We start from the raw sequence: 92,491 nt of genomic DNA, 5'->3' as shown, positions 1-92,491 counted from the left end.
GTGGTGGACTACATCCGCAACGAAGGCTACGAAGTGGTGGACTGGCGCGCGCTGGAAATTCCCGACAACCTCGAGGTGGGCCGTCATGATCCCGCCAGGCTGCCCGGCATCGTCGCGCAGATGAACACCAAAGACGTCGACGCCATCGTACTGTCGGCCTGCGTGCAGATGCCTTCGTTGCCGGCCGTGGCCAAGGTGGAAGCGATGACCGGCAAGCCCGTGATCACCGCGGCCATCGCCACCACCTACGCCATCCTCAAGCAGCTCGACCTGGAGCCGGTCGTGCCCGGCGCCGGCGCTTTGCTGTCCGGCGCTTACTGAGTGCCCCGGCCAAGGAGCGATGACATGAGTACCTTTGTTTGCGGCGGCAACGTCCACGCCAACGGCATCCGGCAGCACTACCTGCGCTATGGCGGCAACGCCGGTGCGCGTGCCACGCGCGATCCGGTGATCCTGGTGCCGGGCATCACCAGCCCCGCCATCACCTGGGGCTTCGTCGGCGAGCGCCTGGGCGAGCAGTTCGACACCTATGTGCTGGACGTGCGCGGGCGCGGCCTGTCCTGCGTGTCGGATACGCTGGACTACAGCCTGGATGCGCAGGCCGCCGACGTGCTGGCCTTCGCGCAGGCCCTGGGCCTGCAACGCTACAGCGTGGTCGGCCATTCGATGGGCGCGCGCATCGGCATCCGTGCCGCGCGCAGCCAGCCGCCGGGGCTGGCGCGGCTGGTCATGGTCGATCCGCCGGTCTCCGGCCCCGGCCGCCGCGCCTATCCCGCGCAACTCGCCTGGTATGTGGATTCCATGGCGGTGGCGCGGCACGGCGTGGATATCGAGACCATGCGGCGCTTCTGTCCCACCTGGACCGACGAGCAACTGGCCCTGCGCGCCGAATGGCTGCATACCTGCGACGAACGCGCCGTGCTGGCCAGCTTCCAGGGCTTCCATACCGACGACGTGCATGCCGACCTGCCGCATGTCGCGGTACCGGCCCTGCTGATGGTGGCTGGCCGCGGGGATGTGGTGCGTCCCGAGGATATCGACGAGATCCGTGGTCTGTTGCCGCAGACCGAAGTCAGCCACGTGCCGGACGCAGGCCACATGATCCCCTGGGATGACGAGGCGGGCTTCTATCGCGCGCTGGGCGGCTTCCTCGGCGCTGAAGTTGTCCCACGTCCACGACAACAGGCCGCGGCCTGAGCCGCCGATCACCAGGAGAGAACATGCCAGTCAGCGATCACGCCCTGATCCAGGCCTGGAAACAGGTCCTTACGCTGTCCCGCCTCGCGCCCGGGCAGACCGTCACCATCCTCACCAGCGCCGCCACCCATCCGCAGACCCTGTCGTGCGCGCTGGTCGCCACGCAGGCGATGGGAGCCATCGTCAACCGCCTGGACCTGCCGCCCGTCAATGGCGACAAGGCGCTGAGCCGCGACCCGCTGGCTTACCTCGGCACCACGGCGCTCACCGGCAACCGCGCCGCCATCGCCGCGCTCAAGGAGAGCGACCTGGTGCTGGACCTGATGACCTTGCTGTTCTCGCCCGAACAGCACGACATCCTGAAAACCGGCACCAGGATCCTGCTGGCGGTGGAACCGCCGGAAGTACTGGTGCGCATGGTGCCGACCGAGGCCGACCGCGAGCGCGTGACAAGCGCCAACGCGCGGCTGTCGCGCGCCAAGGAAATGCATGTGACATCCGATGCGGGCACCGACCTGCGTTGCCCGCTCGGCGAGTTTCCCGCCATCAGCGAGTACGGTTTCGTCGACGAGCCGGGACGCTGGGATCACTGGCCCAGCGGCTTCGTCCTGACGTGGCCGGACGAAGGCGGCGCCAGCGGGCGCATCGTGCTGGACCGCGGCGATATCCTGCTGCCGCAGAAGGGCTACGTGGCGGACCGCGTCGAGCTGACGGTGGAAGGCGGCTATGCCACGCGCATCGAAGGCGGGCTGGATGCCGAGCTGCTGAACGACTACATGGCCTCCTTCAACGACCCGGAAGCCTATGCCATCTCGCATATCGGCTGGGGCTTGCAGCCGCGCGCGCGCTGGTCGACGCTGGGCCTGTACGACCGCGAAGCCTCCATCGGCATGGACGCGCGCGCCTACGAGGGCAATTTCCTGTTCTCGCTCGGCCCCAACAACGAAGCGGGTGGCAGCCGCACCACCGCCTGCCATATCGATATCCCGCTGCGTAACTGCACGGTGCGCCTGGATGGCGAGGACGTGGTCAGGCAAGGCAAGGTACTGGACGGCTGGAACAGCAAATGACGAGACATAGCGAACTCCCCACCTACGAGCGCCAGGGCTTCGGCACGCCGCTGCCGCTGCAAGCCCCCGTGGGCCTGCTGATCGTCGACTTCGTCAACGGTTTCGCCGATCCGGCGATGTTCGGCGGCGGCAATATCGCACAGGCCATTGCCAACACCGTGCCGCTGCTGGCAGCAGCCCGCGAGCAAGGCTGGGCCGTGGCGCACAGCCGCATCGTGTTTGCCGACGACGACGGCGACCACAACATTTTCACGCTGAAGGTGCCCGGCATGCTGACGCTGAAGGAGCAGGGGCCGGCCAGCGCGATCGTGCCGCAGCTCGCGCCGCGCGAGGGCGAGCTGGTGGTGCGCAAGACCGTGCCGTCCGCCTTTTTCGGTACGTCGCTGGCGGCCTGGCTGACGCAGCGCGGCGTGCGCACGCTGGTGGTGGCCGGCGCGGTCACCAGCGGCTGCGTGCGCGCCAGCGTGGTCGATGCCATGTCGCACGGCTTCCGCCCGCTGGTGGTGTCGGACTGCGTGGGCGACCGCGCAATCCAGCCGCACGAGGCCAACCTGTTCGACATGGAGCAGAAATACGCCGCCGTGATGCCCCGCGAGCAGGCACTCGCGGCATTGAGGCGCCTCTGAGCGCGCTTGCGTGCCGCACCACGCACTGTATTGGCTAAAGCCCCAATTGACCGTTGCCGTCCGTTTCGCCAATCTGGCGATAAGATCAGTGCACTGAGTATGTGCGGTGCGCAAGTGCGCGCGATCCACGAACCCCCAAAGCAGTCTCGGATGGCGGCTAACCCGGGCTGGAGAAATGTATGGACAAAGACCACATAGAGAAGGAAGGCGGGCAGGGTGTAGGCGCCCGCGTGGCGCGCAAGGAAGACGCGCGCCACCTGCATGGCAAGGGCCGCTTCGTGGCCGACATCGCCATGCCGGGCCTGCAGGAAGTTGCCTTCCTGCGCAGCCCCATGGCGCATGCGCGGCTGCTGGCGCTGCACAAACCTGAAGGGCTGGAGCACGCGGTGATCGGGCGCGGCGACATGCCCGGCGCGCTCGACATCGTGGCGGACTCGGCCTTTCCCTCTTACCAGCCCTCGGCGCAGCCGCCGCTGGCCAGCGGCAAGGTCCGCTTTGTCGGCGAGCCGATTGCCATGGCCTTCGCACCGACCCGCGCGGAAGCCGAGGACATTGCCGAGCGCGTCGTCGCGGACCTGGACGAACTGCCCGCGCTCACCGACGTGGACGGCGCCAGGCAGGCCAGCGGCACCACGCGTGTCCATGAGCACTGGAAGGATAACCACTTCCTCACGCTTACCGCCGACAAGAATTTCGACACGCTCAGCAAGACCGCCGCGGTGGTGGTCACCCGCAAGATCGACCTGGCTCGCCAGTGCATGGTGCCGATGGAGGGCAAGGCCGTGCTGGCCTACTGGGATCGCCAGTTCGACCAGCTGATCGTCTACAGCGCCACCCAGGTGCCGCACATGATCCGCACGGTGCTGAGCCACTGCCTGGGCCTGGAGCAGGAGAAGGTCCGCGTGATCTCGCCCGACGTGGGCGGTGCCTTTGGCTACAAGTGCGTGCTGCAGCAGGAGGAGCTGTGCATCGCGTGGCTGGCCATGACGTATCGCAAGCCGTTCCGCTTTATCGAGGACCGCCGCGAGCACCTGACCGCGGGTGCCAACTCGCGCGAGCACCATTACGAGGTCACGGCCTATGCCGACGCGCGCGGCCGGCTGCTGGCGCTCGACGCAAAGATCGCCATCGATGGCGGTGCCTATTCCGTGTGGCCCTTCACCATCGGCCTCGAGCCGGGCCAGGCTATCGGCAACCTGCCCGGGCCGTATGCCTTCGACGGCTACCGCTGCATCACGGAATGCGTCGCCACCAACAAGCCCGGCTTCGTGCCGTACCGTGGCGTGGCGCGCACCGGCGTGTGCTTCGCGATGGAACTGCTGATCGACGCGCTGGCGCGCGCTGTCAGGCGCGAGCCGTGGGAGATCCGCTGCGAGAACCTGGTGCAGCCGGAGGCCATGCCCTACGTCAACGTCACCAACAAGCATTTCGACGGCGGCGATTATCCCGCCAGCGTGCGCAAGGCAGCGGAGATGATCGGGCTGGCGCGCATCCGCGCGCGCCAGCGTGAACGGCACAGCGATGCCTCGGCGGGATCGCGCTACCTTGGCGTGGGCTTCGGCACTTACACGGAGCAATCGGCGCATGGCACTTCGGTGTTCGCCGCCTGGGGCACGCCGGTGATTCCCGGCTTCGATTCCGCCACCGTGCGCATCACGCCGGACGGCGGGCTTGAGGTGCGCGTGGGTGTGCACTCGCATGGCCAGGGCATGGAAACCACCTTTGCGCAAATCGCGCACGAGATCCTCGGCATCGACGTGGCGCGGGTCAAGGTGGTGCATGGCGACACCGGCGTGACGCCGTTCTCCACCGGCACCTACGCCTCGCGCTCGCTGGTGATGTCCGGCGGCGCGGTGTCGCGCGCCTGCAAGGCGCTGGTGCCGCGCCTGCTGAAGATCGGCGCGCATATGCTGCTGCGCCCGGAGGGCGAGGCCGCGCTGGATGGCGGCGCGGTGAAGGCGGGCGACGCCGCCGTGCCCATCGCCGACATCGCCAACGCCTGGTATATCAATCCACAGAAGCTGCCCGCCGATGTGGATCCCGCCGGGCTGGAAACCACGATGGGCTACAAGCCCAATGTGGATACCGGCAGCTTCACGTACTCCACCCACGCGGCGCTGGTGGAAGTGGACACCGATTCCGGCCACGTAGAGATCCTCGATTACGTGGTGGTGGAAGACTGCGGCACCATGGTCAATCCCATGGTGGTGGAGGGGCAGACCTACGGCGGCGTTGCGCAGGGCATCGGCACCGCCATGTTCGAAGAAATGCGCTACGACGGCAACGGCCAGCCGCTGGCCTCCACGCTGGCCGACTACATGCTGCCCGGGCCCACCGAGATTCCCGCGATCCGCATCCACCATTTCGAGACGCCGTCCCCGCACACCGAGTTCGGCGCCAAGGGCATGGGCGAGGGTGGTGCCATCGCGCCCCCGGCCGCCATCTTCAACGCCGTCAACGATGCGCTGGGGCAGTTCGGCGTGGAGTTGCTGGAGACTCCCCTCACGCCGCGCAAGGTGCTCGAAGCACTGGCCCGCGCCGAACAAGCGCGAGACGAGCCGCAGACCACGCAAACCAGAGAGGCGGCCTGAACCATCATGAAAGCAGCTGCATTCATCTATCGCGCGGCGCCCACGCTGGCCGCGACCTGCGCCGCGCTGGCGGACCGCACCGACAACGCCAAGGTCATGGGCGGCGGCCAGTCGCTGGGCCCCATGCTCAACCTGCGCCTGACGCGGCCCGATACCGTCTACGATTTGTCGAAGCTGGCCGAGCTGCGCACGGTCAGCGTGGAGCAGGACCGCGTGCGCATCGGCGCCGCCGTCACCCACGCGCAGATCGAGGATGGCGAATTCCCGGCGTTGCGCGGCACCATGCTGCAGTCCGTGGCACACGGCATCGCCTACCGCGCCATCCGCAACCGCGGCACCATCGGCGGCAGCCTGGCGCATGCCGATCCCGCGGCGGACTGGGTGGTGGCGCTGACCGCCATGGGCGCCGAGCTTGAACTTGCGTCGAAGGCCGGCACGCGCCGGGTACCCATGACGCAATTCATGCTGGGCGCGTACACCACTGCGCTGACGGAGGGCGAAGTGATCGCGGCCGTCCATGTGCCGCGTCACAACGACGACGTGCGCTGGGGCTACCACAAGCTCTGCCGCAAGACCGGAGAATTCGCCGAGGCAAGCTGCGCCGCCTACTTCGATCCGTCCGCGCGCTTCGCCCGCATCGTGCTGGGCGCGCTCGACGGCGCGCCGGCGGTGCTGCACGGCCTGGCCAACGGCATTGCGGCGCGCGGCCCCGCCGCGCTCACCCCGCAGGCCGTCCTGGCAGCCGTGACGCAAGCCACGCCCGGCAAGGATGCGATCGACCGCAAGCTTTATTGCACCGCTGCGACGCGCTGCATCGAACAACTTTTTAACTGAGGGCCGCAGTGGAAACCATCGCACTGACGATCAATGGCCGCGCCGCTGCCGGTGCCTGCGCGCACCGCACGCACCTGGGAGACTTCCTGCGCGACGGGCAGGGCCTGACCGGCACCCACCTGGGTTGCGAACACGGGGTTTGCGGCGCCTGCACCGTGCTGGTCGACGACAAGCCCGTACGCTCCTGCATCACGTTCGCCAGCGCCTGCGCCGGCAGCAAGGTGGTGACCATCGAAGGCTATGACGACGATGCCGTGATGCGCGAGTTGCGCGCCGCGTTCAACAAGCACCACGCGCTGCAATGCGGCTATTGCACGCCCGGCATGCTCGCCACCGCGCGCGACATCGTGCTGCGGCTGCCGGATGCCGACGAAGCCACCATCCGCCACGAGCTTTCCGGCAACCTCTGCCGCTGCACCGGCTATATGGGCATCGTGGCCGCGATCCGCTCGGTGCTGGAGCAACGGCGGCCGCAAGGCGGCGGCATCGCGCAGGCCAGCACGCCGGCGCCGCGTGCGTTCGTCTGCTTCACGCCCGCCGCCGATAGCGCCGGCGAGGCGCAAGCCGTTGCCGCGGCCACGGAGGAGACCGAGCGCAGCGCCGACAAGAAAGGCTGGTCGCGCATCGATGGCGGCTTCAAGGTGCCGTTCCCGGTCGATGACGTCTGGCGCTTCATGGCCGACCTGCCCGCGGTGGCCAGTTGCCTGCCGGGTGCCGCGCTGACCGAGCAGGACGGCGACCGCGTCAAGGGCCACGTCGCGATCAAGTTCGGGCCGATGGCGGCGCGCTTCAACGGCGCGGCGCGGCTGGAACGGGACGACCAGAACCGGCGCGGCGTGTTAAAGGGCGCGGGCCAGGACTCGCTGAGCAACTCCAAGGCCGCGGGCGATATCACCTACGTGCTTCAGGCGGTATCGGCGGGCGAGACCGAAGTGCTGATCGACTTGCAGTATTCGCTGCAAGGCCCGCTGGCGCAGTTCTCCCGCTCGGGGCTGGTGCGCGATTTTGTCCGTCGCATGATGGCCGATTTCGGCAAGAACGTGACTCGCAAGATGGACCCGTCGCTGTCGGATAGTGAACGCAGCAAGGTCACGCAGATGAATCCGGTGTCGATGATGCTGGGAGTGCTCTGGGAGAGGGTGAAGCGGCTGTTTGGGGGTGGGCGGGATTAAGGCCCCGAGGCAGGGATGGAGGGTGGCGGCTGCATCCGCAGGCTTACAGCCGCGACGTCGCCAGGCGCGCGGCGAGTCCCAGGAACACCACCCCCGCAAACCGGTTCAGCGCACGTTGCGCGCGAGCCGAGCGCAGCAGCAGGGTGCCGAACATGGCCGAGAAGTAGGCGATCACAGAAAAAACAAGCAGGGTGGCGATGATAAAGACCACGCCCAGCACCATGATCTGCAGCGCGATATGCCCACGGTCGGCAGCGACGAACTGGGGCAGGAACGCGAGAAAGAAGATCACGACCTTGGGGTTGGTCAGGTTCATCACCACGCCGCGCCGGTACATGTGCCCGGTGCCAACGTTGCCGCCGCCGCCTTCGGCCATCTTGCCCACCGGTGCGCGGAACGCCTGCCACGCAAGGTAGGCCAGGTACAGCGCGCCGGCGATCTTGAGCGCCGCAAATGCAACCTGGGATGTGGCAAACAGCGCGGCCAGGCCGAAGGCCACCGCGGCCGTATGCACCAGCAGGCCCGTGCAAAGGCCGAGCACCACGACCATGCCGGCGCGAGGCCCCCGCATGGCGGATTGCAGCAACACAAAGATATTGTCCGGGCCGGGTGTCAGGCCAAGTACCACGGCAATGCCGAAGAATGGCAATAGTGTCTCGAGCGGGGGCATGCGCTTCACTCCTTTGCTGCTGCGGATAGTGCGTTGTCGGGTGAGATCCGGCATTGGGCAAAAACCCGTCGCCGGACCATCAGGAACGCCATCCGAATACTGCCAGCCAGACAACGTTTGTGCCAGCGTGACGCATTGGCACGTCAAGGATGCCATGTTGCCGGACTGCCCGACGCTGCCTCGGGCGCAGGCCGGTGGCTTCCCGCCATCGCATACGAAAGCTGGTTGGCCGCGTCCACCACCGTCTGTGCCAGGGCAATCAAGCGCTCTTCACTGAGCCGCGAAGTCGGCCCCGAGATGCACGCGGACCCGAGCAGCCGCCAATGYAGCCCGAACACAGGCGCTGAAACGCTGGAGACTTCCGGCTCGCGCTCGCCCATCGACAGGTGATATCCCCGCCGCCGGATCGATTCATAGGGCTCGCCCGGCTGCCCTGAGAACGCCAGGATGACCCGCCCGGGCGCGCCGCTGTCCAGCGGCAGCGCCGAGCCGATGCGTACATGGTGCCGGATGGCCTGCGGGCCCTCCACGCGCACCAGGCACATGCGCTGCTGGCCCTCGCGCACGTAGAACGACGCGCTTTCCCCAGTCTTGATCGTCAGCTCCCGCAGCACCGGTTCCACCACTTCATACACATTGAAGGTGGCCTGGTAGCACGCGCCCAGCCAGCCTGCAGCACGCCCGAGCCGCCAACTGCCGTCTTCCTTCTGCACCAGGTAGTTGTCGGATGCCAGCGTGCGCGCCAGGCGCAGCACCGTGGTCTTGTGGAAGCCCGTGCGCCGGCTGAGTTCCGCTAGTGTGAGCTGTGCATCACTTACGCCGAAAGCTTCCAGGACGCGCAGCGCCCGCCGTACTGCGATCACGCCGCCGCCTGCGTCGTCGGCCGCCTCAATGGCAATGGGGGAATTGGAGGGGACCATGGTGTGGAATGGGGTGCGTACAGTGAAACGGTATTGTACTGCGTGCAACGACCATCCAGAATCCGTTCCAACAAATAACGAGATGGAGACAAGCAATGCACCTGCTGCGCCGCGGCCTGACCACCGCTCTCTTTTGTGCCCTGGCCATCCCGGCCCTGGCACAGACCCAAACCTATCCTGCCAAGCCCATCCGCGTGATCGTGCCGTTTCCAGCCGGCGGCGGCACGGACATCATTGCCCGCGAGGTCACCAACAAGGTGGCGATGGCCATGGGCTGGCGCTTCGTGGTGGACAACAAGCCGGGCTCGGGCGGCAACCTCGGCGTGGACGCCGCGGCCAAGGCCAGTGGCGACGGCTATACCATCGTGCTGGGCCAGACCAGCAACCTTGCCATCAACCCCGCGCTCTACCGCAAGCTGCCGTACGACGTGGCGAAGGACCTTACGCCGGTGGGCCTGGTCGCCAGCGCACCGCTGGTGCTGGTGACCAACGTGGATTCGCCCTACAAGACGCTGGCCGAAGTGATTGCTGCCAGCAAGGCGCATCCGGGCACTATCAACATGGCCTCGCCGGGTAACGGCACCGTGGCGCACCTGACCAGCGAGCTGTTCCAGAAGACGGCCGGCATCAAGCTCACACACGTGCCGTACAAGGGCGCGGCCCAGGCCGTCAATGACCTGATTGGCGGGCAGGTGCAGCTGTACCTGTCGTCGGTGCCGACGCTGATCGGCCATATCCGCAACGGCAAGATGCGCGCGCTGGCCGTCACCTCGGGCAAGCGCATGGACGACCTGCCCAACGTGCCCACCATTGCCGAGTCCGGCTACAGCGGGTTCGAGGCCGTGACGTGGTTCGGTTTCGTGGCGCCCGCCGCCACGCCCAGGGGCATCGTGGCGCGCCTGAATGCCGAGTTCAACAAGGCGCTGCAGGTGCCCGACCTGAGGAAGAAGCTGAGCGACCAGGGCGCTGATGTTCTGGGCGGCACCCCGGAGGAGTTCGGCGCGCTGCTGAAGAAGGACACCGTTCGCTGGTCAGCCGCCGTCAAGGCATCCGGCGCGCAGGTTGACTGATCTCCGGCATTCACAGCTACCCCGTCGCCATCCCCGAATCCCCGAATCACCGAATCCAAGGAGCCATGCCATGAGCCTGCCCAACATCATCAAATCCTTCGACCGCGTACCCGCCGACATCGTCGCCCGGGCCGCGAAATTCCAGCCCGCGATCCTGGCCGACGTGGCCGGCCGCCGCGGCGCGCTGCACGGCCGCATCCGGGCGTTGCGCCCGCATATGAAGCTGGCCGGCACCGCCTTCACGGTGGAAGTGCGCCCCGGCGACAACCTGATGATCCACGCCGCGCTGGCGCTGGCGCAGCCGGGTGATGTGCTGGTGATCGACGGCAAGGGCGACCAGAGCAGCGCGCTGATGGGTACCATCATGATGAATGCATGCCGCCAGCGCGGCATTGCCGGCGTGGTGATCGACGGCGCGGTGCGCGACAGCCTGGATATCGACGACATGGATTACCCGGTGTTCTCGGTGGGCACCAACCCCAACGGCCCGACCAAGGAAGTGGGCGGGCGCATCGGCCACCCGGTCTCGGTCGGCGGCGTCACGGTCCACCCCGGGGACTTCATCTGCGGCGATGCCGATGGCCTGGTCGTGGTGGAGCGTGAAAAGATCGCCTCGCTGCTGCCGCTCGCCGAGCACAAGGAAGCCGCCGAAGCGCGCCGCATCGCCCAGATCAAGGAAGGCAAGACCAACGCGCCGTGGCTGGTTGCCTCGTTGATCACCGCTGGCGTGCTGAAAGAGGGAGAGACGCTGTGAGCACCAAGCCCGCTATCCTCGTCACCGCGGCTGACCTGGCGCCACAAGCCGAGGCATTGCTCGGCGATTACGAAATCGTCTATGCCGGCAAGACCCCCCAGCCCGCCGATCTGGTGGCGCTGGCGCAGCGCCACAACCCGGTCGGCATCATCGTGCGCTACGGCGCCGTGACGCCGGAAATCATGGATGCCGCCCCCGCGCTGAAGGTCATCTCCAAGCACGGCAGCGGCACCGACACCATCGACAAGCCCGCCGCCGCAGCGCGCGGCATCGAGGTAACGGCAGCGGTTGGCGCCAATGCCGCAGCCGTTGCGGAGCAGGCCCTGGCGTTGCTGCTGGGCTGCGCCAAATCCGTCGTGACGCTCAACGAACGCATGCATGCCGGCCACTGGGACAAGGCCACGCACAAGAGCTTCGAGCTGGCGGGCCGCACCATTGGCCTGATCGGCCTGGGTGCCATCGGCCGGCGCTTCGCCAGGATGTGCGATGCCATGGGCATGCGCGTGATCGGCTTCGATCCATATGCCCGTGACCTGCCGGACTATATCGAGCCCGTGGACCTGGAAACGATCTGGAAGGAGTCGGACGCTATCTCGCTGCACTGCCCGCTGACCGCCGACAACAAGGCGATGATCAACGCGCAAACGCTGGCACGCTGCAAGCCCGGCGTGATGCTGGTCAACACCGCGCGCGGCGGGCTGATCGACGAACCCGCACTGCTGGCCGCGGTGCAGTCCGGACAGGTAGCCATTGCCGGGCTGGACAGCTTCGCGGTCGAGCCGATGACGGTGCCGCATATCTTCCACGGCCAGCCTGGTTTTCTGCTCAGCCCCCACATCGGCGGCGTGACCAGCACCGCCTATGTGAACATGGGCGTGGCGGCCGCGCAGAACACGCTAGGCGTGCTGTCTCGCGCGCAAGCCCCGGTTCTGGCCAAGGCCTGAAGGCCGAAGCCGGCCCCCGCCCGGGCCAGGAAAAATACAAGGCAGGAGACACAATGAAAACCAAACCGAACCGCGTATCGGCACTGCGCCGTTGCGCGCTGGGCGCGATCGCCTTCATCGCCCTATCCGCCCACGCACAAACCTGGCCCGACAAGCCCGTCAGGATCGTGGTCCCATACCCCCCAGGCGGTGCTGTCGACGCAGTCACCCGAAAAATGGCCCAACGCCTCACCGAACAAACCGGCCAGAGCTTCGTCGTCGAAAACAAGGCAGGCGCCACCGGCACCATCGGCACTGTGCAAGTGGCGCGCGCCCCGGCCGACGGCTACACGCTGCTCGCCAACGACACCACGTATTCCCTGCTGCCGCACATTTTCAAGAAACTGCCGTTCAATTACGCGAATGACCTGCAGCCGGTAGCCGCTTTCGTGTTCGCGCCGATGGCCGTGGCGGTCAAGGCCGACAGCAGGTTCAAGACCATGAACGACCTGATCGCTGCGGCCCGCGCGGGCGACGCCAAAGTGAGCTACGGCTCAGGCGGCGCCGGCACCACGCCGCATTTCGCTAGCGAAGCCCTGGGCGTGGCCACCAGCGCGCACTTCATGCACGTGCCGTTCAAGGGCGCGGGCGAGGCCACGCTGGCGCTGCTCGGCGGCACGGTGGACTACCAGATCGCATCCACGCCCGGCGTCATCGGGCAAGTCAAGGGCGGCAGCCTGCGCCTGCTGGCAGTGAGCGGCGACAAACGCCTTGCTGCGCTGCCCAATGTGCCGACGTTTGCCGAGGCAGGGCTCAAGGGCTATGGTGTAGTCAACTTTACCGGCCTGTGGGCGCCCAGGGGCACGCCGCCGAAGGTGCTGGAGCGCCTTCAGAAAGAAGTGGCTGCGGCCATGGCCTCCCAGGACATGAAGACCTTTGCCGAAGGCATTGGCGCGAATCCGGGCTACTGGGATGCGTCGACATTTTCCAGGCAGCTTGCCGAGCGCGCGGCGTTCTGGGGCAAGGTGGCGGCCAATACCGCATTTGAAAGGCAATAATCCATGTTCCTGCTGAATGCCCCGGAAGTCCGTGAGCTGGACCTTTTTACCCGTATGCCGGCGAAATACCGCCAGCCCAGGCGCACGATCTGGGCCGATGCCAACCAGGGCGGGCGAGAGATCGATGCCTTCCTGGAAGGCCCGGTGTTCGACAGCGCCGGCAATCTCTATGTCACCGATATCCCCTACGGCCGCGTCTTTCGCATCGATCCAAAGGGCGGGTGGGAGCTGGTGGCCGAGTGGGACGGCGAGCCCAACGGCATGAAGTTTCTAAGCGCGGCCGAACTGCTGGTGACGGACTACCGCAATGGCCTGATGCTGCTCGACACGCGCAGCGGAACCGTGGCGCCTTACCTTGGCCGCCGCAATACCGAGAGCTTCAAAGGGGTCAACGACCTCACCATCGATTCGCAAGGGAACATCTATTTCACGGACCAGGGGCAGACCGGGCTGCACGATCCTACCGGCCGCGTCTATCGCCTGAGCGCCGCGGGCAGGCTGGAGCTGCTGCTGTCCAATGTGCCCAGCCCCAACGGCATCGTGCTGTCCCCGGATGAGAAGTTCCTGTTCGTGGCGGTGACCCGGGGCAACTGCGTCTGGCGCATGCCGATCCTTGCCGATGGCAGCGTATCCAAGACCGGCCAGTTCTTTACGTCATATGGCCCGAGCGGCCCGGACGGGCTGGCCATGGATGCCTCCGGCCGGTTGCTGGTGGCGAACCCGGGGCTGGGCTACGTCTGGGTGCTGAACCACCGCGCCGAGCCGGTGCAGGTGCTGCGTGGCCCCGCCGGGCATTCCCTGACCAATCTCGCCTTTGGCGGCACGGCCGGCAAGACGCTGTTCGTGACGGACTCCACGGCGGGAGGCATCCTGTGCATCGAAATGGATGTGGCCGGGCTGCCGATCGTCCCACGCAAGCATTCAACGGGAGATCCGGCATGACGCAACGCTGGAAGCACAGCCCGCAGGGCAGCCACTAGGGCGAGTTCGGAGACGACGACCAGCGCGGCCGGATGAACCTGGTGGACAGGTCCAAGGTACTGCAAGGCTCCCGTCCTTGATGACCCGCGCCAATTTCACTGTTTCGCCATCGCATCAAGCCTGAATTGGCGCCGGAAAGTGTAGGGCGCGGCCCGACAGTCTCCCGGACCCATTTGCCTTACCCTCGGCAGGCCCCGGCGCCACCTGCGCCGTGCAAATGCAAAAAGCCCGTGCGGCGAGAACCGTACGGGCTTTGGAATCTGGTTGCGGGGGCAGGACTTGAACCTGCGACCTTCGGGTTATGAGCCCGACGAGCTGCCAACTGCTCCACCCCGCGGGCCGAAATATACGCGGGTTGGCGGGCAATGGATAGTCCTGATTGGAATTATTTGCCAGCATCGCCTATCGATCACGTTAATGCGGAGCGGGCCAGGTGCGCATTGACGGCGCGCGAACGGGGCAGCCGGCGCGAGATTGCGCGAGCTTGTATGTGATTTATGCGGCACTGTTATCGAATTTGAGTGGCAGGGGCAGCCGCCAGCTTCATGCCACGATCGCCGAAGCCGGCCACGTGGCAGCCAGTACCGCCAGAGCCCGAAACGCCTGCTTTCAGCCCACGCTGCCTTCCTTCGGCTCCGGCACGAGACTGAACTGCGCGGACAGGTCGTTCTCGTCACCCAGCGGGCCATCGGTCCGCACAAGCCCCTTGGTGGTGAGCTTGGTCAGTGTCCGCACGGCCTGGATCGGGCTGACGCCCGTGGCCTTTGCGACCTGATATGCATCCATCGGGGTGCCCGTTTTCTTCAGGGCGTCGATTACTGCCTGGCGAGTGTCGTGGTTGTTGTTCATTTCCGGGCGTAGGTTGAGTCTGCTCAGACTAGACGAGGTGGCCGGCCTGCGCAACCCCGCATTCTCGCGGATAGATCAGTCCAAAAAGTTGCGCCATCGCCATCGCGCGTCAGAATAGAGGGTCTGACGGCAAGCATCGCAAGAATAATGAAGCAGACACTACTTCTGATTGATGGCCTGAACATCCTGCGCCGGGTTTACGAAGCCAACCCATCGGAAGACATTCCGGCCAAGGTCGAAGGGGCTGTGCTCTCGGCCCTGGCCTCGTTCCGCCGCGCCTTGGCCGAATGCCGGCCCACGCACGCGCTGGCGGCATTCGATGCCGGCGGCAAGACGTGGCGGCACGCGCTGTATCCGCAATATCGCCAGCACCGCAAGCCCATGGACCCGGAGCTGGCCGACGTCATTCCCGATTTCCGCCTGACGCTGACGGAGGTGCTCGGGCTCCAGACTGCCTCGGCCGACGGTTACGAGGCGGACGACATCATCGCCACCGTCTTCTACCGCTGGACCGCGAGCAAGGAGGGGCAGGCGATTCCGGTGAGCACGGACAAGGACGTGCTCCAGCTGATTGCAGACGGCGCGATCGTACGCAACCATTTCGCGACAGCGAAGAACGGCGAGCCGTCCTGGTTCGACGAAAGCTACGTCATGGACAAGTTCGGCGTCGGCAGCCACCAACTGGCGGATTACCTCGCCATGCTGGGAGATAGCACGGACGGCATTCCCGGCGTCGAAAAGATCGGGGCGAAGACCGCCGTGAAGCTCCTGCAGCGCTATGGCGACCTGGAGACCGTGCTGGCCAACGCGTCCGGGGAGAAAGGCGTGATCGGCAAGAACCTGGCGGAACAGGCGCATCTGGCACGGCTTTCCCGCCAGTTGCTGTCCCTCAAGACCGATGTCCAGCTTGGGCTGACATGGAACATGCTTCGCATCGGCGACGCGGCTGGGGACCCACCCTGATGCCCGGTTGTCGCCGGCGCGTGACTTTGTAAAGTGGCTGATGGAAAACTTTTAATATCCAGCCGGCGCTCCCGTGGTGCAGACTAGCGCATTCCGCGGGAGACCAAGCTTTGCTGCAACTCAACACGTATGAAACCCTGGTGGCCGCGTCGCTGGTCCTGCTTGCCGGCCGCAAGCTGATCGCCGTCACACCCGTCCTGAAAACCTACAGCATCCCCGAGCCGGTGGTGGGCGGCCTGGTGGTGGCGCTCGCGCTCTATGCCGCACGCGCGTTCGCCGGGGCCGAAGTCGGCTTCGATCTCACCATGCAGACGCCGCTGATGCTGGCGTTCTTTGCCACGCTCGGGCTCAGCGCCGATCTCGCCAGTCTTCGCCGGGGCGGCAAGAGCATTGCCATCTTCCTGTTTGTGGTCGTCGGCCTGCTCGTGCTGCAGAATGCCATCGGTATCGGCATGGCGTCCGTCCTGGGGCTGAAGCCGGTCGTCGGGCTGCTGGCGGGGTCGATCACCTTGTCGGGCGGCCATGGCACCGGCGTGGCCTGGGGCCACACGTTCGCCAGCCAGTACGGCCTGACTGCCGCCACGGAGCTGGCCATTGCCTGCGCCACGTTCGGGCTGGTCCTGGGCGGCTTGCTGGGCGGGCCTGTCGCGCGCGTACTGCTGCGCAAGATCCAGACACCGGGCAGCGCCGCGCCCGAGCCCGATCCGCTCAATTTCGAAGAGCCGGCCGCGGTGCGGCTGATCACCGCGTCGGCGCTGATCGAGACGCTTGCCCTGATACTGGTCTGCCTGACCGCCGGGCAGGCGCTGGCAAGCGTCCTTGCGCAGAGCTGGTTCTCCCTGCCTACCTTCGTCTGGGTGCTGTTCATCGGCGTGATCCTGCGCAATGGCCTGGCGGCGCTGGGCTGGTACAGCGTGTTCGACCGTGCGGTCTCCGTGCTGGGCAACGTCAGCCTGTCGATGTTCCTGGCGATGGCGCTGATGAGCCTGCGGCTGTGGGAGTTGTCCGCGCTGGCGCTGCCGCTGCTGGCGATTCTCGCTGCGCAGGCGGCCGCCATGGCTGCCTACGCGATGTTCGTCACCTTCCGCGTGATGGGGCGCAACTACGACGCCGTGGTGCTGGCCGCCGGGCATTGCGGCTTTGGCCTGGGGGCGACGCCTACCGCCATTGCCAATATGCAGGCGATCACCGATCGCTTCGGGCCGTCGCACCTGGCCTTCCTGGTCGTGCCGATGGTTGGCGCTTTTTTCATCGACCTTGCCAACGCGATCGTGATCAAGGCCTACTTGCTGCTGCTCCCAGTGTCCTAGGGTCTGCCGGTCCGGTGCCATCGGGTTTGCAGTCGAACAGCAACACCTTCAGCGCCGTGCATAGCGTAGCCAGCACGGCAAACAGCCAGCCGCTCCACACCGCGCCCGTCATGCCCACGGCGGTAATGAACCCGCCCGCCACCGCCGCGCCGGACACCACGCCCAGGTTGGCGGCCGAAATATAGAGGCTGGTGGCGAACTCTGGCGCTTCCGGCGCCGCGGAGGCGAGCCACATCTGGCTGACGATCAGGCCACTGGTATGCGCCGCGCCCCACAGAAGGCAGACCGCGATCATCGGCAAGAAGCTGGCGCTGCCACAGGCGTAGAGCACGAGGTAGGCGCCGCCAAGCGCCACCGGGTGCAGCAGTGCGGTCCCCGCCAGGCTCTTGCCCAGCAGCCTGCCGGCGAGCAGATTGCCCGCTACGCCGCCGATGCCGAAGACCACCAGCAGCACGCTGATTGTTTCGCCGCCCATGCCGGCCTCGCGCGCGAGATACTCGGCCGCGTAGCTGTAGACCGAGAACATGGTGGCGAAGATGAGCACGGTGGCCAGCAGGTTGAGCCAGACGGGCAGCTTGCGCAGGATCGCCGACGGCCGGATGGCGGGCACACCCTGCGCCGGGGCTGGCCGCTTTGGCTCATCCGGCAGCACGGCCAGCAGGCCGATGCCTGCCGCGGCATTCACGGCGGCGCAAAACAGGAAGGACGCCTCGTAGGAAAAACGCGCCGCGATCCACGCCGTGATGGGCACGCCCAGCACCAGGCCCATGCTGGTGCCGACGAAGGCCATGGCCGTGGCATGCGTAGCCCGCTCCCGCGGGTACAGTGACACGGCTGCCGCGAACGCCAGCGAAAAAAACACCGGATGCAGCAGCGCGGGGACAATGCGCAGCGCCATCAGCGTGGCGAAGTCCGGTGCCCAGGCCGACAGCACGCTGCACGCGGCGAACACGAACAGCGCGCCCGCCAGCACCCTGCGCCGCGCATGGCGCGACAGCCACAGCACCATGAACGGCCCGCACACGGCCACCACCAGCGCGAACAAGCCGACCAGCCAGCCTGCCCGGGCCACCGTGATGCCATAGCGTTCGACAACCGCCGGCAGGATGCCAACCACGCCAAACTCGATGGCGTAGAGGCCGAACAGGCCTAGCGCGATAAAGAACAGGGAGCGGCCGGCGTTCATGGCTGTATTTCCATCCCGGCCGCATAGACGGCATTGCGCAGGTCGGTCACGAAGCGGCCGGACATGCCTTCGTACAAGGTGTTGGTGAACGCAACCACGCTCAAGGCCCTGACGCGGTCAACGAACCAGGAATGGCCGTAGGCACCGCCCCAACGCCAGGTTCCCGCGGATTCTGGCGAACCCGCCAGAGCCGGATCGCGCAGCACCGAAAATCCCAGGCCGAAGCCGGTGCCAGGCGCATCGGGCGGACCCCATTCGCCGGTCTGGTTGCGCCCCATTTCCTCCACCCACGCGGCGGGGAACAGGGGGCCGCCGCCCTGGCGCAGCGCTTCCAGTAACAGGAGCAGGTCGCCCGCGCTGCCCACCATGCCGGCGCCGCCGGAGGGAAACGCGCCGGCGTCCAGGGCGCGCGCGGGCGCGAAGCGGATGCCTGCCGTGCCTTCAAGGACGGGGACCACATCCCGCTCGCGCATTCGGCGCGGCACCGGCGTGTGGTTGACGTAGGCGGTGGCCAGGCGGTCCGCATCGACGGCAGCAAAGGCGGTGTCGCGCATACCCAGCGGCCCCGTGACCAACGCCCGCACAGCGTCGCCCAGCGGCGCTTCGCAAACACGCTCGATCACGGCGCCGAGCACGTCCGTTGCCAGCGAATAGCCCCAGGCGGTGCCGGGCTTGTAGAGCAACGGCACGCTGGCAATGCGGCGCAGGTTCTCCGCCAGCGAGATACCCGGCTGGTCCATGCCATCCGATACGCCGGCGCGGGCATAGGGCCCGTTGCCGTCGGCCTCGAAAAAGCGGTAGCCCAGCCCGGCGGTGTGGCTCATCAACTGCCGTACCGTGATGGATGCGGGGCTGCCGTCGGCAAGGCGCGGCGTGAACGCCGGCAGCCAGCGGGCCACTGCGTCGTCGAGCCCGAGCGGGCCTTGCGCCACCAGCACCATGGCGGCGGCCGAGATGATGGGCTTGGACACCGAAGCCAGGCGGAACAACGCATCGGCGCGCATCGGCAGGGCCGCCTCGCGGTCGGCCAGGCCGGCGGCGCGGCTGTGGATCAGTTCGCCGTCACGGGCGACTAGCACCACGGCGCCGACCAGCCGGTGCTCGGCCAGGGCCTGGTCGATCGCCGCGTCGACGCGCGTGCGCAGGTGGGCAGGCGGTACGCCGTCGGACAGGGTGGAGGTGCGGGAGGTCATGCGCGTTTTCCTTCGTTGCGGATTGCAAGGATTGCAAGGGATTGCAAGTACAAGCGAACGATAAGAAACATTCGACTCAGGAAAAAGTAGGCTAGAGTTCCTGGTTATCCGGACAACGTTGTCCGTAATAAGCATGCCGGGAAAAATCCATGGACAGCCTGAGTGGCTTCACAGTGTTTGTGCAGGTGGCCGAGACGCGCAGCTTCGTGGCGRCCGGCCGCCTGATGGGCGTATCGGCATCGGCCGTGGGCAAGAGCGTGGCGCGGCTGGAGGAAAAGCTTGGCGCGCGGCTGTTTCACCGCAGCACGCGCAGCATCACCCTGACGGCCGAGGGCGCGCTGTTCCTGGAGCGCAGCCGGCGCATCCTCGCGGAAATCGAGGCGGCCGAACAAGAGCTGTCCCGCGCGGCCGAGGCGCCGCGCGGGCGCCTGCGCGTCAGCCTGCCGCTGGTCAGTTCGCTGGTGCTGCCGGTGCTGGGCGACTTTATGCGGCGGTACCCGGAGATCGAACTGGACCTGGACTTTACCGACCGGATGGTGGACGTGATCGAGGAAGGCTTCGATGCGGTCGTGCGCACTGGCGAGCCGGCCGACTCACGGTTGTCGGCGCGGCGCCTCGGCGATTTCCGGATCCTGCTGGTAGCCGCCCCGGCCTACCTCGCACAGCGCGGCTTGCCCCGGCATCCCGCCGACCTGGCCGGGCATGCCTGCCTGCATTACCGCTTTCCCAACAGCGGCAAGCTGGAAACCTGGCCGCTGCGCCGCGACGAGTCGGACCCGGAGCCGCACCTGCCCACCTCCATGATCTGCAACAACATCGAGACGCGCATGAGCTTTGCCCTGCAAGGCCTGGGGATCGCTTGCCTGCCGGACTTCGCGATCCGCGACGCGCTGGCCGATGGAAGGCTGCTCCCCGTACTCGGCGACTACGTGGAGCGCAGCGGCACCTTTCGCGTGCTGTGGCCGGCCAGCCGGCACCTGTCGCCCAAGCTGCGGGTGTTGATCGACTTCCTGGGCGAGCGGGTATTTCCGGGTGGCGGTACTGGATGCTGATGGGTGGTTTGGCGACGATTCCGCGTATCCAGATTTAGTGTTTACTCCTTCAAGATGAAAGCGAAGATCCTAATCTTGATTGCCGCGATGCCGGCACTGATGTCGATACTGTATGTTCTGTATCGAGTTTTCTACGTTCGAGTGAATCATGTGGGCATTACGCCCCACTATCTGGACCTAATGTCGATGGCATCAGTGCTACTAGCGCTTCTTTTTGGCGCAAACCGGAAGGGGCTCTGGTTCATCGCATGGCTGGCAACCCTCAACGTGCTGATGGTCGTCTGGGCAATCGACACCTATGTCCTGGTCGAATATGAGGAGTGGATTCGCAAAGGGCTGCCCGGCAAATCGGTAGGCTACGGGGCGCCATGACGGCGACTCCCCGCTTAAGGCCGAGGCGGGCCGCGCTGGCAATGAGGGCCCGGGATGGTTGGAGCCGCCAACCACGGCGCGGTCATTGAAACGTACCAAACAGACGCATAGCCCAGCCAGCGCCGTAGAGCCCAAGGCCGAACATCCCGTGCGTGACGAGGCTATGAAGGCGCGCGGCGGCGGGACGCGGCGTGCGGCTGGCGGCGATGCCGGCGCCCATGCCCGGCTGCATCACAAGGAAGGGCGCCGCCACGCTGCCGATGCCGACGATCAGCGCGGGGCCCAGCGTCGGATGACGGGCCCAGTCGAGGCCCCAGAGCGCGAGCAGCGTGGCCGCGAACGCGATGCCGGTCAGATAATGGGCGATCCAGCCGATCAGGCGCTCGCCCCGGACGGGCGGCGAAGCGGCGATGGGATCGTGGCGAAAGCGCCCGCGTGTCAGGTGGGCAAGCCAGCGGCCCACCAGGCCGTAGTCCAGCGGAGGAATGCCGAGCATCCGTTTGCGGGCGACTGCCCAGATGTCCATCACCGCCGTCGCGCCGGCCCCGATCAGAACAGCACCCACCAGATAATCCGTGGCCTCAGACATTGGCTGCCTCCTTAGGTGCGCCTGACGCGGACGGCGCTCTGGCGCTGACCATCCAGCAGGCAGCGGTGTAGCGAACTTCGTCGCCGCGCACATAGGGATCAAAGGCGGCGCGGACGGTGTCGATGACTTGCGCGCGCGTGCGCTCGTCCGCATCTTCCAGGATCAGGCCCACGGGGCCGAGCCGGGTGAGGTAGCCGGTCAGCGCCTTCTCCGGCAGGGTGCACTCGACATCGATCGGCTGGATGTCGATCGCGGCCCAGCCGCTCTCTTCCAGGATGGAAGCGACCCGATGCCGGTCTGCGAAGGCGAACTGTCCCGGCGCGCCAGGCTGGCGGGCGGGTAGGTCCGGCAGCAGCGGCGCCGCGGCGCGCTCGGCCGTCGTCATGAACGGGTTTTCCGCTGCACTGCGCCAGGCGAGGCACCGGAGTCCGGCGTCGTCGCTCGCGGCGCGCCGCAAGTTCGCGAAGGCCAGGACCGGATTGTCGAAGAACATGACGCCGAGGCGCGAAATGATCATGTCGAAGCTGGCGGGCGCGAAGGCGTGGGTCTGCGCGTCGGCGCGGATGAAGTTTGCCGTCGTGTCTTCCTGTCTGGCGCGTGCCCGGGCGGCGGCGATCATCGGCTCGGAAATGTCGATGCCGGTGCAATAGCCCTCGGCGCCGAGCTGCCGCGCAACGGCGAGCGTCGTGCCGCCCGTGCCGCAGCCGACGTCAAGCACCCGGCGCCAGGATCCGGCGCGCGCCACTTCGGCCAGCAGGTCTTCGAACGGCTTGAGCATCTGGTCGAGCAACACTTGCGACTCGACCCAGGCGCGTCCGGCGCGGYCGTTCCAGAGCGCCGTCTGCTCGTTTCCGGTCTGGTGCGTGATATCCATGATCGTCTTCCTTTGCTTGCCCTCAAGGAGCGGAAGCTAAACTATGCTAGTTCAAGTCGACTTGAGGTCAAGAGGGGTGAGACAACTAGACATAGCCGAGGTGGCGCAGCAATCCGGCGTTCCCGCATCGACGCTGCGGTTCTATGAGGAAAAGGGGCTGATCGCGTCCACCGGCAGGCGAGGGCTGCGCCGCCTGTTCGATGCCGGCGTGCTGGAACGGCTGGCGCTGATCGCGCTGGGGCGTGCCGCCGGTTTCTCGCTCGATGAAATTGCGCTGATGTTCGCGCCGGAGGGGCGGCCGCGCATCGACCGGCGGATGCTCGCCGCCAAGGCGGAGGAGCTGGACAAGACGATCCGCAGACTGAGCGCGATGCGCGATGGCCTGCGGCATGCCGCTGCCTGCCCCGCACCGAGCCACATGGAATGCCCCAAGTTCCGCCGCATCCTGCGGGCCGCCGCATCTGGCGCTGTGGGATCGCCAGGGAAGAAGGCTCCGCCGCCGCCGCGGAACTAGCTCCAGGGTGGCGGCTAGCGACGACATCCCACCAAGCCGCCGCGCATCGCCGCCTTGTATTCCAGTTGCCGCCCGAATTCGACGAAGCCCATGTCCGCAACGGAGCGGGACAGGCGGCGATTCTTCAGCATGCCGCGCACGTTCAGGTCTTCAATGCCGATGGTATGGAAACGACGCGTCAGGCCAGTCGTAAGCTGGTGCGGCGCGTCTGAGCGAATCGCCGCGATGCGGGCGTGCAGCCTCGCCAGCGCGGCAATTCATGCCCGAGCCAAGATCGGCGATGACCTCGACCGTCCAGCCCTGCCGGGCGCAGTAGCGTTCAAGCACCTGCTTCTGGCGTTCCAGATCGGATCATCTGGGTTTCGATGGCCGCCTTGCCATGCTCGATCAATTCGCGGGTATCGAGGCGGGAGTAGGTGTTCCCAGCCGAAGTCGTCCATTACCCCAGCCGCGCCAGCTCCTTTAGCCGTTTACGGTGAGCCGCAACCTTGGAGCGGTTACCGCAGATCGCCATGCTGCACCATCTGCGGCCGTGGCCCCGCGTGTGATCGGTAAACATCAGCGTGCACTGAGGACCCTCGCACGCTTTCACATGCGAAAAGTCTTCTTCACAAACGAGTTTCGCGATTGCCTCGGCTATCGGCATCAGCAACAACTCCGGCGAGCGCCAACGTCGAGTCGCACGTAGTCCGAAGGCCATTGACGCCCCTGGCGCGTTGGCAACGATCTCGCCATACCCTTCGTCCCGCTCCAGCAGGCGGTTTAGCGGTTCGAGTTCACGCAAGTCCTCGCCGACCAGCGGTCGTCCCTTCGTACGCTGGACAAATCCCCTGAACCATTCCCGCAGACTTCGCGCCTGTGCAGCGACGCCATCGAGTTCACCTGGCATCGCCTCCGACCTTAGCACCTCGAGGGTGCTGCGCGGCACCAGGCCTGCCTGTTCCAGCCAGGCCAGAAGACCTTCCCCATCACCGATCCAGTCGACTTGCTCACCCGTCGGTGTGGCAACCGAGTTCAGAAAATCAAGGCCCGGCGCATCGGCCACGAATATTGCGGGAACACGTTGGAAGTCCATCTCAAGTGACCTGGTGCGCAGTGTTGATGGTGTTCATGGTAACCGCTCAAAAGTGTCTTGACAAGTTACAGCCCAATAAAATAACCTTGTTATCAATGTTAGAGAGGTTACATGGTTCGGTTGTGTCGCGTGTGCCTTCCAAGCAACTGGACGATTTAATGGAGCGTCAATGCAATCTCTGCACGGTTGTCGCTGGCGTCGCGCGCTGAAGACTTTGCCGCACTGGATGGAGCGCTGGAACGAATCGGACAGCCAGTTCTGCTTGTCGGTGATGCGTATGCTGGAAAGCGGAGGCCGCTTTGGATGGTGGCAGCCGCTTCCAACTTGTTTTAGCTATTGGAAACGTTACAACTCACGAGAGAGAGCGTCATGCCCCCTATGTCCTATCGCCACGCCGACGTCGACGGCTTCAAGGTGTTCTATCGAGAAGCCGGTCGTGCTGATGCCCGGAAAGTGCTGCTTCTCCACGGCTTCCCAAGCGCGAGCCACATGTTTCGGGACTTGATCCCGCAACTGTCGGAGCGCTTCCATATTGTTGCGCCGGATCTACCCGGGTTCGGCCGGTCGGATATGCCGGCCCATGACACGTTTGCCTACACGTTCGACAACATTGCCAACGTGATTGGCAGGTTTACCGAAGTGATCGGGTTTGATCGCTTTGCCGTCTACGTATTCGACTACGGTGCGCCGACGGGTTTTCGGCTTGCGCTGAAACATCCTGAGCGGATCACCGCGATCATTTCCCAGAACGGCAATGCTTACGAGGAAGGACTGAGCGAAGGCTGGAACCCTATCCGGGCCTATTGGCGAGATCCTTCGCAGGGCAACCGTGAGGCACTTCGCGCCCTGTTGACTCCGGAAACGACAGTCTGGCAGTACACGCACGGGGTATCTGACACGGCCTCCGTATCGCCGGACGGCTACTCGCTCGATACTTTTTACCTGGGCCGTCCCGGTGCGCACGAGGTTCAACTTGACCTGTTTGGCGACTACAAAAGCAATGTCGCGTTGTATCCCGCGTTTCAGCAGTATTTCAGAACGCACAAGCCGCCGTTTCTGGCTGTTTGGGGTCAGAACGATCCGTTCTTCCTGCCAGCTGGAGCCAGGGCATTCAAACGTGACATCCCTGGCGCGGTGGTGCGCTTCTTCGATACGGGCCACTTCGCCCTTGAGACACATACGCCAGAAATCGCTGCGGCGATACGTGACTTTCTTGTTAGTTGAAGTGTGGCTGTTTGGTCGATATGGAACGGCCAAAACACACCAATCAAATTGACACCGGCGGCGAGTTCCCTGTTGGGGCGAAGGTCGCTGCATTGATGGGAGGTCTCGGTCGAACCACCAACGGGAGCTATGCGGAATACACGCGCGCACCGGTGTCCAGCGTGGCATTGATTGCATCCAGCCTGCTTGGTCCGAACTGGCGGCCATCCCCGAAGCCTATGCAACGGCATGGACCTGCCTGTTTCGCAATCTCGACATCTCGGAGGGACAGACGTTGGTCATCCGGGGTGCGACATCATCGTTTGGACGGGCGGCGGTGAAACTGGCGGCCAATGCCGGTGCGCGGGTCATCGCAACAACACGCACTCGCGAGCGTTTCGAGATGCCGGAGGGTCTGGGCGTGACACGTGTCGAGCTTGAGGGATCGGACCTTTCGAAGCGAATTGCCGAGGCAAAGCAAGTTGACGCGGTACTCGACCTCGTCGGCAACAGCGCCATTCTCGATGCGCTGGCGCGCTGGCTGCATCGGTGGTGGATGCCGTCGTAGGGCCTTCGGCCTTTGCGGGCAGAGGGCGCCGCCCCGGTCAGGCGGCGCGCCTCCCGTTCAGCCGAGCGGGTCCGCGCTCACCCCCATGGCCGGGTCGCTCACCGTGTGCTTGCCCGTTTCCACCCGTCCGGCAAAACGCCGGTAGAACGCGGGGTCGCTGTCGCAGGTCACCGAGAAGTCGTACCACTGGCCGCTGTCCGCCAGGGACCAGTGCCTGGAGTCGGCGCCCTTGCCGGCGACCTTGACCGGCCACGGACCGTCCTTGCGGTAAGCCTGCGGCGTGATGGTGAAATTGCAGGCCTTGTCGCCGGCGTTCATCAGCTCTGCATAGACGTCGCCATTGGCGATGTCATAGCACACGCGGATCTCCGGCGCGGCGCCGGTGTCGGCGATCCGGCCGGTATCGCCCTTGAAGTGCCGGTGGTAGCCATTCGGGCCGACGACCCAGAGGTCGTACATTCCGAGGTTGTCCCGGCGCGCGTTCCAGGTGTCGCTCAACAATTTCCCGGCTTCCACGACGTAGCGCCGCGGCAGCCGATCGAGCTTGTAGCGGTCGTAGACGTGGAACACCGCGGCCTGCGAGCCCGTGTTGGAGAACACCAGTTCCACCACGCCCGCGGCGTTGCAGCGGGCGCTGGTGTGCAGCTCGTAAGGCAGCGCGCGCGAGGGACGCGTGCCGCTGGCCTGGATCGGCAATTGCATGTCCAGCGGCAACGGCACGGCGGGCAGCGCTTGCTGCGCGTTGCGCAACTGGTCCGCCGCGGCGCGCGTGCTGCGGCCGTCAAGCGTGGGCAGGGCTTCGTCGTTCGGTGTCTTGAAATTGAACGCGCTGGTCAGGTCGCCGCAGACGGCGCGGCGGAACGGGCTAATGTTGGGCTCCGCGACGCCAAAGCGCGCCTCCAGGAAACGCAGCACCGACGTGTGATCGAACACTTGCGAGTTGACCCAGCCACCGCGGCTCCACGGCGAAATCGCGAACAGCGGCACGCGCGGACCCGGACCGTAGACGCGGCCATCCGCTGCCGGCTGGCTGCTGCTGCCTGCCGGCGCGGGATGGCTGAAGTACTCGGCGCTCATGTCGGCATCGCCGAGCGTTGACTTCCCGGCCAGCGACAGGTCGGCGTTGCGTGACGGCGCCGACGGCGAGGGCATATGGTCGAAGTAGCCGTCGTTCTCATCGAAGTTGACCAGCAGCACGGTCTTGCTCCATACCTCGGGCACGGCAGTGAGCGCATCCAGGACTTCCTGCAGGAACCACGCCCCCTGCACCGGGCTGGACGGCCCGGGGTGCTCGCAATAGAGCGAAGGCGCGTTCATCCAGCTCACCTGGGGCAGCTTGCCCTCGCGGATGTCCCGCTTGAACGCATCCAGGTAGCTCTCGGGGCCGATCCCCGGCAGCGTATTGGCGATGCCCTTGTAAAGCGGGTTGGCGGCATTGTCCGTGGCAGCGTCGTAGGCGTGGTACGGCAGGGCCTGGCCGGTATTGGCATAGGGTACGCCGGGTGCGCCGCCGCTGGATACGGGGAAGCCGGACGCAATGTTGGCGAGGCGGAACGGCCGGAACGCGCCCAGCATGTTGTCGCCCCATTCGTCCGGCATGTTCTGGTACGAGATCCAGTTGATGCCTGCTTCTTCCAGGCGTTCCGCATAGGTTTTCCAGGTGTAGCCCCTGTTGGCCGTGGCAGGCAGGCCGTCGATCCAGTCCCACTCGTTATTGACAAAGGCAACGCCGGCGGCGGCGCCGTTTGTGCCGGTCAGGTGGAAGGAGCGGTTGGCATCCGTGCCGGTATGCATCGAGCAGTGGTACGCATCGCACAGCGTGAACGCGTTGGCCAGCGCGAACTGGAACGGGATCTCCTTTTCCTTGAAGTACCCCATCGAGGTGTCTGTCTTATGGGTAGGCCAGCTTGCCATGCGCCCGTTGTCCCAGGCTTTCTGGCTGTCCACCCAAGCGTGCGGCGTTCCAGCGGCGCGCTGCGCGTTGTTGGCGCTGCCGTCCAGGTGATAGGGGGTGAGTACGGCGCCGTTGGTACGCTGCTGCTGCCATACCTTGCGGCCGTTGGGCAGCGGGATGGTGAACCTGTCGCCGAAGCCGCGAACGCCCTTGAGCGTGCCGAAGTAGTGGTCGAACGAGCGGTTCTCCTGCATCAGGATGACCACATGCTCGACGTCCTTGATGGTGCCGGTGGCGTTATTGGCCGGGATCGCCAGCGCCTTGCGGATGCTGGGAGGAAAGGCCGCCAGTGCTGCCGCGCGGCGTGAACGGATAGGCCTGCGGATCTGCCTGAATCCTGCCGGAGAACTTCGCGAAGCGGCTCGCGACGCGCAGACGAAAAAAAGCCCGCGGCTAGGCGGGCTTCGTGGGAGCAGGGCGGTGCGGAAGGCTTACCGTGGCGCGCCGGCGGTCGGCATGGCGCCGAGACCGCCTGGAAACCAGGGTCAATCCAGCTTCGGCAGCATCTTGGCGGGATTAAGCAGGTTCTTGGGATCCAGCGCCCGCTTGACCTGCCACATCAGTTCCAGTTCCACCGGCGACTTGTAGCGCTTCAGGTCGTCGCGCTTGGCCACGCCGATGCCGTGCTCGGCGGAGATCGAGCCGTTTTCCGCGTGGGCCAGCGTATCCACGGCCTCGGAGATCGGCGCGTACCACTGCCCGAGGAACTCCGCCGCGCTCCGGTCCTTGGGACGCAGCGGGTTGAAGTGCACGTTGCCGTCGCCCATATGGCCGTAGATCACCATGCGCGCGGCGGGCTCCAGCGCCAGCACCTTGGCCGATGCGTCGCCGATAAACGCGGCGATGCGCGACAGCGGCACCGAGACATCGCACTTGATGCTGCCGCCGGTGCGGGTCTGCGCGTCCGAGATTTCCTCGCGGATTCGCCAGAAGCGCTGGGCGTCGGCCATGCTGGCGGCCACCGCTGCGTCCAGCACCAGCTCCTGCTCCAGTCCGGCCTCAAGGATTTCCATCAGCGTGGCGTTGAGGCTTTCGTTGCTGCCGCCGGAGGTGAGTTCGATCAGCACCATCCAGTCGTGCCGGGCGGGCAGGGGCGAAGCCACGTCGCCAAGGTATTCGAGCACCAGTTCCAGCGCGGGCGCGGAGATCAGCTCGAACGCCGTGACGGCCTGGCCGCCGATCTGCTTGGCCACGCCCAGCAGGCGCACGGCCGCTTCCGGGCTTTGCACGGCCACGAAGGCGACGGCGCTGGCGCGCGGCTGCGGCATCAGCTTGAGCACGGCGGCGGTGATGATGCCGAGCGTGCCTTCGGAGCCGACGAACAACTGCTTCAGGTCGTAGCCGGTATTGTCCTTGCGCAGGCCGCGCAGGGACGAATAGATCCGGCCATCCGGCAGCACCGCCTCGATGCCCAGCACCAGGTCGCGCATATTGCCGTAACGCAGCACGGCGGTGCCTCCCGCGTTGGTGGCGAGGTTGCCGCCGATCTGGCAGGTGCCTTCTGAGCCGATGCGCAGGGGGAACAGCCGCTGCTCCTGTTCGGCCGCGGTGCGGGCCGCGTTGAGCGTGACGCCGGCCTGCACGGTCAGGGTGTCGTTGATGGTGTCCACCGCCAGCACGCGGTTCATGCGGCCCAGGCTCAGCAGCACAGCGGTGCCGCTATCGTCGGGCACCGAGCCGCCCATCAGGGAGGTGTTGCCGCCTTGCGGCACCACCGGCACGCCATGGGCATGGCACCAGGCCATGACCTGGCTGACCTGCCCGGTGGTCGATGGCATGACCACCACCCGGGCCTTGCCGCGATAGATGCGGCGGTAGTCCGTGACATAGGACTCGGTATCGGCATCGCCGCTGAGGCAGGCGCCGGCGCCGACGATGGCTTGCATGGCCGCCAGCGTGGTGTCGGGGGAGGTGTGGGAGTCGGTCGGCATGTGGGCGTGCTTGGTTGTTGAAGGGGCGGCGCGGGATTCAGTAGGCGGCGGACGGGCCGGCCGCGGGCGTGGCGCAGGTGCCGATGAAGTCCGCCGCCAGCCGGCGCGCGGCGCCAGCATATACCAGTACGTCCACGCCGGTCGCCACGAAGGTGCAGCCCAGCTCCAGGTAGCGCCGTGCCAGCTTGGGGTCGGAGGTCAGCGTGCCGGCGGCCTTGCCGCTGGCGACGATGGTGCGCATGGCGCCCTCGATGGCGGCCTGCACCTCGGGGTGGCCGGGGTTGCCGCGATGGCCCATCGAGGCGGCGAGGTCGGCCGGGCCGATAAAGACGCCGTCGACGCCGTCCACGGCGCAGATGGCTTCCAGGTTGCCCAGGGCCGTCACGGTTTCGGCCTGCACCAGCAGGCAGATTTCATCGTCGGCCACGGCGAGATAGTCGGTGCGCGCGCTCCATTGCGAAGCCCGGCCCACGGCGCTGCCCACGCCGCGAATGCCCAGCGGCGGATAGCGCGTGGCGCTGACCAGCGCGGCGGCCTGCACGGCGGTATCCACCATCGGCACCAGCAGGTTCTTCGCGCCGATATCCAGCAACTGCTTGATCAGCGCCACTTCGCCCGCCACGCAGCGCACCACGGGCTGCGAGCGGTAGGGCGCGATGGCCTGCAGGGCGTGCAGCGTGGCGTGGAGGTCGTTGGGGGCGTGCTCGCCGTCGATCAGCAGCCAGTCGAAGCCGGCCGTGGCCGAGACTTCGGCCAGGTAGGGCGATGCCATCGAGAGCCACAGGCCGACCTGGGGCTGGCTGGCCGCCAGCGCGGCCTTGAATGCGTTGTGTGCGGGCATGTTGGTTCCTGTATGTCGTGGGCCGGGTGCCGCAGCGCTCAGCCGAGCTGGCCCTGGCAGAGATATTTGGTGTGCATGTAGTCGTCCAGCCCGTGGCGCGATCCCTCGCGTCCGTAGCCGGATTCCTTGACGCCGCCGAACGGCGCGGCCTCGGATGCGATGGCGCCTTCGTTGATGCCGACGATGCCGGTTTCCAGCGCCTGCGCCACGCGCCAGATGCGGCGCACGTCGTTGGAGTAGAAATAGGCGGCCAGGCCGAACGGTGTGTCGTTGGCGTCGCGGATCACTTCGTCTTCGCTGGCGAAGCGGAAGATGGCCGCTACCGGGCCGAAGGTTTCCTCGCAGGAAAGCGCCATTTCCGGGGTGGCATGGGTCAGCACGGTGGGAGCGTAGTAATGCGGGCCGTCGGCGAGGCGCACCCGTTCGCCGCCGGTGATCACGCGCGCGCCCTTGGCGACCGCGTCTTCCACGTGGCGGGCGATCTTGTCCACGGCGCGGGCGTTGATCATGGGGCCGATCTGCGAGGCTTCCTCGGTGGCGGGGCCGACGTGCAGCGCGGCCACGCGCCGGGCCAGCCGCGCCACGAAATCATCGTGCACGCCGGCCTGCACATAGACGCGGTTGGGGCAGACGCAGGTCTGGCCGCCGTTGCGGAACTTGGAGGCCATCAGGCCGTCGACGGCGGCATCGAGGTCGGCGTCGTCGAACACGATGAAGGGTGCGTTCCCGCCCAGTTCGAGGGATAGCTTTTTCAGCGTGCCGGCGGATTCGCGGGCCAGGTGCTTGCCTACCGGCGTGGAGCCGGTAAAGGTGATCTTGCGTACGCGGCTGTCTGCCAGCCAGGTGTCGACCACGGCCGGGGTGTTGGCGCGCGAGGCGGTGACGATGTTCAGGACGCCCGGGGGCAGGCCCGCTTTTTCGGCAAGGTAGACCAGGGCGAGCGCGGTCAGCGGCGTGTCTTCGGCCGGCTTGGCGACGACCGTGCAGCCGGCAGCCAGCGCCGGGGCGATCTTGCGGGCGATCATGGCGAGCGGGAAGTTCCATGGCGTGATGGCTGCCACTACGCCTACCGGTTCCCTGAGTACCAGCATCTTGCGGCCAGGGACGGATTCGGCCACGATTTCGCCGCTGATGCGGGTGGCTTCCTCGGCGAACCATTCCACATAGGAGGCGCCGTACTGGACTTCTCCGCGGCTCTCCTTGATGGGCTTGCCTTGTTCGGTGGAGATGATCCGGGCGAGGTCTTCCTGGTGTTCGAGGATCAGGGCGTGCCAGCGTTTGATCAGTTGCGCCCGTTCGCGGGCTGTGCGGCGGCTCCAGGTTGGGAAGGCGGCTGCGGCTGCGTCGGCGGCGTGGGCTGCGTCCTTGGCGGTGCTGTCGGGGACGGAGGCGAAGGTGGCGCCGGTGGCGGGGTTGGTGACTTCCAGGTGCTGGCCGGTTTGGCTGGCGGTCCATTCCTGGGCGATCAGGTTTTGGGTGCGGAGGAGGGCGGGGTGGTTGAGGGTGAGCATGGCGGCGTCTTTGGCGTCTGTTGGGCTTGATTGGTGGCGGTTGACTTCAAAGGCAACGTCAATGGCTTAAAGTCAAAGGCTTAAAGGCTTAAAGGTCAAAGGCAGTTTCACCTCCCCTGCGGGGAGGCGACCTACTTTCTTGTCTTGCCAAGAAAGTAGGCAAAGAAGGCGCGCCGGATGGGGCGACACCCCCTCGGGATCCGGCGAAAAGAGCGGCCGGGACCCAAACTCGCATCGCCTTAWGGCGATACTCAAACATGGGTCCCTCTTTTCCGCTCTTTTCGCCGGATCCCGAGGCGCCCCATACGGCCTGGTACACCTTGACGGCTCGCTTCGCATCGCGYTGGGGTGTGGCCCGCCCTTGGGGGCGCTCCACACGGCTACACCGAAATTTGGTCTGGCGATATCGCCTTTTTTGGGCGGCGAGGCAGAGGGCGGGCGCTCGCCAGGCCACGGTGCGGTCCAAAGCCAATTGGCTTCACTTCCTAGCTGACGATTCCCAGGTGCCAGGGCACGAACTCGTTGTCTCCCAGCCCCAGTGCTTCGCTCTTGGTCGGATGGCCCGAAGCGGCCTCCAGGATGTGTTCGAAGATCCGCTGCCCCATTTGCTCCACGCTGAGTTCGCCGTCCAGCACCAGCCCGCAGTTGATGTCCATATCGCTTTCCAGCCGGGTGTACATCGGCGTATTGCTTGCCAGCTTGATGGTGGGCGCGGGCTTGGAGCCGAACATGGAGCCGCGGCCGGTGGTGAAGCAGATCAGGTTGGCGCCGCTGGCAATCTGGCCGGTGGCGGCTACCGGATCGTAGCCGGGGGAGTCCATGAAGACGAAGCCTGCCTGCTCGATCGGCTCGGCGTATTCGTAGACGGCCTGCAGCGGCGTGGTGCCGCCTTTCATGGCGGAGCCCAGCGATTTCTCGAAGATATTGGCCAGGCCACCTTGCTGGTTGCCGTGGCCGACCACGCCGTTGAACTGGGCGTTCTGGCCGGCGGTGTAGCGTTCCCACCAGGCCAGGCGGTCCAGCAGTTTCTGGCCGACTTCGGGTGTCACGGCGCGGCGCGTGAGCATGTATTCGACGCCGTGGATCTCCGGGGTTTCCGACAGGATGGCGGTGCCGCCGTGGCGTACCAGGATATCCATCGCCGCGCCCAGCGCCGGGTTGGCGCTGATGCCGGAGAAGCCGTCCGAGCCGCCGCATTCCAGGCCGATCTTCAGGTGGCTGGCGCTTACCGGCTGGCGTACCGCGGCGTTGGCGCCCGGCAGCATGTCTTCGATGGCGCGGATGCCGGCCTGGATGGTGGCCGCCGTGCCACCGGTGTCCTGCATGACCATGGTGCGTACGTGGCTGCCGGGCACCAGGCCTTGCGATTCCACCAGCCCCGCTACCTGGTTGCGCTCGCAGCCCAGGCCGACGATCAGTACGCCGGCCAGGTTGGGATGGCGGGCGTAGCCGGCCAGCGTGCGGCGCAACACGTCGAAGTGCTCGCTGGGCGAGGACATGCCGCAGCCGCTGGTCTGGGCGAAGGCGGCCACGCCATCCACATTGGGATAGGCCGCCATGCGCTCGGGCGTGAAGTGGTCGGCGATATGCCGGATCACCGTGGCCGAGCAGTTCACCGACGAGAGGATGCCGATGAAGTTGCGCGTGCCGACACGGCCATCGGGCCGCACGAAGCCCATGAAGGTGGCGCGCTCGGCCTCGGGCACATAGTCCACCGGCCGTACGTCCTCGCAAAAGCCGGGGTCGCGGTAGAAATCCACCAGCGCGAGATTGTGCGAGTGGACGTGGTCGCCGGCCTCGATATCGCGCTCGGCCACGCCGATCACGGTGTCGAACTTGCGTACCTGCGTGCCCCTGGCAATGGCGCAGGCGGCGATCTTGTGCCCGGCGGGCACTTGCGCGCGCACGCGCAGGCCCAGTTCGGGGAGGTTCTGGCCGAGGCTGAGGGCGTCCCGTGCGATCAGGACGTTGTCGTTGGCGTGCAGGCGGATGAGGGCGGCGGCGTTCACGGGGCGGTCAACCTTGTTGCAGCAGCTCTTTGAGCTTGAGGCGCTGGATCAGTTGGGTTTCCTGGTCGTACACGGTGCTGATGTAGCGCTTGTATTCCGGACCGTCCAGGTACATGACAGGCGCGTCGATGCGGGCCGCGACCTGCTGGAACTCCTTGCTGGCCACGGCTAGCCGGAAGGCGTCGCGCAGCTTCTTTTCCACGGCGGGGTCCAGGCCGACCGGCGCGCCGATGCCGTTGGGGGCTTCCACCACCACCTTGTAGCCGAGTTCCTTGAGCGTGGGCGTGTCCTTGAAGCGCGGCGTGCGCTGGTCGCCCCAGGTCGCCAGCAGGCGCAGCTTGCCGGCTTCCACGTGGGGCGCCCACGAGCTGGAATCGGCCAGCAGGTCGACCTGTCCGGCCAGCACGTCCTGCAGCGCCTGCGCGCCGCCCTTGTAGGCGATGGCATTGAAGCGGATGCCGGCGGCCTGCGCGAATTCCTCCATGCCCACGTGGGTGGCGCCGCCGATGCCGGCATGCGCGTAGGTAAGCTTGCCGGGGTGCGCCTTGGCTTCCGCCACCACTTCCTTGAGCGACTTGAAGCGCGAGTTCGCCGGCACCGCGATGCCGAAGGTCTGGCCGGAAGTGCGGGCGAGGTAGGTGAGTTCGGTGCGCGGATCGAGTTGCAGCATGCCGAGTTGCGAGAAGCGCGTCACCGAGATCGGGATCTGGCCGATGGTGTAGCCGTCCGGCTTGGCGCGGGCCAGCGCCTTGGTGCCGATCATGCCCGAGGCGCCGGCGCGGTTTTCCACCACGATCGATTGCTTGAGTACGCCCGACGCCACCTGGCACAGCGCGCGCATCGACTGGTCGGCGGTGCCGCCGACAGGCCACGGGCAGATAAAGGTGATGGGACGTTCCGGATACTCGCCAGCCCGTGCGAAGCCCGGCAGCAGCAGGCCTGCGGTACCGGTCGCGGCGGCCGCGGCCCCGCCGATGAGCAGGCGGCGTCGCCCGGGATTGATGCCGTGGGGTGCGGTCATGTGTCGTCCTCGCAGGATGTCATTATTGGAGTCATGGGCCGGTGGCGGTGTTCACCGGTCAGGCTGGATTGTGGCAAAGCGCTTCATAACAATCCAATCAATGATCGGAATGGCTTCATAACCTTAAAGTTAAGTAGAAGTTGGGTAGAATCCCGCCATGCCCCAGATCGACCGCGCGCTGCGCTCCAATATCAAGCTACGCCACCTGCAACTGGTGGTGGCGCTGGACGAGTTCCGCCATCTCGGCCATACCGCCGACTTCCTCTCCGTGAGCCAGCCGGCCGTCTCCAAGATGCTCACCGAGGTGGAGAAGACGCTCGGCCTGACGCTCTTCACACGCTCCACGCGCGGCACGGAGCCGACGCCGGCGGGCGCCTCGCTGGTGCGCTTTGCCCGCTCGGTGCTGGCGCAATACGAGCGCACCCGCGATGAGATCGCCGCGGAGGCCAGCGGCGCGGCGGGGCGCACGCGGGTGGGGTCGATGGGCGCGGCCTTGCCGGTGTTGCTGGCGCAGGCTGTCAGCCTGCTCAAGCAGCGTTCCGCGCAAGCTACCGTGCTGGTCGAGGAGGGGGATTTGCCGCACCTGCTGCCCAAGCTGCGGATCAGCGAGCTGGACCTGATCATCGGTCGGCTGGAGCCTGGCTATGCCGCGCCGGACCTGGTCACCGAGCCGCTGTACAACGAGCCGATGGTGGCGGTGGTGCGCAGCGGCCACCCGCTGGCGCACAAGCGCGCGCCAGCCTGGGCAGACCTGGCCGGCATGCCTTGCGTGATGCCGCCGCCGTGGGCGTCGCTGCGGGTCAAGCTGGAACAAGAGTTCTACCGCCACGGGCTGCAGCCGCCCACGGACCTGATCGAATCCTCCTCCTATCTGGCGATCTCGACCTTCGTCACCCAGCGCGACGCGGTGGGCTTCCTGGCCCGGTCGGTAGGGCAGCAGTTCGAGCGGGAGGGGCGTTTCCACATCCTGCCCATGGACGTGCCGCTGGAACTGCCGCCCGTTGGCCTGATCACGCTGCGCGAAGGGCGGCTCACGCCCAGCAGCCTGCAACTGGTGGAGTGCCTGCGCGCGGCTGCCGGGCAACTGGCCGGACAGCAGAAGCCGGCGGCCAAGAGGGCGCGCGCGCCACGGCGGGCGGGCTAGGCCGTCCGCGTCGGGACAAGTCAGCGAGGGCTGGCCAGCAGGTGTTTCGCCAGTGCGTGAAAGGCCGGAATCGTGGTCGGGTCGTTGGCGGCATTGCCGGCCACGGGGTTCGAGGCGTAGCGCACGATCACCATCTCGGCCTTCGGGTCGATATAGATGCGCTGGCCGTGGACGCCCCGCGCCATGTAGGCGCCGTGCTCGTTATGGGTGACCCACCACATGTCGCGATAGCTGCCGCCCTTGAGCAGGGGATAGTCCGCCCTGGCAAAGGCGGCCTTGTCGCCGCCGCGGCGGATGTCGTCGACCACGGCCCTGGGCAGGATCTGCTGCCCGTTGAACCTGCCGTCGTTGCGCAGCATCTCGCCAAAGCGCGCCAGGTCGCGCAGGCCGGTGTTCAGGCCGCCGCCGGCAAAGGGCGTGCCGATCGAATCCACCGTGAAATACCCGTCCTGCTCCGCGCCCAGCCGGCGCCAGATGCGTTCCGATAGCAACCCGGCCACCGAGCGCCCGGTCACGCGCGCGATCACCCAGCCCAGTGCGTCGGTGTTGACGGTCTTGTAGCCGAAGGCCGCGCCATGCTCGCCCTGCGGCTGGATCGCCTGGATGGACTCGTAGTAGTTACGCGGGCCGGTGTAGTCCCTGGGCTTGGGCAGCGGGCTGCCCGCCTGCGCGTGCAGCCAGACCTCGGCGTCCGGGTCGGCATAATCCTCGCTGTACTTGAGGCCCGTGGTCATGTCCAGCACCTGGCGCACGGTGGCATTGCCAAAGGCGGACGAGGCGAGTTCGGGCACATAGTCCACCATGCGTTTGTCCGCATCGAGGCGGCCTTCGGCGACCAGCATGGCGCCGAGCGTGCCGATGACCGACTTGGTGACCGACATCGCGGCGTGCTGGCCGTCGTCCTTCAGCGCGCCGAAATAGCGCTCGTACACGATGCGCCCGCGATGCAGCACCACGATGCCATCGGTGTAGTTGGCCGCGAGCGAGGCTTCCCAGGTCATGGGCTGGGTGGCGCCGATCGGCATGAACCGCAGCGCGTCGATATCGGTGCGCAATGCGCGCGGCAGCGGCACCGGCGCGCCCAGTCCGCGCGAGACATTGACGGTGGGCATCAGCTCCCGGAAATGCGACACGCTCCAGCGCAGGGCGGGAAAGCGCCAGTAGCTGCCATCGTCGAAGCGCACGGTGCGGTCGGGTGGCGGCGGCGATCCCGCCATCCAGCCAAGGCCGGCGGGATCGCTTGCCGCGGCATCCGGCGCGGGCGCGTCGGCGGCCCGCGCCATGGATAGCAGCCCGGCACCGCAAAGGGCCAGCGCGGCCAGGCCGCGGCGGCGAATGCCGTTACGCATCGTCAAGGTCATTTCCGAATCTCGAATTCATGTGGAAGGGCGCCCGCGCAATATAAACCATTCGAATGGCGGCACACGGAGCATTGCCGTCTGCCGACAAACGCTGCGCGGCTTGGCGCGGGGCCGCCGTTTCCGCCTGCGCTGCCTGCCGTGCTGGATGAACTGTCTTTGGAAATGCGTTTTTATTCGTTCTCAATCTTCCCGCGCCATTTCATAGTTGTGGCGTGATGGCTATAGGCGGTTGCCGTCAACCACAAACCGTGCATCGGGGAAGGCCCGGCCGCATCGATCCCGGCGCGGATAACAGGCTGCAAGGAGAGCGTTTCATGACAGTTGCATTGGAAGACAAGATCAAGCATCCCGTGCTGGAAGCCGCACGCGGCGTGGCACGTTCCTCCGGCCTGCCGTACGCCGGCCGCGTGACGCCGCAGCAAGCGTGGGCGCTGTTCAGCGCCGGCGACGCCGTGCTGGTCGATGTCCGCACCGCCGAGGAACGCAAGTTCGTCGGCTACGTGCCCGACACCCTGCACGTGCCCTGGGCCACCGGCACCAGCCTCACCCGCAACCCACGCTTCGTGCGCGAACTGGAAGCCAAGACCGGCAAAGACACCGTCGTGCTGCTGCTGTGCCGCAGCGGCAACCGCTCCGCGCTCGCCGCGGAAGCCGCCACCAAAGCCGGAAAGGCCCACGTGTTCAACGTGCTCGAAGGCTTCGAAGGCGAAATCGACGAACGGCAACGGCGCGGCAAGAGCGGCGGCTGGCGCTTTCATGAATTGCCGTGGGTCCAGGATTAAGGGTGGCGGGCAGGATGGGCCAATGCCGGTTGGAATGACTACGGCTGTCAGGAACCACTGGAAACGGAGCCAGTGCATTCTTTGCGGCACGGCGACATGGCAAACGCCCGCCCTCTCCCGCAAGCGGGAGAGGGGAGCAAACCGAGAGTCGATTCAAACCTCGCAGGGTGTAGCCGTGTGGAGCGCCCCCAAGGGCGGTCCACACCCCCAACGCGATGCGAAGCGAGCCGTGAAGGTGTACCAGGCCGTATGGGGCGCCTCGGGATCCGGCGCGCCTTCTTTGCCTACTTTCTTGGCAAGACAAGAAAGTAGGTCGCCCCCCGCAGGGGGGTGAAACCGCCTTTGACTTTAGGCTTTCAGGCCTTTGACTTCCGGCTCACACACAAAAAAAACAGCACAACCTACCACGCCAACAAACACAAAAAAACGGGGAGTACCAAAATGGCTGACTTCGAAATCGGCGTGATCGTACTCGCCCTGCAGCAAGTACGCCAACAATGGCGCGAAGGCCAACAACGCCTGCTGGAACCAGGCGGCCGGGACCTGCCCTCCCGCGACGCCCTGTCACAAATCATCGCCACGCTAAAAGGCGTCCTGTTCCCCATGCGCCTGGGCCCCCCCGACCTCCGCCAGGAAAGCGAAAATCTCTACATAGCCCACTCCCTGGACGCGGCCCTGCACGGCCTGCTGGCCCAGACACGCCTGGAACTGCATTACGCGGCGCGCCATGGCGACCGCGACGAAGCCGCGCTGCGCGCGCAAGCGCTGACTGCAATACGTGAATTCGCCGGAGAACTCCCCCGCATCCGCAGCCTCCTCGACAGCGACGTCCTGGCCGCCTTCCACGGCGACCCCGCCGCCGGCAGCGTCGACGAAGTCCTGCTCTGCTACCCCGGCATCCTCGCGATGATCCACCACCGCATCGCCCATGCCCTCTACGGCCTTGGCCTGCCGCTGCTCGCGCGCATCGTCGCCGAACTGGCGCATGCCGAGACCGGCATCGACATCCATCCCGGCGCCCGGATCGGCGGCGGCTTCTTTATCGATCACGGCACCGGCGTGGTGATTGGCGAGACCACCATCATCGGGGAGCGAGTCCGCTTGTACCAGGCCGTCACGCTGGGCGCCAAGCGATTCCCGCGCGACGCCACCGGCAAGCTGGAGAAGGGCCTGCTGCGCCATCCTATCGTCGAGGACGATGTGGTGATCTACGCCGGCGCCACCATCCTCGGCCGCGTCACGCTGGGCCGCGGCGCGGTGATCGGCGGCAACGTCTGGGTGACGCAGGACGTAGCCCCGGGCGCCCATGTCACACAGGCCGTGTCGCGCAACGAAACCGCCAGGGCGCCATCCGCAAGCGGCGCGCAGCGCGCCATCGAGGCGAGCCTGCCATGAACGACCTCGTAAGGACCCTGGGCGCCACGGTGCGCCAGTTGCGCGAGGCGCACGCGTGGTCGCAGGAAGAGCTTGCCGAGCATGCGGGGCTGAACCGCTCGTATATCGGCGAGATCGAGCGCGGCAGCGCGATCGCCTCGATCGTCACGGTGGAGAAGCTTGCCGCCGCGCTGGGCGTGCCGATCTCATGGCTGCTGAAAACGGGCGGCACGCACGCAGCGCCACGCGACGCGGAGATTGCCGGCACGCGGACGTAGCCAGTTCCGGGTGATGCGCGCAAATCCCCGCGCATTGCCGTCTATAGCATGTTGAACGGGGCGGGCCGCCTCCCGATAATCGCTGCGGTAATAACGATTCTTGTTTTTCTCATATGGCAATCCGCCAGCAATCCACCAGCAATACGCTGGCAATCCGCTAACAGCCCAACGGAGTAGCACATGTCGGTAAACGGGAGCGTCCAGACGGCGCTCGGCGATAACGCAGCACGGCAACTAGCCAATGCCACCAAGACCATTCCCCAGCTCGCGACCATCACGCCGCGCTGGCTGACGCATTTCCTGCAATGGGTACCGGTGGAAGCCGGCATCTATCGCCTGAACAAGGTGCAGGACCCGGAATCGGTCAAGGTGGCCTGCACCCAGCGCGACGATGAGGGCAAGCTGCCCCGCACCTTCGTCAACTACGAAGAGCAGCCGCGCGAGTATTTCCTGAACGCGGTGAGCACCGTGCTCGACGTGCACACCCGCGTGTCGGACCTGTACAGCAGCCCGCACGACCAGATCAAGGAACAGCTCCGCCTCACCATCGAGACCATCAAGGAGCACCAGGAAGGCGAGCTGATCAACAACCCTGACTACGGCCTGCTGGCCAACGTGGCCGAAGAGCAGCGCATCTTCCCGCTGACCGGCGCGCCCACCCCGGACGACATGGACGAACTGCTGAGCAAGGTGTGGAAGGAACCGGCTTTCTTCCTGACCCACCCGCTGGCGATTGCCGCCTTCGGCCGCGAATGCACGCGCCGTGGCGTGCCGCCGCCCACGGTGAGCCTGTTCGGTTCCCAGTTCATCACCTGGCGCGGTATTCCGCTGATCCCGTCGGACAAGGTGCCGGTGGCCGACGGCAAGAGCAAGATCCTGCTGCTGCGCGTGGGCGACAAGCGCCAGGGCGTGGTCGGCCTGTTCCAGCCGGGTGTGGCGGGCGAGCAGGGCCCGGGCCTGTCGGTGCGCTTCATGGGTATCAACGACCAGGCTATCGCTTCGTACCTGATCTCGCTGTACTGCTCGCTGGCCGTGCACGCGCCGGATGCGCTGGCGGTTCTCGATGACGTGGAGATCGGCAAGTACCATGACTATCCTGACACCTACAAGTAATCCGGTGCATCCGTCCGCCAGTTCGCCGGCAGCGCTGCCGGGTGCGCCCGCGGTGCCGCCCGGCCTGCCCGATCCGGCGGTGCTGGCGCGCCTGGCAGGGGCATTCTTCTCGGCGCTGCCGGGCACGTCGCCGGCTGCCGCGCAGTCGCTGCCGGTGGTGAACAACCCGGCCCCGCCGGGTTCGCCCGTGGCGGGTCCTGGCGGCACGGGCACCGGCGTGCCGGGTGCGTCGATTCCGCAAGGCCATGTGCCTGGCGCCAACCTGCTTCCGCCGGCGCCCACGCATGTGCTGTCGCTGCCCAGCCGGGCACCCGCGCTGCGGCCGGCCGCGGTGGCGCAGAACGGCCTGCCCGATACGGTAGCCACGGTGGCGCCCGCGCTGGAAAGCCGCTTAGGCGGCCAGGCGCTGGGCGTGCCGCACGCTGCCGCGCCGTCGCCGCAGTCCTCGGCTGCCCCTGCCTACTACTTCCTGGAGGGCGCCGGCCGCGACCTGCATGGCGGCCCGGCAGGGCTGCGCGACATCGCCACGTCCGGCGATCCGCTCTCGCTGCATCTGCCGCAGCAAGGGCCGGGCGCCTACGGCTACGGGCGCGAGCAGGAGGAGGCGCTGCCGTGGGCATCGTCTTCGGCGCGCGTGCCGTTCGACGTCAACGCGATTCGCCGCGATTTCCCGATCCTGCAAGAGCGCGTCAACGGCAGGCAGCTGGTCTGGTTCGACAATGCCGCCACCACCCACAAGCCGCAGTCGGTGATCGACCGGATCTCTTACTTCTACGCTCACGAGAACTCCAACATCCACCGCGCCGCCCATGCGCTGGCAGGGCGTGCCACGGATGCCTACGAGTCCGCGCGCGGCAAGGTGCAGCGCTTTATCGGCGCATCCTCGCCCGACGAGATCATCTTCGTGCGCGGCACCACCGAGGCCATCAACCTGATCGCCAAGACCTGGGGCGCGCAGAACGTGGGTGAGGGCGACGAGATCATCGTCTCGCACCTGGAGCATCACGCCAATATCGTGCCGTGGCAGCAGCTTGCCGCGCAGACCGGGGCGAAGCTGCGGGTGATCCCGGTGGACGATTCGGGCCAGGTGCTGCTGGATGAATACCGCCGGCTGCTCAACGACCGCACGAAGATCGTGTCCGTGACCCAGGTCTCGAACGCGCTCGGCACCGTCGTGCCGGTCAGGGAGATCGTCGACCTGGCCCACCGCGCCGGCGCCCGCGCGCTGGTCGATGGCGCGCAGTCGGTCTCGCATATGCGGGTGGACGTGCGGGCGATCGATGCCGACTTCTTCGTGTTCTCCGGCCACAAGGTGTTCGGGCCTACCGGGATCGGCGTGGTCTACGGCAAGCGCGAGGTGCTGGAGGACATGCCGCCCTGGCAGGGCGGCGGCAACATGATTGCCGACGTGACCTTCGAGCGCACCGTGTTCCAGCCGCCGCCCAACCGCTTCGAGGCCGGCACAGGCAATATCGCCGACGCGGTAGGGCTGGGCGCCGCGCTGGACTACGTGGAGCGGGTGGGCATGGAGAACATCGCCCGCTACGAGCACGACCTGCTGGAGTACGCCACCCACCTGCTGCAGCCCATCCCGGGCGTGCGGCTGGTGGGCACGGCGCGCGACAAGGCCAGCGTGCTGTCCTTCGTGCTCAAGGGCTACGAGACCGAGGAAGTGGGCAAAGCGCTCAACGAGGAAGGCATCGCCGTGCGCTCCGGGCATCACTGCGCCCAGCCCATCCTGCGGCGTTTTGGCGTGGAGGCCACGGTGCGGCCCTCGCTGGCCTTCTATAACACCACGGACGAGGTGGACCGGCTGATTTCAGTGGTCAGGCGGCTTTCCGGGCGCCGTTAGGGCGGCATTGGGGCTGTATTGGCGCGGTGCAGGGGCGGAAAACGCGGGGCGTGGGGCTTAAAACCCCCCTGAACATGCATGAATCGGGACGCGCCCTGCGTTTTCTTCTAAAATCCGCTATCTTCTCACCTTGATCGGCGTGTCTTCCTGCCTTCGGACCGGAGCCCGCCTTGTTGAACGCACCCGGCAAGCTACCGCCCAGCCACTGGCATCAGGCCCACCGACGCCGGCGCTATCCAGCGCTTACCGCGCTTTATTCATGAGCAATCTCAACCAGCAAGCCATCCTCTCCGTCCACCACTGGACCGACACGCTTTTCAGCTTCACGTGCACCCGCGACCCCGGTTTCCGTTTCGAAAACGGCCAGTTCGCCATGGTCGGCCTGGAAGTGAACGGTCGTCCGCTGCTGCGTGCCTACAGCATCGCCAGCGCCAACTATGAGGAAACGCTGGAATTCTTCAGCATCAAGGTGCCCGACGGCCCCCTGACGTCCCGCCTGCAGCACCTGAAGGAAGGCGACCAGATCTTCGTCGGCAAGAAGCCCACCGGCACGCTGCTGGTCGACAACCTGCTGCCGGGCAAGACCCTGTGGCTGCTGGCCACCGGCACCGGCCTGGCCCCGTTCCTGTCGATCATCCGCGACCCGGAAGTGTATGAGCGCTATGACAAGGTCGTGCTGACCCATACCTGCCGCTTCGTCGAGGAACTGGCCTACCGCGAGTTGATCTCGGAGCACTTGCCGCAGCATGAGCACCTGGGCGAGCTGATCCGCGAAAAGCTGGTGTATTTCCCCACCGTGACCCGCGAAGAGTTCGACAACCAGGGCCGGATCACCGACCTGATCGCCAACGGCGAGCTGTTCGAGCGCCTGGGCGTGGAGCCGTTCTCGCTGGAGAACGACCGCATCATGCTGTGCGGCAGCCCCGATATGCTCAAGGACATCCGCGCGATGCTGACCGAGCAGCACTTCACAGAAGGCAATATGAGCGCGCCGGGCCATTTTGTGCTTGAAAAGGCATTTGTGGGCTGATCATCGGTCCATCTTGGCGATAACCGGGGCTCCCCGGCATCGCCTAAGCCTGCAGGCGGAACATCACCCGGAAGTGAAGACCCAGGGTGGTCAGGACGATCCCCGCCAACTGGTGCACGGGCCAATCGGAGGCGGGGCGAACATGCGGGGCGAACATGCGGGTCGCACATTGCTTTGACGGCCTGATAGACCTGACACAGAGACGATTGCTGCAGGCACTCGCCCGCCACCGTGCGCGCACAAGCCGGACACCGGCAGCCAGGAGCCGCGCATAGACGGTCAGGAGATCGCGGGCAAGGACTGTACGAGGCCGGCCGGCGTGCCGAAGCGCAGCGCCTGCGCAAGGCCTTCCCACCATTGATTCGCGCCGCGGCGCACACAGATCCGCTGATCGTCACGTTCGTGCTGCTTTGCCGCTGCGCTCCCGCAGCGTCGAATAGGGCACGAGCGCATCATCCGGCTTTGCGCCGGTCATCAACCTGCGGTGCCACCCCGTTGCGGATGAAGCGGATAACGGATTCGCGGAACAGATCGTGTTCCGCTTCAAAGATTCGACGTCTCGTGCTCATGCAATCTCCATCTCATTGAGCGGCCTCTGCGCGGGGCAGGTTTTCGATGGATTATCCGCAGTCAGGGCAGATCCGCCTCATCCGAGGTGATGAATTCCGGGTCATGCGCTCCGGGCACCGGCCCGCCGCCCGACAATTCATCCTTTCGAATGAGGCAATGCGCCAGCATCGCGCCACATAATTCTCCGGCCGGTGGATCCTGGCCAACACAGTCCATCCGGAATTCCACGCATAACTTCCTTGAGAATGCCGTCATGAGCCCTTTCGAAAGCCACGCACAGGTGACTGCCTGCCATCAGAGCGTTCTGCTCTTCTACTATGGCCTGGACAGGGCGGATTATCCCCTCGCAATGAAGCAAGTCGCACCCGATTGCCTGTGGGAACGCGGTGGTGTCATGCTGCGCGGTCGACAACAGATTGAAGCGTCAGTGAGGAAGAGATCGGCAACGCAAGTCGCGCGGCATATCGTCAGCAACTTTGCGATGCTCGTGCAGGATCCGGAGCGTGCCACGGCGGCCTATTGTCTGGCCCTGCATCTGTATGACAACGGCGCGCCCGCCACCCTCCCGGTACCGGGTTCCACACCATTTCTGCTCGCGGATGTGACATGCCAGTTCGCACTGGAGCCCGACAATGCCTGGCGCATACGGCAGCTGGATGTCGGGCGCGCATTCAGCTATTCCCGGGAGGTGATCTCTCCCTTGGCGCAAGCACCCAGGCTGGGTTGATCCGGACCTGCGTGTCGTTTCTACTGCGTGCCGCTCCGGCGCGCGCATCGCCAGCTCAGATCGGCCAACGGCCGTACCTTCGCTTCCATGCTCGCGGCATCGGCCGCTGACGCATTGCCTCCCGCCGCGCGCGCCGCAACGCCGCGCAGGATGGCGGCCATGCGAAACAGGTTATAGGCGAGATAGAAGTCCCAATTGCGAATGGCGTCGATGCCGCGCGCGCGGCAGTAGTCCTCGACGAACGCGTGCTCCTGCGGAATGCCGAGCGCAGCCAGGTCGACCCCCGCCACGCCGCGCCACAGGTCAGGCGGAACGCACCACGACATGCAGAAGTACGAGAGGTCCGCCAGCGGATGCCCTAGCGTGGAGAGTTCCCAGTCGAGCACGGCGACCACGCGCGGCTCGGTTGGATGGATGATCAGGTTGTCCATGCGCATATCACCATGTACGACGCAGGTCTCATCGCCATCGGGAATGTGGGCTGGCAACCATTCCATCAATGCTTCCATTGCCTCGATCGGCGCACCTCCCGAACTGCGGTACTGGCGGCTCCAGCGGTCGATCTGCCGCGCGAAGTAATTGCCCGGCCGGCCGAAAGTGTCCAGGCCGGCCGGGCCATGGTCCACGCCGTGCAGCGCGACCAAAACGCGGTTGATGTCCGCGTATATCGCCTTCCGCTCGGCCACGGCGAGCCCGGGCAGGGTGGGATCGACAAAGTTCCTGCCGCGCACGTACTCCATCAGAAAGAACGGTGTGCCAATCAGCGAGGCATCATCGCAATAGGCCACCATGCGAGGCACCGGAACGCCGCTGCCGTTCAGGGCCTGCATCACCCGGTATTCCCGGTCAATGGCGTGCGCGGACGGCAGCAGCGCCCCTGGCGGCTGCTTACGCAGGACAAATGCGTCGCTCGCCGCCTGGAGCAGGAAGGTCGGGTTCGACTGTCCGCCCGACAGTACGCACGCATTCAAGCCGCGTGGGTCCAATCCTGCCTGGCGCATCCAGTCGGCCAGGCGTTCAAGATCAAGGTCGGCGCAGCCAACGGAGCCCCCTGGGGGCGATGTCAGGTTGGAAACCAAAGGCGAAGAGGGCATGGTTGGGCGTCTACCGGAAGGTCAGAGGGAGGAAACAAGATGGCCGCCGTCGATGGCAAGCACCGCACCCGTCATGAACGTCGCGGCATCGGAGGCCAGCAGCAGGAGCGCTCCGTTGAGATATTCAGGCTGCCCGACCCGGCGCTGCGGCACGCGGCGGATCAGTGCCTGTCCGGCCTCGCTGGCAAAGAAGTCGCGGTTGAGGTCGGTTTCGATATAGCCCGGTGCGAGCGCGTTGACCCGGACGCCATGCCGGGCCCATTCGAGCGCCAGCGCCTGCGTCAGATGGATCAATCCGGCCTTGGCGGCGGCATAGGCCGGCACTTGCTGCGCCACCCGCAGACCGAGGATCGAGGCGATATTGATGATCGATCCCTCGCGCTGCGCGATCATGCGCTGGCCGGCAGTTTGCGCGACGCGCCATGCGCCGTTCAGGTTCACGTCGATGACGCTCTGCCAGTCATGCGCATCGCACTCCACAGCAGGGCGCGTTACGGCAATGCCGGCGTTGTTGACGACGATTTGCACAGGCCCGCCGAGCCGCGATTCCGCGGCGTCAAAGGCGTCAGCGACCGAAGCGGCGTCCGTCACATCCATGGGCACTACGCAGGCCGTGCCACGATCCCGCTCGATCCGGGCCGCGACCTGCCGGCCCGCCTCGACACGACGGCCAGCCAGCGCCACCTGAACACCGGCACCGGCCAGCACCGTTGCGAAATGACTGCCCAGTCCGCCGAAAGCACCCGTCACCAGGGCTCGCTTGCCGCGCAGATCCTCGAACATGCTGTTCTCCCGTCATCGTGATTGCCGAATCGGCACGAGGGATTATCTGCGTCGGCACAGGAACCCGCATCATTCGAAGGGATGATTTGCTGCCCACGCGGAAATGGGCCGCAGACAGCGGGCCAGGTGGCACTCGCGAATTCATCCCATCGAACGAGGCGRCTGGAACTAGTGCTCACCATACTTGCTTCTGACCTCAACAACCCGCTAGCGCTGGTGAATTTCTCGGGTAAGTACCCATTCAATAATTGTTAGTGGGCTAAGCATAATAGATCGAGCGGACCCTGAATTCGGAACGAGAGGCGTCGCGACGACATGACTTCAGTAACACCAATGCCAGCGACGATGACCTTGGCCGTGACGTGCGATAGCTGGGGAGAAATGGGAAGCGAGACGATACCGGAGCCATTCAACGGCAAGAGATACGCCTGGGAATCGCTGCTTCCGGTCGCGACCGTGCCTGACGGAAACTGTCCACGTCAGCGGACAAAGCCTCCGGGTGCGTCAAGAACTGAATTCACCAAATAATATCTTCGGAGATGTATGAATGCGGCTACTTTCGAAAACGTACTGGAATGGAACTTGGGTGAAGTTTCGCGAGCCAGTCGATGCATTTGCGACTTGCGAACAGGTTACGGCCTACGCCAACGATGGCGCACAAAGCCGAGGCCTATATTGGACACCAAAGAAAAATCCGCGTCCTCGCGTCGCCATTGTAGCGGCCCATCCGAGGGTGGATTTTAGCCAACACTACGCATTTCCCGGCTTACTGCGCGCGGGATATGCCTGCCTTGGCGCTAATGTTCGCACGCTGAACAATGACATGACCTGCGTCCACGAACAGATCATCCTGGACATTGCGGCCCAAGTCCGGTGGTTGAAGGAGCACCGCGGGGTGGAGAAGGTCATCTGGCTCGGTAACTCAGGTGGGGGGTCACTTGGCGGATTCTACCAATCGCAAGCCCGGCTGGAGCCATCGAGGCGTCTTGAATTGACGCCTGCGGGTCGGCCGACCGCGCTGCGTACCGCAGTGATGCCGGCCTTCGATGCGATGATCGTCTCGGCAGCGCATACAGGGCAAGGTCTGGTCGTCAACGAGACGATCGACCCCTCCGTCGTGGACGAGCACAATCCGCGGCTGACCGATCCGAGCCTCGACATGTATGACCCGATCAACGGGTTCAAGCCTGCGCCGCAGTGGTCGCGATACAGTTCGGCGTTTATCCAGCGCTACCGTAGGGCGCAGCTCGACAGGGTTGCGCGCATCGACGCGATAGCGCGAGCCTTGATCGCAGAGCAGAGCGATGCGGAGTGCCTGGCTGCCGGGCCGGAGTTCTCGGCTTTGACGCCGCCGCGGCAGCGAGCGATTTTGCAGCGCAGTGTGTTTCAACCGGTGATGACGATCTACCGAACGATGGCGAATCCGAATTACACGGATAACTCGCTCGATCCCGGAAATCGCGGCTACGGCAGCCTGCTCAGCGATCGTCCGGATCTGATGAATCTCCAGTTGCTCGGCTTCGCACGCGTCGTAACACCGGACGCCTGGCTTTCGACGTGGTCCGGCTTGTCAAGCAATGCCAACTTCCTGAAGACCGCACCGACGATCAAGGAACCGGTGATGGTCATCCATGCGGGACGCGATCTGGACTGCTACATGCAGACGCACTCCAGGGCAATCTTCGCCGCGTTCGGAAGCCAGGACAAAACGTTCGAGGACTTCGCGGATCAGTTGCACTACTTCGAGCCGGATGAGGGCGAGCCAGAGAATGCAGGCGCCTTGGCCCAGACCGCGAAGGTCGTGCCATGGGTCGAGTCGAGGATGCCACTGTAGCGCGCTCTGCAATCCGCCYGACACAATAAAAACGAAAAGATCAGGCCGCGGAAGGGATCACTGCTGCGCACCCCTTCGGGTAGGGGCGTCGGGGTGACGCGTGCCTTTTCAGTCGGGCGGGTTCCAACGCGCACTAACAAGAACCGGAGGGGAAGAGAATCGAAATGGGAAAATCACTGTTGGGGCTTGGGCCGCAGGCGACATTTGCGGGGGCGTACATCCCTACCGGCATGGCATCCTGCAACGAGCATTCGCGCTCAATGCTCACGTCGTTTAGCAGCTGCGCGCAAGCGACTCCCGATCAACGCCTTGATCGGATGGCGCGGCAGCCTCGTGCCGGTTGCCGCGATTCATACAAGCCCCAATAGCGGCCTTACTGTCTGCCGCAGGCGGCTTAAGCTGTTTTCAGTGTCCTGATTTCCGCAGCCGCCTTTTCCAGGCCTGCTTTGGCGGCATCGGGCCCAAACGCCAAACCTTCAGCGCGGACCACGGTTACATCGGCGATGCCGATGAAGGCAAGCAATTGTTTCAAATGCGGAACCATGAAGTCCGCCGTTGCGGTGGGTCCTTTGCTGTAGACACTGCCCGTGGCAACCAGCAGGATGGCGCGCTTACCCTTCACCAGACCCTCCGGGCCCGAAGCCGTGTAGCGGAAGGTGCGGCCCGCTTGCAGCACATAATCAAACCACGTTTTCAATTGCACCGGCACACCGAAGTTATACATTCCAGCGGACAGGACAACGGTGTCTGCCGCTTTGAGTTCGTCGATCAGGGTTGTCACCAGGGCTGTCTGTGCCTTCTGCACTGAGTCTAGCGCGTCAGCGGGGGCGAACAACGCATCAAGCAAGGCACCATCGAGGACTGGCAGCGGATTCCCGCCCAGGTCGCGCTCCAGGATTTCATTCCCCGGGATGACACCTAGCTGTTCCTTGAGGCGAGCAGCCAGTTGACCCGAGGCCGAGGCTGCGCCACGAATGCTGCTTTGGATGAATAGAAATTTTGGCATCTGGCTTTCAGTGTGATGGGTGAGGGCGAACATACTTCGAATACGCCTCCGATCCGGGGTGCAGAAACGGATAGCATGCCCCCGATCGAGAGGCGTTCTGTCTGGCGCCGATCGCCGGCGCCCGATCAAAAGATAACGCGTAGGCCCGCAGCCACGGCGACCTGGCTCTTCTGACCGTTGGCAAGGCCGTTCAAGGTGGTGGGGTTGCCGTAGCCGTATGACGCACCGGTTTGCAGCAGGGTGTCATAGTCCACTGGGCCGTTGTGCGCGTAGGCGCCGACCAGGTAGACGGTGGTGCGCTTTGAAAGCGAGTAGGCCCCCATCAGGCTGAACTGGCTGAAATTCGGCAGGCTGGCAGCCTTCGTGTTCGGGGAGAGGGACGCGCCCAGGACTTGATCGTAGTAGTAGCCCGCGATCAGTTTCATGGCGGGCGTCATACTGTAGCTCATGCCGGCCCAATAGACGTTGTCGCGAATCGCCGTGACACCATTGCCGTACCTGGAGTCCCGCCAGCGATATCCGCCCATGAACCGGATGGGGCCGGTTTCATAGCTGGCGGCAATGAATGCCTTGCGGTCCTCCCCGATCGGAGACGTCGCGGTTAGCGCATTGTTAATCTGGTCATAGCCCGTGGCGATGCCAAACGATTCACCGAGGTAGTAGACCCCCGCACCGAAGGCAGCCTGAGCACGAGAATTGCCTGGCACTTCGCCATTGGGGATGGTCGACATCTGGCCGCCCTGAAACGCAAATCCCGTTCCGAAGGAGTAGTGCGCCAACACATGGGTGTTGCCAAAATCTCCGGTATATTTGACCATGTTGTCTTCGCGATAGGCTGCACCCGCGATCGTATTGGCCGGCTCATAGGCAACGCTAGTCTTGAACGGCAGGAAGTTCACCATCGTTTCCATCAAGCTGGTGTATTGCCTGCCCAATGAAACCTTGCCGAAGCCGCTTTTCGTCAGGCCGATTGCCGCTTGGCGATAGAACAACTGCGAAGCGGAGACGAGCTTACCGTCCCCCGGCGTGAAACCGCTCTCGAGCCAGAAGGTTGCCTTCAAGCCATCGCCAAGGTCTTCTTCCCCTCTCAAGCCCCAGCGTGACGCGGAGAGCCCCCCATATTTTTGCAGTCCGACGAGACTACCGGCACTCGTTGCGGTCGATGCCCGGTTCACGTACTCGATCCCGGTATCGAAGACCCCGTACAAGGTGACGCTCGATTGCGCACGCGCCAGAGAAGAACTCAGGCTGCAGAGCACTGCAGCCGCAATAGCTATTTTCCTCAATTTAATGTCTCCCGATTTATTTTTTTGTTTTAATTGCTAAAGCTGGAACTATGCGATAACCATCCTTCGCGTGCTCAGCTGCGAGCGACCGATGCCGGTTCGCAGATCACATCGAGCTCACGTGTCCAGCATGCAAACTCAAGGCTAATGTCATCAGGATCGAAAAAATAGACTGAGCGCATGAAGACATCATCGTTCATGGTTTCGGTGATTTTTTGCGGAGAGTCGTCGTGATTCAGAACGCGTGAAATCTCGATGCCTTCTTCCTCCAGGCGCGCAACATAGGCATCGAACTTCTCAGCCGGCACGTGGAAGGCGAGATGGTTCAACGAACCATGCGCTGTCGTGATCGACCCGTTCCCCGGGAGCGATTCGGGTGCAGCGATCCCTGGATGCGCTTGCGGGGCATCGGGAAACCAGAAGAAGGCGATTGCGTCGCCATTGCCCATATCGAAAAAGAAGTGCTGGCCCCGTCCACCCGGGAGATCAATCGTCTTGATCAAGGGCATCCCGAGCCTGTCCCGATAAAACTCGATCGTCCTGGTCATATCCTTGCAGACCATGGCTACATGGTTCACGCCCCGGATGTCGAACTTGGTATTTACCTTTCTCACCATTGCTGCTTCTCCTCATTGAGTGACTTGTACTTCTTGTGCAGACCCACCGGTAACAGCGGAGTACAGCCGAGCCGCTACTGCGGCTCCACGCCCATGCTGCGCAGCAGGTCGTTGGTCATGGCGAATTCGACTGCGATGTCGCGCGCAAACGGTGCCGGCTCCTTGAGCGTGGGGTGAGCGCCGCCAATGCTGGTGTTGAGGAACTTCTCGTAGTCCGGTGTATGGCACACGTCGTTGAGAGCACTGACCAGGCGCCTCTGCACCTCGACAGGCAGGCCCTTGGGCGCTACCAGGCCAATCCAGGGCGTGGTCTGCAGGAGGGGCGCATCCACACCCTGCTCCTTGTAGGTCGGCACATCGGGCAGCAGGGCGCTGCGAGCGGCTCCCTGGACGGCGAGCGGCTGTGCGTAGCCTTTCTGGACATACTGGGCCACGAGCGCCGGCGGGCCGGCGGTGATGTTGATGTTGTTGCTCACGATGTCCTGGAACGCCGGCGCCGCGCCCTTGTAGGGCACGTGAAGGAAAGACACGTCCGCCGAGCGCTCCAGTATCACCATGATCTGGTGCACGGCGGTGCCGGTACCCCAGGAGCCGAAGGTGATCTTGCCCGGGTTGGCCCTGGCGGCCTGGAACAGCTCCCGCAAGTTCTTGACGCCCAACTGCCGATTGGCAAATAGCACCATCTGCCCTTCCATGACCTGAAACAGCGGCGTCAGATCCTTGCGCACGTCGTAGCCGGGCTTTTTTACAAGGGAGGCAACGCTGATCACAGAGTCCGCGATGGCGACGCCCAGGGTATAGCCATCGGCGGGCGCGCGCGCCACTTCGGCCGTGCCGATCGCGCCATTGGCACCGGCCTTGTTTTCCACGATCACCGGCTGGCCCAGGCGCACCGTCAGCATTTCGGCCACCTTGCGCCCGACGACGTCGGCGGTGCCGCCCGCGGGGAAGGGGTTGATGAGGCGGATGACGCGGTTAGGGTAGTTCTGCTGGGCCCATGTGCGCGTGCCCGCCATCCCACTGGCCAAAAAGGGCAAGGTCGACGCGAGCGAACTCAATCGCTACCYGTGGCTGTTGCCGGCGTGGGCCTCGACCTGGAACAGGCGGTTCCAGGTCGAGCTCCAGGCGTTGGGCCTCGAGCAGCCGCAACGCGCGCTGTTGAGCAATTCGTTTCAAGCCCTGCGCCAGATGCTGCTGGACTACGAGGCACTGGCCATCTTGCCACTCGAGTACGTGGGGGCCGACATTCGGGCTGGCGTGTTGAAGCAGTTGCCGATTCGACATGTCTTTGCGAAGACCCAGTACTGGGCCTATGTCAAGCGTGGACGCGCCATGTCTTTGGCTTCCATTGCCTTTCGCGATAGCCTCATTGCCTTTGCAAGGCAAACGGGCAAGGCGCCGGCGGCGGACCCGTTGTGAAGCGTCAATAGACAATGTCTTGAGCCAGGCCCGGAGATACGCTCTCTATCCAAAGGCAGATCAGACCCGAGGCAAGCACCCGCTTCCCGTTCAGATCTTCGAACATTAGCCCCCAGCCATTTTCCAGCGTACCCAGGTGCATCGTCATCTGCCGGATAGCGTTCTCTCCAGCCAGTCTGCCGCGTGCCTCGTTCAGAGGAATGATCTGGCAACCGCGGGAAAACCCGGGCAGGGAGGCGCCCGAAGAATCATCCGTTCGAACGAGGCGACGCCCTGGTTCCCCCACAGATAATCGACTCGCAGGCTGTGTCCCTTGGCAGGGCGTCGATACCTGTGCCCAACGACAAGACAAAAAGGAGACTACCGGATGACCACTGCGACGCTTTCCTATTCGATGGAAATGCCCATGCTGCTTTCCACGTTGCTGCATGGTGCGGCACGCCACCACCGCAAGACGGAAATCGTATCGGTGATCGACGGCAGCACACATCGCCAGAGCTACGGCGAATGCGAATTGCGCGCACGCAAGGTCGCGCAGATGCTGCTTGCCCAGGGCGCGCAGCCGGGCGACCGCATCGCCACGCTGGCGTGGAACGATCATCGCCATCTGGAGCTGTACTTCGGCATCAGTGGCATGGGCGCGATTTGCCACACGATCAACCCGCGGCTGTTCGCCGAGCAGGTAGTGCACATCGTCAACCATGCGCAAGATCGCTTCGTGGTGTTCTCGCCCGACTTCCTGCCGCTGCTCTCGTCAATTGCGCCGCAGTGTCCTGGCGTGGAGCAGTGGATCATGCTGGGCGAGCCGGGCGACGGGCTCGAGCTGAACGGCATGGCCGTGGCCAGCTTCGAGGCCTTGCTGGCGCACCACGAGGGGATCTGCGGCTGGCCCGAGCTGGATGAGCGCAGTGCCGCGTTCCTTTGCTACACGTCCGGTACGACCGGCCTGCCGAAGGGCGTGGCATACGGGCACCGCGCCACGGTCCTGCACGCTTATGCGTGCGCGCTGCCCGATGCGCACAACCTGTCGGCACGGGACGTGGTGATGCCAGTGGTGCCAATGTTCCATGCCAACGCCTGGGAAGCGCCTTTCTCGGCGACACTCACCGGCGCAAAGCTCGTACTGCCGGGTGGCCGGCTCGACGGTGAATCGCTGTATCGCCTGATCGAGCAAGAGGGCGTGACGTTCTCGATTGGCGTGCCGACGGTGTGGTTCTCACTGCTGCGCCACATGCAGCAGCATGGCTTGCGTTTCCGCACATTGCGCCGGCTGCTGCTGGGCGGTGCGGCCACGCCGCCGGCCATGATCGAAGGCTTCGCCGAGCTGGGCGTCGAGCTCTACCAGGGCTGGGGCATGACGGAAACTGCCGCGCTGACAACCTGCGCCCGCCCGCTGCACCACCAGGCGGGGCTGTCGGACGCCGAATTGCGCAAGACGATTTACCGCAGCGCCGGCCGTGCCGCGGCCGGCGCCGACATGCGCGTAGTCGATCCTGAAAACCGGGAAATCGCCTGGGGAAGCGGCATCGCCGGCTCCTTGCAGGTGCGGGCACCGTGGGCCATTACCCGCTACTACGGGGCTGCCGATTCTGCGTTGCAGGACGGCTGGCTGCCCACCGGCGACATCGCCGAGATCGACGAAGACGGCTTCATGCGCCTCACGGACCGAAGCAAGGATGTCATCAAATCCGGCGGCGAGTGGATTTCCTCTGTGGAGATCGAGAACATTGCTGCCAGCATCCCCGGTGTGCACCTGGCAGCGTGCATCGCGGCCGCGCATCCGAAATGGGGCGAACGCCCGCTGCTGGTCGTGCAGCGCAAGCCTGGCAGCAGTGTGTCCGAGCAGGAAGTGCTGGCCGAACTGGAAGGCAAGATCGTCAAATGGTCGCTTCCGGATGCGGTCGTATTCATTGACGAGATGCCGCTGACAGCAACGGGCAAGCTCTTCAAGTTGCAATTGCGCGAACGCTATGGCAAACACCTGGCGGACAGGATGCAGGCAGCCTGAGCGCAATCTCCACGCGAAGCGAAACCCAAAGGCGGCAGCAGAACCGTCAACACAAATGACAGGCCAAAGCGCCATTCCAAGGAGACTATCGCATGAAATCGCAGCAATCCCGGGCAGGATCCCGCCCCCAGCTTTCACTGTCTGTCCTGTTGGCGCTGATGCTGGCTGGCGCGGCGCCCGGCCTGGCATCCGCCGCCGCGCAGCCCGCTGGCCTGTCGGATGGCGAAGTCCGCATCGGCGTGCTGACCGATCTGTCGGGCATCTACGCGGATGCAAGTGGGCGAGGCTCGGTGCTGGCCGCACAGATGGCGATCGACGACTTTACGGCGCAGGCCAGGCCCGCCTTCAACGTCAAGCTGCTTTCCGGCGACATGCAACTCAAGCCGGATGTCGGGGCCAATATCGCGCGCACATGGTTCGACCGCGAGGGTGTCGACATGATAGTGGACTTGCCTTCCTCAGCCGTGACACTGGCTGTGATGAACCTCGCAGCCGAGAAGAATCGCGTGGTCATCCCCACCGGGCCCGCCTCGCTGCGCATCACCAATGAGGACTGCATGCCCACTACGCTCCACTGGGCTTACGACGAGTACTCCCAAGGCCAGGGCACCGCGCGCGCCATTACCGATGCCGGTCACAAGACCTGGTATTTCATCGAGGCCGACTACGCCGGCGGCAAGGCACTGCGCAACGGGTTCGAGGAAGCGCTGAAGGCTGCCGGCGGCAAGGTCGTGGGTAGCGCGAAGCACCCGCTCGGCGCAGCCGACTTCTCGTCGCAGATCGTGCAGGCCCAGGCCTCCAAGGCGGAGGTCATCGGCATGGCCAATGCGGCCGGCGACTCGGCGAACCTTGTCAAGCAGGCCGCGCAATTTGGTGTCACACCCAAGCAGATCATGGCCGCGTCGCTGATCCATATCACCGACATCCACGGGCTGGGCCTGAAATCGACCAAGGGCATGTACCTGACCGACGGCTTCTACTGGGATCGCAATGAGGAGACGCGCGCGTGGTCGCGCCGCTTCTTCGAAAAGCAGAAGAAAATGCCAACCATGGTTCAGGTCGGTACCTACTCGGCAGTGCTCCACTACCTGAAGGGTGTCAATGCCGCGGGGACCGACGAGGCGAAGGCAACCGTGGCAGCCATGAAGGCGATGCCGGTCAACGATGTGTTCGCCAAGAACGGCCGCATCCGCGAAGACGGCCGCATGGTCCACGACATGTACCTGTTCGAGGTCAAGAAGCCGGAGGACGCCAAGTACGCGTGGGACTACTACGCGCTGCGCGCGACCATCCCGGCCGACAAGGCCTTCCGCCCGCTATCGCAGTCCAGCTGCAAGTACGTCAAGCCGCAGAAGACCTGATCCGCGAGCGTGCCGGCGTTGTTGCACAGCGCCGGCGTCGTCAGGCGATCAGCCCCAGCTTGCGCGCGACAGCCACGGCGTGCGTGCGCGACGAAGCGCCGAGCTTGGCATTGATGCTGCGCAGGTGCGTCTTGACGGTCGTTTCCGAGACAAAAAGCCGGACCGCCATTTCCTTGTTCGCCATCCCGTCGGCCAGCAGGTGGAGCACCTTCAGTTCCTTCTTGGTCAGGCCCTGGCCATCCTGCACCGGATGGGCGTTCGCCATGGCTGGCACTGCGCCCTTCGGCGCGGCGCCGCTGCGCTCGGCAAACATGCCGGCGAGTTGCGCCACCAGAGCGCGGGCCGCCGGCGACAGCTGCGGGCCGCCGCGCGTCCCGCCTGCGCCCACCGCGCCTATCATGCGAGCCACCGGCTCGCCCTCGTCGATGAACGTACTGACGAAGCCTTCGCTGGCGCCGAATTCCAGTGCCGGCGCCAGCTCCTGCAGCGCAAGCGCACTGTCGCCCGCGGCCTGCAATGCCGTTGCCAGCAGGATGCGCAGCTTCAGTGCCCGGCGCCCTCGCTGTGCTGCCTGGGCCAGCGCCAGCGCCTCGCGCAGCGCTTGCGCGGCGCCGGCGGGGTTGCCAAACGCGATCTCCAGCCTGCAATGCGCCAGTTCCACGGTCTCGACGTCGTTGGCATGCGGCACGAACTCCGGGCCGAACGACCAGGCGCGCAGCGCCCGCGCCGCCGCCAGTTCCAGTTCCGCGCCATCGCGGTCGCCGCGCTGCACGGCGATGCGAGAACGCTCCAGCCGCGCGTTGGCGACCATGCGCAACAGCCCGGTCCGGTAGCCCATCTGCTCGCAGTCGTGGAGCCATAACATCGCGTCCTCCTCGCGGCCGTCAGCTAGCGCACCCCGGCATAACAGCACAAAGGTGACAATGAGCGGATCGATATAGGCCGCCTCGCGGATCAGCGGCAGGTAGGCGCTCAGCAAACGCTGCGCCTGATCGCTGCGTCCCGATTCATAGAGGGCTTCGGCCAGGAAGGCCCCGGCGATCTCCTGCCCGTCCACGCGCTGTTCGCCCCGGCTCGCGTCGGGTTCGTGCGCGCCGCGGTAGCGTGTCAGCGCCTGCCGCAACCGGCCCTGGACCAGGTCGATCGATCCGTCCAGGCAATGCGCCACGCGCATGTTCGCCCCGCCGCCGATGCCGGCGTGGACCTGCCGGCTGCTGTCCAGCATCCGGCGCGCCTGTTCGAAGTGACCCAGGTAGATATGACAGGACGCCAATGAATTGAGTTGCACGCCATAGGGAAACACGTGGCTTGGGGAGAGCTTGCGCAAGCAGTCCTGCCATGCGGCGTAGGCCTGGTCGAGCTTGTCGCCCAGCGCCAGGATAAAGGCATGCAGCGCAAGCATGTGCGCGGCAATCTCGGCATCGCGCTCGCCTGCGTCGTGCATGTCTTCGAGCATGCGCAATGCCTTGTCGCCGCGATGCAGGAACGTCAGCGCCCAGGCCTGCACCAGCCTGAGCCGTGGACGGTTCGACAGGCTGCCGGGCGGCAGGCATTCAAACCAGCGCGCCAGCAGGCGGACCCGTCCCTGCCAAAGCAGCGGGTCGGCGTGCTGCTGCAGCAAGTCCAGTGCGGTGCAGAAGTCTTCCGCCTTGAGCGCGTGCTCGATGGCGGGCACAGGCCGGCCCTGTCCGACAAACCATTCGCTCGCCAGGCGGTGCAGCCTGGCGATCTCCACGCCGCCGTGCAGTTGCGCCAACCGTGCCTTGAGAAAGTCGGAGAACAGGCTGTGATAGCGGTACCACTGGCCGGCCGCATCGAGGCTGGTAAGGAACAGATTCTCGTGCGCGAGCCGTTCCAGCATCGCGGTGCCGTCGCCGCGCCCGGTCACCGCATTGCAGAGTTCGGCGCTGAACGGACCCAGCAGCGATGTCTTCAACAGGAAATCCTGCACTTCGGGCGACTGGCGTGAGAGCACGTCTTCGGCCAGGTAGTCCGCCACGGCTGCATCGGAGCCGGAGAATGTACCGATGAACGCCGAAACATCCTCGCAGCGCTGCATGGCCAGCACCGCCAGCCAGATCGCCACGACCCAGCCCTCCGTGCGCAGGTGCAGCTTGCGCAGGTCTTCCTTGGAAACGCTTTGCCCGATGCGCTCGCGCAGGTAGGCGCCTGTCTCTTCGAGGGTGAAGCGCAATGCGTCGGTCGTGATCTCGAGCAGCCGGCCGTGGGCCCGCAGCCTGCCGAGCCCCAGTTCCGGTGTGCCGCGCGAGCCGACCACGAACTTGCCGTGTGCCGGCATCTGTCCGATCAGCTGGCGCAGGAATTCCAGCGCGGCCGGGTTGTGCAGCGCCTCGAAGTCATCGAGGAATATGGCGAATGGCACCGGGAAGCGCGTCAACCGGTCGACCAGCGTATCCGTCGGCAAACCGTCTTGCCCGGCCGCGATCACGTCTTCGTTCCCCTCGCACAGGGCATCCACTGCCACGTTTAGGGATGCCAGGAAGATGGAGAAGTCGTTATCCGCGGCTCCCAACTGGCACCACGCCGTACGCATGCCGGCGGCCACACACGCCGCATGGATATCGAGCATGGTGTTCGTCTTGCCAAAGCCGGCCGGCGCCTGCACCGAAACGAGCCGCACATCGCTGGCCTGTATGACGGGCGCCGCCAGGCGGTCCCGGGCCAGGTGCGTGCGCAGTCGCTGGGGAACAAGGAACTTGGCGGGCGGGGTACGCATGGCAATCCGGGTGGACTTCGCTACTGGTTGGGATAAGCGTGGATTCTATCCGCTCATGGCGCTATCCTGTGCCGGTCATGGCGTGCTCTGCCGGTATCGACGCCACAATGCGGGAAAATCGTCCCTTTGGATGAAGTATCGCCCGTGCGCAGGCGCTAACCTTGGCGGCACCCCGGCTTGGCCCGGCCCAAGCGTGTACCCGCCTGCCGGCCGCACACCGGCAGGCGTCACCACAGCACCAGAGCGAGACGAATATGGACTTCAGTTTGAATGCCGCGCAGCAGGCCTTGCAGGCACGCACCCGCGAGTTCATCGCGGAACACATCATGCCGATGGAGCGCGATCCCAGGCAGACCGCGCACGGACCCACCGAAGCGCTCCGCGCGGAGCTGGTTGCAAAAGCCCGCGCCGCCGGCCTGTTGACGCCGCACGCCTCGAAGGAGGCAGGCGGCCTTGGCCTGAGCCATGCCGACAAGGCGATTGTGTTCGAAGAAGCGGGGTATTCGCCTCTTGGTCCGGTCGCGCTGAACATCCACGCCCCCGACGAAGGCAATATCCACCTGATGGAAATCGTGGCGACGCCGGCGCAGAAGAAGCGCTGGCTGCAACCCCTGATCGACGGACACACACGCTCCTGCTTTTGCATGACGGAACCGTCGCCAGGTGCCGGAGCGGACCCGTCCATGCTCCAGACCGTCGCGGTCCAGGATGGCGACGACTACCTCATCACCGGCCGCAAGTGGTTCATTACCGGTGCCACGGGCGCCACCTTCGCCATCATCATGGCGCGCATGGAAGACGGCACGGCAACGATGTTCCTTGCCGACATGGACCAGCCGGGCGTGGAAATCGAGCGCCAGATGGATGCCCTCGACACTTGCTTCACCGGCGGGCATGCCGTCGTGCGGTTCGACAAGCTGCGCGTGCCGGCCACCGATGTCCTCGGCAAGGTGGGGGAAGGCTTTCGCTATGCGCAGTTGCGTCTCGCCCCCGCCCGCCTTACCCACTGCATGCGCTGGCTTGGAGCGGCACGGCGCGCCCATGACGTGGCGGCTGACTATGCCCGGCAGCGCCGCGCGTTCGGCCGTAGCCTGGTCGAGCACGAAGGCGTGGGCTTCATGCTTGCCGACAACGAGATGGAACTGCACATTGCCCGGCTGACCATCTGGCATTGCGCCTGGGTCCTGGACCAGGGCGAGAAAGGCCGGCACGAGTCAAGCCAGGCCAAGGTGATCTGTTCCGAAGCCCTGTGGCGCATCGTGGATCGCTCTGTCCAGGTGCTGGGTGGCAGCGGCGTAACCGACGAGACCGTCGTCGCCCGCATTTTCCGGGACATGCGCGCATTCCGCATCTACGACGGCCCTTCGGAAGTCCATCGCTGGAGCATGGCGAACCGCATCGCGCGGGGATAGGAATACGGGCGTTTCCGTTGGCCGGAAACGCCCGTATTCTTCTGTCGGCCTGTACGGGGAAGACCCGTGCGCTAGGCCATGCGCTCCGACAACCCCAGCGAGCGGCCGACAATCTCCAGCATGATCTCCGAGCTTCCCGCATAGATCCGCGACACTCGCGCATCGCGGTACATACGGCTGATCCGGTATTCGTCCATATAGCCGGCTCCGCCGTGGAACTGCAGGCAATCGTCGATCAGGCGATTCTCCAGTTCTGAAGTCAACAGCTTGGCCGAGGCGGCTGTCGGCGCATCCAGCCGCCCGGCGTTGTGCTCAATGACCAGTGTGTCGATCCAGGACTGCATCGCGTCGAGTTCCGCATGCTTGCGCGCCAGTGCGAACCGTGTGTTCTGGAAAGCGCCCAGCGGACGGCCGAACGCACGTCGCGCCTTCACGTAGTCCAGCGTCAGGTCCAGCGCCACCTGCGCGTGCGCGACCGACTGGCAGGCACTGAGCAACCGTTCTTCCGCCAGTCCTTCCGCCAGGTAGCCGAGCCCCTTCGCGGGGTCACCCAGCAGGTTGGCATCCGGTACGAATACGTTGTCGAAGAACAGTTCTGCCGTGTCCTGCGCGTCAAGGCCAAGCTTGTCCAGCTTGCGCCCCCGTTCGAAGCCGGGCATGCCGCGTTCCACCAGGAAGAGCCCGAAGGCGCGTGGCTGGGCCGGATCGGTGCGGGCCACCACGATGACCGCATCGGCATTCAGCCCGTTCGAGATATACGTCTTCGTGCCCTGCAGCAGCCAGCCGCCGTCGGTTTTCCGCGCGCGCGCCTGGATGCCCGCCAGGTCCGAGCCTGTTCCGGGCTCGGTCATGGCAATGGCAAGAATGCGCTTGCCGCTTGCCGCATCGGGCAGCAGCCGCGCCTTCTGTTCATCATTGCCCAGGCGTGCGATGTATGGCGCTACCAGCCGTGAATGCAGCGTAAAGAACACGCCGATGTCGCCATGCCGGATCATCTCTTCGTACAGGATCTGTTCGTAGCGGAAGTCCGCCATGCCGGCGCCCCCATACTGCTCGGCGGCCCACATCAGCAACAGGCCCTGCTCGCCGGCCTTCTCGAAGACGGTACGATCACAACACCCGCCCTTGCGCCAGGCATCGACATGCGGCGCCACCTCCTTGCGGATGAACCGTGCCACCGCGTCGCGGAACTGGTCGTGCTCGGGCTCGAAGATTCTACGTTTCGTGCTCATGCCGCCTCCTTGCTGTAGAACGGCTCGCCGCGCCGTGCGCGTTCGCGAAGGGCCTGCGTAGGCCGGAACCGGGAGCCGTAAGCGTCGGCAAGCGCATCGCAGGCAAGCACGAAGGCGCGTACGCCAAGGGTGTCGACCAGCGACAGGGGCCCGCCAGTCCATGCCGGGAAACCGAGTCCAAGGATGGCGCCAATGTCCGCGTCTTCCGGCGCCGAGATCACGCCTTCTTCCATGCAACGGACCGATTCCAATGCCTGGACATGCAGGAGACGCCGTTTCACTGCTTCCAGTCCGGGTTGCTGTCGCGCCGCCGGGTACTCTTGCGCCAGTCCCGGCCACAGGCGCTTCTTGCCGCCCTCCGGGTAGTCGTAAAATCCGCCGCCGCGCTTGCGGCCCAGCCTGTCAATGGCATTCATGCGGGCGATGACCGGCTGTGCGTGGATGCGGCGCAGCGGCTCGGGCACACCGTCCGCCTCGGCCTGCCTGACCACGCGCTGCTGCAGGTCCAGCGACACTTCGTCCAGTACGGCCAACGGGCTCACCGCCATGCCGGCCATGCGGGCGGCGTTCTCGATCAGCGCCGGCTTGACACCCTCGGCAAGCATCGCCATTGCCTCGTCGACGTATGCGCAGAAGATGCGGCTGGTGTAGAAGCCCGGACTGTCATTGACCACGATGGGCGTCTTCCTCAGCCGGGCAGCCAGGTCCATCGCGTGCGCCAGGGTTTCGCGCGATGTCCGCTCGCCCAGGATGATCTCCAGCAAAGGCATGCGGTCCACCGGGGAGAAGAAATGCATGCCGATGAAGCGCTCCGGCCTGCCGGTGCCCGTGGCCAGGCTGGTGATGGGCAAGGTGGACGTATTCGAAGCAAAGATCGCCGTGGGCGACAGCACGGCCAGCGCACGGGCGATCACATCGGCTTTGACAGCGCGATCTTCGAACACGGCTTCGATCACGAAGTCGCAACCGTCGAGGTCGGCGTACTGCGCCGTCGCATGAATCAGCTTGCCCGCGTGCTGCGCGGGTTCGCTTTGCGTCGTTGACACCGCCGCGCGGGTTGCCATCTCCATGGCGCGGAGCCGGCCAGCGGCCGCTTGCTCGCGTGTGGCATCGAGCAGTACCACTTCGATGCCGGCCCGCGCAGCGGCGAACGCGATGCCTGCCCCCATCATGCCTGCGCCGAGAATCCCGAGCCGTTGCGCCGCCCCCCGGGGAATGCCCTGCGGACGGTGCGCAAGCCGCTCGTAGCGCTTGCGGTTGACGAACTGCGTGCGGACAAGGTTGCGTGCGACAGGGTCCGCGGCGAGCTGCGCGAAGTACTGAGCTTCGATCGCCATGCCGCGGTCGAAGGGAAGCTGCGTGCCCTCATAGACGGCCGAAAGAATCGCCAGCGGCGCCGGATAGTTGCCGTGCGTGCGGCTGCGGACTTGCGCGATGCCGGTATGGAAGCTGCGCAACGCATGCTCGGCCAGCGCGCCGGCGCCCCCTGGCAGGCGGTAGCCGTCCCGGTCCCAGGGCTGGCGCGCGCCGCGATTGGCCAGCAGCCAGCGCTTGGCGCGCATCACCAGCTCCGCGCACGGTGCGATCTCATCCACGACGCCGAGCGCCAGCGCGCGCTCGGGGGCGAGGGGGGTGCCATCCAGCAGCAGCGGCAACGCGGCTTCAATCCCGAGCAGGCGTGGCAGGCGCTGGGTTCCGCCACCGGCCGGCAACAGGCCGACCCCGACTTCTGGCAGCCCGACGCGCGTATCGGGCGCATCCGACAGCACGCGGTAGTGGCAGGCCAGGCAAAGCTCCAGCCCGCCGCCGAGCGCCGTGCCGTTGATGGCGGCAGCGAACGGCTTGCCGCCGGTCTCCAAGCGGCGCATGAAAAGGTTCTCGGCGACGAAACCGGGCAGCGCGCTTCGCCCCTGCGTCAGCGCTGCCTCCAGACGGCCAAGCACCGCGTTGAGGTCTGCGCCGGCGAGGAAACCGTCCTTGCCGGAAGTGATGATGGCGCCGACGATCGCGTCGTTGGCCAGCACGTGCTCGACTGCCTCGCTCATCCCAGCCGTCAAGGCCGGCGTATAGACGTTGACGGGCCGATCGGCGCAGTCGATTGTGATCAGTGCAATCCCGTCTTGATCGACGGAAACGGAAATGGGCTTCATCAGTACGTTTCCTGATTGGGGGTGCGGTATGGCTTGAACATAGTCCGCAGGTTAAACACGCTCGATCAGCGTCGCGGTGGCCTGGCCGGCAGCAGCGCACAAGGTAACCAGCCCACGGTGCAAGTCGCGACGCTCCAGTTCGTCGAGCAGCGTGCCCAGCAGCATGGCACCGGTCGCACCCAGCGGATGGCCCAGCGCAATCGCACCGCCATTGACGTTGACCTTCGCGTGGTCGATATCGAAGGCCCGCATGAATACCAGCGGTACGACGGAGAACGCCTCATTGACTTCGAAGAGATCGATGTCGGCAATGCGCAAGCCGCTGCGCGCCAGCAGCTTCTTCGTGACAGGGACCGGCCCCCCCAGGTTCATGTTGGGATCGCTGCCAAGCGAGGCAAAGTGGCGGATGCGGGCGCGCGGCCTCAGACCGGCGCGTTCGCCGAACGCCTTGCTGCCGACCAGCACCACGGCGGCGCCATCGACAATGGCGCTGGCGTTGCCGCTTGTGTGGATATGCTCGATCTGCTCCAGTTCCGGATAGCGCTGCAGGGCGATCGCGTCGAAGCCCTGCTTTCCGGCGCCGGCAAACGCAGGCGCCAGCTTCTTGAGGCCTTCCATGCTGGTCTCGGGCCGGACGGCTTCATCCCGCGCCAGGACGACGTCGCCGGTCACGTTGCGCACCGGAATCAGCGATCGGTCAAAATGACCTTGCTGGCTTGCATGCGCCGCGCGCTTCTGGCTCTCCAACGCATACGCGTCCACGTCGTGACGCGTCAGGTCCTCCAGAGTGGCAATCAGGTCGGCCGCCACGCCATTCGGCATGTAAGGAAACTGCCGCGTAATGGACGGATCGGTATAGATTGCACCGCCATCCGAGCCGATGGGCACGCGCGACATCGATTCGACGCCTCCGCCGAGGGCCGCTTCGATCTGGCCGGCCATGATCGCCGCCGCGGCCTGGTTGACGGTATCGAGGCCGGATACACAGAAGCGGTTGAGCTGGTAGCCCGGCACGCTCTCGCCGTAGCCCGCTGCCAGCAACGCGATGCGCGTCAGGTCGGAACCTTGTTCGCCCAGGGGCATGACAATGCCCAGGCCTGCTTCCTCGATGAGTGTCGGATCCAGCTCATGGCGCTCGCGCAGCGCACGCAGCGTCTGCGCGGCGAGCGAGACAGGCGTGATGTCGCGCAAGGCTCCGGTGTCGCGGCCCCTGCCGCGCGGCGTTCGGACGGCGTCATAAAGAAAGGCTTCGTTCATTTCGATTCCTGGTCTGCATGGGTTCGGACCGGGCGGCAAGCGCGCGCGGCCTCCGCGGTACCACATATTTTGCGAAAGGATTATGTTGTGCCGCCCGGGCGACTCGCCTCGTTCAAAGGGATGAATATTCGGTGGGCGTCGGTCTGCTTGGCCTTCGAGACAGCGTCGGCGGACATCTCCCAGCCTCCACACGAGGTACTTCAGCAGCCTGAACTGGGGCGTGACTAGGGTAAGTCCGCATTCGGATATTGTTAGGGCCATAAGCATAATTGTTTCGGGAGGCACAGGTGCTCACGGTGCGATGCCTCGCGACGAGGAGACCCGCATCACAATCAGGGGGAGAAAGAATGAAAGATCTTGTCAGCAAGAAGCGCCGTCTTATCTTGAGCGGGCTGAGCATTGCAGCGCTGGCATCGATGCAGAAGCCGGCAATGGCTCAACGCGGGGCGTGGCCGGATCACCCAATCAAGCTCGTGGTGCCAGTCGCCCCTGGCGGAGTTGCAGACGCTATCGCGCGCCGATTTGCAAAGAACGTGGCGGAACAGCTTGGGCAGCAGATCGTCGTGGAGAATCGCCCCGGCGCCAGCACGATCATCGGAACCCTTGCCGTTGCGAAGGCCCCACCGGACGGCTATACGATTCTCCTCGCACAGACCGCTCATATCCAGAATCCAATTCATTTCAAGAAGGTCGCCTATGATCCGCTGAAGGATTTCACGCCTCTGGGCAGGATCGGACTAAGCGCAACGGTTGTTGTGGTTCGTCCCGATTTGGGCATAAAGAATGTCGATGAATTCGTTAAAGCCGCTCGAGGTAAGCGCTGGAGCTATGGCGCAGGGTCAACCGGACCGCAGGTGATTTTGGAGATTTTCAATAAGGAGAATGATCTGGGAATGACCGGGGTATTGTACAAAGGGGAGTCTCCTGCCCTTACCGATCTGCTTGGTGGCCAGATTGAGATGGGATTGTTTTCCGTGTTTGCTGCCAAGAGCTACCTGCTCTCCGGCAAGCTCACGCCCATTGCCGTTATCGGCGAAAAGCGGGTGGCCTCACTGCCAAATGTGCCGACGTTTGCCGAGCAAGGGCACAACGAGATGAGCTATGGGGGAGGCTGGTATGCCTTTTTGGCCCCGGCGAACGTACCGCCGGAAATTGCAGGCCGTCTGAGCCGGGCTATCAAGGCATTCCTCGACAACCCGGTCGAGAGAAAGTACCTGGAGGATATGGACGTTATTGTAAATTGGACTAATGGTAATGCGTTCGCGCCACAAATGAGGCAGGACATGGAGGCTTGGCGCGGGATGGTAAATCGCTCCAAGGTTGTTATAGATCAGTAATTTTCCGGAGGAGGATGAGGATATCTGCCATCGCACCGTGGACGTCAATGTCCGAAGCCTGTGGTTTTGCGTGAAGGGCCAGATCGCCCAGATGTCGACGGGGGAGGGCGGGGGACGATTAGGCGCCGCACCTTCAGAAGGCGGCGAGAGATATCCGCTAGGGCGATACAGCACGCCGGAGGAAATTGCTTCGGGCATCCCCTGGCTGAGTTCGGCAGACGCTGCCTCGGTGATTGGCAGCATCATGGCAATTGATGCGGGTTACACGGCGGCAAAATCCGGGCAGCCGGAGCTACTCCGCCTGGGCATCGGCACCGAGATTGTTGATCATCAGGAGCAGCGCACGGCGAGTCGTCTCCACTTCCTTGGCTGGAATGCCATTCAGTGCCAATGCGTTGACTTCTTCGGCAAGCGGAACAAGCAGCTTCTTCAACTTCCTGCCCAGAGGCGTCAGGAACACGTAGATATTCTTGCGGTTGTCGGGCCGCTGCTCGAGACTGACGTAGCCCAGTTTTTCCATGGCTTTGAGGGCGACTACCGTGGTGGGTTCCATCACGCCTGCCTCTATGCTGAGCTCGCGCTTCGTCAGGCCGTCGCGCTCCCATAGGATGCGCAGGAAGGTCCAGTGCCCCAACTGCACATCGTGGCGGGCAAGCCTCGTCTGCAGCGCTCGCAAGAATCCCCGCGTTGCGTCCTTGACGAGATGTGCCATCCGATCGTTGGGGACTGCTTCGTGCCAGTGCCGCAGCATGCGACTGGCAATTTCGGTATCTCTGGTGTTGCTCGGCATGGAAAGGTCCGGAAGCTCTTCAAGAGGAATTTGTTTATGAGCCTAATATTAACACCATGCCGGGAATGGGCTGCGCCGACACGGATCGGCAGGTGGAGATCGCGCGAGCGGAACCGGCGATGTGATTGCCGGATATCCGCTGCAGGATCATGCTACTCCGCGACTACCTGGGCCATCTTGATGGCTTCGGCATAGCGCGCTGTCTCGTCGCCGAGTGCCTTGGCGTAGTCCGCGCTCGACCCGCCCACCGGCTCTATGCCAGCGACGTGCAACTGCGCGATGACTTCGGGCATCTTGACGGCATTCGCGATGGCGTCTGCCATCTGCTTCACCACGGCATCGGGCGTTCCCGCCGCCGCGAGCACGCCAACGGTCACGGCGTAGTCGTACCCGGGCACCACTTCCGAGATCGCCGGAATCTGCGGTGCGAGCTTGGAGCGCTGCAGTGAGTTGGTGCCAAGGATCTTCACCTGGCCAGACTTCACGAAGCCCGATAGCGAGGGCAAGGCGGCGAACACCACTTGCACCTGGTCCCCGATCAGCGCCGGGACGGATTGGCCGGAGCCGCGGAAGGGAATGTGCCTGATATCGATCTTGAGTGAGGCCTTCAGCGCTTCCATCGATAGTTGATGCGTGCTCCCTATGCCGGACGAGCCGTAGTTGAGCTGGCCAGGCTTCGACTTTGCAAGCGCAATGAATGATTGAAGCGAGTTTGCCGGCACACGGGCATTGACGGCTAGAAACAGCGGAGATCTCGCCGCCAATGAGACCGGCACGAAATCGCGCTTGGGCTCATAGGACAGATCCTTGTAGATCGCAGGATTGATTGTCATCATCGACCCGTCGGTGACCAGAAAGGTATAGCCGTCGGCGGGACTCGTCTTGAGCGCCTGCGCAGCTACCACGCCATTGGCGCCGGGACGATTCTCGACCACGAACGGCTTGCCCAGCCGTTGTGTCAATTGCTGCGACAGGATACGGGCAACGGTGTCGGGCAGACCGCCCGGCGCATAGGGAACGATCAGCCGGATCGCCTTGGTAGGCCAGGAATCGGCGCCTGCCAGCGCCGCCGTTGGGGCGAATGCGGCGGCCGTCAGGCATAGGCATAGGCATCGGCACAGCTTGCGCCGTGCGAGATGGTTGGGGGGGCGTCTCATGGTGTCTCCTCTCTTTATATAGTGCGCCGCTATGTCGGGTAAGTCTGATGCGGCAACTCGATGTCCCGGGCCTCACGCGCCGAAGACAGCATCGCGAGGCAGACTTCGAGCGTGGCCTTTGCCCAGGGTCCGCCGTGGATTGGGCGCCGTCCGTGAACGACGGCGTCAATCAGTTCGTCGATGACCTCGAAACGCGGCACCGACGGTGCCGGCAGCGGGATGTGTTCCCGTTCCCTATCGCCATAGACCCAGATGCCGTCTGGCATGGGGCGGATGTCGGCATGCTCGCAGCTGACGATGACCGGCCCGAAGTGCTGGTGAGCGAGCGGGGGAGACGCGCCGGCGGGCGATGTCCAGGATGGCCCGCCGTAGGTGGCGTCCGCCTTGAGTCGTGTTTCCGCCTCGGCCGAGCCGATGCCGGCCAGCCTGCGCCGCGCCTTGCCGTAGTCCTCTTCGTGGGCCGGGAAACCCATTTCGGTGAATCCGCCGTTCCACGGGTCCGAGTCGAAGCGGCCATAGCCGCTATAGGTCAGGGAGGCATAACTCCCGTTCTCGAACCAGAGCATGGCGGAATAGGCGCCTTCGGTCGGTCTGGATGGATCCCATTGGCCAAGCGTCGCCCGGACCCGACTGGCCGGGGAACCGGCGAGCAGGCGGACCACGTCGACCTGATGCGCCGCCTGGCTGAAGACAACTCCGCCGCCAGCCTCGGTCTGAAGTTCCTCCGGGCGCCGCGGCCGGTAGAGAAAGTCCGTGTAGTTCAGGGCGTGGATCATCCGCACCGCGCCGAAGCGGCCCGAGTCGAGCAGGTGACGCGTGTGCAGGTAGGGCGAGTCAAAGCTGTGGCAATGCCCGACGATCATTTGCACGTTGGCCCGAGCGCACGCCTCGATCATCTGGTCGCACTCCGCCATCGACAATGCCATCGGCTTTTCGACCAGCAGGTGCTTGCCATTCGCCGCGGCAAGGCATGCGTGGGCGGCATGAAACTGATGTGGACTGGCTACGTAGACTGCATCGATGGCAGGCGAGCATGCCATCTCGGACAGGTCCTCGTACACCGGGGCGCCGAAATCGCGCGCAAACTGCCGGCGCGCGGTGTCACGCGGGTCGCAGGCGGCGGCGAGGACCACACGCTCGTCCGCGAGGAAGGTGGGCAGCATGAGCGAGAATGCCCGGCCGAGTCCGACGACGCCCAGGCGCACCTTTCCGTCAGGTTTTCGTTTCATAGCTCGATCACGAGTTCGGCGCTTCTCGCACGCGAGACGCAGATCATCACCTGGCCTTCCAGTTCCTCCGGCATCAGGACCATGTCACGGTGGTCCGCCTCGCCCGCCACCAGCGTGGTGCGGCAAGTACCGCAGGTTCCGCTCTCGCAGGAAGAAGGGACCTCGCAGCCATGCTGACGCAGGACATTCAGGATACTCATGCCCACCGGAACCTCGAAGCGCTGTCCGGTACTGTTCAGCACAACATCGAACGGCTTGTCGTCCACGCGCACCTCGCCTCCCTCGTTGAAGCTCTCAAAGTGGATCTTCGTGGCGGGCCAGTGACCCGACATGTCACGCACGGCGTTCATCAGCCCGCGCGGCCCGCAGCAGTAGACGTGCGTGTCGCACGGCTGCTCCAGCACCGGCCACAGGTCGAATGCCTTGTCGGGATCCCCGAAGTCATGATGGATCGTTACCTTGCCCCGGAGTTCGGGTGCCTGCAACGCATCCAGGAACGCGGTGGTCTCCGGTGAGCGCGTGAAATAGTAGAGCTTCCACTTGGCCGTCGACAGTTCCCCAAAGCTGCGGATCATCGACAGGATGGGCGTGATGCCGATGCCACCGGCGATGAAGATGAACGCCCTGGCATTGCCGACGAGAGGGAATGCATTCTCCGGCACGCCAACGGGAAGCAGGTCGCCTTCCCTGGCGTCGTCGCAAAGGCTCACGGAGCCGCCCTGGCCGTCGGCGTCACGCTTCACGGTGATGATGTAACGGTGACGTTCCGCGGGGTCGTTGCACAGCGAGTACTTCCTCGGCAGGCCGTTGGGCGTCTGCACCTTGATATGCGAGCCTGGCGTGAAAGGAGGCAGGTCGGTGCCATCGGGCTGCACGAGCTCGAAGCTGCGGATCCCTTCCGCCGGGTCATGGATGCGGGCGATACGCAAGAGCATCCGCGTATCGGCGAGGGGCTGTGTGATGGTCGTCATAAATCTCTCATTTCAGGCGTCGAACCGCATTGACAGGTCGATGGCGCGCAGCGATTCCCGGTCCACTCCCCCGATGCATCCGCGCGCGCGATCTTGTCAAATGCTGTATGACTCGTAGGTGGACGGGTGAAAGATGTCTTCCACCGGGACCGGGCGCTCGGACAGTCCTTGGCCATGGTGATGCCGTACGAAGGTTTCCAGGGTCCGGCGGTTCGCTTGAACACCGTAGGACCAGTAGTCTTCGCCGAGCGTCTCGCGCGCGCCCTTCAGCATCTCTTCGACAAAGGGCATGGTCACTTTTGTCGCCGACGTGTCGGACAGCTGTTCGAGTGCGTGGGCCTTGGACTGGTTGAACGCCTTGAACACCGCGCCGGGAAGCCAGGGATGGGCTTGCGCCAGGGTCTTCCGGACGCCAACCACGTGCATGATCGGAAAGACACCCGTGCGACGGAAATAGTCCTTGGCTTCCGCGGTGGGATCATCGAACAGCCAGGCAATGTTCTCGTTGCGCAATGCCGTGGCGCCAGGCGGCCGGGGCGCGATAAAGCCGTCGATCTCGCCGCGGTCGAGCATGTCCGAGATCGTGCGTCCTTCCGGCGCGGGCTCGACGCGAACGTCGGGCGGCAACTGGAGCTTGATCTTCTCCGGGCGGCCCGGCGTATCGATGCCGCCGCGCACCCACGTGACGTCGGACGGGTGGACCCCGTACTCGTCCTGGAGGATCGCTCGCGCCCATACGAGCGCGGTGAGCTGGTATTCGGGGATGCCGATGCGGCAGCCTTTCAGGTCTTCGGGCCGCTTGATGCGGTCCTTGCGGACATAGATAGACGTATGGCGGAAAGCACGGGAGAGAAAGACGGGGACGGCGATGTACGGGCAGTCGCCACGCGAGTGCTTGACCAGATAGCTCGAGAAGGAAAGCTCCGTGATATCGAAGTCCTGGCTGCGCATCGCGCGGAAGAACATCTCCTCGGGGGTGAGGGTCATGTAGACCGGATCGACGCCGTCGATCTGGATGCGGCCATCGAGCAGGGCGCGGGTGCGGTCATAGTCGCCCATGGCGACGGAAAGGCGTAGTTTTGTCATCGTGCGATGGCTCCGGGGGCTGGGTCTGATGAATGGAAAGGCGCCGGGAGCGTCCTACGCCGTGATCGAGTAAGAGGGCTCGAACTCCGGCCGGTCCTGGCCATCGGCCCATACGTAGGAGACAGCGAAGGTCCGCCAGTCGTCCGACTTCGGCACGACGGCCTGGAACGCGCAGACGTCGGCGGGAACCGCGTTGGTGCCGGTGCCGATCGCCTCGCCGCCTTCCTGAAAGGCCTTGACGGCATCCAGCATCTGCTTGCGGAACTCGACGATGGCGAGATCGCTGGCACCGAGCCGGTCATGGGTTCGGTCAGCAATCGGCCCCATGGTCAGCCACATTGCCACGTCCTGATTGGGAAAGCCTGAGATGCCGGTGAAGTTGCCAGCCTTCATGGCCTGGCGATCCTGCCAGAAGCGGTTCTCCATATTACGCAGCGGCCGGTAGGACGGGTCCAGGTCGACGCCCACGGTCTGGCGGAGGAACTTGCGCCAGGATTCGGTCTCGGGTGTCTGCGCAGGATGGCCCCAGGCGATAAAGTAGAACGCCGTGTTCGTGTCATCCATCGGGACGTTGACGTTGGCGACGTTGTAGAGATTGTTTGGAGGAATCAATGCCGTCGCGGGGGCAACGAACACGGTCGAGCGGACGTAGTCGTGGGTCTGCGCCTGCTGGATGGGCCGGCGAATGGCTGCATAGCGGAATCCGTAGCCGCCGCGCTGCACCTGCAAGCGCGGCGCCTTGTCGGTCGAGGGACGGAGCCAGAGGTTCGAGGTGGCCTTTGCGCTGCTCACCCGTGCCGGAACCATATCGGAGCTGTGCAGGCTGGAGCTGTGGGCCGAATCGATCGCTCCCTCGAGCACTTGTGCCCAGTTGCATGGCAGGAGCACCTTGGCAATGCTCACCCGGGTCTCTTCGCTCGGCGCCCATTGTGGCGGCGTGAATTCCGGTACCGAATCGGCCGGGCCCATATAGGCCCATACCATCCCGCCCCATTCCTTGTTGGGATACGCCTTGTGCTTGACCTTCTGAGCCATGCAGCTCGAGGGGGGCTCCGAAACCATCTCCAGTACGTTGCCCGCGACGTCCATCTTCCAGCCGTGGTAGAGGCAGCGCAATCCACCTTCTTCGTTGCGCCCGTAGACCAGAGAGGCGCGGCGGTGCGGGCAGTATTCGTCCATCACGCCGACCCGACCATCGCTGTCGCGGAATACCACCAGGTCTTCGCCGAATACGCGAGATTTCACGGGCGCACCGTCAGGTTCCGAAACCTCCTCGATCAGGCATACCGGAGTCCAGTGCCGGCGCATCAGTTGTCCCATCGGCGCGTCGCCTTCGACGCGGCACAGCAGTTCGTTGTCTTCTTTGGTGATCATTTCTGGGCACTCCTGGCGGACGTCTCCCGGGTAGGGTCGGTCGTGCACATCGGTTGTTTTGGTTAATAAAACTTAGTTGACTAAGCATAATGAGGTGGGGCGGCGATGGCAAGAAGGCAGAACGAAAACCAAGGGAATATACTTAGTGGCATAAGTATATTTTCAGGGGTGCGGGCTCGGCGGGCTTATGCGAAAGCCGGCATCGGCCGAGCGGATGGGGGGGCGAAGGATAGGGTAATGGGGAGCCGTCACGCGAGCGGGCGCGTCTGGCATGGCGCGGGAGGCACAAATATCGCGGGCGAGATGCCCGACATGCCCGTCCGGGTCGGGCACCGCTGGTACATCGGCCGCCTGGTTGGTTCGGCGGCTACTCCGCCAAGGACGGATTGTTCGCGCAACTGTGGGTGTGCAAGCCGGAGGAGGATGCGCAAGCGCAGGCCTACTCCGTCAAGGGCTTGCGCACCGCTGTCGCCGGCAGGATCAAGACCTCGATCGGCAAGGTGGAAGGCGACAACGGCATGTGATGGGTCCCTCGCCGCCCGGCAGCCGGATCATTCGCTGATCTCGACCTCCATGTTGGTGATGGTCGGGAAGTGCTTGTTCTGCTTCAGGTTGACGGTGAACGCCACCCCCTTGCGCTTGCCTGCCATGAAGCCGGTATTGCCATCCAGGTCGGACACGGCATCCTGCAGCGGCGGCGTCAGTTGCTTGTAGAAGGCCAGCACCTGCTCGATGCTGTCGGTGGTTTGCAGCCTGAGCACGCGCCTGGCCTTGGCGTTGCTCAAGGCATCCTGCGCGGTGCGATGGACGATTGCCCGCGGGTACAGCGGCACTTGCGGCGAGAATCCCTTGGTGAGCCTGATCGGCTTGGCCGTCGTGTTGCCGGCATCCAGCGTGATGGTCTCCACCTTGGCGATCTTCTCGCCGCCGTCGGTCTGCAGGTCTTCGGGCACGTCCTGGCTCCACGTCACCAGCGGTTGTGCCTTGGCGCGATCGAAGCCGGGCCGCAGGAAGACCGACAGCAGGCCGTGCTCGTCGTCCTGGCAGCCGTTCTTGCCGCACTCGCGGTGCACCAGCGCCGCGGCCAGCACGTCGCCGCGCCCGTCCACCAGCACGGCCGCGCGTTCGGCGCCGTCCGACAACTGGCGGCGCGACGACAACAGGCGCTGGCCGTCGGGGAGTTCCTGTTCGGCCCGGTTGGTGCGCGACTGCAGTCCGGACAGGATCTGCTCGGCCAGCAAGCCATCCTCCCAGTAGTAGGTACCGGACGCGTTGCCCGCAAACCGGGTCACGGCGAGATCCAGCGCGGGGGCATCCCTCGTTTCCCTGGGGCTGGTGTCCAGGACCAGGACGGCATCGGCGGCCAGGGCATAGGGCGCGGCGCCGAGGGTGGAGAGCAGCAAAGCCAGTGCGGCGCAGTGGGCGGGACGAAATCGAAGAGTCATGCGGTGAGCGGAAAAAGTAACGATGTCAGGCCGGGTAACAAGTAAAACGGACGCCGGAGCGCCCGTTTTGACGGAAGGCTGCGAAGCCTCATGTGATTAAAAGTATACTTGGTAATGCCGGGTAGTTGAAGCCGGCCACGGATGACGGTGGCGGCGACGACGACAGGTGGATCGAATAACCCTGCATTTGAATGGATGCATAGCGAGATATGAACAAGAAGATTTCAGTATTCCTGATGGCCGCCGGCACGATCGGGCTTTCCGCACCGGCTCACGCACAGGCGGACCCGGCTGTGCTCAAGGGTATGTATGAGATGTCCCGCAACGTCGCTGGCCTCACCAGCTACTGTGTCGGAAAGGGCTTCCTGAAAGCGGACAGCATCAAGAACGCCAGGAAGATGGTGGCTTTGATGGCGGGGCTTCCCGGCGTCGACACGAGCGGGGGCGATGCCAGCGAGGCTGCGGGTTTGCGCGGCAAGGTGAGGCTGTCCGACGGCAAGGAAGAAGGGATTGAAGGCAGCCCGCTCGGCGCCAGGCAGTGGTGCAAAGACTCGGCGCAAGGTGTGTCGGACGGCTTGAAGAGCGCTGCTGCCGGCTGATCGCGCGGCCGCGCAGAGACAGCCTTCGGCGGCTTCGATGCCAACCGCGCAGGCGCCGCCCGGTACCGCGCCCGGGCTCCCGCGCAAAACMGCATATCGACACGCGTTCTTATTCCTTAAGGATTGAACCGCCACGGGGTAAGTTCATGTTCCAGCCGCATGGCGCCTTTCATCCCGGCGCCGCGGCGTTACCGAGAACCAGGAACAGGAGCCTACGATGAGCGTGGAAATCATTGGCATGATCCAGAGCCAGAAGCAGTCGGAAATCCATCCGGCCAGCGGCCCGGCGGTGGATCGCGACTATGTGCGGGCGTTTGCGCAAGCGCATGAGAACGCCGGTTTCGACCGCGTGCTGGTGCCGCATCACTCCACCGGCCCTTCCGCCACACTCACCATCGCCTACGCGGCAGCCGTGACCGAGCGGGTGCATTTCATGCTGGCGCATCGTCCGGGCTTTACCGCTCCCACGCTGGCGGCCAGGCAGATTGCTTCGCTCGACCAGTTCAGCGGCGGCCGGCTGGGCGTGCATTTCATCTCCGGCGGCTCGGATTCGGAGCAGCGGCGCGACGGCGATTTCCTCGGCCACGACGAGCGCTATGCGCGTACCGATGAATACCTAGGCATCCTGCGGCGCGTCTGGACGGAGGACAAGCCGTTTGACCACGAAGGCACGTATTACCGCTTTACCCAGGGCTTCTCGGAAGTGAAGCCGGCCCAGAAGCCGCATGTGCCGATCTTCTTCGGCGGTGCTTCGGACGCGGCGATTGAAGTTGCCGGACGTCATGCCGATGTCTACGCACTGTGGGGCGAATCGCTCGACCAGGTCCGCGACATCACCACGCGGGTGCGCGCCGAAGCCGCCAGGCATGGGCGGCAGGTGCGCTTCTCGGTCTCGTTCCGGCCGATCCTGGCGGAAACCGAGACGGCGGCATGGGCCCGCGCCAATGCCATCCTCGAAGAAACGCGCCGCCTGCGCGCGGCGGCCGGCCTGGAGCAGGGCGGCCCGCAGCAAAGCGAAGGCGCGCGCCGCCTGCTGGCCGCCGCCGACAAGGGCCCGCGCGTGGACAAGCGCCTGTGGACGGAGATCGCCAGGCTGACCGGCGCGCGCTCCAACTCCACGGCACTGGTCGGCACGCCGGAGCAGGTAGCCGATGCACTGCTGGACTATTACGACCTTGGTGTGACCACGTTCCTGATCCGCGGCTTCGATCCGCTGGAGGATGCCGTGGACTATGGCCGCGAGTTGATTCCGCGCGTGCGCGAACTGGTGGCGCAGCGCGGTGCCGCCACCGGCGCCGGCCGCAAGGCGGCCTGAAGGGGATGACGAGCGGCACCATGACGACATCACGAAGACAATTCCTGCGCTACGGCGCGGCGGCTGCCGCGAGCGGCGCCTTGCCGTTTTCCGTTTCCGCCCAGGGGCGGCCCGTGCTCAAGGCCGGCGACCAGAAGGGCGGCTTGCGGGCGCTGCTGGAAAGCGCCGGCGAGCTGAAGGGCCTCGCCTACGACATCCAGTGGACGGAGTTTCCGGCCGCCGCGCCATTGGCCGAAGCGCTCAATGCGGGCGCCGTGGATTCCGGCCCGATCGGCGACGCGCCCGCCATTTTCGCGCTGGCCGCCGGCACGCCCATCAAGATCATCGGCGCCAACCGCTCGGACCCGTTCGGCACCGCCGTGCTGGTGCGCGCCGATTCGCCACTCAAGACGGCGGCGGACCTGCGCGGCAAGAGCATCGGCACCAATCGTGGCTCCATCGGCCATTTCGTCGCCCTGAAGGCGCTGGAATCGGCCGGGCTCAAGCCAGAGGATGCCAGCCTGCGCTTCCTGCCGCCTGCGGACGCCAAGCTTGCCCTGGTCAACGGCTCGGTCGATGCGTGGGCCACCTGGGAGCCCTACACCGCGCTGGCCGAGACCAGCGGCCACGCACGCGTGCTGGTCAGCGGACGCGGGCTGTGGTCGGGGCTGAGCTACCTGGCGGTGACGGACAGCGCGCTGGCTGCCAAGCGTGAAGTGCTGCGCGATTTCCTGCAGCGCGTGGTGCGCGCGCAAGTGTGGTCGTACCAGCATGTGGACAGCTTTTCCGCCGCGCTGGCGCGCATCGTCGGCATCCCGCCGGAGGCGGCGAGGCTGCAGTTCGAACGGCGCCATACGCAATGGCGCAATATCGATGCGCAGTTGATCGCCGAGCAGCAGCGCACGGCGGATTTCTACCTGAAGGCCGGGCTGCTCAAGCAGCGGCTGGATGTACGGACGACGTTCGACACCAGCTTCCCGCTGGCTGCCTGAGCGGGTATTCTCGCGCCGCTGGCGACTAGTGCAGCGGCAGCACGAGATCGGATTCACGCAGGCTGACCACCCGGTTGCGGCCGCTGCGCTTGGCCTGGTACAGCGCCTCGTCCGCGCGGGCATAGGCCTGTTCGAAGCTGGTGCCGGGCGGGTTCCAGCTCACGCCGAAACTGGCCGTCACCTGCAGGCTCCGGGGCAGCGCAAACGCGTGGTTGGCGATATGCAGCCGCATGCGTTCCGCGAGCTTGACCGCGGCGTCGAGCGTGCGCCCCGGCAGCAATGCGGCGAACTCCTCGCCGCCCACCCGGCCAATCAGCCCGCCGTCCGGCACGGTTTGCTCCAGGCAGTCGACGACACCGCGAATCACGGCGTCGCCCACCGGATGGCCAAGCGTGTCGTTGACCCGCTTGAAGTGGTCGATGTCGAGCACGATCAGCGACAGGCTGCCGCCGGCAAGCAACGTCCCGGCCCGCTCGATGATGGCGCCGCGGTTCAGCGCGCCAGTGAGCGTATCCCGCGTCGCGCGGAACTCCAGTTCGCGCGCCAGGTCCTGCAGCCGGTGGTTGAGCCGGTTCATTTCCAGCTCTTCGCGGTCGCTGCGCCGTATCAGGCGCCGTGTCTCGCGCATCAGCCGTTCGTAATGGCCAATCAGGTCGCCGAGCGTGTCGCGGTACGCCTGGGCGCCGGCATCGGGATTGGCGAATACCGCCCTGGCACCGGCCAGGACGCTGTTTTCCGACTCGAAAAGATCTGGCTCGGTCATGCGCGRCTCAGCTTGTCGTCGTGGCGTGGTCGAAGAATGCGATGGCCGGAAAATCGGCGTGCAGGTCCTGGCCGAATTCCAGGATGGTGTCATCGTCCACGTCGTGATACCAGTGCAACGTCACCCGGTTGCCCTTGTCGGCCGCATCGTTCATGGCATCGAACATGCTGAACAGCACCTTGGTGCTGGAGCTGTTGAAGTACGTCAGCGCAACGTGGACGGTGACCTCCGTATCCTCGCACGCAGCCAGGTACTTGCGCAGGCGCAGAATCACGTCGCCGTAGAACACGGCGGCATTCTCAGGATAGGACTCGCCCCTGAGCGAGAGGGTGTGCTGCTTGAAATCGAAGCTCACCTCGGGCGAGGTCGGCGTGGCGGCTATGAACAGGTTTTCCATCAGATTCCCTTTCGATCCCGTTCAGATTGTTCAGATGGTTGCGGTGAGGAAGAACATGGTCGAGACCGGGTCCGTATCGATAGGCTGGAAGCTGTACTCCAGCGGCGCGCTGGCGTCGCGGGCCACCGTCAGGAAACCGAGGCCTGCGCCCTTGCTGCCTTCCGGCGCCTCCGCGCGCATGGTTTCCTTGTACGCCTGCTTGATCTGGTCCAGCGTCATGCTGCGCAACGGCTCCAGCGCGGCGCGCAGTTGTCCCACCCTGGCGACCGCCACCGGGTTGGAGCACATCAGCCGGTAGCGGTCGTCGACCATGCAAATGCAGACCGAGCCGTGCCGCAGCTGGTTGCTGTCCTGCGTGGGCGGGGTCAGCGCATCGGACGAGTAATGGACGATGTTCTGCGCCATCTCCACGAACGAGGAGAAGAGCTTGCGCCGGGTCGATCCGTCCACGCCGCTTACCGTCAGTTGCAGCCGCACCGCATCCGACATCGCCGCGATGATGTTCTGGGAGAAATAGCCGACGTAGTAGAAGATCACGTTGCGTTCCCTGGCCATTTCAAAGAATGGGCCATATTCGTTGTCAATCGAATTACCGTTCATATCTGGACTATCGAACGCGAACTATTGAACGCGAAAACAGAAGAAAGTGAGATCGTCGCGGCGGCGATGATGGCCTTGCCATGCGCGATACTGATCCAGCACCGCCTGGTTGATCTGAGCCGCCGAGGCATGCCGGCTTGCCCGGATCGCTTCGCGGATACGGCGCTTGCCAAAGGCAATCTCCTTGGGGCCGCCGATCTGGTCGATCAGCCCGTCGGTGGTCACGAACACCACGCCGCCAGGCTGGGTCTGGATCACGCGGTTCCGCCACGCAAAGTCCAGGTCTGTGTCGACATAGCCGACGCCCATGCGCTCGCCGTCCAGGATCTCGCCTTCTTCGTCGCCGGGCTGCAGCACGAACAAGGCGCTCTTGGCACCGGCGAACGCGAGCCGCCGGCTAGCGTTGTCGAACCAGAAGAACGCCGCATCCATGCCGTCATTGGACCCGGGCGTGTCGTCGTCGCCATCGATCTGGCCCAGCATCTGCTTGATGCCACGGTTCACCGCCGCCAGCAGCGCACCGGGGTCGCGCGGGCCGCGCTGCTCGATGGCCTGGATCAGGATGGACGAGGAAATCAGGGTCAGGAACGCGCCCGGCACGCCGTGGCCGGTGCAATCGGCCAGCGCGGCGAACCAGCCGTCTTCAAAGGCGGCAAAGTGATAGAAATCCCCGCCGACCACATCGCGTGGCTCCCACACCAGGCTGGCGTCGCCAAGCGTTTTGGCAAGCGCCTCGCGCGAGGGGCGCAGCATCGAACGCTGGATGGTGCTGGCGTAGTCGATGCTGTGCATGATCTGGCGGTTCTTCTCGGCCTGCATGTCCGCGACCACGCGCATCAGCTGCAAGCCATGCCCGATGCCAAGGAAGCGGCCGTCCCGCGCGATGATGAAGCCGTCGGCAAGCGCCTTCTCGCCATACTCCACCGCCTTGAAGGTCAGGGCCTCGATGCTCATCGCGGCATCGACCACCAGCGGCTCCTTGTCCATGAAGGCGATGCAGCTCTTGCGGTTATACAGCTCCCGGTGATAAGGCTTGCTCATCTGCGACATGAAGATCGCGCGATTGATCAGGCCGATCGGCGTGCCGTTCTCGGTCACCGGCAGGCTGGCAAGGTCCCGGTGCTTGCCGAACACATCCAGCACTTCCTGGTTGTTCTGCTCCGTGGTCACCGATGGCGTGGTGACGCAGAGATCCTCGGCACAGGGCTGCCGAAAGCGGGAACGAGCCAAGTGTGAGTCAACCGGAACGTCAGGCATCGCCAGGGCATTCGGACTATTGGGAAGCCGCCGATTGTATGGCGCGCGCATGACGGTTGCGTGACATGTGGCGCGCGGCCCATCCTGCTGGATGTAGTGTCGCTAGCCACCGTTAGTCGGTTGCCGGCGCGCTCGCTTCCTTTAGTGCCGCCGCGTCATACTCACGCGCCGAGTCGGCGGCGCGGCCCTTTCCCAGCACGCGGAAGGTGGCCGGATCGGCGCCGTCGATCGCCACCAGGTTCACATAGCCGACGATGTAGGCGTGCTTACGGTCGCGCGCGAAGTCGGCGTCGAGGAATTCGAGGGTGGGCAGGTGCACGCGCCTGGCCGATACCGGGCGGCGCCCGAAGAAGAGCTGCTCGCCGGCCAGCAGGAAGCCGGGGTGGGGCACCTGCAGCGTATCGTGCGGCGCGTCGACCTTGAGCGGCTTGTCGTCGCAGAACAACTGTGCGTCGTCCCACGCGTAGCAGCCTGCGATGCGCAAGGTATCGGGGTTCACGCCTTTTTTGGCCTTGCCGCGATGGAAGGCGCGGCTGGCATCCCGGGCCCACGAGTGCTGCAGCACGGTAAAGCCGGCGGGATCGACCTTGCGCAGGGCTTGCGGCGTTTCATAGTGGTTCGGTGCGTAGAACACGCTGGCGCCGTCGCTGAGATAGCCGTCCCCCAGCGCTTGCAAGCTGGATATCGGTCGCGAGGAAAGCGGGGTCAGTTCGCATGAGCCTTCGCTGTACCGGTGCAGCCAGTGGATACCGTGCGCGTCGCCACAGAACACGCCGGTAAGGCCGTGGCCGACGGGCAGTTCCCGCGCGGCAAAGGTGTCCGGATCGAGCCCGGTGAGGCGATGGCCGTCGTATCGCACATCGCGCGTTGGCGTGGCTTCTGCGGCTGGCGCCTGCAGGCGGTGCCACCAGTAATCCTGCAGCGTGGGGAGAGCGGTGAAGAAGTCCCGCCAGCGCTCCACCTCGTCCTGGTCGAGCGCGGTCCTGCGCTTGCCTTCGTCGATCGGGCCGGTCTTGTCGGTCATGCGCAGCGGCCCGTCGCCATTGGGCGCCACCACCAGGCTGGCGCGGTCGGCATCGATGCGCTGGCCGAAGTAGTAGACATGCCCGGCATCCGCAATGTAGTTGCCCGGGAGGCCCACTACGGTGGCGCCGTCGGCGCCGATCACGCGCTTGCCGTTGAAGTAGGCCGACTCTGCGTCCACCGCGTAATAAGCATGCGTGCAGGCCACCGGCTGCAGCGGGCCGCTCTCTGGCCAGTGCCAGCCCTGGTAGGTGAGCGGCCGGAAGGCCTGCGGGCTGCGGGTGCGGATGGTCTTGCCGGTAATGATGTATGCCTGGCGCGCATCGCGGGCGTAGCGCTCGTTCAGGACTTCGAAGGTGGCTAGATCGGCGTCTTCGATCCGGTAGAAGTAGTACCAGGCCGTGCCGCTGCCTTGCTGGGCCTGCACGATGACGTGCTCGCCGTCGGTGAACCAGCGTCCGTCGATGCAGCGAAATGCCTGCGGGCGGGCGATGGGCAGCGGGTTGCCGTCCTTCCCCCAGAGCGGCCGGTCGTTGTATGACCAGATCACGGTATCGCCTTCGATGAAGTACGAAGGATGGTTGGTTGGCTGGCGCGATGCAGTCATGAAAGGCCGTCCTGAATGCCGAGTGGAGCAAGGTCGACATGGTAAGTGGTAATCCCGCACAGGCCAATGTTCTCCGCTTTTCATTATTGCAATTAACGGCCAGAAATTTTCCCCGCCCATATGTAACGCGCCGGCCGCTTGCGGCCGGCGGCAGAGGCGTGCAGGATGTGGGGCGGTAAGCAAAACCCATCAATGAATTGGACGAACTGGAGACCTTATGCCGTACATGCTGCTCATCGTCGAGCCGATTGGCCAGCGCGCCGGGCGCACCCCGGAACAGGGGCGCGAAGCCTACGCCAGCATGCAGCGCTTTGCCGAAGGCCTGAATGCGCGCGGGGCGCTGCTGGGCGTCAACTCCCTCACCTCGGAAACCAACGGTGTGCGCGTGCAGGTGAGGGAGGGGCGGCGCGACCTGCTTGACGGCCCGTTCGCCGAGGCCAAGGAAATGATCGGCGGCTACTTCCTGATCGACTGCGCCACGCAGGACGAAGCCATCGCCATCGCCGCCGAATGCCCCGCCGCGGCGTGGTGCACCGTGGAAGTCCGCGAGGTTGGCCCTTGCTTCATGTAAGGCCGCAGGGGGACCGCGGCGTGGCGCAGATTAGGTAGTTACCCTGCGTCGGGGATTTTTTTCGCATTGCGTGTCGATCAGGGCGCGCGTGGTTCGTCGTACCGGTAAGAGCCACCGAAACGGCAAGGCTTGCTACCGACAACGGATTACCCCGAGTACAAGGAGAACTGCAATGCGATTCATGATCCTGGTGAGAGCCACGCAAGGCAGCGAAGCCGGCACGATGCCGGAAGAAGGCCTCTTCGCCGCGATGGCGGCCTATCACGAGCAACTGGCCAAGGCGGGCGTGTTGCTGGACGCCGCCGGCCTCAAGCCCACCTCCGCCGGCTGGCGCATCCGCTATGCCGGCGGACAGCGCACGGTCATCGACGGACCGTTCGCCGAGACCAAGGAAGTGGTGGCGGGCTACACGCTGATCCAGGTGCGCAGCCGCGATGAAGCCATGGAATGGGCGCGGCGCTTTCCCTCGCCGCACGGCGAACTGGCCGACGGCGAGATCGAGGTACGGCAGCTGTTCGAGCTGGAAGACTTCGGTCCCAGCCCGTCGGTGCAGCGCTTGCGCGACATTGGCGCGGGCCAGCATTGAACCCGGCGCCAGACCCGAAACCCTCCCAGCCAGCCAATCCTCGGACACCCATCATGCTCAAGACCATCCTGCTAGTCGCCTTTTCGGCCGTCGCCCTGTTGCTGATCTTCACCGCCACGCGCCCCGATACCTTCCGCGTGGAACGCAGCGCCAGCGTCAAGGCGCCGCCCGAACGCGTGTTCGCGCTGATCAACGACCTGCACAGCTTCAACCAGTGGAATCCGTATGAAAAGAAGGACCCGGCGCTCAAGGGCACCTACGGCGGCACGCGCAGCGGGCAGGGCGCCGCCTATGCCTGGGAGAGCGACAAGGTGGGCGTGGGACGGATGGAGATCGTCGACACGGTGCCGGCCTCCAGGGTCACGATGAAGCTGGATTTCTTCAAGCCGTTCGAAGCCCACAACACCGCCGAATTCACGCTCAGGCCGGAGGCCGGTGCCACGCGCGTCACGTGGTCGATGCAAGGCGCCGTGCCGTTCTTCGCCAAGCTGGTGCACCTGGTCTTCAACATGGACAAGATGGTGGGCAAGGACTTCGAGGAAGGCCTGGTCAACCTGAAGACGCTGGCCGAGGCGCCGGCGGCCCGGTAAGCCCCGGCCATCTCCAGGCATGCACGCCAACACGCGATTCCGGATTCCAAGGACAACATCATGCATAAGCAAATCTACCTGAACCTTGCCGTGGCCGACCTGCAGCGCTCGCAGGATTTCTTCAAGGGCCTGGGATTTACCTTCAACCCGCAATTCACCGACGACAATGCCGCCTGCATGGTCATCGGCGAGAACATCTACGCAATGCTGCTCAAGCATGAATTCTTCAAGTCCTTCACCACCCGCAAGCTGTGCGATACCTCCGACAGCACGGAAGTGCTGATCTGCCTCTCCTGCGAAAGCCGTGCCGAGGTGGACGCCTTGGTCGCCAAAGCCGTGGCCGCCGGCGCAACGGCGCCGCGCGCACCGCAGGACCACGGCTTCATGTATGGGCACGGGTTCGATGATCTCGACGGGCATATCTGGGAATTGGTGTATATGGAGCCCTCGGCGCCCGGCGCGACCAGCGCGGCCTGAAGCGCATGGTGACGACGACACCGACGCAGCGGGCGATTGAAGCCGTCTGGCGCATCGAATCCGCCAAGGTCATCGCCCACGTTGCGCGCGTGGTGCGCGACGTGGGGCTAGCCGAAGAACTGGCGCAGGACGCGCTCGTTGCCGCGCTGGAGCACTGGGGCGAGACCGGCGTGCCGGACAATCCCGCTGCCTGGCTCATGACCGCGGCGAAGAATCGCGCGCTCGACCATTTGCGCCAGCAGGCACTGCACGCCCGCAAGCACGAGCAGATCGGCCACGATCTCGAAGCGATGGAGGCTCACGTGGTACCGGATTTTGTCGATGCGCTGGACGCCGCGCGTGCGGACGATATCGGCGACGACCTGCTGCGGCTGGTCTTCACCGCCTGCCATCCGGTGCTCTCCACGGATGCGCGGGTCGCCATGACGCTGCGCTTGCTGGGCGGGCTGACCACCGAGGGAATCGCACGTGCCTTTCTCACGCCGGAGGCCACCATCGCCCAACGCATCGTGCGCGCCAAGCGCACCCTCGGCGCGGCCCGCGTGCCCTTCGAAGTGCCCGGCCCGCAGGCACGGGCACCGCGCCTGGCTTCGGTGCTGGAGGTGATCTACCTGATTTTCAACGAAGGTTATTCCGCCACGGCTGGCGACGACTGGATGCGCCCCGCGCTGTGCGAGGAAGCGCTGCGCCTGGGCCGCACGCTGGCTGGCCTGGTGCCGGAGGAAAGCGAGGTGCACGGACTGGTGGCGCTGATGGAGATCCAGGCCTCGCGCACGCATGCGCGGGTGGATGCGCAGGGCCGCCCGGTGCTGTTGCCCGACCAGGATCGCAGCCGCTGGGACCACTTGCTGATCCGGCGCGGGCTGGGCGCGCTGGCGCGGGCGGAGGAACTCGGCGGCGCGCTCGGGCCCTATGCCTTGCAGGCGGCGCTGGCGGCCTGCCACGCCCGCGCGCCCAGCGCGGAGGAGACCGACTGGGCGCAGATCGCCGCGCTCTATGATGCGCTGTCCCAGGTAGCGCCGTCCCCGGTGGTGGCGCTGAACCGCGCGGTGGCCGTCGGCATGGCCTTCGGCCCCGAAGCCGGCCTGGAACTGGTCGATGCGCTCGTTGCCGCACCGGCGCTGGCGAAGTACCACCTGCTGCCCAGCGTGCGCGGGGACTTGCTGTTCAAGCTGGGCCGTCTGGATGAGGCCCGTGCCGAATTCGAGCGCGCGGCGGGCATGACGCGCAACGCCCGCGAGCGCGAGTTCCTGCTCGGGCGGGCGCGCGATGCGGGGGCCACCCGGTCGTGACTCGCCAGCGCGCATTGCTGCGCGTCACCACCGCTCCCGGTAAAACTCTAATATCGGATACCGAAATATCTAAATTCCCCAATATCGGAAAGCCGACGATGATCCTAGCCGGGGCCCGGGGGATCGATTGCTGCCGGGCCCTGCAAAAGCCATCCGGCCGCCGACGACGGCAGGACCGGCAGGCCTCACCATCGAAGTGTTCCAGGAGACTCCAATGATTCCACGGCTACTGTTGACCGCCAGCCTGGCGCTGGTTGCATTCTTCGCCTCTGGCGCCGTCGGCGCGCAACAACCGGCGCCACAGCCTGCACCTCAGGCCGCACCGCAAGCCGCGCCTCAGGCGCCCATGAATGCAAAGGAAGCGAAAGCGAAATTCGCGGAAAAGTTCGCTGCCGCCGATACCAACCACGACGGCAAGCTGACCCGCGAGGAGGCGGAAGCCGGCATGCCGGAGGTCTACAAGAACTTCGACAAGATCGATACGAAGAAGAAGGGCGAGGTTACGCAGAGGCAGATTGGCTCGTACTTTGCGGCCAAGGCCAAGCAGAAGGCCGCGGCGCAGAACCCGGGAAGCCTGAACTGACCTGGCGGTGCCGGCGGGGAATTCGCGAGCGAAACGCTTCGGGATTCCGCCGGCAGCGGACGGTGCGGCGGTATCGGAAATGCAGGTCCCCGACGACAGAGATCCCCGGAAACTGGCTGGATTGCAACCAGTGCCGGGGAGCTTTAAATATTCTTTAATTCTATTTAATACCTTTTATACCTGAACACGACGGAGGATTTCCGTTGTCGTTTCAGTCAGGTCAGGAGATTGAAGGCGAACCCTAGCGCAATTGCGCCGCCGAGCGCCTCCACTGCTGCCAGCGCGAGAAGGTTCTTCAAAATGAAGGCATCGTCCTGCTTGGTCACCATGGTGTTGTCTCCTGAAGTAGGAATCAACGGCTGGAAGGAAATGGCTGCCACGGCAGTACCGATCCACGCTCCAGCCATGTCTTGATTCGCTTCCAGTAGACCGCAACCCGAAGCCGGCGAAAAGCTGGCATAAACCCCTATTCAGGCAGCCGGTGGCCCGCTGGCCTGGGGCGCCTCACCACAATGCGGAGCGTGCACCGGGGGGGGGCTGAGAAATCTGCAGTTCGGGTTTCTATTCCGACCGCAAGGCCTCCTGCGGAGCAAGCCGTGCCGCCCTGCGTGCCGGCAGCACTCCGGCAGCCAGACCAATCACCACCGCCAGCAACTCGGCCAGCACAGCGTAGGACCACGGTGTGTGGACCGGCAGCGCCGGCAACGCCGCCGTAAGCACCTGCGCGATACCCCATCCCAGCAGCAGTCCTGCCATGCCGCCGATGGCAGCGAGCACCGCGGCTTCACCAAGAAAGAGGAGCATGACCTGTGCCTCGGTCGCACCGATGGCGCGCAGGAGCCCGATCTCCGATGTGCGTTCGGCCACAGCGATGGTGAGAATCGTGAGGATCCCCACGCCGCCCACGATCAGCGAGATGGCGCCGATCGCTGCCACCGCGAAGGTAATGGCATCGAGTACGGTGCCGAACACCTCCAGCATCTTCTGCTGGGGCGTGACGGTGAAGTCCTCGGCACCATGGCGCGCGCTCAACAGGCGTTTGATGCCGTCCTCCACGTCGGGGAGCGGGGCGGTGGGATCGTAGGTGACTTCGATCTCGACCAGGCTTTCCCGGTTGAACAGGTCCAGGGCACGACCGGCCGGTATATAGACCGTATCGTCCAGGTCGAAGCCCAGCATCTGCCCCTTCGCTTCCATCACGCCCACCACGCGATAGCGTTCACCGCCTACGCGGATGCGCGCTCCCAGCGGGTTGTCGCCGCCGAACAGTTCGCGCGCCACTCTCGCGCCGAGTACCGCCAGCGTGCGCGCTGCGCGCGGATCGTCATCCGGCAGGAACTGGCCGGAGGCCACGCGCATGCTCAGCGCCTCGGTGAATCTGGGCCCGACACCATACAACGTCACCCGCCTGCTCTTGCCGAGGTAGTCGACTTCGGCATTGCCCTGCACCAGTGGGTTGGTCACACGCACGTGGGGGGCGTGGCGCAGGGCGATGGCGTCCTCGATCGTGAGTGGGCGCACGGTGTTGATCGACCCGAGCGAAGCACCGTGGGTCTGGGTGCGGCCTGGCGTCACGCCGATCAGATTGGTGCCGAACTGGGTGAACTCTTCGATCACGAAGCGATGCAGCCCTTCGCCGATCGAGGTCAGCAGGATGACCGCGGCAATGCCGACGGCAATGCCCAGCGCGGTGAGCAAGGTGCGTAGCCGGTGAGCAGCCAGGGAGGCGAGGGTGAACTGGATGAGGTCCGCGTAGCGCATGGGTCATCGTCCAGACAGAGCCTGCACCGGATCCAGCTTTGCCGCGCGTTGGGCCGGTACCACGGTGAAGGCGATGGCGGTCACGACGGCGATGGCCGGCGCCCCCAGCAAGGCCCACCAGGGCGGGGTGAAGGGAATCGCCGGATAGAGCCGTACTGCAAGCCTGCACGCGGCTTCGCCCACAGCCAGGCCCGCGGCCACGCCACCGAGTGCCAGCAGTACCGCCTCGGTGAAGAAGAGCAGCCGGATGTGGCCGGCGGTGGCGCCGAGCGCCTTGAGCAGTCCGATCTCGCGCTGCCGCTGGGTCACCGCAATCAGCATCACGTTCATGATGAGAATGCCGGCCACGGCGAGACTGATGGCTGCGATGCCGCCCACCGCCAGCGTGAGCGCGCGCAGGATGCGGTCGAACGTGGCGAGCACCGCGTCCTGGGTGATGACGGTCACGTCGCGCTTGCCTTCGTGACGCTGGCGAATGATCTCCTCGGCGTCGGCCCTGGCGCCCTGGATCTGCTCGCGGGCCTTCGCCTCGATCAGGATGCGGAACAGCGAGTCGGTATTGAACAGGGCCTGGGCCGCCGACAGGGGAACGATGACCAGTTCGTCCGTGTTGAAGCCCAGCGATTCGCCCTGGCCGGCCAGCAGCCCGATCACGCGAAAGCGCCGGTCCCCGATGCGCAGCCATTCACCCAGCGCCTGGCGCGTGCCGAACAGCTCCATCGCCACCCTGGTGCCGATCACGCACACGGGCTGGCCGTGGTGCGGATCGCCCTCGGGCAGGAAGCTGCCCTGGGCTAGTGCCATATGGCGCACCGCCAGCAATTCGGCGGTGGACCCAAGCACTGGCGCTTCGCGCCGTAGCGCGCCGACATGCAGATCCGCGTTCCCGACAATGAGCGGCGCGACGCGCAGTACGGCGGGACTGCGCCTGAGTGCGAGCGCATCGTCCAGCGTCAGGTCGCGCGTGGTTGCGCCCAGCACGATCCCCGGCGCCGCGCCGGCCGTTTCGCTGCGCCCGGGCAGCACGATGACGAGGTTGGTGCCAAGCGAGCCGAACTGGTTCACCACATACAGCCTTGCTCCCTCGCCGAGCGCGCTCACCGTCACCACGGCGGCGACACCGATTCCCATGGCGAGCAGGATCAGCAGGCTGCGTGAGCGGTAGCCGCGCAGCACCTGCCAGGTGAAACCGAGAACGTCAGCGAGCCGCATGGCTATCCTGCCGCGGCTCGTCACCGGCGATGCCGCCGTCCACCATGCGCAGCCTGCGCCGGGAACGGGCGCCGATCTCCGGGTCGTGCGTGACCACGATCAGCGTCGCACCCTGTGCATGCAGGCCCTCCAGCACGGCCATGACTTCCTGGCCGGTATGCCGGTCCAGATTGCCGGTGGGCTCGTCGGCGAGAATCATCCCCGGGCGCATGGCCATGGCACGGGCGATGGCAACCCGCTGGCACTGCCCGCCCGAGAGTTCGTCAGGCCGGTGCCTGGCGCGGTCTTGCAGGCCGTACTCGCCGAGCAGCGCGTCAACGCGGCGGCGGCGTTCGGCCGGGTCCATCCCTGCGAGCACCATCGGCAGCTCGATGTTTGCGGCGGCAGTGAGGCGCGGCACCAGGTGAAAGAACTGGAATACAAAGCCGATCTTCTCACGCCGCAGGCGCGCCAGTTCGTCGTCCGGCAGCGCGGTCACGTCGTGGCCATCCAACTGGTAAGTACCTGTATCGGCTCGATCCAGCAGGCCCAGGATATTTAGCAAGGTTGACTTGCCGGAGCCCGATGGGCCCATGATGGAGAGGTACTCTCCCTGAGCAACCGCAAGGTCGACTCCATGGAGCGCATGCACGGCCTCGCCGCCCAGCACGAAAGTCCGCCCGATGCCGTCGAGCCGGATCATTTTGCTCGCGTCTCCACGGTAGTCTGTTTTTCCTCGACAGCGGCGATGCCGGCCTGGAGCCCAATCCGTTCCGGTGACGTGACGACGCGCTCGCCGCGCTTGAGCCCCGCCGTCACCTCGGTGAACTCCGCGTTGGAAATCCCGGTGTCGAGCTTGCGCGCCTCCAGCCTGCCGGCGGCATTCAACACCAGCACGCGGTTGCCGGATGTCAGTGCAGCGGTAGGGATGCGCAGCGCCTGGTCGCGGGCATCGGTCACGATTTCCACATCGGCGCTATAGCCCACCAGGAGATGGCGGACGATGTCGGGACTGTCGAACTGGACCTCGACCTCAACGGTGCGGGCCTGCTTCTCCAGTGCCAGGACATAGGGGGCGATGCGGCGCAATTTGCCTTCGAAATGCCTGCCCCGATAGGCGTCCAGGGTGACGCGCGCCGGCATGCCTACCTGCAGGCGTGCCGCGTCGATCTCGTCGATCGGTGCGGATACATAGAGGCACGAGTCGTCGATCAGGTCCACGGCGGGCAGCGTCGGGATGCCGGGCGGCGAGGGCGTCAGGTATTCGCCGATCTCACCGTTGACTTCGGCCACCACGCCGTCGAAAGGCGCCTTCAGCACCGTGCGCGCAGTATCCGCGCGCGAGGCGGCGATACGCGCCCCGGCCTCCTTCACCTGCGCCTTCGCGGACTCGCACGCGGCGCGCCTGGAGTCGGCGTCGGCATCGGTCCGCTCCACCGCCTGGGGCGAGACGAAGCCTTTCCCCACCAGTTCCCGCGAGCGCCGGGCGTCGCTTGCCGCCGCCTTGGCCAGTTCGCACACTTCGCGCACGTGCGCGGTGGCTGTCAGCAACTGGTTTTGCGAGAGCTGTTCGCGCGCGACCAGGTCTTCGTTCCAGAGGATGAGCAGTATCTGGCCAGCCTTCACCCGATCACCCTTGTGGATATTCAACACCTCGATGCGTCCGGCCGCCGGCGGCGCCAGTTTCGCCCGCCGGCAGGCTGACACCGAGCCTGCCCGGGTGTTGGCGACAGTGGCCTCGACTCGTCCCTGCTCGACCCTGACCGTCGTTACCGCTACCGGCTTGGTACGGTTTGCGTACCAGCCTGTGCCGGCGATGCCTGCGAGTATCGCCACGACAATCGCGATGCGCCTGACGAGGCGGCTGCGTATCAGCGTTCCTGGCGGAGACAGGGGCGTGTCTGGCATAGGGTAGGGGATGCGAAGACGTCGGGTGCGAATGTTGCGCTGCATCAGCCTCACCGTCCGCGGTCTCTGTATCGTAGCCCATCCCAGCAACGCCCATGCAGCGCATCTCCGGGCCCATGTGATGCACGAGCGGGGCGAGGCGGCGTTGCACAGTGTCGTTACCGGCGCAGCCTCATTCCCGTGGCGCGCCGAGCTGGCGGGAGCGCTTCGAAATACGGTGCCATGGCGCAAAGTGCATGAACGTGCACCGCGTGTTTTCCCGAAGGCCGGACTGGGCGATGCCTGCCGTGCAGGCGCTGTCCGCGCCCCGGCTCGCGCTAACTGAGGAATGCGTAGTTTGGTCAGGCGCATATCCGAAAATTCCCATCGAAGAATGGGAAATTTCCGAATGTTCATTGTGGCAATTACCGGTAGCATGCCTGCCGCACCAGAGCGTATCGAGAAATTTCACGGAATTTTGCATTCCGATTTTCGAATAACAATTGGTATTTCGTCATCGCTTCACGGGTTGCCGCCGTACTGCCGTAGCTGTGCGCACGCCGCCAGAAAGGCGTCTCACGAAGGCCATGCCATGCCGAGAAAGCCGGCCTGCGGCCCCGCCTTCCATCTTTGGCATTGCGACTGCACCGTAATCCATAAAAGGAATTTTTTTAAATTTCCTCAAAGAATAGGACACGTCCGATTGATCCTCTCCGCACTCACCCAGTAGCATGTTTGCCGAATCGGGCCGGAGCGCCAAGCTCACGGTGTTTTGCAGCCCGGACTTCGAATAGACGTGGTTGCGTGGTGCGCCGCGGTGCAAAGCACCTAGTCACTTTTCGTTCCTGGCGTGCGCAACCAATCCGCCAGGAATCTTGCCGCGAAGCGGCAGGCGTGACAACGGAGAAGACATGGGCGTTATCGACAAATTCGAGGCATACGGCGCAAGGATGCCCGGGCGCCAGGCTTACCATCTGGACATTCCGCGCGCGGCCAGCGCGGCGGAACTGTCGGTGGTGTCGTTCGAGGCAGTGGAGCGATTGGGAGATCTCTATACCGTCACGATCCGGCTAACCCACCCGCTGGAACTCGACCGGGCTGAATACCTCAATTGTGATGCGACCTTCGTCATTGACCCCGGCGACGGCAGCGAACCGCGCCGGTTCGCGGGGTGGATATCGGCGTTCTCACGCACGAAGCGCACGCGCGATTTCTTCGCCTACGAAATCGTGCTCCGGCCACTGGCCGCGCGGCTCGAACTCGTCCGGACCACGCGCATCTACCAGAACAAGACGGCCCCCCAGATCATCGAGGCTATCCTGCG

86 protein-coding genes, 1 tRNA gene and 2 pseudogenes are annotated in these 92,491 nt (G+C 65.2%); 45 read left to right on the top strand and 44 right to left on the bottom strand.

Annotated features, from left to right (window positions below):
* From AC1DT6_RS31765 to AC1DT6_RS31735, 7 genes are all read left to right on the top strand, one after another.
* A partial coding sequence (locus AC1DT6_RS31765; protein ID WP_477111119.1) for an aspartate racemase/maleate isomerase family protein occupies positions 1–321 on the top strand: 321 nt, incomplete at its 5' end.
* 24 nt (positions 322–345) lie between these two features.
* Positions 346–1,197: an alpha/beta fold hydrolase gene (locus AC1DT6_RS31760; protein ID WP_441634577.1), complete on the top strand. Its 852-nt coding sequence runs from the start codon at positions 346–348 to the stop codon at positions 1,195–1,197.
* A gap of 23 nt (positions 1,198–1,220) precedes the next feature.
* Positions 1,221–2,267 (top strand): 2,5-dihydroxypyridine 5,6-dioxygenase NicX family protein, encoded by a 1,047-nt coding sequence (locus AC1DT6_RS31755; RefSeq protein WP_045242965.1) that lies wholly within the window; start codon positions 1,221–1,223, stop codon positions 2,265–2,267.
* Entirely contained in the window at positions 2,264–2,893 is a 630-nt protein-coding gene (locus tag AC1DT6_RS31750) for an N-carbamoylsarcosine amidohydrolase (protein ID WP_441634575.1), read from the top strand. The genes AC1DT6_RS31755 and AC1DT6_RS31750 overlap by 4 nt, the downstream gene beginning before the upstream one ends.
* 179 nt (positions 2,894–3,072) lie before the next feature.
* The gene (locus tag AC1DT6_RS31745; protein WP_477115198.1) at positions 3,073–5,484 is read left to right on the top strand and encodes a xanthine dehydrogenase family protein molybdopterin-binding subunit; all 2,412 of its coding nucleotides are present in this window, start codon (positions 3,073–3,075) and stop codon (positions 5,482–5,484) included.
* Positions 5,485–5,490: 6 nt separating this feature from the next.
* The gene (locus tag AC1DT6_RS31740; protein ID WP_441634571.1) at positions 5,491–6,318 is read left to right on the top strand and encodes an FAD binding domain-containing protein; all 828 of its coding nucleotides are present in this window, start codon (positions 5,491–5,493) and stop codon (positions 6,316–6,318) included.
* 8 nt (positions 6,319–6,326) lie between these two features.
* Positions 6,327–7,490, top strand: a complete 1,164-nt coding sequence (locus AC1DT6_RS31735; RefSeq protein WP_441634569.1) for a xanthine dehydrogenase family Fe-S subunit — start codon at positions 6,327–6,329, stop codon at positions 7,488–7,490.
* A 43-nt stretch (positions 7,491–7,533) separates the two neighbouring features.
* Here the strand turns inward: AC1DT6_RS31735 and AC1DT6_RS31730 are convergent, their stop codons facing one another.
* Together AC1DT6_RS31730 and AC1DT6_RS31725 are read right to left on the bottom strand one after the other, a co-directional pair.
* On the bottom strand, positions 7,534–8,160 hold the full coding sequence (locus AC1DT6_RS31730; protein WP_441634567.1) for a LysE family translocator: 627 nt from the start codon (positions 8,158–8,160) through the stop codon (positions 7,534–7,536).
* A 143-nt stretch (positions 8,161–8,303) separates the two neighbouring features.
* Positions 8,304–9,080, bottom strand: a complete 777-nt coding sequence (locus AC1DT6_RS31725) for an IclR family transcriptional regulator (RefSeq protein ID WP_477104489.1) — start codon at positions 9,078–9,080, stop codon at positions 8,304–8,306.
* A gap of 95 nt (positions 9,081–9,175) precedes the next feature.
* On the opposite strand from AC1DT6_RS31725, the gene AC1DT6_RS31720 reads away from it, so the two are divergent.
* The 6 genes and pseudogenes from AC1DT6_RS31720 to AC1DT6_RS31695 form a co-directional block, all read left to right on the top strand.
* Positions 9,176–10,150 carry a Bug family tripartite tricarboxylate transporter substrate binding protein gene (locus AC1DT6_RS31720; RefSeq protein ID WP_441634563.1) on the top strand — a complete coding sequence of 325 codons (975 nt, stop codon included), beginning with the start codon at positions 9,176–9,178 and terminating at the stop codon, positions 10,148–10,150.
* 70 nt (positions 10,151–10,220) lie between these two features.
* Entirely contained in the window at positions 10,221–10,904 is a 684-nt protein-coding gene (locus AC1DT6_RS31715; RefSeq protein WP_441634561.1) for an RraA family protein, read from the top strand.
* Positions 10,901–11,848, top strand: a complete 948-nt coding sequence (locus AC1DT6_RS31710; RefSeq protein ID WP_441634559.1) for an NAD(P)-dependent oxidoreductase — start codon at positions 10,901–10,903, stop codon at positions 11,846–11,848. Before AC1DT6_RS31715 ends, AC1DT6_RS31710 begins: the two co-directional genes overlap by 4 nt.
* 53 nt (positions 11,849–11,901) lie before the next feature.
* On the top strand, positions 11,902–12,885 hold the full coding sequence (locus AC1DT6_RS31705; RefSeq protein WP_441634557.1) for a Bug family tripartite tricarboxylate transporter substrate binding protein: 984 nt from the start codon (positions 11,902–11,904) through the stop codon (positions 12,883–12,885).
* Positions 12,886–12,888: 3 nt separating this feature from the next.
* Positions 12,889–13,827: an SMP-30/gluconolactonase/LRE family protein gene (locus tag AC1DT6_RS31700; RefSeq protein WP_441634555.1), complete on the top strand. Its 939-nt coding sequence runs from the start codon at positions 12,889–12,891 to the stop codon at positions 13,825–13,827.
* A pseudogene (locus AC1DT6_RS31695) lies at positions 13,824–13,934 on the top strand (cyclase family protein); the annotation flags it as partial. The gene AC1DT6_RS31700 and the pseudogene AC1DT6_RS31695, both read left to right, overlap by 4 nt.
* Before the next feature lie 193 nt (positions 13,935–14,127).
* Here the strand turns inward: AC1DT6_RS31695 and AC1DT6_RS31690 are convergent.
* Both AC1DT6_RS31690 and AC1DT6_RS31685 read right to left on the bottom strand, forming a co-directional pair.
* Positions 14,128–14,203, bottom strand: a tRNA-Met gene (locus AC1DT6_RS31690).
* A 272-nt stretch (positions 14,204–14,475) separates the two neighbouring features.
* Entirely contained in the window at positions 14,476–14,715 is a 240-nt protein-coding gene (locus AC1DT6_RS31685; RefSeq protein ID WP_035872040.1) for a helix-turn-helix domain-containing protein, read from the bottom strand.
* A gap of 147 nt (positions 14,716–14,862) precedes the next feature.
* Between AC1DT6_RS31685 and AC1DT6_RS31680 the strand changes: the two genes are divergently transcribed.
* Together AC1DT6_RS31680 and gltS are read left to right on the top strand one after the other, a co-directional pair.
* On the top strand, positions 14,863–15,678 hold the full coding sequence (locus tag AC1DT6_RS31680; RefSeq protein ID WP_035872037.1) for a 5'-3' exonuclease: 816 nt from the start codon (positions 14,863–14,865) through the stop codon (positions 15,676–15,678).
* A 110-nt stretch (positions 15,679–15,788) separates the two neighbouring features.
* Positions 15,789–16,988, top strand: a complete 1,200-nt coding sequence (gene gltS, locus AC1DT6_RS31675; RefSeq protein ID WP_441634552.1) for a sodium/glutamate symporter — start codon at positions 15,789–15,791, stop codon at positions 16,986–16,988.
* On the opposite strand, the gene AC1DT6_RS31670 is transcribed toward gltS, so the two are convergent.
* Positions 16,954–18,174 (bottom strand): MFS transporter, encoded by a 1,221-nt coding sequence (locus tag AC1DT6_RS31670; RefSeq protein ID WP_441634550.1) that lies wholly within the window; start codon positions 18,172–18,174, stop codon positions 16,954–16,956. The two genes, gltS and AC1DT6_RS31670, sit on opposite strands and share 35 nt — an antisense overlap.
* A complete protein-coding gene (locus AC1DT6_RS31665) occupies positions 18,171–19,367 on the bottom strand; it encodes a serine hydrolase domain-containing protein (RefSeq protein ID WP_441634548.1) in 1,197 nt (398 codons plus the stop codon). Before AC1DT6_RS31665 ends, AC1DT6_RS31670 begins: the two co-directional genes overlap by 4 nt.
* A 149-nt stretch (positions 19,368–19,516) precedes the next feature.
* Between AC1DT6_RS31665 and AC1DT6_RS31660 the strand changes: the two genes are divergently transcribed.
* Complete coding sequence (locus AC1DT6_RS31660; RefSeq protein ID WP_477115197.1) at positions 19,517–20,419, top strand: LysR family transcriptional regulator; 903 nt, start codon at positions 19,517–19,519, stop codon at positions 20,417–20,419.
* 54 nt (positions 20,420–20,473) lie between these two features.
* Positions 20,474–20,791, top strand: a complete 318-nt coding sequence (locus tag AC1DT6_RS31655) for a hypothetical protein (RefSeq protein ID WP_441634546.1) — start codon at positions 20,474–20,476, stop codon at positions 20,789–20,791.
* A gap of 82 nt (positions 20,792–20,873) precedes the next feature.
* Here AC1DT6_RS31655 and AC1DT6_RS31650 read toward each other — a convergent pair whose 3' ends face one another.
* Both AC1DT6_RS31650 and AC1DT6_RS31645 read right to left on the bottom strand, forming a co-directional pair.
* Complete coding sequence (locus AC1DT6_RS31650; protein ID WP_441634544.1) at positions 20,874–21,380, bottom strand: DUF2938 domain-containing protein; 507 nt, start codon at positions 21,378–21,380, stop codon at positions 20,874–20,876.
* Positions 21,373–22,254, bottom strand: coding sequence for a class I SAM-dependent methyltransferase (locus AC1DT6_RS31645; RefSeq protein ID WP_477115196.1), 882 nt, complete (start codon positions 22,252–22,254; stop codon positions 21,373–21,375). Before AC1DT6_RS31645 ends, AC1DT6_RS31650 begins: the two co-directional genes overlap by 8 nt.
* Before the next feature lie 76 nt (positions 22,255–22,330).
* Here AC1DT6_RS31645 and AC1DT6_RS31640 point away from each other — a divergent pair, with 76 nt between their 5' ends.
* Positions 22,331–22,768, top strand: coding sequence for a helix-turn-helix domain-containing protein (locus tag AC1DT6_RS31640; RefSeq protein ID WP_441634540.1), 438 nt, complete (start codon positions 22,331–22,333; stop codon positions 22,766–22,768).
* A 131-nt stretch (positions 22,769–22,899) separates the two neighbouring features.
* Here AC1DT6_RS31640 and AC1DT6_RS31635 read toward each other — a convergent pair.
* Positions 22,900–23,007: pseudogene (locus AC1DT6_RS31635) on the bottom strand (hypothetical protein); the annotation flags it as partial.
* A gap of 200 nt (positions 23,008–23,207) precedes the next feature.
* Entirely contained in the window at positions 23,208–23,843 is a 636-nt protein-coding gene (locus AC1DT6_RS31630; protein ID WP_441634538.1) for a CGNR zinc finger domain-containing protein, read from the bottom strand.
* Positions 23,844–24,212: 369 nt separating this feature from the next.
* On the opposite strand from AC1DT6_RS31630, the gene AC1DT6_RS31625 reads away from it, so the two are divergent.
* Positions 24,213–25,067 carry an alpha/beta fold hydrolase gene (locus AC1DT6_RS31625; RefSeq protein WP_441634536.1) on the top strand — a complete coding sequence of 285 codons (855 nt, stop codon included), beginning with the start codon at positions 24,213–24,215 and terminating at the stop codon, positions 25,065–25,067.
* A gap of 316 nt (positions 25,068–25,383) precedes the next feature.
* Positions 25,384–25,614 carry a zinc-binding dehydrogenase gene (locus AC1DT6_RS31620; RefSeq protein ID WP_441634534.1) on the top strand — a complete coding sequence of 77 codons (231 nt, stop codon included), beginning with the start codon at positions 25,384–25,386 and terminating at the stop codon, positions 25,612–25,614.
* Between the two features lie 57 nt (positions 25,615–25,671).
* On the opposite strand, the gene AC1DT6_RS31615 is transcribed toward AC1DT6_RS31620, so the two are convergent.
* The 6 genes from AC1DT6_RS31615 to AC1DT6_RS31590 form a co-directional block, all read right to left on the bottom strand.
* Positions 25,672–27,894, bottom strand: a complete 2,223-nt coding sequence (locus tag AC1DT6_RS31615) for a phosphocholine-specific phospholipase C (RefSeq protein WP_477115199.1) — start codon at positions 27,892–27,894, stop codon at positions 25,672–25,674.
* A 159-nt stretch (positions 27,895–28,053) separates the two neighbouring features.
* Entirely contained in the window at positions 28,054–29,454 is a 1,401-nt protein-coding gene (locus AC1DT6_RS31610) for an FAD-binding oxidoreductase (RefSeq protein WP_441634579.1), read from the bottom strand.
* A gap of 82 nt (positions 29,455–29,536) precedes the next feature.
* Complete coding sequence (hpaI, locus tag AC1DT6_RS31605; protein WP_276288809.1) at positions 29,537–30,340, bottom strand: 4-hydroxy-2-oxoheptanedioate aldolase; 804 nt, start codon at positions 30,338–30,340, stop codon at positions 29,537–29,539.
* Between the two features lie 38 nt (positions 30,341–30,378).
* Positions 30,379–31,851: an NAD-dependent succinate-semialdehyde dehydrogenase gene (locus tag AC1DT6_RS31600; protein ID WP_477111644.1), complete on the bottom strand. Its 1,473-nt coding sequence runs from the start codon at positions 31,849–31,851 to the stop codon at positions 30,379–30,381.
* A gap of 485 nt (positions 31,852–32,336) precedes the next feature.
* Positions 32,337–33,860, bottom strand: coding sequence for a UxaA family hydrolase (locus AC1DT6_RS31595; protein WP_035865492.1), 1,524 nt, complete (start codon positions 33,858–33,860; stop codon positions 32,337–32,339).
* A gap of 7 nt (positions 33,861–33,867) precedes the next feature.
* Positions 33,868–34,881 (bottom strand): tripartite tricarboxylate transporter substrate binding protein, encoded by a 1,014-nt coding sequence (locus tag AC1DT6_RS31590; RefSeq protein ID WP_441630368.1) that lies wholly within the window; start codon positions 34,879–34,881, stop codon positions 33,868–33,870.
* A 157-nt stretch (positions 34,882–35,038) separates the two neighbouring features.
* Here AC1DT6_RS31590 and AC1DT6_RS31585 point away from each other — a divergent pair, with 157 nt between their 5' ends.
* Positions 35,039–36,025, top strand: coding sequence for a LysR substrate-binding domain-containing protein (locus AC1DT6_RS31585; RefSeq protein ID WP_441630366.1), 987 nt, complete (start codon positions 35,039–35,041; stop codon positions 36,023–36,025).
* Between the two features lie 20 nt (positions 36,026–36,045).
* Here AC1DT6_RS31585 and AC1DT6_RS31580 read toward each other — a convergent pair whose 3' ends face one another.
* Complete coding sequence (locus tag AC1DT6_RS31580) at positions 36,046–37,308, bottom strand: serine hydrolase domain-containing protein (RefSeq protein WP_477103930.1); 1,263 nt, start codon at positions 37,306–37,308, stop codon at positions 36,046–36,048.
* Between the two features lie 392 nt (positions 37,309–37,700).
* Here AC1DT6_RS31580 and AC1DT6_RS31575 point away from each other — a divergent pair, with 392 nt between their 5' ends.
* The 6 genes from AC1DT6_RS31575 to AC1DT6_RS31550 all read left to right on the top strand — a co-directional run bounded on the left by AC1DT6_RS31575 (position 37,701) and on the right by AC1DT6_RS31550 (position 43,815).
* The gene (locus AC1DT6_RS31575; protein WP_441630364.1) at positions 37,701–38,168 is read left to right on the top strand and encodes a rhodanese-like domain-containing protein; all 468 of its coding nucleotides are present in this window, start codon (positions 37,701–37,703) and stop codon (positions 38,166–38,168) included.
* Between the two features lie 441 nt (positions 38,169–38,609).
* Positions 38,610–39,563: a serine O-acetyltransferase EpsC gene (epsC, locus tag AC1DT6_RS31570; protein ID WP_441630363.1), complete on the top strand. Its 954-nt coding sequence runs from the start codon at positions 38,610–38,612 to the stop codon at positions 39,561–39,563.
* Positions 39,560–39,820, top strand: a complete 261-nt coding sequence (locus tag AC1DT6_RS31565) for a helix-turn-helix domain-containing protein (RefSeq protein ID WP_441630361.1) — start codon at positions 39,560–39,562, stop codon at positions 39,818–39,820. The genes epsC and AC1DT6_RS31565 overlap by 4 nt, the downstream gene beginning before the upstream one ends.
* Before the next feature lie 180 nt (positions 39,821–40,000).
* Positions 40,001–40,933: a family 2A encapsulin nanocompartment shell protein gene (locus AC1DT6_RS31560; protein ID WP_035870245.1), complete on the top strand. Its 933-nt coding sequence runs from the start codon at positions 40,001–40,003 to the stop codon at positions 40,931–40,933.
* Positions 40,908–42,785, top strand: a complete 1,878-nt coding sequence (locus tag AC1DT6_RS31555) for a family 2A encapsulin nanocompartment cargo protein cysteine desulfurase (RefSeq protein WP_441630358.1) — start codon at positions 40,908–40,910, stop codon at positions 42,783–42,785. The genes AC1DT6_RS31560 and AC1DT6_RS31555 overlap by 26 nt, the downstream gene beginning before the upstream one ends.
* A gap of 259 nt (positions 42,786–43,044) precedes the next feature.
* Positions 43,045–43,815: a ferredoxin--NADP reductase gene (locus AC1DT6_RS31550; RefSeq protein ID WP_035870249.1), complete on the top strand. Its 771-nt coding sequence runs from the start codon at positions 43,045–43,047 to the stop codon at positions 43,813–43,815.
* A 630-nt stretch (positions 43,816–44,445) separates the two neighbouring features.
* Here AC1DT6_RS31550 and AC1DT6_RS31545 read toward each other — a convergent pair.
* Positions 44,446–44,640: a hypothetical protein gene (locus AC1DT6_RS31545; RefSeq protein WP_441630356.1), complete on the bottom strand. Its 195-nt coding sequence runs from the start codon at positions 44,638–44,640 to the stop codon at positions 44,446–44,448.
* On the opposite strand from AC1DT6_RS31545, the gene AC1DT6_RS31540 reads away from it, so the two are divergent.
* Positions 44,639–45,112, top strand: coding sequence for a nuclear transport factor 2 family protein (locus tag AC1DT6_RS31540; protein WP_441630354.1), 474 nt, complete (start codon positions 44,639–44,641; stop codon positions 45,110–45,112). The two genes, AC1DT6_RS31545 and AC1DT6_RS31540, sit on opposite strands and share 2 nt — an antisense overlap.
* A 20-nt stretch (positions 45,113–45,132) precedes the next feature.
* Here AC1DT6_RS31540 and AC1DT6_RS31535 read toward each other — a convergent pair whose 3' ends face one another.
* Positions 45,133–46,206: a phosphotransferase family protein gene (locus tag AC1DT6_RS31535; protein WP_477111642.1), complete on the bottom strand. Its 1,074-nt coding sequence runs from the start codon at positions 46,204–46,206 to the stop codon at positions 45,133–45,135.
* 21 nt (positions 46,207–46,227) lie between these two features.
* Complete coding sequence (locus AC1DT6_RS31530; protein WP_441630352.1) at positions 46,228–46,989, bottom strand: SDR family NAD(P)-dependent oxidoreductase; 762 nt, start codon at positions 46,987–46,989, stop codon at positions 46,228–46,230.
* Positions 46,990–47,536: 547 nt separating this feature from the next.
* Here AC1DT6_RS31530 and AC1DT6_RS31525 point away from each other — a divergent pair.
* A complete protein-coding gene (locus AC1DT6_RS31525) occupies positions 47,537–48,823 on the top strand; it encodes a hypothetical protein (RefSeq protein ID WP_441630350.1) in 1,287 nt (428 codons plus the stop codon).
* Between the two features lie 394 nt (positions 48,824–49,217).
* Here AC1DT6_RS31525 and AC1DT6_RS31520 read toward each other — a convergent pair whose 3' ends face one another.
* From AC1DT6_RS31520 to AC1DT6_RS31505, 4 genes are all read right to left on the bottom strand, one after another.
* Positions 49,218–49,862: an FMN-dependent NADH-azoreductase gene (locus AC1DT6_RS31520; protein WP_441630348.1), complete on the bottom strand. Its 645-nt coding sequence runs from the start codon at positions 49,860–49,862 to the stop codon at positions 49,218–49,220.
* Between the two features lie 92 nt (positions 49,863–49,954).
* Complete coding sequence (locus AC1DT6_RS31515; protein WP_441630346.1) at positions 49,955–51,115, bottom strand: porin; 1,161 nt, start codon at positions 51,113–51,115, stop codon at positions 49,955–49,957.
* A gap of 74 nt (positions 51,116–51,189) precedes the next feature.
* Positions 51,190–51,732 (bottom strand): VOC family protein, encoded by a 543-nt coding sequence (locus AC1DT6_RS31510; protein ID WP_441630344.1) that lies wholly within the window; start codon positions 51,730–51,732, stop codon positions 51,190–51,192.
* A gap of 74 nt (positions 51,733–51,806) precedes the next feature.
* Complete coding sequence (locus AC1DT6_RS31505) at positions 51,807–52,748, bottom strand: Bug family tripartite tricarboxylate transporter substrate binding protein (protein ID WP_441630342.1); 942 nt, start codon at positions 52,746–52,748, stop codon at positions 51,807–51,809.
* Here AC1DT6_RS31505 and AC1DT6_RS31500 point away from each other — a divergent pair.
* The 3 genes from AC1DT6_RS31500 to AC1DT6_RS31490 all read left to right on the top strand — a co-directional run bounded on the left by AC1DT6_RS31500 (position 52,738) and on the right by AC1DT6_RS31490 (position 56,520).
* Positions 52,738–53,151 (top strand): substrate-binding domain-containing protein, encoded by a 414-nt coding sequence (locus AC1DT6_RS31500; protein WP_477115195.1) that lies wholly within the window; start codon positions 52,738–52,740, stop codon positions 53,149–53,151. The genes AC1DT6_RS31505 and AC1DT6_RS31500 overlap by 11 nt on opposite strands.
* 367 nt (positions 53,152–53,518) lie before the next feature.
* On the top strand, positions 53,519–55,159 hold the full coding sequence (locus AC1DT6_RS31495; protein ID WP_441630338.1) for a long-chain-fatty-acid--CoA ligase: 1,641 nt from the start codon (positions 53,519–53,521) through the stop codon (positions 55,157–55,159).
* Positions 55,160–55,251: 92 nt separating this feature from the next.
* A complete protein-coding gene (locus AC1DT6_RS31490; RefSeq protein ID WP_441630336.1) occupies positions 55,252–56,520 on the top strand; it encodes an ABC transporter substrate-binding protein in 1,269 nt (422 codons plus the stop codon).
* 40 nt (positions 56,521–56,560) lie between these two features.
* Here AC1DT6_RS31490 and AC1DT6_RS31485 read toward each other — a convergent pair whose 3' ends face one another.
* A complete protein-coding gene (locus AC1DT6_RS31485; RefSeq protein ID WP_441630334.1) occupies positions 56,561–59,257 on the bottom strand; it encodes a winged helix-turn-helix domain-containing protein in 2,697 nt (898 codons plus the stop codon).
* Between the two features lie 254 nt (positions 59,258–59,511).
* Between AC1DT6_RS31485 and AC1DT6_RS31480 the strand changes: the two genes are divergently transcribed.
* The gene (locus AC1DT6_RS31480; RefSeq protein ID WP_441630332.1) at positions 59,512–60,669 is read left to right on the top strand and encodes an acyl-CoA dehydrogenase family protein; all 1,158 of its coding nucleotides are present in this window, start codon (positions 59,512–59,514) and stop codon (positions 60,667–60,669) included.
* 71 nt (positions 60,670–60,740) lie between these two features.
* On the opposite strand, the gene AC1DT6_RS31475 is transcribed toward AC1DT6_RS31480, so the two are convergent.
* The 3 genes from AC1DT6_RS31475 to AC1DT6_RS31465 are packed head-to-tail and all read right to left on the bottom strand — an operon-like array spanning position 60,741 to position 65,308.
* Positions 60,741–61,901: an acyl-CoA dehydrogenase family protein gene (locus tag AC1DT6_RS31475; RefSeq protein WP_441630331.1), complete on the bottom strand. Its 1,161-nt coding sequence runs from the start codon at positions 61,899–61,901 to the stop codon at positions 60,741–60,743.
* The gene (locus AC1DT6_RS31470) at positions 61,898–64,051 is read right to left on the bottom strand and encodes a 3-hydroxyacyl-CoA dehydrogenase NAD-binding domain-containing protein (protein WP_441630329.1); all 2,154 of its coding nucleotides are present in this window, start codon (positions 64,049–64,051) and stop codon (positions 61,898–61,900) included. Before AC1DT6_RS31470 ends, AC1DT6_RS31475 begins: the two co-directional genes overlap by 4 nt.
* 51 nt (positions 64,052–64,102) lie before the next feature.
* Positions 64,103–65,308, bottom strand: a complete 1,206-nt coding sequence (locus AC1DT6_RS31465) for an acetyl-CoA C-acetyltransferase (RefSeq protein WP_441630327.1) — start codon at positions 65,306–65,308, stop codon at positions 64,103–64,105.
* 347 nt (positions 65,309–65,655) lie between these two features.
* On the opposite strand from AC1DT6_RS31465, the gene AC1DT6_RS31460 reads away from it, so the two are divergent.
* The gene (locus AC1DT6_RS31460) at positions 65,656–66,645 is read left to right on the top strand and encodes a Bug family tripartite tricarboxylate transporter substrate binding protein (RefSeq protein ID WP_441630325.1); all 990 of its coding nucleotides are present in this window, start codon (positions 65,656–65,658) and stop codon (positions 66,643–66,645) included.
* Positions 66,646–66,937: 292 nt separating this feature from the next.
* On the opposite strand, the gene AC1DT6_RS31455 is transcribed toward AC1DT6_RS31460, so the two are convergent.
* From AC1DT6_RS31455 to AC1DT6_RS31430, 6 genes are all read right to left on the bottom strand, one after another.
* On the bottom strand, positions 66,938–67,435 hold the full coding sequence (locus AC1DT6_RS31455) for a MarR family winged helix-turn-helix transcriptional regulator (RefSeq protein WP_035870275.1): 498 nt from the start codon (positions 67,433–67,435) through the stop codon (positions 66,938–66,940).
* A 152-nt stretch (positions 67,436–67,587) separates the two neighbouring features.
* Entirely contained in the window at positions 67,588–68,592 is a 1,005-nt protein-coding gene (locus AC1DT6_RS31450) for a Bug family tripartite tricarboxylate transporter substrate binding protein (protein WP_441630322.1), read from the bottom strand.
* Between the two features lie 29 nt (positions 68,593–68,621).
* Entirely contained in the window at positions 68,622–69,821 is a 1,200-nt protein-coding gene (locus tag AC1DT6_RS31445; RefSeq protein ID WP_441630320.1) for a Gfo/Idh/MocA family protein, read from the bottom strand.
* Entirely contained in the window at positions 69,818–70,792 is a 975-nt protein-coding gene (locus AC1DT6_RS31440) for a PDR/VanB family oxidoreductase (RefSeq protein ID WP_477103917.1), read from the bottom strand. The genes AC1DT6_RS31445 and AC1DT6_RS31440 overlap by 4 nt, the downstream gene beginning before the upstream one ends.
* Before the next feature lie 96 nt (positions 70,793–70,888).
* Positions 70,889–71,878: a substrate-binding domain-containing protein gene (locus AC1DT6_RS31435; RefSeq protein WP_441630316.1), complete on the bottom strand. Its 990-nt coding sequence runs from the start codon at positions 71,876–71,878 to the stop codon at positions 70,889–70,891.
* 54 nt (positions 71,879–71,932) lie between these two features.
* Entirely contained in the window at positions 71,933–73,252 is a 1,320-nt protein-coding gene (locus AC1DT6_RS31430; RefSeq protein ID WP_441630314.1) for a Rieske 2Fe-2S domain-containing protein, read from the bottom strand.
* Between the two features lie 386 nt (positions 73,253–73,638).
* On the opposite strand from AC1DT6_RS31430, the gene AC1DT6_RS31425 reads away from it, so the two are divergent.
* Entirely contained in the window at positions 73,639–73,776 is a 138-nt protein-coding gene (locus AC1DT6_RS31425) for a hypothetical protein (protein WP_441630313.1), read from the top strand.
* Between the two features lie 27 nt (positions 73,777–73,803).
* Here the strand turns inward: AC1DT6_RS31425 and AC1DT6_RS31420 are convergent, their stop codons facing one another.
* Positions 73,804–74,697, bottom strand: coding sequence for a hypothetical protein (locus AC1DT6_RS31420; RefSeq protein ID WP_441630311.1), 894 nt, complete (start codon positions 74,695–74,697; stop codon positions 73,804–73,806).
* Positions 74,698–74,906: 209 nt separating this feature from the next.
* Here AC1DT6_RS31420 and AC1DT6_RS31415 point away from each other — a divergent pair, with 209 nt between their 5' ends.
* The 3 genes from AC1DT6_RS31415 (at position 74,907) to AC1DT6_RS31405 (ending at position 77,582) form a co-directional block, all read left to right on the top strand.
* A complete protein-coding gene (locus AC1DT6_RS31415) occupies positions 74,907–75,296 on the top strand; it encodes a hypothetical protein (protein ID WP_441630309.1) in 390 nt (129 codons plus the stop codon).
* Positions 75,297–75,513: 217 nt separating this feature from the next.
* Complete coding sequence (locus AC1DT6_RS31410; protein ID WP_477103914.1) at positions 75,514–76,611, top strand: LLM class flavin-dependent oxidoreductase; 1,098 nt, start codon at positions 75,514–75,516, stop codon at positions 76,609–76,611.
* A gap of 20 nt (positions 76,612–76,631) precedes the next feature.
* The gene (locus AC1DT6_RS31405) at positions 76,632–77,582 is read left to right on the top strand and encodes an ABC transporter substrate-binding protein (protein ID WP_441630305.1); all 951 of its coding nucleotides are present in this window, start codon (positions 76,632–76,634) and stop codon (positions 77,580–77,582) included.
* Positions 77,583–77,607: 25 nt separating this feature from the next.
* Here AC1DT6_RS31405 and AC1DT6_RS31400 read toward each other — a convergent pair whose 3' ends face one another.
* From AC1DT6_RS31400 to AC1DT6_RS31380, 5 genes are all read right to left on the bottom strand, one after another.
* Positions 77,608–78,345: a GGDEF domain-containing protein gene (locus AC1DT6_RS31400; protein WP_441630303.1), complete on the bottom strand. Its 738-nt coding sequence runs from the start codon at positions 78,343–78,345 to the stop codon at positions 77,608–77,610.
* 7 nt (positions 78,346–78,352) lie between these two features.
* The gene (locus AC1DT6_RS31395; protein ID WP_035870302.1) at positions 78,353–78,742 is read right to left on the bottom strand and encodes a DUF1987 domain-containing protein; all 390 of its coding nucleotides are present in this window, start codon (positions 78,740–78,742) and stop codon (positions 78,353–78,355) included.
* Between the two features lie 30 nt (positions 78,743–78,772).
* Positions 78,773–79,342 carry a SiaB family protein kinase gene (locus AC1DT6_RS31390; protein ID WP_441630301.1) on the bottom strand — a complete coding sequence of 190 codons (570 nt, stop codon included), beginning with the start codon at positions 79,340–79,342 and terminating at the stop codon, positions 78,773–78,775.
* Between the two features lie 21 nt (positions 79,343–79,363).
* Positions 79,364–80,599, bottom strand: a complete 1,236-nt coding sequence (locus AC1DT6_RS31385; protein ID WP_441630299.1) for a SpoIIE family protein phosphatase — start codon at positions 80,597–80,599, stop codon at positions 79,364–79,366.
* Positions 80,600–80,711: 112 nt separating this feature from the next.
* Positions 80,712–82,229: a DKNYY domain-containing protein gene (locus AC1DT6_RS31380; protein WP_441630297.1), complete on the bottom strand. Its 1,518-nt coding sequence runs from the start codon at positions 82,227–82,229 to the stop codon at positions 80,712–80,714.
* Positions 82,230–82,446: 217 nt separating this feature from the next.
* Between AC1DT6_RS31380 and AC1DT6_RS31375 the strand changes: the two genes are divergently transcribed.
* The 6 genes from AC1DT6_RS31375 to AC1DT6_RS31350 all read left to right on the top strand — a co-directional run bounded on the left by AC1DT6_RS31375 (position 82,447) and on the right by AC1DT6_RS31350 (position 86,328).
* Entirely contained in the window at positions 82,447–82,800 is a 354-nt protein-coding gene (locus tag AC1DT6_RS31375) for a YciI family protein (RefSeq protein ID WP_045242417.1), read from the top strand.
* 172 nt (positions 82,801–82,972) lie between these two features.
* Positions 82,973–83,386: a YciI family protein gene (locus AC1DT6_RS31370; RefSeq protein WP_477103911.1), complete on the top strand. Its 414-nt coding sequence runs from the start codon at positions 82,973–82,975 to the stop codon at positions 83,384–83,386.
* Positions 83,387–83,439: 53 nt separating this feature from the next.
* Entirely contained in the window at positions 83,440–83,976 is a 537-nt protein-coding gene (locus AC1DT6_RS31365; RefSeq protein ID WP_441630292.1) for an SRPBCC family protein, read from the top strand.
* Positions 83,977–84,036: 60 nt separating this feature from the next.
* Entirely contained in the window at positions 84,037–84,453 is a 417-nt protein-coding gene (locus tag AC1DT6_RS31360) for a VOC family protein (RefSeq protein ID WP_441630290.1), read from the top strand.
* Positions 84,454–84,458: 5 nt separating this feature from the next.
* Entirely contained in the window at positions 84,459–85,745 is a 1,287-nt protein-coding gene (locus AC1DT6_RS31355; RefSeq protein ID WP_441630288.1) for an RNA polymerase sigma factor, read from the top strand.
* Positions 85,746–85,959: 214 nt separating this feature from the next.
* Complete coding sequence (locus tag AC1DT6_RS31350) at positions 85,960–86,328, top strand: calcium-binding protein (RefSeq protein ID WP_441630287.1); 369 nt, start codon at positions 85,960–85,962, stop codon at positions 86,326–86,328.
* Positions 86,329–86,889: 561 nt separating this feature from the next.
* Here the strand turns inward: AC1DT6_RS31350 and AC1DT6_RS31345 are convergent.
* From AC1DT6_RS31345 to AC1DT6_RS31330, 4 genes are read right to left on the bottom strand one after another with little or no spacing between them, the layout of a single operon-like run.
* The gene (locus AC1DT6_RS31345; RefSeq protein ID WP_441630285.1) at positions 86,890–88,089 is read right to left on the bottom strand and encodes an ABC transporter permease; all 1,200 of its coding nucleotides are present in this window, start codon (positions 88,087–88,089) and stop codon (positions 86,890–86,892) included.
* A 3-nt stretch (positions 88,090–88,092) separates the two neighbouring features.
* Positions 88,093–89,301, bottom strand: a complete 1,209-nt coding sequence (locus AC1DT6_RS31340; RefSeq protein WP_441630283.1) for an ABC transporter permease — start codon at positions 89,299–89,301, stop codon at positions 88,093–88,095.
* A complete protein-coding gene (locus AC1DT6_RS31335) occupies positions 89,288–89,983 on the bottom strand; it encodes an ABC transporter ATP-binding protein (RefSeq protein WP_441630281.1) in 696 nt (231 codons plus the stop codon). The genes AC1DT6_RS31340 and AC1DT6_RS31335 overlap by 14 nt, the downstream gene beginning before the upstream one ends.
* A complete protein-coding gene (locus tag AC1DT6_RS31330; protein WP_441630279.1) occupies positions 89,980–91,116 on the bottom strand; it encodes an efflux RND transporter periplasmic adaptor subunit in 1,137 nt (378 codons plus the stop codon). Before AC1DT6_RS31330 ends, AC1DT6_RS31335 begins: the two co-directional genes overlap by 4 nt.
* Before the next feature lie 962 nt (positions 91,117–92,078).
* Between AC1DT6_RS31330 and AC1DT6_RS31325 the strand changes: the two genes are divergently transcribed.
* A partial coding sequence (locus AC1DT6_RS31325; protein WP_477115194.1) for a contractile injection system protein, VgrG/Pvc8 family occupies positions 92,079–92,491 on the top strand: 413 nt, incomplete at its 3' end.

It is taken from the genome of Cupriavidus sp. 01L45 (assembly GCF_056399885.1).
This window is presented reverse-complemented; position numbering and strand designations above follow the sequence as displayed.

Excerpts from the sequence above, each read along its gene's own strand:
- AC1DT6_RS31335 (WP_441630281.1), bottom strand. The coding sequence starts at position 89,983 with ATGATCCGGCTCGACGGCATCGGGCGGACTTTCGTGCTGGGCGGCGAG.
- AC1DT6_RS31655 (WP_441634546.1), top strand. The coding sequence starts at position 20,474 with ATGAAAGCGAAGATCCTAATCTTGATTGCCGCGATGCCGGCACTGATG.
- AC1DT6_RS31740 (WP_441634571.1), top strand. The coding sequence starts at position 5,491 with ATGAAAGCAGCTGCATTCATCTATCGCGCGGCGCCCACGCTGGCCGCG.
- AC1DT6_RS31685 (WP_035872040.1), bottom strand. The coding sequence starts at position 14,715 with ATGAACAACAACCACGACACTCGCCAGGCAGTAATCGACGCCCTGAAG.
- AC1DT6_RS31355 (WP_441630288.1), top strand. The coding sequence starts at position 84,459 with ATGGTGACGACGACACCGACGCAGCGGGCGATTGAAGCCGTCTGGCGC.
- AC1DT6_RS31680 (WP_035872037.1), top strand. The coding sequence starts at position 14,863 with ATGAAGCAGACACTACTTCTGATTGATGGCCTGAACATCCTGCGCCGG.
- AC1DT6_RS31730 (WP_441634567.1), bottom strand. The coding sequence starts at position 8,160 with ATGCCCCCGCTCGAGACACTATTGCCATTCTTCGGCATTGCCGTGGTA.
- AC1DT6_RS31405 (WP_441630305.1), top strand. The coding sequence starts at position 76,632 with ATGACGACATCACGAAGACAATTCCTGCGCTACGGCGCGGCGGCTGCC.
- AC1DT6_RS31440 (WP_477103917.1), bottom strand. The coding sequence starts at position 70,792 with ATGACGACCATCACACAGCCCCTCGCCGATACGCGGATGCTCTTGCGT.
- AC1DT6_RS31745 (WP_477115198.1), top strand. The coding sequence starts at position 3,073 with ATGGACAAAGACCACATAGAGAAGGAAGGCGGGCAGGGTGTAGGCGCC.
- AC1DT6_RS31430 (WP_441630314.1), bottom strand. The coding sequence starts at position 73,252 with ATGATCACCAAAGAAGACAACGAACTGCTGTGCCGCGTCGAAGGCGAC.
- AC1DT6_RS31345 (WP_441630285.1), bottom strand. The coding sequence starts at position 88,089 with ATGCGCTACGCGGACCTCATCCAGTTCACCCTCGCCTCCCTGGCTGCT.
- AC1DT6_RS31525 (WP_441630350.1), top strand. The coding sequence starts at position 47,537 with ATGCGGCTACTTTCGAAAACGTACTGGAATGGAACTTGGGTGAAGTTT.
- AC1DT6_RS31590 (WP_441630368.1), bottom strand. The coding sequence starts at position 34,881 with ATGACCGCACCCCACGGCATCAATCCCGGGCGACGCCGCCTGCTCATC.
- AC1DT6_RS31575 (WP_441630364.1), top strand. The coding sequence starts at position 37,701 with ATGACAGTTGCATTGGAAGACAAGATCAAGCATCCCGTGCTGGAAGCC.
- AC1DT6_RS31670 (WP_441634550.1), bottom strand. The coding sequence starts at position 18,174 with ATGAACGCCGGCCGCTCCCTGTTCTTTATCGCGCTAGGCCTGTTCGGC.
- AC1DT6_RS31360 (WP_441630290.1), top strand. The coding sequence starts at position 84,037 with ATGCATAAGCAAATCTACCTGAACCTTGCCGTGGCCGACCTGCAGCGC.
- AC1DT6_RS31510 (WP_441630344.1), bottom strand. The coding sequence starts at position 51,732 with ATGGTGAGAAAGGTAAATACCAAGTTCGACATCCGGGGCGTGAACCAT.
- AC1DT6_RS31545 (WP_441630356.1), bottom strand. The coding sequence starts at position 44,640 with ATGACGGCATTCTCAAGGAAGTTATGCGTGGAATTCCGGATGGACTGT.
- AC1DT6_RS31350 (WP_441630287.1), top strand. The coding sequence starts at position 85,960 with ATGATTCCACGGCTACTGTTGACCGCCAGCCTGGCGCTGGTTGCATTC.
- AC1DT6_RS31420 (WP_441630311.1), bottom strand. The coding sequence starts at position 74,697 with ATGACTCTTCGATTTCGTCCCGCCCACTGCGCCGCACTGGCTTTGCTG.
- AC1DT6_RS31650 (WP_441634544.1), bottom strand. The coding sequence starts at position 21,380 with ATGTCTGAGGCCACGGATTATCTGGTGGGTGCTGTTCTGATCGGGGCC.
- AC1DT6_RS31435 (WP_441630316.1), bottom strand. The coding sequence starts at position 71,878 with ATGACAAAACTACGCCTTTCCGTCGCCATGGGCGACTATGACCGCACC.
- AC1DT6_RS31535 (WP_477111642.1), bottom strand. The coding sequence starts at position 46,206 with ATGCCCTCTTCGCCTTTGGTTTCCAACCTGACATCGCCCCCAGGGGGC.
- AC1DT6_RS31370 (WP_477103911.1), top strand. The coding sequence starts at position 82,973 with ATGCGATTCATGATCCTGGTGAGAGCCACGCAAGGCAGCGAAGCCGGC.
- AC1DT6_RS31720 (WP_441634563.1), top strand. The coding sequence starts at position 9,176 with ATGCACCTGCTGCGCCGCGGCCTGACCACCGCTCTCTTTTGTGCCCTG.
- AC1DT6_RS31530 (WP_441630352.1), bottom strand. The coding sequence starts at position 46,989 with ATGTTCGAGGATCTGCGCGGCAAGCGAGCCCTGGTGACGGGTGCTTTC.
- AC1DT6_RS31630 (WP_441634538.1), bottom strand. The coding sequence starts at position 23,843 with ATGGACTTCCAACGTGTTCCCGCAATATTCGTGGCCGATGCGCCGGGC.
- hpaI (WP_276288809.1), bottom strand. The coding sequence starts at position 30,340 with ATGCCCGCACACAACGCATTCAAGGCCGCGCTGGCGGCCAGCCAGCCC.
- AC1DT6_RS31495 (WP_441630338.1), top strand. The coding sequence starts at position 53,519 with ATGACCACTGCGACGCTTTCCTATTCGATGGAAATGCCCATGCTGCTT.
- AC1DT6_RS31340 (WP_441630283.1), bottom strand. The coding sequence starts at position 89,301 with ATGCGGCTCGCTGACGTTCTCGGTTTCACCTGGCAGGTGCTGCGCGGC.
- AC1DT6_RS31625 (WP_441634536.1), top strand. The coding sequence starts at position 24,213 with ATGCCCCCTATGTCCTATCGCCACGCCGACGTCGACGGCTTCAAGGTG.
- AC1DT6_RS31445 (WP_441630320.1), bottom strand. The coding sequence starts at position 69,821 with ATGAAACGAAAACCTGACGGAAAGGTGCGCCTGGGCGTCGTCGGACTC.
- AC1DT6_RS31385 (WP_441630299.1), bottom strand. The coding sequence starts at position 80,599 with ATGCCTGACGTTCCGGTTGACTCACACTTGGCTCGTTCCCGCTTTCGG.
- AC1DT6_RS31760 (WP_441634577.1), top strand. The coding sequence starts at position 346 with ATGAGTACCTTTGTTTGCGGCGGCAACGTCCACGCCAACGGCATCCGG.
- AC1DT6_RS31470 (WP_441630329.1), bottom strand. The coding sequence starts at position 64,051 with ATGAAGCCCATTTCCGTTTCCGTCGATCAAGACGGGATTGCACTGATC.
- AC1DT6_RS31365 (WP_441630292.1), top strand. The coding sequence starts at position 83,440 with ATGCTCAAGACCATCCTGCTAGTCGCCTTTTCGGCCGTCGCCCTGTTG.
- AC1DT6_RS31540 (WP_441630354.1), top strand. The coding sequence starts at position 44,639 with ATGAGCCCTTTCGAAAGCCACGCACAGGTGACTGCCTGCCATCAGAGC.
- AC1DT6_RS31485 (WP_441630334.1), bottom strand. The coding sequence starts at position 59,257 with ATGCGTACCCCGCCCGCCAAGTTCCTTGTTCCCCAGCGACTGCGCACG.
- AC1DT6_RS31600 (WP_477111644.1), bottom strand. The coding sequence starts at position 31,851 with ATGCTCACCCTCAACCACCCCGCCCTCCTCCGCACCCAAAACCTGATC.
- AC1DT6_RS31560 (WP_035870245.1), top strand. The coding sequence starts at position 40,001 with ATGTCGGTAAACGGGAGCGTCCAGACGGCGCTCGGCGATAACGCAGCA.
- AC1DT6_RS31450 (WP_441630322.1), bottom strand. The coding sequence starts at position 68,592 with ATGAGACGCCCCCCCAACCATCTCGCACGGCGCAAGCTGTGCCGATGC.
- AC1DT6_RS31465 (WP_441630327.1), bottom strand. The coding sequence starts at position 65,308 with ATGAACGAAGCCTTTCTTTATGACGCCGTCCGAACGCCGCGCGGCAGG.
- AC1DT6_RS31375 (WP_045242417.1), top strand. The coding sequence starts at position 82,447 with ATGCCGTACATGCTGCTCATCGTCGAGCCGATTGGCCAGCGCGCCGGG.
- AC1DT6_RS31400 (WP_441630303.1), bottom strand. The coding sequence starts at position 78,345 with ATGACCGAGCCAGATCTTTTCGAGTCGGAAAACAGCGTCCTGGCCGGT.
- AC1DT6_RS31475 (WP_441630331.1), bottom strand. The coding sequence starts at position 61,901 with ATGAGCACGAAACGTAGAATCTTCGAGCCCGAGCACGACCAGTTCCGC.
- AC1DT6_RS31410 (WP_477103914.1), top strand. The coding sequence starts at position 75,514 with ATGAGCGTGGAAATCATTGGCATGATCCAGAGCCAGAAGCAGTCGGAA.
- AC1DT6_RS31755 (WP_045242965.1), top strand. The coding sequence starts at position 1,221 with ATGCCAGTCAGCGATCACGCCCTGATCCAGGCCTGGAAACAGGTCCTT.
- AC1DT6_RS31715 (WP_441634561.1), top strand. The coding sequence starts at position 10,221 with ATGAGCCTGCCCAACATCATCAAATCCTTCGACCGCGTACCCGCCGAC.
- AC1DT6_RS31380 (WP_441630297.1), bottom strand. The coding sequence starts at position 82,229 with ATGACTGCATCGCGCCAGCCAACCAACCATCCTTCGTACTTCATCGAA.
- AC1DT6_RS31555 (WP_441630358.1), top strand. The coding sequence starts at position 40,908 with ATGACTATCCTGACACCTACAAGTAATCCGGTGCATCCGTCCGCCAGT.
- AC1DT6_RS31480 (WP_441630332.1), top strand. The coding sequence starts at position 59,512 with ATGGACTTCAGTTTGAATGCCGCGCAGCAGGCCTTGCAGGCACGCACC.
- AC1DT6_RS31580 (WP_477103930.1), bottom strand. The coding sequence starts at position 37,308 with ATGGCGCGGGCCGCCGACGCGCCCGCGCCGGATGCCGCGGCAAGCGAT.
- AC1DT6_RS31505 (WP_441630342.1), bottom strand. The coding sequence starts at position 52,748 with ATGGCGGGCACGCGCACATGGGCCCAGCAGAACTACCCTAACCGCGTC.
- AC1DT6_RS31390 (WP_441630301.1), bottom strand. The coding sequence starts at position 79,342 with ATGAACGGTAATTCGATTGACAACGAATATGGCCCATTCTTTGAAATG.
- AC1DT6_RS31460 (WP_441630325.1), top strand. The coding sequence starts at position 65,656 with ATGAAAGATCTTGTCAGCAAGAAGCGCCGTCTTATCTTGAGCGGGCTG.
- AC1DT6_RS31520 (WP_441630348.1), bottom strand. The coding sequence starts at position 49,862 with ATGTTCGCCCTCACCCATCACACTGAAAGCCAGATGCCAAAATTTCTA.
- epsC (WP_441630363.1), top strand. The coding sequence starts at position 38,610 with ATGGCTGACTTCGAAATCGGCGTGATCGTACTCGCCCTGCAGCAAGTA.
- AC1DT6_RS31490 (WP_441630336.1), top strand. The coding sequence starts at position 55,252 with ATGAAATCGCAGCAATCCCGGGCAGGATCCCGCCCCCAGCTTTCACTG.
- AC1DT6_RS31750 (WP_441634575.1), top strand. The coding sequence starts at position 2,264 with ATGACGAGACATAGCGAACTCCCCACCTACGAGCGCCAGGGCTTCGGC.
- AC1DT6_RS31705 (WP_441634557.1), top strand. The coding sequence starts at position 11,902 with ATGAAAACCAAACCGAACCGCGTATCGGCACTGCGCCGTTGCGCGCTG.
- AC1DT6_RS31585 (WP_441630366.1), top strand. The coding sequence starts at position 35,039 with ATGCCCCAGATCGACCGCGCGCTGCGCTCCAATATCAAGCTACGCCAC.
- AC1DT6_RS31565 (WP_441630361.1), top strand. The coding sequence starts at position 39,560 with ATGAACGACCTCGTAAGGACCCTGGGCGCCACGGTGCGCCAGTTGCGC.
- AC1DT6_RS31700 (WP_441634555.1), top strand. The coding sequence starts at position 12,889 with ATGTTCCTGCTGAATGCCCCGGAAGTCCGTGAGCTGGACCTTTTTACC.
- AC1DT6_RS31550 (WP_035870249.1), top strand. The coding sequence starts at position 43,045 with ATGAGCAATCTCAACCAGCAAGCCATCCTCTCCGTCCACCACTGGACC.
- AC1DT6_RS31395 (WP_035870302.1), bottom strand. The coding sequence starts at position 78,742 with ATGGAAAACCTGTTCATAGCCGCCACGCCGACCTCGCCCGAGGTGAGC.
- AC1DT6_RS31665 (WP_441634548.1), bottom strand. The coding sequence starts at position 19,367 with ATGACCTCCCGCACCTCCACCCTGTCCGACGGCGTACCGCCTGCCCAC.
- AC1DT6_RS31455 (WP_035870275.1), bottom strand. The coding sequence starts at position 67,435 with ATGCCGAGCAACACCAGAGATACCGAAATTGCCAGTCGCATGCTGCGG.
- AC1DT6_RS31610 (WP_441634579.1), bottom strand. The coding sequence starts at position 29,454 with ATGCAAGCCATCGTCGGCGCCGGCGCCTGCCTCAGCGGCGATGCCGAT.
- AC1DT6_RS31415 (WP_441630309.1), top strand. The coding sequence starts at position 74,907 with ATGAACAAGAAGATTTCAGTATTCCTGATGGCCGCCGGCACGATCGGG.